This is a genomic window from Arthrobacter sp. 10N44_2, from assembly GCF_056394385.1.
Genome location: NZ_JBFTHT010000004.1, coordinates 57672 through 171990 on the forward strand (window position 1 = coordinate 57672; position 114319 = coordinate 171990).

Below are 114319 nucleotides of genomic sequence, written 5' to 3' on the forward strand. Positions count from 1 at the left end.
CGTTGGCGCCGGACGGTAAAGGGGTTTGAACATGGCCGGTGCGGCCCGTACGGTCCCGCAACGGCATCCAGCTCGCTAGGCTGGGATTCACAGGTGCCGCACAGGGTCCCCAAAGCCCCGCCTAACCGGCAGATCGGAGAGTTGTCCCCATGGCCACTTCGCACTCCATGACCAACAACCTTCCCCAGCTCACGCATCCGGACGGCTCCCCCATCCGCGCCCTCGTGGTGGATGACGAGCCCAGCCTCTCCGAGCTCATGAGCATGGGGCTCCGGATGGCCGGCTGGTCTGTGGCCGTAGCCGAGGACGGGCCCGGAGCCGTCCGGCTAGCCAAGGAGTTCCGCCCCGACGTGCTGGTGCTGGACGTGATGTTGCCCGGGTTCGACGGCGTCGAACTGCTGAACAGGATCCGCGCGTTCGCGCCGGAGGTGCCGGCGCTGTTCCTCACCGCCAAGGATGCCGTCCAGGACCGCATCACCGGACTGGCGGCCGGCGGCGACGACTATGTCACCAAGCCGTTCAGCATGGAAGAGGTGCTGCTGCGCCTGCACCGGCTGGTCCAGCGCTCCGGAGTGGCTGCCATGGACACCGCCGAACTCGTAGTGGGAGACCTCGTGCTCAACGTCGACACCCGCGAAGTCACCCGGGCCGGTGAGGAAATGCACCTGACCGCCACGCAGTTCGAGCTGCTGCGCTACCTCATGGAAAACCCGAAGCGGGTCATCAGCAAGGCCCAGATCCTGGACCGTGTCTGGGACTACGACTTCGGCGGCCAGGCGAACATCGTGGAACTGTACATTTCCTACCTCCGCAAGAAGGTCGACGCCAACCACGCTCCGATGATCCACACGGTGCGCGGAGCCGGGTACGTCCTGAAACCGGCGGACTGATCCGTGCCCTCACTTTCCGGCATGACCCGCGTCCCCGGACGCGACTGGCGCAACCCGTCGACGTGGCATTTGCGCACCCGGCTGGTCCTGGTCGCCATGGCGCTGCTCGTGGCCATCTGCGGCGCTGTGGGCTTGTTCAGCTACGCCTCCATGGACCTCTTCCTCACCCGGCAGCTCGACACCCAGCTGGACCAGGCCTCGCACCGTTCGAGCGAGTTCGGCCGGCCCTCCTCCGACGATTCGGGCAGGCGCCCCGACCCCCTCGAAGCCCGGGGACAGGGCGTCGGGACGCTTAACGCACGGATAGTGGACGGCGAAGTCAGCAGGGCCGGGTTCCTGGCCGGGGACGGCGCGGTCAAGAGCCTCTCCCCCGCCGACAACAAGGTTCTCCTGGCCCTCACCCCGAGCGGCGTGTCCGTGGACCGCAGCCTTTCGGCCGGCGCCTACCGGCTCACGGCGGCGCGAACACCGTACGGTGACGTGATTGTGACCGGACTCCCGCTGGCAGAAAAACAAAGCACCCTGGCCTCCCTGGTCTGGACCATGGTGGTGGTGTCCGCAGGCGGGCTCGTGCTGATCGGGCTCGCCGGCACGGCCCTGATCCGGCGGACCATGAAGCCGCTGGAACAGCTCTCCGAGGTTGCCACTAAGGTCTCCCGTCTCCCGCTGGACGCCGGCGAGGTGGCGCTCGGGGTCCGCGTCCCGACGTCGGCGGCCCATCCCGGAACGGAAGTGGGCAGCGTGGGCTACGCGCTGAACAAGATGCTGGACAACGTCTCCAACGCTCTCGAGGCGCGGCAGGAGAGCGAGATGAAGGTCCGGCAGTTCGTCGCCGACGCCTCGCACGAACTCCGCACCCCGCTGACGGCCATCCGCGGCTACACGGAGCTGATGCGGATGACCGAGCATTTCACCCCCGACGGCGAGAGGTCCCTCGCCCGTGTGCAAAGCCAGTCCGAGCGGATGACCACGCTCGTGGAGGACCTGCTGCTGCTGGCGCGCCTGGACGAGGGACAGCCGCTCAAAATCTCCGACGTCGACCTCACCCAACTGGCCATCGAGACGGTCAGCGATGAGAAAGTCATGGCCCCGGACCGCATCTGGCAGCTGGAACTTCCGGACGAGCCCGTGGTGGTGCGCGGTGATGCGACCCAGCTTCACCAGGTCCTCGCCAACCTGCTGTCCAATGCGCGCAAGCACACGGAACCCGGGACCAAGGTGGTCACGGGCGTCATGCGCTCGGCTGACGGCAGTGCCGTGGTCACCGTGACAGACAATGGCAGCGGCATCGCCCCGGAATTTATCGGCCGGGTCTTCGCCCGCTTCACCCGGGCCGACGCCTCGCGCACCAATCCGGCGTCGAACCCCGCAGCCGTCCCCGCCGATTCTGCCGTCGCGACGGCCAGGGTCGGGTCCGGGGCTCCCGCACGCTCGTCCTCCGGCGCCGTTTCCGGCAGCCGCGGAGGTCACGGCACGGCGACCGCCGCGCCGACGTCCGAGGGCACCAGCGGGTTGGGCCTGTCCATTGTCCAGTCGATCGTGGAGGCCCACGGAGGAACAGTCGAGGTCACGTCCCGGCCGGGCCGCACGGAGTTCGCCGTGCGGCTGCCCGCCTCGCCGCCGCCGGCGTAACCGGAACGGCCGCCGCCGGCGCAAACGACCCGGACGGTCGACCGGCGAGCCCGGCGCAACCCGACACCCCGGCACTGTGACTCCTGTTACCAAAATGTGACTTAAGCGGCCGGGTCCTGTAGCGTCGTTAGCGTGCGCCGCCATCGGTGCCGCATATCCGGACGGACGCCAAACTCTGCCGCTTCCCGGATTCCGCTGGACCAGGCAGAGGCGGGGGACCCAGAGTTCCCGGGCAATCTGCTTTCATGCGCCCTCGGGGTGAAGCCGACACGTGATGTTCCGTGCGGCCGGATGACCTCATCCGAACCCGACAGCTAACTCCGCCGGCGTTGAGAGGCCACCATGACTGAATTCCAGGTACAAACACGCCCTGACGGCGGTTCGCATTCCCGCTCAGTTGGCGCCGCCAAGTCGCGCCACCGCGCCGAACCGGTCAAGCAGGCATCCGCCCTGTCGAGGTTCGCCGCCGGGCTCGGTGTAACCGGCCGCCGTGCCGCCGTCGTCACCGCCGCTTGCGCGCTGCTGCTGGGTGGCGGCGCCGCCAGCCAGGCGGCAGAGCCGGGCGCCCACACGGCGAATGTTGCGAGCCAGACGGCCACGATCGCCGACCCGCTGGCCAAGCTCAACTTCGAGCGGGTCCAGGTGGCTGGGCCGACCGCTCCAGCGGAAAAGAACGTGGCTCCCCAGATCTCGGAGGTTAAGGCAGCCGAAGCGCTGATCCACGCCCCCGCTGCTGCCGCGCCGGCAGCCGCGGCAGCACCCGCTCCGGCCCCCGCGGCAGCCCCTGCACCTGCTCCGGTTCCCGCGGCAGCTCCCGCTCCGGCAGCCGCTCCGGTCCCCGCAGCCGCTCCGGCCCCCGCGCCGGTCGCAGTCGACGACCCCGCCGGCGCGCAGGCCTACGCCGCGTCCCAGCTGGGAAGCTATGGCTGGGCACCCGGCCAGATGCAGTGCCTGCACAAGCTGTGGACCAAGGAATCCGACTGGAAGACCACCGCCACGAACGCCAGCAGCGGCGCCTACGGCGTGGTCCAGTCCCTGCCCGCCTCGAAGATGGCGAGCGCCGGCGCCGATTACATGACCAACTACCGGACCCAGATCAACTGGGGCCTGAACTACGTCAAGTCGCGCTACGGTTCCCCCTGCGGCGCCCTGAACTTCCACTACGCACACAACTGGTACTAAACCGGCACTAGCCGCCCCCGCCCTGGAGGCCCCGGATCCGCATGGATCCGGGGCCTCTTTGCGTCTCCACGGCCGGACCGGCCCCGGCGGCCCGGACTTCCACAGCCCCCGCACAGCTTGACCCTAAAGCCCTCATATGGGCCGCCGGGAAAGTTGAGCCATGACATTCACAGACCAGGCCACAGGAACCCTGCCCCGCTCCACGGCGACGCCGGCCGGCCCGGCGGCCCCAGGGGCACCCTCGGGGCTTGCACTGGCCGACGCACCCGTCCCGGGCCCGATCGCCGGGGCCCTGACCGGCCCCGGCGGCCGGCGCACGGCCATTGATACGCGCGCCAGCACGCCCCTGCTGGACGTCACCATCCCGGTCTTTAACGAGGAACGGGACCTCGAGGCCTGCCTGCGCCGGCTCCACGCGTACCTGCTCGGCGCCTTCCCGCATTCCTTCCGGATCACCGTGGCGGACAACGCCAGCACCGACGGAACGCTCAAGGCCGCGGAACGGGTAGCCCGCGAGCTGCGCGAAGTGACGGTGGTCCATATGGCAGAAAAGGGCCGCGGAAACGCACTCCGCAAGGTGTGGCTGGCCTCGCCGTCGCCGGTCCTGGCGTACATGGATGTGGATCTTTCCACTGATCTGGCGGCCCTCGGCCCGCTCCTTGCCCCGCTCATTTCCGGGCACTCCGACCTGGCGATCGGGACACGGCTGACCCGCAACTCCCGCGTGGTCCGCGGACCCAAACGGGAATTCATCTCGCGCAGCTACAACTTCCTGCTCCAGGCCCTCATGGGCGCCCACTTCAGTGACGCGCAGTGCGGCTTCAAGGCGATCCGGGCGGACGTGGCCCGGCAACTGCTTCCCCACACGCTGGACAACGCCTGGTTCTTCGACACCGAGCTGCTGGTTCTGGCAGAAAAGTGCGGCCTGCGCGTCCACGAAGTCCCGGTGGACTGGACCGACGACCCGGATTCCAGCGTGGACATCGTCCAGACGGCCCTCGCGGACTTGCGCGGCATGGCACGGTTGAGCCGGGACCTGGTCTCGGGCCGGATCCCGGTTCCCGACCTGCGCGCGGCCCTGGCCCGCGGACCGCTGCCGGCCGCCTCGCGGGCACAGGAACAAAGCCCCGGCGGAAGCCTCTTCGGACAGCTCGTCCGCTTCGGCAGCATCGGGGTGGCCTCCACCCTGGCCTACCTGGCGATTTTCCTGCTCTGCCGCGGGTTCATGGACCCGCAGCTGGCAAACTTCCTCGCCTTGCTCACCACCGCCGTGGCCAACACTGCGGCCAACCGGCGCTTCACGTTCGGCATCCAGGGCGGCAGCCAGGCGGCTCGCCACCATTTTGAGGGGCTGCTGGTCTTCGGCATCGGGCTGGCCCTGACCTCGGGCGCACTCGCCCTCGTTCACGCCGCGTCGGGAGCGGCCCCGGACCGCTGGCTTGAACTGCTCACGGTCACCGCCGCCAACCTGGCCGCCACGGCCGTGAAGTTCCTGCTCTTCCGGTTGGTGGTCTTCCGCCACAGGCCCGCCGCTGCCGTTCCGGCGCCCGGTGCCCCCGATCATTCCCTCCCCCGCACAGAAAAGGCCAAGTAAATGACGGCAACCATCAGCCCCACCGCCGGAGCCCAGGGCGGTTCCCCGGTCGGCAGGCCGCCGGCCGCCGAGGAACAGCCACACCCGGTTCCCGGAGACGGCGGGACGGCGCCCCATCTGCCCGCGTCCCCGGCGCCGGCCGCCCAAAGCCGCCGGGACCGGCTGCTGTTCGGACCGCAGCCCCGCTGGGTGCGGCCCTCGGCAGCGCTGCTCCTGGTGGTCACCGCGGCGTTGTACCTGTGGAATCTGGAGGCCACCGGCTACGCCAACTCCTTCTATGCCGCGGCGATCCAGGCCGGGACCAAGGACTGGACCGCGCTGCTCTTCGGTTCCCTCGACGCCGGCAATGCCATCACGGTGGACAAGCCCCCGGCCGCACTCTGGATTCCCGCCCTCGCGGGACGGATCTTTGGTTTCTCGGCCCTGAGCATGCTCATTCCCCAGGCGCTCATGGGAGTGGCCGCCGTCGGGCTTCTCCACCTGACCATCAAGCGGGTGTCCGGGCCGGCCGCGGGCCTGCTCTCCGGCGGCGCCCTGGCGCTGACCCCGGTGGCCGCCCTCATGTTCCGGTTCAACAACCCGGACGCGATGCTCACCCTGTGCCTGGTACTGGCGGCCTACCTCACCACCCGCGCCATCGAGAAGGCCGGCTGGAAGTGGCTCGCCGCGGCCGGCGCGGTCATCGGCCTGGCGTTCCTGAGCAAGATGCTGCAGGGCTTCCTGATCGTTCCCGGGCTGGCCCTGGCCTACCTGTGGGCGGCGCCCACCACCCTCGGCCGCCGGCTCCTGCACCTGCTGGCGGCCGCCGCCGGGATCGCCGTCGTGGCCGGCAGCTACGTTGTGCTGTTCCAGCTGACGCCGGCCTCGGTCCGGCCGTACATGGCGGGGTCTGAGACCAACAGCTTCCTGGAACTGACGTTCGGCTACAACGGCCTGGGCCGGATCACCGGGTCAGGCGGGGGCATGCCCGGCGGAGGAAACCTGGGAGGCAACGCCGGCGGCCCGGGCGGCAACGGAAACGTCGGCTTCGGCGGCGCGGCCGGGATCACCCGGATGTTCGGGACCAGCTTCGGCGGCGAGGTGTCCTGGCTGCTGCCGGCGGCCCTGATCCTGCTGGCCGCCGGGCTGTGGTTCACCCGGCGCGAGGCCAGGACCTCAAAAACCCGTGCGGCGCTCCTGCTGTGGGGCGGCTGGCTGGTCATCACTGCGGGGATCTTCAGCTTCATGAGCGGCACCGTACATCCGTACTACGCCGTGGCGCTGGCCCCCGCCATCGCGGCGCTGGCCGGCATCGGTTCCCTGGAACTGTGGCGGGGCCGGGCCTACTGGCCCGCCCGGGTTGTCCTGGCCGTGACGGTGCTGGCCACCTCGGTCTGGTCGGCTGTGCTCTTGGGCCGCGACCCGTCCTGGCTTCCCGGGCTCCGGGTGATCATCGTGGTCCTGGGCGTGCTCGCCGCCGCGGCCCTGCTCCTGCGGGCGGACGGCATGGCGGCTCTCCCGGCGCGGTTCCGCAAGGCCGCCACGGCCGGCGTCGTGATCCTCTGCCTGCTTGCCGGCGGGCTCGGAAGCACCGCGTGGACACTGGCGACCGTCGCCCAGCCGCATTCCGGTTCGATCCCCACGTCGGGCCCCACCGCGTCCGCGATGGGCGGCGGCTTCGGGGCGGCAGGCAGGGCCGGCACTGCCGGCGCGGGCAGTGCCGGCAGTGACGGCATGGGCGGCGGCCCCGGCGGGGAAACGTCCTCGGCGGAGTTGACCGCGCTGCTGAAGTCCTCCGGCGCCAAGTGGTCCGCGATTGTCTCCGGCGCCACCCAGGCCGCGAGCCTGGAACTCGCCACCGGCACCAGCGTGATCGCGCTCGGCGGCTGGAACGGCGGCGACCCCTACCCGACGCTCGCACAGTTCCAGGCGATGGTGGACCGCGGCGAGATCGGCTACTTCATTTCCGGCGGCATGGGCGGCATGGGCGGGGGCCGCGGAGGCAACTCCGAGGTCGCCACCTGGGTCGCGGCCAACTACCAGGCCCAGACCGTGGGCAACGCCACCGTCTACAAACTGGGAGCGTAGACCGCCATGACTGACACCCTGAGCCCCCGCCCCGACACGGCGCCGGCCCGCACGCCGGGGCGGCCGCGGCCGCAAGCCCGGGACCGCCGTCGGCGACTGGAGCCCCCGGCTGCCGGCGGCACGCGCGCCGTCCTTGGCGCCCCGGCCCTGCGGATGCGGCTGGAACTGGCGGGGCTGCTGCTGGCCACGGCCGTGCTGTACCTGTGGAACCTCGGCGCCTCCGGCTGGGCAAACGCGTTCTACTCCGCGGCGGCCCAGGCCGGGTCGCAGGATTGGGCGGCCTGGTTCTTTGGCTCCTCCGACGCCGCCAACGCCATCACCGTGGACAAGCCGCCGGCGTCGCTGTGGGTGATGGGCCTGTCGGTGCGGATCTTCGGGCTGAGCTCCTGGAGCGTCCTGGTGCCGCAGGCGCTCATGGGGGTCGGCACGGTCTGGCTGGTATATCTGGCCGTCCGCCGGGCCGCGGCCCCCGCCACGGCTGACGCCGGCCTGGCCCACCGAGCGGGGCTCCTCGCCGGTGCGGCCATGGCGCTGACACCGGTGGCCGTGCTGATGTTCCGGTTCAACAACCCCGACGCCCTGCTGGTGCTTCTCATGACCGCGGCCGCCTACGCCGTGTTGCGTTCCATCCAGGACGCGCGCGTGCGCTGGCTGCTGTTCGCCGGGGTGCTGCTGGGCTTCGGGTTCCTCACCAAGCAGCTGCAGGTCCTGCTGGTTGTCCCCGGTTTCGCCGTGGCCTACCTGCTCGCGGCGCCGGCAGCGGCAGGCAGGCGCATTCTTCACCTGCTCGGCGCGGGCGCGGCGATGGCCGTCGCCGCCGGGTGGTGGCTGGCCGGGGTCGAACTCATTCCGGCGGCGGACCGCCCGTACATCGGCGGCTCGCAGAACAACTCCATCCTGGAGCTGACCCTGGGCTACAACGGCCTGGGCCGGCTGAACGGGGATGAAACCGGGAGTGTGGGCGGCAGCAACGGCTGGGGCACGCCTGGGCTGTTCCGGCTCTTCAACAGCGAGTTCGGCGGCCAGATCGCCTGGCTGCTGCCCTCGGCGCTGCTGCTCGGAGCGGGGCTGCTCTGGCTGGGCCGCCGCGCGCCGCGCACCGACCCGGTACGGGCCTCGGTGATCATCTGGGGCTCCTGGGTTGCCGTTACCGGGCTGACGTTCAGCTTCATGGCCGGGATCATCCACCCGTACTACATGGTGGCGCTGGCGCCCGGGATCGCCGGGCTCGCCGGGCTCGGCGGCGTCCTGCTCTGGCAGCGACGGAACCAGCCCGTGGCCGCCGCCGTCCTCGCGGTGGCGATCGTGGCGGCCGGCGCCATGGCCGCCGAACTCCTGGTCCGCACCGCGGCGTACATGCCGTGGCTGCGCTGGGTGACGCTGCTGGGCGCGCTCGCCGCCGCCGGCCTGGTGCTGGCCGCCGCGGCCCCGGGCGCCAAGGGGGCCGCGGGGGTGAAAGGGACGGGGATGATGGCGTCCAAGACGGTGGCGCGAACGACGGCGGCGCTCGCCGTCGCCGCGGCCCTCGCCGGTCCGCTGGCCTACTCGCTGTCCACCGCGGCCACGGCCCACAGCGGCTCGATTGTCAGCGCCGGGCCGTCCGTGTCCGGACGGGGCGGGGCCGGGATACCGCCGGCCCTCGGCGGCGCGGCAGGAGGCGGCTTCGGCGGTGCCACGACGGCGAACGGCAACGGCACAGGCACAGGCCGCGGACCAGGGGCGGGCGGAATGGGCGGCCTGCTCGGGGCCAGCACGCCGTCGGCGGCGCTCGTGGCCGCGCTGCAGACAGATGCCGGGACCTACACGTGGGCCGCCGCCGTCGTCGGATCCAACAACGCTGCCGGCTACCAACTGGCGACGCAGCTCCCGGTGATGGCCGTGGGCGGCTTCAACGGCACGGATCCCGCACCGACCCTGGCGCAGTTCCAGCAATACGTGGCCGACGGCAGGATCCACTACTTCGTTGCCGGGCGCCTGATGCAGGGCGAAAGCGGAGCCAACGATGCCGCGCAGATTGCCGCCTGGGTGCAGGACAACTTCACCGCCCGGACCGTGGGCGGGACCAGCGTGTACCTGCTGGCCGGGTAGGCGGGCGACGCCGTCGGGTCCGGGCCGGGCGGCGGCGGGGCTGGAAGGTGGGGGCTAGAAAGTGAAGGACAGGGTGCGCAGGCCGGCGCCGGTGACGTGTGTGGTCACGGCCACCCCGGAGTAGTCGGGAATGTGCAGCACACCGTCCGGCAGTTCGCCGGCATTGGGCCCCACGGCCACGGTCCGGACGCCGGCGGCGATGCCCGCGGCGATGCCCGCCGGGGCGTCCTCGAACACCACCGCGTCGGCCGGGGCGACACCCAGCAGGGAGGCCGCCCGGAGGTATCCCTCAGGGTGGGGCTTGCCCCGCATGACGTCCTCCGATGTGACCGAGACGGCCGGGACGCCGATCCCCGCGGCTGCCATCCGGACCCCGGCCAGGTCCCGTGACGCGCTCGTCACCAGCGCCACGGCATCCGGCGGCAGGCTCGCCAGCAGCTCCGGCGCGCCGGGAACCGGAACAATGCCCCGGGTCTCGGCCAGCTCCATCCGGCCGAGCTCGGCCGCGAGGGCCTGGATGTCGGAACCGGCCGGAGCAAACCTGCGGACGGTGTCCATGGCCTGGACGCCATGGGAGGAGCGCAGGATCTCGCCGATGTCCAGGCCGTAGCGGGCCGCAAACGTGGTCCACACCTGCTCCACGATGCTGGTGGAATCCACCAGCGTGCCGTCCATATCGAACAGGACGGCGCGGGCGGTCAGGGTGGTGGTGCCGGAACGGGATGGAGAGCTCATGCCTCCATCCTGCCGCATGGCCCCGGGTCAGCCTGCCGCGCGGAGCCTGCCGGGATCAGCCGTTGGGCCGGTAGGGGATGTACTGCACTGCCCACTTGTTGCCGTCGGGGTCGGCGAAGTGGACAAAGTGCCCCCAGTCCTGGATGTCGACGTCGCTGACGTCCACTCCGTTGTCCTTGAGCTGCTTGTGCGCGGCCTGGATGTCGCTGACCACAAGCTGCAGGCTCGGTGCGGTACCGGGCGGGGCGTCGTTGAGGCCCTCGCCGATCGCAATCGAGCAGCCGGAGCCCGGAGGCGTCAACTGGACAAACCGGAGGCCCTCCATGGGCCGTTCGTCGTAGTCGGCGTTGAAGCCCACCTTATTGACGTAGAAATCCTTGGCCCGGTCCACATCGGACACCGGCACAAACACGAGTTCAAGTTTCCAATCCATGGCGCACAGGCTAGCGCGGTCCGCGGCGACGCGGAAGGGATCCTCCGTGTTGCGCCTCGGCGGCGCCGCTCCTAGCCGGCGATGCCGTAGAGGCGGTCTCCGGCGTCGCCCAGGCCGGGCACGATGTAGGACTTCTCGTTGAGCTTCTCGTCGATCGAGGCCAGCACGATCGTGACGTTGGCCTCTGACAGCTCTTCCTCCAGCTTGGCCAGGCCTTCCGGGGCGGCAAGCAGGCAGATGCAGGTGACGTCGGAGGCGCCGCGCTTGAAGAGGAACTTGATGGCCTCGCGCAGGGTCCCGCCGGTGGCCAGCATGGGATCGAGGACGAAGATCTGCCGGTCCGTGAGGTCCTCGGGGAGGCGCTCGGCGTAGGTGATGATGTCCAGGGTCTCTTCGTCGCGGGCCATGCCCAGGAAGCCGACCTCGGCCGTGGGGACCAGCTTGGTCATGCCCTCGAGCATGCCCAGCCCGGCGCGGAGAATGGGGACCACCAGCGGGGTGGGCTTGGTGAACGCGGTGCCAACGGTGGTGCTGACGGGGGTCTCGATGGTCACCGGTTCGGTGCGGACGTCACGCGTGGCTTCGTACGCGAGGAGCGTGACAAGCTCCTCGGTGAGCTGGCGGAAGACCGGGGACGGGGTGTTCTTGTCCCGCAGAACGGTGAGCTTATGGGCGACCAGCGGGTGGTCCACAACGAGAGTGCGCATGGGTCAAAACTATCACCCGGATGCTGAAGACCGTCCCGCGGGGCCGGAGGTATCGGCGTCGTTCGTCCCTGCCTGTGCAGTGCCGACGGCACTGCCTTTGGTGGCGCCGTCATGCAGGTGGGCGGGATGCTCAAAAGTCGGCGCGTCGCCGGCGTGTTCGCGGTGCCGGAGCACGTGGAAGAGCCGGTGGGCCAGGATCACGATCCCCACCCACGCCAGACCAATGACCCACCCGACGATCACATCGGTCATCCAGTGATGGCCCAGGTAGACCCTGCTCAGGCCCATCGCGACGATGAAGATCACACCAGCGGCGATCAGGGCGATCCGGGCGCCGGTCCGCTTGATGTGCAGGCAGGCCAGGTACACCACGAGCGCGATCACCACCGTGGTGTTCAGCGTGTGGCCGCTCGGGAACGACGGCGAGTTCTCGTAGGGCGGCACGGCGTCGGCATGGTCCGGGCGGGTCCGGCCGATCAGTTTCTTGCCCAGGGACGTGGCCGTCACGGAGACCGCGGCTGCGCCGCCGATCAGGATCAGCGGCCGCCACGACCGGGAGGTGTAGATGAGCACTGCCGTGAGGATGCTTGCCAGGATGGGCATCCCGATGCCGCCGCCGATGTTGGTGAATCCCGTGATGAGCGCGTCGAGGCCGGGGTTGCGAAGCTGCTCCATGAACGCCAGCGCCGGCTTGTCCAGGTTCGCCAGGCCCGCGTCGTCCACCACGTTGTCGTAGACCTCGGCACTCGTCAGGGCCAGGATCACCACCACCACGCCGCCGATCAGCATGGTGATCCACAGCGCCGCGTAGGGCACCACCCATTTGCCCCAGCGCTCCGTCAGCCAGTTCTCTGTTCTGGTGGTCACGGCCGTCTCCCGAATATTTGACTATTTGAACCCGTGGACTGCGCAGCCGGGCTGAACAGCATGCTTAGGATCGAAACTATCATTGACCCATGACTTCCCCGGAGCCGCGCCATGCCCAGTGGATGGGCCTTGCCCTGGTTGAGGCCCGGAATGCCCTGGCCACCGCAGACGTGCCGATCGGCGCCGTCGTGATCGGACCGGACGGTTCGGTGCTGGGCGCCGGGCGAAACGAACGCGAGGCCCTGGGGGACCCGACGGCCCACGCCGAGATGGTCGCCATCCGGGAGGCCGCCGCGCGGTTGCGGGCGCACCGGGCTTTGGAAGGCAAGGGCGACGACGGCTGGCGGCTGGAGGACTGCACCCTGGTGGTGACGCTGGAACCCTGCGCGATGTGCGCTGGAGCGATCGTCCTCGCCAGGATTCCGCGGGTGGTGTTCGGTGCCTGGGACGAGAAGGCCGGCGCCGCGGGTTCCGTGTTCGACATCCTCCGCGAGCGCCGGCTCAACCACTGGGTGGAAGTGGTTGCAGGCGTCCGTGAGCAGGAGTGCGCAGCGCTGCTGCGGGACTTCTTCGCCGGGCACCGCGCCTGATCCGTTCCGGCTAGCCTGCGCCGCCGGCAGATGACGCGCCGGCCGGTGACGCTGAGGCTACAGCGGAAGCCGCGAGCCCATCGATCCGCTTCTGCCGGGAGGCCGGAGAGTCCAGGCTGAAGGCCCGGAAATCACCGAGGTCCTCGCGGATCCAGGCTTCCACCTCGGCGATCCGCTGCGTCACCGCGGGCGTGGGGCCGTGGAACAGCCAGGGCACGATCCGTTCCTGGGCCGGATCGTATTGCCAGAGTCCGATGATCCGGCCGCGGTCCAGGATCGGGTGGTCCGGGAGATCCGCCTGCAGCGCGAGGGACCCCAGCGCCGGCTTGTGCAGGTCCTCCTCGGCCAGCAGGTCCGCCGCGTTGCGGCGCAGCAGGAACAGGGAATCCGTTCCTGCCAGCAGCTGGATCTGTTCCCCCGCCGGCTCCTCGAAGGCGGAGAGGCCGCCGAGGTCCTCGGGCAGCATCCACAGCGGGTCCGCGCCGGCGGCGGCATGCGACCCGGCCATTGCTGTGGACAGGGCGGTGGGCACCTCGACGGCGCCGACGGCGGCGAGCGCCGCCTTGCTTTGCGCCACGGTGAACCCCGTGAACCATTGCGACTGTTTGAAGGTGGCTCCGCCGGTCCAGCCCAGGTAGCGGCGGATCAGTTCGGTGCGTGCATCCTCGTCGTCAAGATCGCTGGGCGGCAGGCCCCATGGCTGGTAGGCGTAGCGCTGCTGGTCCAGGCGCCCGTTCGCCGGGACCCGGCGGATCCGTCCGTCGGACTGCAGGATCCCCAGGGCGGTAGGCAGAGTGGTGGTGGCGCCCTTCTTCTTGCCTTCCTCCCCCAGGTTGCGCACTGAATCGCCGAGCTCGTCCTTGAGCTGCCGCGGATCCATGGGCCCCTCCGCCTCGGCGAGGGTGTGCAGCACCTGCTCTTCCAGCAGCGTGATCTCGCCGCGGTCCACGCCGAGCCGGCCGACCACCTTGAACGCGGACTCGGCCGCGTCCCTGCCCAGCTGAAGCGCCCAGGCGAAGTCTTCCCGGCCCAGGACGTAGGTGCAGCCGCGGGCGACCGGAAGTTCCAGGATCCGGTGGGCGAGGACGTCGGCGTCCACCTTTTCGCGTCGGATCCCGGCGCGGGCGAAGAGCGTGAGGTAGGGGTTGGCGCCGCCCACGGACCGGGCCCAGCCTGCCCGGGCGAGGACCTGCTCCGCAGTGCAGCCGGCCAGCGAGCCATCCAGGCCCTGCCGGTGCCAGGACCATGCCCGGAGCCGCTCCGGGGTCAGGCTCTGCGCCTCCGGCAGGATGACGGGCTTTTCTACCGACGGCGGTTGCGTGGCGACAGGGTGGGTGCTCATGGGCTCATTCTCCAACAGCTTCTCTGTCAGCGGTATCAAGAAGCCGTATCAACCCGCGCCGTATGGTTTCTGGGTGCCTCTGTTTCACCGAGTTCCGCGGTTTCCGCGGTTTCGGTGGGTTCCGTCGGTTCCGTCGGTTCCGTGGACAGGAAGCCCAGAACGGTCCGGGCGGTGGCGTCCCAGCCGGGCAACCGGCCCCGGGCGGCCGCTGCCGCCTCCCGCCAGCGGTCCCTGAGGCCGGGGTCGTCCAGCCAGCGGCGGAGCAGGTCCGCCAGCGGAGCGGGGTCCGTTCCGAGCCCGACGGCGGCGCCCGGCAACCCGGGCGCCGGAAAGTCCGGCGGGCTGTCCGGCGTCGGAATGCCGGCCGCCGGCGGCCCGGGCCGGGTGCCGGCGGCAAGCGCCTCGACGGCTCCGGTGCCCTCGCGCACCACCACGGGAATGCCGCGGGCCAGCGATTCGGTGACCACCAGGCCGTAGGTTTCGGCCCGGGAGATCAGCAGGCTGAGATCGGCCGCATCCCACTCAGCATCCAGTGCCGGGCCCCGGAGCTCGCCCGGGATGCGGACCCTCCCGGCCAGGCCCAGGCGTTCCACGGAGTTCCGGAGCTGCGCGGCGTAGGCCGGATCGGCGGTGTCCGAGCCGATGAGGGACGCCGTCCAGGGCACATCCGTGAGCCGGGCGAGCGCGTCCAGCAGGAGCGACTGGTCCTTGTTCGGCAGCAGGGCCGCCACGGCGATGAAGTGCGGAGCGCCGGTTGACAGGCTGCCGGACGCGAGCGGCGCGGGGGCGGTCCCGGGCAGGGCCACCCGGAGGCCGTCGAGGCCGTGGCGGGCGCGGATGCCCGCCGCGGCCGAACCGCTCGTGCAGATGACGCCGGCAGCGGCCCGCAGGGCCCTGCGTTCGCGCTCCGCGTGGTCCGGCAGGGGCATATGAAGCAGGATCCAGACCCGGACCCCGGCCGCGGCAGCCGCTTCCAGCTCGTCGGGCGCACCGCAGGCGAGGAGGCTGTCGACCACCGTCACCGTGCCCCAGGTTGCGGACCCGGCAGTTGCAGGGCCGCCGCCCCCGGCCCGGCCGCCGTCGGGCCCGGCGTGCAGCAGCGTGGCCAGGCGCCGCCGGTCCCCCGCGCTGCCTCCCGGCCAGTCGCCGTCGAGCGGGCAGGTTTCCACCGCGGCACCGAGGGCCGCCAGTTCGGCGGCGAGCGCCGCGTTGTAGACGTTGCCACCGGAGTTGTGCCGGACGTTGCCGGGCACCACAAGACGGATACGAGGGCTGGCCGGCGGCATCAGCGGGGCCTAGCGGGCGTCGAAGTCCAGCGAGTAGCTGGCCCAGGCATCGGGCGTCTCGCGCAGGGTGACGTCCAGCCCGGCGAGGTCGCGCCCGTCGTTGCCGACGCGGATCTGGGCGGCGACGGCGTCGGCGATGTACCGGGCGAGGGCTTCGGTGGTACTCAGCTTGCCGGAGAAGTCCGGGTGCTCGTCGAGGTTCTTGTAGTTCAGCTCGTCCAGAATCTCGTCCACCGCGTCCCCTGCCGCGCCGATGTCCAGCACAATCGCGTCGTCATTGAGCTCACGACGGCGGAACGTCACCTCCGTGACGAACGTGGCCCCGTGCAGGCCCTGGGCCGGGCCGAAGACCTCGCGCGGAAGGCTGTGGGCGATCATGAAATTGCGACGGACGGTCAGACTAAACACGGGCTACCTCGTGGCTTCGGTGGGCTGGTCGGCGGATTTGAACTCAGTGGGCTGGTCGGCGGATGGAGCGTCCCAGGACGGGTATTCGATGACGTGGCACAGGGCGTCCAGGTTGCCGTCGGCGAGGCGCTGGACGACGCCGGGGAGCTCTGCGAACGTCGAGGAGCCGGTCAGGAAGACATCGAAGACCGGATCCTGCAGCAGGGACACGGCGAGCGCGAGACGCTCGGCGTTGGTGCGGCGGTGCCGGCGGGCGCGGGCCACCATCCCCACCTGGCTGGCGCGGATGGACAGACGGCGGGCGTGGAAGTCCTCCCCCAATGGGAGGGAGATTTTCCGGTCGGCGTACCAGGACATTTCGATGATGTCGCCGTCGTCGCCCACCAGCTGCAGGCTCCGTTGCAGTCCTTCCTGCGAGGCCGAGCAGTGGATCACGATGTCGCAGTCCGGGAGGGCATCGTCGGGGTGGCTGAAGTCGACGCCGAGTGCGTCCGCGAACGCCCGTTTGGCGGGGTCGACGTCGATCAGCTGCAGCCGCGCGAGCGGAAACCCGGCCAGGAGCTTGGCCACCATGCCGCCGACCAGTCCGGCCCCAATCACAGCAACCCTGTCGCCCAGGCGGGGTCCGGCCTCCCAGAGGCCGTTGATCGCGGTTTCCACGGTGCCGGTGAGCACCGCGCGGCGGGCCGGGACGCCGTCGGGAATGATGGTGAGGGCTTCGACCGGGACGATGAAGCGGTCCTGGTGCGGATAGAGGCAGAAGACGGTCTTCCCGGCCCAGCCCTCCGGTCCGTCCTCGACCACCCCCACGGTGAGGTAGCCGAACTTCACCGGGTACGGGAAGTCCCCCTCCTGGTTGGGGGCCGCCATCGCGTTGGCGACGCACTCCGGGACACTCGCGCGGTGGACTACCAGTTCGGTGCCCTTGCTGATGCCCGAATACAGGGTCCGGACCAGTGCCTCGCCGGGTCCGGGGGCGGGCAGGTCCTCGCTGCGGAGCTCGCCTTGTTCGGGGCCGACGGTCCAATAGGCGGTGGCCGTGGCGTGCTGTTCAGAAGTCGTCATTGTGCTTACGAATCTAGTGCCCGGGCTGTTCGCGGGGAAGGGCGGCGGGTTCCGGCGAGTCGGCGGGCGGGTGCCGTTGGGGCTCGTTTTGTGGATGGGCGCCTTGCTCCGGTACCCTAGTCAGGTTGGTGACGTGTCCGAGCGGCCGAAGGTGCAACACTCGAAATGTTGTTTGGTGTAAAAGCCAACGTGGGTTCAAATCCCACCGTCACCGCCATGTAGCGAGGCCCTTGCTTCCCTTTGTTTACAAGGGAAGTAGGGGCCTTTGCTTTGCCTTGAATGGGCCCTTTGGCAAAGAATTGGCAAACCTTCCAGCGCCACGGGAGCCCAGCCGCCAACCTTGCCCTACAGCCCAAGGGACAGAGGCAGTCACGGCATTCCCCGGCAAGAATGCATTTTTCTCCTGCATGCAGGTCAAAATCGACCGATTTCTTGCCTTGATATCGATAGAATCGGTCGAGCCTTCTTATACGCCCGGGAACCCGATGAACAGTGCACGCAGTCTTCTCGCCCTTTTTGGTCAATGGGAAGTACCACAAACTCTAAGCGCCATGTCTGTAAGAGGAGACGGCGATCCGTTCAACCCCAGTTTCTGGGCGGAACATCGACGTGGACTTGACTGGCTCGCCGATATTCAGGCCGCTCTGAATGCGCTGGCAGATTCCGGAACCGATGTATCCGTTTACAGGAAAAAAGTCCCTTCCTGGTATCAGGGGCTCTTCGCTATAAGCACGGGCTGGACCACCGCAGGCAAAGTCCCTCTGGTCGATGAGGCATCTCTAGACCTTCTTCAGTCGCTTGCCACGACTCTTGACCTGGTGCAGTGGGAACCTGCTTTCGGCGATAATCAAGCCAACATTTTTGAGACCTTGGTTCACGCAGAAGACCTGATCCGGGGCGATGATTCCCTTCTCGTGCCCACGCGGCTGTATCTCCTCCAACTGATCCAAGAAGTACGTTTCACTCTCGATAATCTGCAAACAAGTGGCGGCGCGCCCGCTAGATCTGCGTCCATGCAGTTGGTCGGCGCGCTGACGACGACAGCAGCGACTGCCGAAACACCAGCGAAACGGGGCGCCTACTTCAAGGTCGCCGTCGAGTTGGCCCGGACGACTGGAACAGCCATCACAACGAAGGCAGTGGAAGCTGGAATGGACTGGATTCACAGTCTGACCCAGTAGACCTAGCCTCGGTTCGGATCGCACGTAGGCGGTGCCCGCTGGCGGAGCTTCGCGTGTGGGGCGTCGATGCAAATAGGATTCATGCGTGATGAACAGTGATGAGATGTGGCTTCTACAACTATGGAGCGGCACCTTCGGCGCAACGATTGGCGCCGTAGCAGCTGCTGTAGTGGCATGGATGGTCGTCGGGCGGACCAACAGGCATCAGTCAACGCTGGCTAAGGAAGCGCTGGAGCTGCAAGCTGTATTGGCTGACGCGGCACTAGAGGAGCAACGTCTTCAGTCGGCGGCAGCTTTAAAAGCCCAGAAGGACACCCTGACACAGCAGCTCCGGGATCAACGGTCAGAAGCCAGCAGGGACAGGATGATTGTCGCCGTAACAGACATGATCGCTGCGGTGCACCAAATGAGTATTGAATACCGGCGCGACCGTGAAACTCTGCTTGCCAACTACCGTCAGGCATATTCGGCGGCGCACCGTTGGGCCATTGAGGACGCCGGCGAGCTGGACCTCATCCTGCTGCTTGCGTGGCCGCAGTGGTTGTATGACCTGAGGATGGCGGCAGACGCAGACCACGAGAACGAAGCCGCCAGGAACGCGGCGTTCGACGCCCTACAGGGCGCAAGCAGCCGTTTTCAGGTGTTGGCCAGCCAATGGCCGAACGCGACGGGGGATCAGCGGAGGAAGATCAAGGACAACCTCGCGGGGGCTCTTCTCATGAGGATTGCCAGTAGTTCGAAGGCGGCTGAAACTCCAGCCTGAGTCTCGTTCTCATCCTCATGAGATTCGTTGGCTCTGGGCAAGACGCCCTTCCAAAGCCATACCTCCCCTGGGTAGCCCCGAGCCTACAATGATCGCGCGGGACACCCGGTAACAACTTAGGGACAGCAGCCAAAACGCCGTCAGGCAACAGGGCCAGGGTGCCCAGAGCCCTGCGACGGACAAGATGGACCCCATAGCCGGCCGCGCCAACTGACGCCCGAAGGCAGTGTCTGCGGAGCCGTAGTGTCCGGCCCGGCAGCCGGAGGTTTCCCGGGCCGCCTTCGGGGGCCGGACTTCGAGCGGCCGGCGCCGATTCACTTCGTTGTCACCGGCGGCTGTTAGGATCCGGGCATGGATGAACTGTTGCTGGGACGGGATCGTGCTGCTGCACGCGATCTGTCGGACCAGTCCGGTTTCGACGCTGGCTTCCTTGGTGTGCCGGTGCCCATTCCGACACTGGAGGGCGTCGAGTCCGTCCTGCTCCCCTACACCCACTTTTCTGTGCTCATGCGACTGGACAAGCGCCTGGCCGCCGTTACTGCGCTCGGAATGGACGGCACCAAAATGATCGATCTGGACCGGTCCGGGATCCCGTGGAGACTGGATCCGCGGTTGCGCGCGGACCAGCAGACGGGCGAGACGGTCTACGCCCGTAACGACATCGACCGCGGCCACCTCGTCCGCAGGGCATCAGCAGTTTGGGGCGACACACTGGCGGAAGCCGAACGGGCCAACGCGGACACTTTCCATTACACGAACGCAGCCCCGCAGGCGGCCGAGTTCAACCAGGGAATGGACCTCTGGCTCGGGCTGGAGTCCTACCTGCAGGACAACGCAGCGGACAACGGCCGGCGGCTCGTCGTCTTTACGGGCCCGATCTTCAGTGACACCGACCCCGTCTACCGCGGTGTGCAGATTCCGCTGAAGTTTTTCAAAGTCGCCGCATTCATGCACCACGGCTCCCTCGCCGCCACCGGATACGTCGTGGACCAGACACCCCAGCTGGCCGACCTCCCGGACGTACCCCGGCCTGGAACACTGGACGAGGCTCCCCCGTTGGGTCCGTTCCGCACCTTCCAGGTACCCATCAGAGATATCGCAGTGCTGACCGGACTCGACTTGGAACAACTGACCGCCGTGGACCGGATGCCCACTGCTTCAACCCTGCCCACCGCCGGCGTCGCTTCAACCTGGCGGCGACTGAGAACACCACGGGACCTTGATCTCGACTTCGAACTAGACGAGTAAGAGTACGGCTCTTTCGGAAGTTTTTGCGGGCTATCAGCAGCTTCGATCGCCGCAGGTCAGGGCTATTTTTTGCTGTCATCAGCTGTCGCAGGTTGTCATCCAATCTGCGGAATAGATGCGTGGTTCGGTGACAGTCTCGGGGGTGCCCAACCCGCTGCGCAAGGTTGCCCGACGGGGACGTGCAACTCTCAAGACAGGGGAACCGGAGCCCCATCTGTAGTGCCGGAACTGGGTGCTCCCTCTCCGGGACCCTCCCAAACGTCGGCGGGCGCGCCGGGGCATTTCGTGCGCCAAGGCGTACCGGGAAGATCACGGGCCTAGCCAGTACGGCAGGTTAACCCGAGCCTTCTTGAAATGCCGCCAATCCTCTATGGGGTGTGTTTGCAGCCGTTACGACTTCGATTCGTGTCACCGAGCAAAACCCGGTGACACACAGCCATAATCAGTTGGTGGCAGAAGACAAGAAGTTTGACCCCAAAGCCGTTATCAAAGCGGGCTACACCAAGGCGCTTGAGGCGCAGTACCCACTAGCTGTAGCGAACGTTGAGCGTCTGCGGCGAGTTCATCCCAGCAAGTCTCCCGCAGAACTCATCTCCTACCTGAACATGTGGTATCTCGGTGCGGTCACAAGCACTGGCGCGGCGGCGGGTGCGGCCGCCTTCATCCCAAATGGACTAGTGCAAGTTCCCGTCGCGCTGGGCGAAATGATTTCGTTCTTGGAGGCATCGGTCTTCTACACGCTGTCCGTTGCTGAAATCCATGGTTTGGACGTCGACGACGTTGAGCGACGTGCATTCCTAGTCACAACTGCCCTCCTAGGAAATTCTGTCGCCACGATCACTTTGGACCCGCTGATCGACCGCACAGCGCCATATTGGGGAAAGAAAGTTGTCGAGGCAATTCCCATGTCGGTCATCAATAGAGCCAACAAAGTCCTCGGACCGCGATTCGTTACCAAGTGGGGCACGAAGCAGGGCGTGCTAGTACTGGGTAAACAGGTCCCCTATTTCATCGGGGCTGGTATTGGTGCCGGCGGAAACCATCTGTTTGGGTGGTCCATAATCAAGGCCACGCAGAAGCTTCTTGGACCACCCTCGATGTCGTGGGATGACTCCAGGCGAGCACAAAATGCCAGCACGTTTGGCTAAGTTTTTAGGAGTGTCGCCAAGCCGGGTTCACTGTAGCGGGCACGTCCATGCGTTGATTTAGATGCCTTGCGCGCAGGTTCATCCCCAAACTTGTCGCGGGCCGACAGAGTTCGATGCAAGGATGGCTACGGGCGAAATAGCTCGCCCCGTGCACGGCCGCAAGTCGACGCTGGTTCCCGACACACGGCTAAGGAAGGTATTGAGGAGTTCATATGACGCCACCCAACGTCACCATGCAGGAGAAGTTAAGCAACTATCGCATCTTCCTAATTTCTGCTGTTTTCACCGCCGCTGGGTTGATTGGATTGATCCTCGTTGCGTGGCACCTTCCCGTCGACAAGAACCCGTTTTGGTACCCGTTGCTCTCCAACCTCAGCGCGGTCGCGTTGACAACGGGCGGTCTCGGTTTCCTTTGGGACTTCGCCGGCCGACGCAGCCTTATCCGTGAAGTCCTCGATCACGTGGACCTATCCGAGGAAGTAGTCCGGGCTGGCATCACGAAAGCGGCTAACAGCGTGGAACAGGTTCCTTGGGTTGACCTGTTTGCTGGCAGTAGCACCATAAAGATCCACCTTGCCTACGGAGGAAGTTGGATCGGTAACAATGCAGCCAGCGTCCGCAAGTTCGCCCAGAACAAGCGAAACAGGTTGGATCTGTTCCTGCCTGACCCTGAGGACGAAGTAATCGTTGCGTCGCTGGCACACCGTTTCGCTCGTGACCCCGCGGTAGTCCGAAGCCGCATCTTAGAGGCAGCTTCTGAAATGCTCGATCTTGCAAAATCGGCCACCGGTACGATCAAGGTTCATTTCCGCACGGGTCAGCCGACGCATAGCTTTTACCAGTTCGACCAGAAGTTCGTCCTGGTCCTGTACCCTCACACCGGTATCCGAACCACCGAGACTCCTTTCCTAATTCTTGAGAATGGTACTTTCGCGAGTTTCGTTAAGGCCGATTTTGAGGCTCTCAGAGGCCAAAGCACAGAGGTCGAGGCAAGCGAGATGACCAGACTAATCGGGGTCGGGGCTGGGCCATTGCCCATCCACGACGAGCTATGATTTCATTGCCGGTTCGCATCGTACGGGAGGACCTCACCGAGGAGTTCGCCGACTCTGCTATGAGAGCAGAACGTGTCGCTTGCGACATCGAAACGACCGGTCTGGACTGGGCGAGTGACAGGATCGCTACCTGTCAGATTCATGTCGCCGGAATCGGAACGGAAGTCGTACAGCTCCAGGACGGGAAGCCTGAGCGCATTCTGACGTTGATTACCTCATCCTCGCTACAGAAGGTATTTCATCACGCTGCGTTTGACCTTCGCTTCATGCGCTGGCAGTGGGGATTCAAGGCGCAAAATGTTGCTTGCACGAAAGTTCTCGCCAAGATTCTAGGACCCGATAAGCCGTCGGACCACTACAGCCTTAAATATCTGATGGAACTCCATTTGGGTGTCCGTCTGGACAAAAGTCTGCAAACTTCTGATTGGACAACGCCTTTCCTAAGCGAGGAGCAGTCCGCCTACGCGGTGGGAGACGTCTCAAATCTGCTACCCCTTATCGATTGCCTGACGGAACGTGCGTTGGACCTCGGCTTGAGCAGTGTGATGGACGCGAGTTTCGACTATCTAACCACCCGCGTCGAGACTGACCTCCGACGTTGCGGAGACATCTTCTCCTACTGACGACTTCCGGGTGGCAGTAGCTGAGTTGGCACCTGCAGGGGTCAAGCTTGCCCAGGTTTCTGTTGAGTACCTCTGCTTCACCGGGTCAGTGTTCATTGACACGAAGAACGGGGTCGTCACCGAGCATGCGACACCCGCCCGGAGCTATTCTCTCTGGGACTTTAGCTAGCGCCCTTGGGAATGACCCAATTAGCGTCCTCGAACGGTCACGACTCGGAGTTGCGGTCAGGCGTCCTTGAATCGTGAAATGTAGTCCGCCATCCCGGGTACGGTGAACGCCACCCGACCGAGCGCCGGCGGGTAGATAATGCCCTTGCGGATCAGCGAGGAGCGGGTCATCGTCATCGAGCTCTGCTTCTTTTGCCCCCTAGTGGCCAGCTCGGCGGTGCTGGACCCCTCGTCGCCGTCGACGGCCATGAGCTGTAGGTAGGACTTTTCGGCCTTGGACGCCCTCTCCCAGCGGGACGGAAAGAAGCCTTGGTCAAGCTGCTGGCGGCCGATCTCCACCGCAACCTGAGCATCGCTGAGGGTGATGACCTTCTCGGGTGCGGTCTCCCATGCGGCGTAGCCGTATTCCTGCAGGAAGTACGGATAGCCGCCGGAAGCGTCCAGGAGCAGGTCTCTGGCGGCCGGCTCGAAGGATGCGCCGAATTTCGCGGCGGGGACAGTCAGTGCGGATTCCGCCGCCGGGCGCGGCAGCGGGCCGATGCTCCGGTAGTTGAACAGCCGCTCGGCGTAAGAGCGGGATTCGCTGAGAACAGAGGGGAGATTGGGCAGGCCGGCACCGGCGATGTAGAACGGCCATTCCCGCTGGTTGGCCAGATGCTGCACGCTGAGCAGCGCCGCGACCAGGGGCGCGTCCAGGTCCTGCATCTCGTCGATCACGAAGACCAGGCCCGACCGATTCTCTGCCAGTGCGGTGCACAGATCCTCGACGAGCTCTTCCAGGTCAACCTCGATGGACCCCGAGTCCGCGCGGCCGCGGCTCAGTGCGACGCCGATGTCGATACCGGTAACCCCCAGTTTGGCGGAGAAGGAAGCCACGCTGCCCAGGGCGGATTTCAAAGTCGCTCCGGCACTCCTGTTGTTGAGCTTTCGCCCCGCCTGGAGGAGGTTCCTTGCCAGCTTCGCCCTGACGGCGTCCGGGCCGCCGTCGGCGTCCCGGCCTTCAAGGGTGACCACCATGAAGTCCGCACGTTCGGCCTGGCGCCGGAACTCGTTCAGCAGCACGGTCTTCCCCACACCCCGGAGCCCGTGCAGGACAATCCCGCGGTCCGGTCGACGCTGCCGGGCCTTGGCCATCAGCAGGTCGAACGCGTCCACCTCGTCCTGCCTGCCAGCCAGCTCCGCCGGACGCCGGCCCGAGCCGGGCGAATACGGGTTCAGTGCGCTTTCCATATCCGCAAGCATAAAGCCATATCCAAAAAAATGGATATTAGTTTATGAGGTCTTATGGAGACTCTTCGATCGGAGCTAGAGTCCGCTGCTGCCCTTCCATTCCTCGGCCGTTACGCGCTTGATGCTGGCTGACTGTGCCCAGCCCAGGTGGTACTTGCCGGACACGTCCAGCCACTCGATCAGACCGTAACTATGCGACCAGGCCACGGCCTTGCCGTAAATCCCGTTGACGCACACCAGGGGTCGGCCGTACTTCGGGAAGTCCCGGATCGGCGAGCTGTCGTCCATCGGGCGGACCTTGTCGGCGTCCAGGCGCGCCATAATCCGGTCCATGTCCTCGGGAGAGCCTGCCTTGATCACGCCTCAATGTTAGGACGAATGCGGGACATTTATCGAACACATGTTCTCCACAGACCTATGCACATGCGAACAAGCCTTCGATTGACGGGGATGCAACATCAAAGTGGCGACCGCCCGCTAAGGTAAGGGCTCGTCTAGCGGACGCTACTTTCCGTGGGCTGCGGCCAGGACTTGCGGTATCTGCGCCAACGAACCCACCCGACTGCTGCAGGATAGGCCATACAGAAGTCCGCGATCAGGAACGAAACGAACGCGACCCCGCCGGGATTGACAATGCTGCTGATCGTGAACACGACCACGCACGAGGGCTGTCAGTGAAGCCTGGCCCCGAGGCTACTGGAGAGCTTCCGGGACGCCGAATCGCCTCCCAATGAGTATGCGGACGGCCGCCTCTAGGGGCTGATCTTCCAGCGCAACGCCCTCGTCCCCGTAACGAATGCCCCCGGTTCCGTCGGCCACGGCCTCGATGTCAAAAAGGTTGAGGACCTCGGCGACGCGAAACCGAGACTCGATGGGGGTCATTTGGCGGGACACACGAACTGGAATGGCGCTGAGCGCGCGTGCGACCTCAGCATCCGATTCAATCATTTGAGAGATTCCCCCTGGGTGTCCAGACGGGATTTCGGTGCAACCCCGGCCCCTGTTCGTGCACTCTGGCACGAGGCCTGCCATTGCACAAGGGACCCTGATCCAAATGCTGGAGTACCCACCACCCTCAAGGCTTGCTTACGAATCGTGTCACGGCCCCGCGTCGTACGCGCAGCGCTACTTGCCCCCTGTCCGATTGATGAATATGACACTACGATTAGAGCGTAAAAAACGTCATGAAAATACGAGAAGGAGGGTTGACCATGACCACTGCGGAGCACCCAAGCCCGGCTCAGATGCAACTGCTCAAGGAACTGGATGACCTTCACGTCGCTCCGGAAGCCGTCCTCGACCAGCTTCATGCCTACGCAGCAGCCAGGTCACACCTGAACCTTCCGGACGTCGTTCCTGGCGTCCGTGTGGCCCACGGAGCGGCAAAGGCAACGATTCTTGACCCGGGCGAACTCAACAGCCTCGCAAGCGCGGTGTGGGAGGGTGTCCACGCCCTCGGAGCCGCCATGGCCACGACTCCCGTGCCGGTCTCCCCGCAGACGGCCCGGAGTCTTCAGGCTGCCGAGAACATCTGGCGCAGCATCGCCCGGGAATTCGGCATGCCCACGAGCGTCGAGGTCGCTGAACTTCTTGGGTCCAGGAAGCCGAACCGTTCCATGGCATCCGGGCTGCGCAACGAGGGAAGCATCGTCGGCATCATGCGGGGGAACTCCTATCGTTTCCCCGGGTTCCAGTTCGACGCCGACAAAGCCGCCGTGGTGACAGCGATGCCGAAGCTCATCGCCCTTGCCAGGGAGAATGAGCGTTCCGACGAGGACCTGGTGTTCTGGCTGACCTCCCCGAGCAGTTTCTTCCACGAGCAGGACCGGCCCGTTGACCACCTGCATGAAGAAGACCGGGTGCTGGGGGCGGCCAGGGATCAGTTCGAGGGCACTTGGTGAGCGCTGGCGGCCCGGTGACACCGGACCCGCCAGCGCCCTTCAAGGCCCGGACCATCGTGATGCGCCGTAAGACCCGCATGTACCGCCTGCACGACAACCGGTTCAGGACGACGGAATTCAACCCCGGACCCAACGGGACGGGACGATTCCACTTCTTCGGCACACCGCAGGTTCCGGTGCTCTATACGGCCGCGACCGAGGCTGCTGCCGTCGCTGAAACGCTGCTGCGGAACATTCCCGCAACCGGAGGGCACATCTCCTACGGCGACTACGAGGGCAAGGTCATGGCAGGCCTTGAAATCAAGCGGGAGGTCCGCCTGGCGTCGTTCCTGGGCACCGACCTGCGTGCCCTGAAGGTAGCTCCCGACCAGCTAACGACAACATCAGGCGAGAACTACCCGCAGACCCGCAAATGGGCAGAGGCTGCGTACGCCGCCGGCTTCGACGGTATTGCCTGGATGTCCCGGCAGGACAACAGCGATCGCGCCTACATGTTCTTCGGCGACCGTGTGACCGAGGCCGACTTTGAGGTGGTGCCAGCCAGTGGCCGGATCTTCGCCGTAGGCCCGGACCGGGACTGGCTGGTCGACCTCTGCGCACCGATGCATATTGAGGTGCTGCCCCGTTCCCCATAACCGGGGGCCGCAACTCCACACGGTCTTCGTACGGTGCGTGCGGAGTGGACGGCTAAGTTGCAGGTGGCTTGACCCCTGCGATGGCTGACGGGGGGCATTTGGATGGCCCTGTCGGACCGGGTGGACGCTTAATAAGCCGATCGGCGCCCACTTCACGCCCGGCGACATTACAACGTCCTCCCAACTGGACCTTTCAAGCAGGCGTCGTGGCAAGATGACACCCATCATGGACAGCAAATTGCGGCGCGCCCCTGACGCGGAATGGGTGTTGATGTACCGGCTCGGGCTGAGCCGAAAACGCATCGCTGAGCTGGTGCGCGCCGAACCCGCCACAGTCGGTTACCACTTGGTCATCGCGCGCCGGAGGGACCCCGAGCTTGAGGCGGCACATGCGGCCGCCGTCGGCACCAAGTCTGGCGTCTCCCCCGCGGGACTTGCCCGCATGGAAGAGATTATCGCCTGGATCAGGGCCGAAGCCAGGCTCCCCCGGGACCGCTCCGAGGACAAGAAAGAACGGTCTATGGCCCGGTGGCTCTCGGACCGACGCCGCGAAGCAGCCGAGGGGACCCTCGACCCGGCCCACCGTGACGGTCTGGCCCAGATGCCAGGGTGGCAGAAAAACCGAAGGGAATCCGAGGACGAAGAACGCTGGCACCGCCGCCTCGCCCAGCTCGCGGCCCACCGCGAGGAAGGCCACGACTGGCCCCGCCACAAGGACTGCGATTCTGAGCGGGAACATACCCTAGGCGTGTGGATCCACACCCAGCGGTACAAACACCGCCGCGGCGACCTCGCTCCCGACAAGGTCAAGCTCCTGGACGGCGCCGTCCCCGGGTGGCAGACCGGCAGGACCCGGGGCCGCCCACCCCGGCGGTGACGGGGAAGGCTTCGCCTCCGACAGTGGAGCCCCCAACTATTTCCAAGAGATCGCGCCGGATGTTACATCCACGGTATGTGGTCGAGACTTCGATGAGCAGCAGGGCGTTCGTCGCTTGGGCGGCCTAACGGATCTGCGCCTTCAAGACATCTTGGTCGGGTAGGAACTAGCTCCGAAATCCGCTCGGCTGGAGTTCTCAGGGGCTGTAGGGGGCTCGAAGCTGATCCCGAGGAGGCCGCCCACGGCGGGCTTCCTCGCAGTATCAGTTCTAAATCCGCTCGGCCGTCTGCTCGTGCGCTGCGCCGACCGTTGCTAACAACGTAAACGACATGGCGGTCACTATGCTGTGGATTGCGGTTCACCCCGAAACCCCATCAAACCGGCAGTAACTAGACTAGAGTAGGTCAGGCACGACTACATCCGGTTTGCCGAGTTGGAGGACGACATCGTCATGTCCGAACCTTGGTTGTCAGCCGACGACATAGCCGGTCACTTGGGCGTCACAAAGGACACGGTCTACTCGTGGATCTCCGATAAGGCGATGCCAGCCCACAAAGTCGGCCGCCTCTGGAAGTTCCAGGCCAGCGAAGTGGATGCGTGGGTCCGCTCGGGCGGCGCTGCTGTGTCGGACGAGACGATCCCGCCGAGCTGACCCAGCCCGTCCAGGACCAGTGCCGGACGGTTCCTACAACTTTGATCGATTTTGCCCACAGGCCCGGAGAAGGTGCACATGATGACAGACACGCCTCGGAGTTCCCGCTACGCGCTCTCGTTCACCAGCGGCGCCCTTCTCGCCACCGAAGCGGCGCTCGTCGCTCCCGTGTACCTGCGTAACCACGACTGGGTGTCCACGCGCGTCCAAGTCAAAGATGGCAATCTGCTCAAGAGCCGCGTTGCCAATTCGGCCACGCGGCTCCTCGGTGCTCTCATCCCACGACTCCAGCACCTCAGCGACGCCGAGCTCCGGATCGTCGCCGATGGTACGTCCACCGAGCGCGGTCATCTGATGTGGGCTGCTGCTTGCCGCCGTTACGGTCTGATCGGTGAGTTCGCCGAGGAGGTGCTCCGCGAGCGGTTCCTCACCCTCGCAGGCTCGGTGTCCTATGAGGAGTACGACTCCTTCTACCGCGCCAAGGCCATGTGGCACGACGAGCTCGACGAGGTCACCGACCTCTCGTACAAGAAACTCCGGCAGGTGTTGTTCAAGATGATGGTCGAGGCGGGCCTGTTGACCAAGCAAGGCCGCATCGAGCCCGCACTCCTCTCTTCCCGCGTTGCCGAATGCCTGAACCAGCGCACGCCGAGCGACATCCGCTTCTTCCCGACGAGGGTGGCCTGACGACTGTGCAACACAAGACCACGCTGGCTCAGCAGGAGGAGCATCTGTTCAAGGTGCTCAGCAGCGAGCGCTTTCTCAAGATGGAGGGCCTGGGCAAGGAGGTGGCCCACTTCATCTACGACTACGACCCGACTTGGGCGCTGGATGTCGCTCAGGCGAAGAAGCGCATCATGACCAAGCTCGACACCGAACAGGGCGTCAAGGTCTTCGAGCTCAACCTCTTCGACCTCTGCCTCGATCTACTCAAGGAGCGCAACGTCTGGGAGCGGGTTCTCGCGGTCGAGCCGACGATGGACAAGCCCGACTTCCTCAAGATGCTCCAGAACATGCTGGACCCCCAGCTGCATCTGGCGCCGGCGATCAAGTCACGCATCGAGGCTGAGTCATTCCAGATCCTCTTCCTCACGGGCGTCGGCGAGGTGTTCCCGTTCGTGCGGTCGCACGCCGTGCTCAACAACCTGCAAACCGTCGTCTCGGACAAGCCGATGCTGATGTTCTTCCCGGGACGTTACGATGTTTCGGCTACGCAGGGATCTGCGCTTGTCCTCTTCGGCCAACTCAAGGACGACTCCTTCTACCGCGCGAAGCGCATCCTCGACCAGGAAGCATGACCCGATGAAACTCAATGAGATTTTCCTCAAGGACGTCGCCCGCTCGATCGAGGGCGTCGTCAAGGCCGACGACATCGACCACCTCGGGATCGAGGTCGAGGAGTACGTCTTCACAAACGACGCCGCCAAGGGCGTGGCTCCCCTGCTGGAGGAGTACACCAACTACACGAACGCCAACGGCGTGTGGATCTCGGGCTTCTTCGGCTCCGGCAAGTCGCACCTCCTCAAGATTCTGGCGCACCTCCTCGGCGACGTCGAGGGCCAAGCCTTCCCTCGAGAGAAGGTCAGCGACAGCTTCCTGGGCAAGACCGACGACGCGATGCTCATCGCCTCGCTGAAGAAGGCCGCCGTGATCCCGGCCAAGAGCCTGCTCTTCAACATCGACCAGAAGGCGACGCTAATCGCCAAGGACCAGACGGACGCCCTGCTCAAGGTGTTCGTCAAGGTCTTCGACGAGAGCCGTGGCTACTTCGGAAACGACGGAGCGGTCGCGCGCTTTGAGGAGGATCTCGACAAGCGCGGCCAGTACGCTGCCTTTAAGGCCGCATTCCAGAAGCACGCAAACATCGACTGGTCCCAGGGCCGCGAGCAGACCGCCCTCGAAGGCCACAACATCGACAAGGCGTTCGCCGAGGTCAACGGGGAGGCCAACTCCGGCATCATCGCCCAGTATCAGAGGTCATACGCCGTCTCGATCGAGGACTTCGCCACCTCAGTGAATGCGTGGATCGACAAGCAGGAGCCGGGCTTCCGGCTCAACTTTTTCGTCGATGAGGTCGGCCAGTTCATCGCTGACGACGTGAAGCTCATGCTGAACCTCCAGACGATCGCAGAGTCCCTCAACACGAAGTGCAAGGGACGGTCGTGGGTCTTCGTCACCTCCCAGGAAGACATGGACAAGGTCATCGGTGACCGCACCCGGCAGCAGGGCAACGACTTCTCTAAGATCCAGGCCCGTTTCAACGCAAAGCTGAAGCTCACCAGCCAGGACGTCGAGGAGGTCATAAGCAAGCGCCTGTTGGAGAAGAATCACGCAGGCGCGGCTGAGCTGAAGGCGATCCACGCCAAGGAGTCCGCGAACTTCAAGACGATCTTCGACTTCGTCGATGGCGCGAAAACCTACCGGAACTACGTCGATGAAGGTCGCTTCATCAACACCTATCCGTTCGTGACGTACCAGATCCCGATGTTCCAGGCCGCGATCGAGGGCCTGTCGGACCACAACGTGTTCGAGGGCAAGAACAGCTCGGTCGGCGAGCGCTCCATGCTCGGGGTGGTCCAGGAGGTCGCGAAGCGCATCGGTGATGAGCAGGTGGGCTATCTCGCCACGTTCGACCAGATGTTCGCTGGGATCAGTGCGGCTCTGAAATCCGCGGCCCAGAGCGCCATCCTTCAGGCAGAGAAGCACCTGCCCGATCCCGCCTCCGACGTCACGATCCTCGCCAACCGCCTGTTGAAGGCGCTGTTTCTGGTCAAATACATCGACAACTTCAAGGCCACGCCTCGCAACCTCACTGTCTTGGTCTATGACCGCTTCGGGCTCGACCTCAAGACGCTGGGCGACTCGGTACAAGAGGCACTCAACCTGCTGGAGACGCAGTCATATGTGCAGCGCAACGGCAACGTCTACGAGTACCTCACCAACGAGGAGCAGGAGATCGAGAAGGAGATCAAGGGCGTCGACATCGACTCGTCCGATGTCTCCGGCAAGCTCTTCAAGTACCTCTCGTCCGACATCTTCAAGACCAACAAGCTCAAGTCCGCCAAGAACGGCCAAGATTTCCCCTTCGGCTACAAGCTCGACGACATTGTCCAGGGCAACCAGCGCGAGTTGACCATCCACTTCATCACACCGGAGACCAGCTACACAGACGACGAGATCAAGTTGCAGAGCGCCGGCAAGGACGAGCTGCGCGTCTTCCTCGGCCGCGACAAGCGGTTGCTGGCCGACCTACGTCTGCTCCTCAAGACGGAGAAGTACACCAAGCAGCGCACCAACTCGGGTGCGACGCCGTCGATGCAGGCCATCCTTCAGTCCAAGCAGTTGCTCAACGCCGACCGGGAGAAGGATCTAATCGAGCGCCTCCGCCAAACCGTCGGCAAGGCGCAGTTGATCATCAACGCGGCCGAGATCACCTCCGTCTCCCAGGACGCCGTCGCACGGGTCTCCGACGGGTTCCAGGAGCTCGTCAACCGGACGTACACGAACCTCGGACTGCTCGGCGGGAAGGCCTACACCGAGCAGCAAGTCGCGGGTGCCGTCCAGAATGATCAGGGCCTGTTCGGTGCGGAGAGCCTCTCGGTGCTCACCTCTCCCGGCACCGAGATGGAGTCCTGGATCATCTCCCAGACCAACCTCGGCGAGCAGGTCACTATTAAGAAGATCGTTGACCGCTTCGGGTCCAAGCCATACGGCTGGGACCTCGGCTCGATCGAGGTCGTGCTGGGTTGGCTCGTCGGTACCGGCAAGGTCGCCCTCATTGTCGACGCCAACCCGGTCGTGCGGACGGTAGCTGCTTTCCTCATTCGCAACACCGGCAAGCAGCCGCACACGGTCGTCGTGCCCCAGAAGGCGTATGACGCGGCGAAGGTCGCCGCGTTCAAGAAGTTCTGCACCGATTTCTTCGACGAGGGCGGCGTGCCGAGCGACCCCACTGAGCTGGCGCGGTTCGGCAAGGTGGAACTCGCGGCCAAGCGCGACGAGTTGAACGCCCTGGTGACCAGCAGTCGGTATCCGTTCGTGAGCCAGCTCTCGGGCGTCGTCAATCTGCTCGACCAGGTCGTCGGTAAGCCTGTGGACTGGTACTTCGATGAGTTCGACAAGGCCGACGAGCTGATCGAGGCCAAGGAGGACTTGGTCGACCCGATCAAGTCGTTCCTCAATGGCCAACAGGCCAAGATCTTCGACGAGGCCCAAGCTCTCCTTGGCGGCAATAGCGGAAACCTCAGCTACCTCCCCGCCGGCAGCGCCGACCCGGTCGCGACGCTGCTCGCGGACTCCAATGCCTTCCGCGGCAACAAGATGAACCAGCTCAAGGCCGCAGCCGACACCCTCCGGGGCCAGATCGAATGCGTTGTCTCCGACAAACGGGCCGACGTGGCCGGCGCCATCGCGGGCCGCAAGAGCGAGCTGCTCGCAAGCGCTTACTACGCCAACGCCACCACAGACACACAACAGCGTGCCGGGCAGCTCGTCGACCAGGTGCTCGCCCGGGTTGCGGGAGAGAGCCAAGTCGCACTCATCCTGCAGACCGGCGCGACCTTCGAGACGAACGACTACCCAGGGCTGCTCGACTTCCTCGCCGCATCGCAGCAGGGTGCAGGCACCGGCGCACCGCCGCCCAAGCAGACGGTGTCGGTCAAGACGATCCACGTCGCCGCCATCGCCGGGGTTCTCGAAACCGAAGCGGACGTCGACACTTACCTCGCCGCCCTGCGTAACGCGCTCGTCAAGACTCTCAATGACGGAAAGCGAATCACGCTCTGATGGAAACCGCATCGCTCAAGTCGTTCGCCACGTCGGCGCGCACCGAACTCGTCCGTGAGGTCAGAGCGCGGATCACCGCCGTGCTTGCCCAAGGGTCTCCGGAGCGTGTCGAGCAGCCCAAGGCTATCTCCGCGCTGGAGAAGTCGATCGCCGCTGCGGGCGGCGGGGACAAAGGGAAGGCACATGTCTCCGACAAAGTTGCTTATACCTGGTTCAACCGCATCATCGCGCTGAGGTTCATGGACGCCAAAGGCTACACCGGGATCGGCGTCGTCTCTCCCGCGACAGACCAGGTCGGCCAGCCCGAAGTGCTTGCCGCGGCTAAGCGCGGACAGGTCGACACGGAGGTGGTCAAGGGCGCGAACGCGGCGGCCATCATCGGTCTGCTCAACGGCACCCGGCAGCCGCGGCCCGGGGTTGACGCCCAGGCAGAGGCGTACTCGCTCCTCCTTGCCGACTACTGCCGCTTCTGGAACACGGCTATGCCCTTCATCTTCGAGCGTGAGGGTGACTACACCGAGCTGCTGATTCCGGCCAACCTGCTTGCCAGCGACTCGGTTCTCAGCAGCTCGATCACAGTGCTGACCGAAGAGGTCTGCCAGGACGTCGAGGTCATCGGCTGGCTGTACCAGTTCTACATCTCAGAACGTAAGGACGACGTCTTCGCCGGCTTCAAGAATAATAAGAAGGCTGGTGCCGACGAAATCCCCGCGGCGACCCAGCTCTTCACGCCGCACTGGATCGTCCGCTACCTCGTCGAGAACTCGCTCGGCCGTCTCTGGATGCTCAACCGCCCGTCGTCGGGTCTCGTCAGCCTGATGGACTACTACATCGCACCGGTAGACGAGAAGACCGACTTCCTCAAGATCACGAAGCCCGAAGAACTCAAGGTCATCGACCCGGCTTGCGGGTCCGGCCACATGCTGACCTACGCGTTCGACCTGCTGTACGCGATCTACGAGGAGGAGGGCTATGCGCCGTCCGAGATCCCGGGCTTGATCCTCGCGCACAACCTGTACGGCACCGAGATCGACCCGCGCGCGGGAGCACTTGCCGCTTTCGCGCTGACCATGAAGGCCGTGGCAAAGCGAAAGCTCTTCCTCAAGAATGCGGTCGAGCCGAACATCTGCGTGCTGGAGCCAATCTCGTTCAGTCCCTATGAGCTCGACTACCTGGTCACGAAGAATGGGGACCGTCACGCGGAGGAGGCGTTCTGGAACCAGTTCGCCGAAGCAGACACCTTCGGGTCACTCATTCAGCCCGATCCGGATCTGGTTCCCAGGCTCACACGTCACCTCGAGACTCTCGAGGACGGTGGTGACATCTACAAAGCCGACGCGATCGAGTGGGCTCACCGGGTCCTGGTCCAAGCCACTTACTTGCTGCCGCGTTACTCGAATGCCGTTGCGAATCCGCCCTACATGGGTCGCGGAAACATGGGTCAGTCTCTGGTGGACTTCCTGGATGCCAACTACCCGAGTTCAGCTTGGGGCTTGGACGCCAGTTTTATAGCGCGGATGAGCACTTTGGTCGCACATCGCGGCCTGAGTGCCCTCGTGACGATGCAGAGCTGGATGTATCTGTCTTCGTTCGAAGGATTGAGACGCGACCTCCTAACCACCAGGGGAATCGTTGCACTCGCTCATCTGGGTGCGGGTGTCTTCGACTCCTTCGGCGGGGAGGTAGTTGCGGTCGCCGCTACGGTGTTTCAGCACTCAACTGATCGGGCGACGGGGACGTACCTTCGTCTACTCGGCAAAGGGGCACGCGAGACGGCTCTTCGCGCCACCGTTGCCGACCCTGCTCATCCGAACCGCTTTAATCGCACATCCGTGGACTTCTTGGCGCTACGCGGTGCACTCATCGCGTACTTCGCAGACAAGTCGATCGCGGATTTCCTCGCAGGACCTCCCATTCGGAACTTCGTTGAAGCGGGTGTCGGGTCGCAAACTGGTGACAATGGGCGCTTCGTCCGTTACTGGTTCGAGGTATCCCGTAGCAGAGTGAACGTCTCGGGGCGCGACGGCGTAGATGCCCACCGGTGGAGCCCCTCTACCAAGGGCGGCGAGTTCCGTCGCTGGTACGACCCTACGCTTAGTGTCATGGACTGGCGACGCGACGGAGGTCAAATAAAGCAGTTGAGTCCAGGTGCAGTGATTCGCAACGCCCCGTTGTACTTCCGCGAGAACCTGTCGTGGACGAAAGTCGGAAGCAGGATTCCCAGCTTCCGCTTCAGCGACCATCGAGTCGTCCACAACGATGCAAGCTGCTTTGTCGTTTCCCGTGGCACATCGCTCGACAGCATCTCTGCCTACCTAAACTCGCGAACCGTTACGTCCTTGGTCAAGGAACTCAATCCGACCTTGAACCTCCGTCCGGCGGCTCTCCTCGACTTTCCGTTTGTTGAGGTCGATCCAATAAATGGGAAGATCTGTCGGGAACTCAGCAAGAGCGACTGGGACAACGCAGAGCTCTCAATAGACTTCGAGCGCAATACCCTCCTTGGCGGAGTCCGTCCTGGGCGTTTAGCCACCGCGGTCGAGGCTCAACTCGCCGAGAATGCTGCGATGACTTCGAGCCTCGCAGATGCCGAGAATGCGATTGAACGAGAAGTCGCCGGTGCGGCTGGCTTGCCTGCGCCAGAACCCATTCCTTGGCACGAGCACTCAGTCCTTGCCAATCCCCAGTATCGCTACGGGACGGGCCGCACGGAACAGGAATACGTGGCACTGGCCACTGCTGATCTGATTCGTGACTTCGTTTCGTACGCCAGCGGCTGCATGTTCGGCCGCTACAGCCTCGGCGAGCCCGGCCTGATCCTGGCCGACCAAGGTGGCACGTTGCAGGAGTACCTCGCCAGGGTGCCCTCACCGACGTTCAAGCCGGATCCTGACAACGTCATCCCGATCGTTGACGGTGACTGGTTCGAGGACGACGTCGTCGGACTCTTCCGCCAGTTCCTTCGGACAGCATTCGGGGAGCAGCATTTCGAGGAGAACCTGAAGTTCGTCGCCGAGTCGCTCGGAGTGAGGAACCTGCGGGACTACTTCATCACCAAGGCGGGGAGGTCGAAGTTCTACGACGACCACGTCCAGCGATACAAGAAGCGGCCGATCTACTGGCTCTTCTCCAGCCCTAAGGGATCGTTCAACGCCCTCGTCTACATGCACCGCTACAGCCCGTCCACAGTTTCGAGCGTGCTGACGTACCTCCGCGAGTACGTGACCAAGTTGGAGTCGAGCCTCCAGCAGGCCGAGCGGGCTGGGAACGCGAAGGAGGCGGACCGGCTCCGCAAGATCCTTGTTGAGTTGAATGAATATGAGCACGACACGCTCTACCCGCTCGCATCCCGGAACGTCGACATCGACTTGGACGACGGGGTCAAGACCAACTACCCGAAGCTCGGCGCTGCGCTGCGGAAGATCACCGGATTGGAGTCAGCAAGTGACTGATCTGACCTCCGTCAAGGAAGCCCTAGAGAGTCGGCTCGCTGCTAAGCGGGTCTTGTTCTGGCATGACCCGCTCGGGGAGTACGAGGCAGACCTCAATGGCCTCGATCTTGGCGCCGTGAACGTCACTCGCGTGCAAGACAACGAGTTCGAAGTGAAGTGCACCCTTCTGGCGGACCATGTCAACAAGCATCTCGTGTACCGCACCGGCGACGTGCCCCGCGGCACCGCGAACTGGTTGCTGGACCTGGAGCTGGCCTATGGGGTCTTTACGGCGGATAAGACGTCCATGCTTCAGCAGGAACTCGGTCTCAACGACCCTGTGTTCGCTCCTGTCATCGAGCAGCACCAGAAGTTCTTCGCCGCCAATGCTCGGAAGCAAGCGCTCGAGAAACTGCTGGTGGCCGGTGACGATCCGACGAGGCTCCGCGCGAAGATGTGCCAGGTACTGGTCAAGTCCCCGGGACATACACTGACCGACATCACCCGCGAATTGCTGACTGAAAGCGCCGCAGGCAAGACAGGCAAGCTCGATGACCTCGTCACCTACGGGCTCGACCAGTTCCTGTGGGACGGACTCGCGAGCATCTACAAGTACCCCAGCAAGACCCCGACGATCGACGACTTCATCCTGTGGATGTTCAGCCGGGCGGCCGAGGACTTCGCCTCCGACACTCCCAACGAGTTCCGCAACATCCGCGTTGACTTCAACAGCCTGCGCTACGACGTCCGCAGCCAGGAGATGATGGCGACGCTCGCCTCCAGCGCGGCCGAGGCGCTCGATCTCAAATCGAAGATCGAGCATCGCGACTACCGCGAGCTGGTCCCGGTCACGATCTTCGAGGAGATCGACCGCAGGGTGATCGTGGATCTCGCAGCCGACGTCGCTGCCCGTTCGGTCACGCCTCGTGAGGTTGCCGACGTGGTGCGCCAGCGCCAAGAGAGCCTGTGGAAGGCCAAGTACGCCAAGCTGTACGAGGCCATCCAGAGCGCATCCGAGCTGCTCGCGGCCATCGCTGGACTCCCGACCACGATTACGTCGGCGGATCTCGGACTCCAGAAGTACCAGTCCGACTGGTTTCGCATCGATCAGCAATACCGCTGGTTCACCTACGCATATCAGACCGCCGACTTCCAGAAGCCACTTCGAGCTCTCAAGACTGAGGTTGACAAGCAGTACGCCAACAAGTTCCTCTACCGCTTCGGCGGACTCTGGCAGCAGGCGCTCGAGCCGACGGGCGAATGGAAGTCTGCCGCCCTCGCGCCGCAGGCCAAGTTCTTCGACCGCCATGTCGCTCCCGTGGTCAAGGACGGACGCACGAAGGCTGTCGTCATTATCTCGGACGGCATGCGTTACGAGATCGCAGAAGAACTCGCATCTATGGTCCGCAGCGAAGACCGTTTTGACGCATCGCTCTCGGCGATGCTGGGAGCGTTGCCGAGCTACACGCAGCTCGGCATGGCGTCGCTGCTTCCTCAGTCGAGTCTGGAGCTCCATCCCGAGGCACTCCCTGTGCTCGCGGATGGGAAGCCCACGAACGGTACGCCCAACCGCGACAAGATCCTGCAAACGGTCAAGGGCCACGCCATTGCCGCAGCCGACGTGTTGGCCATGGCCGGCGACGAGTTGCGCGACCTCTACAAGCAGCACCAGATCTTTTACGTCTATCACGACCGCATCGATGCGGCGGGAGATAAGGCACCGACAGAACGGACGGTCTTCGAGGCCGCCGAGGAGACGCTGCGGGAGCTGCTGCTCCTCGTGAAGAAGTGGACGAACGCCAACGCCACGAACATCCTGCTGACCGCTGACCACGGGTTTCTCTACCAGGACATCCCGCTGGAACAGTCCTACTACGTCTCCGAGGCACCCCAAGGCGACGCGGTCACCAAGACCAACCGCCGCTACGTGCTGGGCCGCGCGCTCAAGCCGTCCCCGTCCTTCATGACGTTCACCTCGGCCCAGGCCGGCCTTGTCGGTGACATCGACATCCAAATTCCTAAATCGATCCACCGCATTCCACAGCCGGGAGCTGGCACTCGCTACGTCCACGGTGGAGCATCGCTTCAGGAGATCGTCGTCCCGGTGGTCACGGTCAACAAGAAGCGCAAGAGCGACGTCCGCCCCGTCCATGTCGATCTGATGCCGGAGACGGACAAGATCACGACCGGCCAGCTCGCCGTCAAGCTGCTCCAGCGTGAGGCGGTGACGGACAAGATCCAGCCACGCCAGGTCCGCCTCGGCTTGTACGTCGGTGAAACGCTGATCTCCGACCAGCCCATCCTTACCTTCGACAGCGCTTCCGACGACCAGCGCGAGCGCTACCAACGCGCGACGCTGTACCTCACGCAGGATGCCGACGAGTTTAACAACCGCCCGGTCGAGCTGCGGCTCGAAGAGCCGATTCCAAACACGACTCAGTGGAAGCCGTTCTCGAAGGGCAGCTACACGATCAAGCGTTCATTCACGACGGACTTCGACTTCTAGGAGCTGATTGCGATGGCCGAACAGGCCTACCTTGCTGTGGTAGACGACGACTCTCCAGAGAGCGCCGACACATCTGCTCCGGCCGCTCCGCCGGTGAAGTCTGCCCTCGACCAGAAGATCAACGAGGTGTTCGGCGGCGCTGTCGTGCGAAAGGACCTGGTCAAGGCGGTCAAGGGCAACGCCATCGTGCCCTCGTTCGTCTTGGAGTACCTCCTGGGCCAGTACGCCGCCTCCGACGACGAGGCAACGATTCAGTCCGGCATCGAGAGCGTCCGCAAGATCCTTGCTGACCACTACGTCCATCGGAACCAGGCCGAGCTGATCAAGTCGAACATCCGCGAGAAGGGCCGCTACCGCGTCATCGACAAGGTGCAGGTTCAGCTCAATGAGAAGGACGACACCTACGAAGCCGAGTTCGCAAACCTCGGCATCAAGCAGGTTTTGGTCTCACCGGCGACGATCAAGGCTCATCCGAAACTGCTGGTCGGTGGCGTGTGGTGCATCTGCGACATCGAATATCAGCACAGCGACAACGCCCGCGTCGTTCCGTGGATTCTCGGCTCAATCAAGCCGATCCAGCTCTCGAATTTCGACTTCGACGGTTACGTCACGTCCCGCCGCGAGTTCAGCACCGACGAGTGGATCGGCCTGCTAATTCAGTCCGTTGGCTTCAACCCCGAGCTGTTCGGACGCCGTGGCAAGCTCATTCAGCTCGTGCGCCTGATCCCGTTCGTCGAGCGCAACTACAACCTCGTGGAGCTCGGTCCCAAGGGCACCGGCAAGTCGCACATTTACTCGGAATTCTCGCCGCACGGCATGTTGATCTCCGGGGGCGAGGTCACCGTTCCCAAGCTCTTCGCCAACAACTCCAACGGCCGCATCGGACTCGTCGGCTACTGGGATGTCGTTGCATTTGACGAGTTCGCGGGCAAGAAGAAGCGTACCGACAAGGCGCTCGTCGACATCATGAAGAACTACATGGCGAACAAGTCATTCTCCCGTGGCGTCGAGACGCTGGGAGCCGAGGCATCGATGGTGTTCGTGGGCAACACCTCCCACAACGTGCCTTACATGCTCAAACATTCTGACCTGTTCGACGAACTGCCTGACAGCTACCACGACCCGGCCTATCTCGACCGCCTGCACTTCTACATCCCTGGATGGGAAGTCGACACAATTCGTAGCGAGATGTTCTCCGACGGATACGGCTTCGTCGTCGACTACATCGCGGAGGTGCTCAAGTCGATGCGGAACGCCGATTACTCGGACCGCTACCAACAACACTTCACGCTCGGCTCGGACATCTCCACCCGCGACCGCGACGGCATCCACAAGACCTTCTCGGGCCTCATGAAGATCCTGTATCCCCAAGGTGAGGCAACGAAGGACGAGATCGAGGAGATCCTTCGGTTTGCCATCGAAGGCCGCAAGCGGGTCAAGGACCAGATCCTCCGGATGGACTCCACGATGGCCGAGGTGAGGTTCGGCTACACAGACAAGGCAGGCAACTGGCAATCCGTCACAACCTTAGAAGAGGACGAGTACCCCACCTACTACCGAGTTACAAGTAATCCAACTGAGCACGATGGGCTGACTACGCCGGGCACTAGGTCTACCGCCTCGTCCCCCTTGACTTATGCCACACCAACACCTGAAGCAGAATTATTCCAGGGACACCGCGAGTTCCAGGAAAATCAGCGCGGCGTCTCCTACGATGCGCTGTTGCTCCCTTACCTGCGCGGGGCGACCGAAATTTCGATCATCGACCCTTACATTCGGCTTCCGCACCAAGGACGCAACCTTGTCGATCTCCTCGCACTGCTGGCCGCTGAAAAAGACCCGGCCGACGAGATCGCTGTCATGCTGGTGACCAAGGAAGACAAGCTTGACGCCGAAGCCCGTCAGCTCTACATGCTGAATGACATTCAAGAAAGCTCTGCCGCCGCTGGCATACGCTTCAGCGTCGCGTGGGACGAATCCATCCACGACCGGTCAATTCGTACCAACGATGGCTGGAAGATCCTCCTCGGACGCGGCTTGGACATCTTCCAGAAGGGATCGGGCAGCCAATACGACCTCGGCGCACGTCGCCAGGAATTCCGCCAAGTCACCGCTTTCGGCGTGACCTACATCCGAGAGAGACCGCATGAGCCACGCTGAAGAGCTGCGCTGGCAGAAACGCCCCGAGGGGACGCACCGCTCTGGCTCCAGGGAAACCCCCGGCTATGACCGAGACCTCCTCCGCGAAAACGACACTGGGAACCTTTTAGGACCGACCGAATCACGTCCGGCAAATATCGATGAGATTATTCAAGCGCACACCCCAGCTGTGCTGCCCAGCCCGACAATAGCCCAGCAGGTCGCTGGCCAGGTCGTCAATGGCATCATGGACGCGCTCAGGCCGCACATCATGCACGGTGTCGACGTTGCAGTCGACACCAAGCTCGGCGTCCCCAAAATGGTGAAATGGGCCAAGAATAAGGCGGAGCAACGAAGGGGCGAGGTTCGCAACGAGAGCCCATCCGTCAGCGCCCGGCTAGAGGCGGTGCCCGGGGAGGCGACTTCGGATATCGACGATGAATCCGGCACTCTCGGGGTGCAAATGCCCAGCGTGACCGCCGAGCAGTACCAGGCGGCTCTCCTTTCAGCTGTTGAGGCGGAGCAGTACGCGGCTCATATGAGGCAGTTGCTCGCCCAAGTAGCAGTTCGTAACGGTGCGGAGAGCGCGACCCAGCCGGCGTTGGATGCCCCCGCTTCCTCGATCGACGAGGCGACACCCAAGCGTGCAGTGGAGCAGCTGAACAGCAGCGGCACCGTCGATGTCGAGTTCATGCTTGTCAAGAACCACGACACGCTACGGGCCGTCGACGGACGGCCGTCATAAGCCCCAACGGGCCTTCGGCGGTCGCTGCACCGATCTCGACTACACCCCTGAAATGCGAAGAGCCCGTCAATCGCGGCATAAAACCACTCATTCCGACCACGTGTCCCGTAATCTACACCAAGCGTCTCGGCAAAAGATCCTTTGATCGAACCCAGGAGCTGCGTCCAATCGCTTTATCCCAGGGCCGCCTTGCTTGTGTCAAGTATCTCTGGCCCCGGAAGGACGGCTAAAAATGGCCCCACCCCGGCACGTTTCGTGCTGCTGGAGAGTCTTGACCGGTGACACCTGGGAGGCGTCACCTGGCAGTACCCTGATCTGTTCCCGGCGCTCTTTCCCGTCCGCCAGCGTGGCTTCTCGACCGGAATCAGGTTTGTCACAAAAATGACAAGCCAACTTCTCTAGTCATTGGACAAAACCCATGCCTAAAGTGAGCGTCATCACTCACTTCCAGGTCTGGAGGCACAATGCTTGTTGGGGGAAGGCGGCCTGTGCCGCAACGTTCAAATCGATCTGCCGGTGGCCATAGGCCGCCGGCTTTGTTGTTGCGGGGCGCCATCGCCTCCTGCCTGGGCATCGGCCTGCTGGCCGGAACGGCAGGACCGGGCCTGGCAGTTGTGCCGGTCCCGATGGTCATTCCCGGCGCCTCGTCGGGGGAGCAGACCACCATCGGTCAGCTCGGCGCCCGGCCCGGGGCGACCCGGCTGCCGCTGCAGATTTCGGACCAGGTCTCCGGCTCCGTGGACGTCGGCACCGGCAACCTGATGCTCTCGGTCACCGGGCTGACCCTGCCGGGCGTCAACAGCGACGTTCCGCTCGGCGCGGTGTTCAACTCCCAGTCCACCGACACAACGCAAGGGGACGCCGCGCAACGGTGGACCCTGAACCTCGGCGGGACCGGCTCCCTGTCCTCGACCCCGTCGGGCGTGCTCTACACCGCCGGCGACGGCTATTCGGCCCTGTTCAGCCCGGTCTCGGGATCCACGACCGCGTTCACGGCACCGGCCGGCACCAAGGCCGACCTGGTGAAGAACGGGGACGGCACCTACACGCTGACCTCCAGGACCAACGCAGCTGTCGTGACCTTCAACGCCGACGGCCGGGTGAAATCCCTCGCGGACCGGAACGGCAACACGACGACGTTCACCCCGGCCACCGGGAAAATCACCGACATCAGCGGGAACAAGGGCGTGAGCGGCAAACTCGCCTACGACTCCTACTCCGGCACCCTCGAGACCATCTCCCTGACCAGCGGGGCAGCGACCAGGTAGGCCTCAATGTTCAACGACGGCTACGGCAACTGGATCTCTTTCACTGACCCGGCCGGCAAGGTCACCAAATTCGGCTACGACAGCGGACGGATCTCCGCGATCACCCCGCCCACGGGCGGCGCGACCAAGCTGACCTACGACACCTCGGGCAGGGTCACCCAGATCGAACGGGTCAACACCTCCGCGGGGTCGCCGGGTAACGCGATCACCCGGATCACGTACCCCTCATCGACCCAGACCCTCGTCGCGGGCCCGAACACCGACCCCGCCGTTCCGGTCGCGTCCGGACCCCGCACCACCTACACGCTGAACACCGGCGGGCGGGTCACGTCGGCGATGGATCCGATGGGCCGGGCACAGGCAAAGACCTACACCGGGGACTTCGATACGCTCACCGCCACCCAGGGCACCGGAACGACCTCCGGGACGACGACAAACACCTACGGGGCGAACACCGGTCAGTCCATTACCGTTTCTGCCTCCCAAGGCGGAGCCGCCGGCCAGGCTGAGTACGCCAACACGGCCGCGAACACCAAGTACCTGGCCACCTCGAGCACGGACGACTCTGGGAACAAGTCGCTCTACACCTACAACGGTGCCGGCAACGCCCTGACCTCCTCCGACGCCCTGGCCGCCACAGCCACCCTGGGGTACAACACCAACCTGGACGGCACGGTTGTCTCCGCCCTCGCGGCGGGGAACGGCACGAACAAGACCCTGTACGGCTACAACAACCTCCACGAGCTCACGGACCTGACCCCGGTCACCGGCTCCTCGCTCGGGGCCAGGGCCTTTACCTACGATGCCTGGGCACGCCCGCTCACCGCCACCGATGGCCGCGGTAACACCACCACCTACTCCTACGACGCCGTCGGACGGATGACCGGCACGTCCTTCTCGGACGGCACCCCGGCCGTGGCCTACACGTACAACGCCAACGGCCAGGTCATCACCCGGGTCGACGGTTCCGGCACCACCACCTACGGCTATGACCAGATGGGCCGGCTGACCTCCCGGGTCAACACCGCCGGCGGAGGGACCATCTCCTACGCTTACGACAAGGCTTCCAACCTGGTCTCCACCACCGACACCCGTGGCACCACGTCCTACGCCTTTGACGATTCCGGGGTCATGACCACCATGACTTACCTCTACAACGGCGCCCCCAAGACCCTCGCTGTCGCGACCGATGACCGGGGCCGCCGCACCGACACCTGGCTGCAGGCCAGCGCCGACCGGAGCACCTGGATGGCCCACACCCACACCGACTACGACCGCACTGGCCGGATCACCCGCGTCATCGCCGAGCAAGGGCAAGGCAACGCCGACAACACCGACGTCGTTGACCTCACCTACTGCTACTCCGCCGGCTCCACGGCACCGACCTGCCCGACCACCACCACAGCGGACCGGTCCAAAATCCAGTGGGTCAAGAACAACCTCACCGGTGCCGTCACCGCCTACACCTACGACAAGGCCGGACGCCTCACCAAGGCAGTCATCACGGGCCCGTCGCCGGCGACCTACCTCTACACCTACGACGCCCGCGGCAACCGGCTCACCGCCAGCGGCGGCACCATGCCCAGCCAGAACCTCACCGTGAACGCCGCCAACCAGATCACCAGCTCCAACTACAACTACGACGGGACCGGGAACCTCACCAAGGACCCGGACGGCACCTACGCCTACAACGCTGCCCAGCAGATGACCTCGGTCACCAAGGCCGGCACCACCTACAACTACACCTACGCCGGAACTTCACAGAACGAAGTGCTGTCCCAGACCACCCCGAACGGGACCTACAAAGTCACCTACGGGCGCACCGACGCCCAGGGCCAACCCGTCATCGAGCAGTACAAGAAGGACAACGCGACGGCGTACGTCGAACACGACCCGGTCACCGGGGAGGCCCTGATGCTGCGCACCAGCTCCGGGATGCAATCCCTCTACGTCTACGACGGCACCGGCAACCCCGCCGCCCTCATCACAAGCGGCGCCTACACCGCGTTCGCCTACGACTACGACCCCTACGGCGTCCCGGCCATCACAGCGAACTCCGGCGGGCTCGGCACCTCCCAGAACCCATACATGTTCAAGGCCGGCATCCAGGACCGCGTCACCGGCTGGGTCAAATACGGCCAGCGCTGGTACAACCCTGCCCTCGGACGCTGGACCCAACAGGACACCCTGGACGCACCGCTAAACCCGGCGAACGCGAACCGCTACGCCTTCGCAGCCAACGACCCCATCAACAACAGCGATCCAACCGGTCGAAATCTATTCGGTACCGTAGTTGGGGCCCTCGTGGGCGGAGCGATCGCCACTGCCGGAACGGGAGCGGTATGTGCAATCACCATTATTACTGTTGCCGGATGCCTGGTCGGAGCAGCTGCGTTTGGAGCGTTGGGCGGAGCCATCGCCGCGGGCGCCAATGCTGGCTCTGACGGAGCAAGCAATGAAGACGCCGGTCTCCAAACCGCCCTCGGCGCCGTGGGCGGCGCGATCTTCGGGGTGTTCGGAAAGCTGTGATCTGGAATGTGAACAAGCATTTACTCTGGGTCTGGGAGGTGAACAAGCATTGACTCTATTTGAAGGACGTAGAACCTTGAGGATCCTTGTCATTGGCATCCTTGGGGTCGTCATCTGGGGCATCGTGGGGTTCCTGATAGGCGGATGGCCGCAGGCGCTTCTTTTCGGCTTTGTCGCAGGCCCAATAATGGCTGGCTTTGCCATTCTTCCCGTCGTGATGAAGTCGAAGTCTGGGCGTCCTCCACGTCAGCGCGGATAGGCGGCGACCGCATGGTCTGTCGCGACCATGCCCAACGGTGGTGCTCGTTAATCGCGTGGGGACGAGCTTCCCACCGGGTCAACCGCACTAGCTACAAGGTCGTCTACGCACTGCCTGGGCCGAATGACGCAGCCAGGAGACTCCGGACTGATTTCCAGTCCGGGGTCTCCTCTCCAGAGCCGAGTGCCGCTTATTCAAGCGGCCATGAGTTAGCGCAATAATCGACAACCAGGAGCGAGAATGCAAAGAGCATGGCTGGCAACTTCAGCCCCCTAGTCGTCACTAGGGACTGCCCCGGCTTTTGTTGACTCGGGGTCTTAGGCCGCGGAGTCTTTTTGGAAGTATCCCGGTTTGGCCCGCGGCTGGTTCAGGTAGCCCGCTGGGGTCCGAAGTAACCGGGTTACTTCGGACCGGTGGGGCATCTTGAACAAGGACCCCGCGGCTAGCCTCCGCTTTGTTGGGCGAGGGTGTGGGCGAGGCGGTAGGAGTCGGTGCCGGTTTCGATGATGCTGCCGTTGAAGGTGAGCCGGTCCACGATTGCGGCGCACAACCTGGGGTCGGTGAAGGTCTTCGTCCAGCCGGAGAATGATTCGTTGCTGGCGATGGCGATGGAGTTCTTTTCCTCCCGTTCGGTGAGGACCTGGAAGAGGAGTTCGGCGCCGCGGCGATCCAGTTCCATGTAACCGAGCTCGTCGATGCACAGCAGGTCCACGCGTCCGTAGCGGGCGACGGTCTTGGCCAGGACTTTCTCATCGGCGGCCTCGACGAGTTCGTTCACGAGCCTGGTGGCGAGTGTGTATTTGACCCGGTAGCCCTTCTCCGCCGCTGCGGTGCCGAGGCCGATGAGCAGGTGGGATTTCCCGGTCCCGGAGTCTCCGATGAGGCATAGGGGTGATCCTTTGCGGATCCAGTCGCCGGTGGCGAGGGTGTGGATGGTGGCGGGGTTGATGTTCGGGTTGGCGTCGAAGTCGAAGTCTCCGAGCCATTTGTCCCGGGGAAAGTTTGCGGCTTTGACGCGGCGGATGGAGGAGCGCCGGTCGCGGTCATCGCACTCGGCCAGCAGCAGTTCGGCCAGGAAGCCCTGGTAGGAGAGCTGTTCCTTCCCGGCGACGGTCAGGGCTTCGTCCAGGACTGCCCGGATCGTGGGCAGGCGCAGTCGGCGGCAGGCCTGGTCTACGGCGGCGACGGCGGCCTGTTCGGTGAGGCCGCGCCGCCGGCGCAGAGTCGGCGTGATCGTCGTGGAGGGTGCGGCAGGGCTCATGAGATGTTCTCCTTCGAGACGGTTCCGACGGGGTGTTCGGCGCGTTTGGCCAACAGCTCGTCATAGGCAGTGACCGAAGGCAGGGGCCGGGTGTCCGGCGGGAGCCCGGCGATCACCGCGGCGGGGTCCATGAGCCGGCGCTGGGTCAGGCTGACAACCCGTTGGACTTTCACGTCGTCGTGAGCACCGGGATGACGGTCCGGCCCAGACCCGCCCGAGGGGATACTTGAGGCGTGTCTCCGGGCTTCGACGGCGACCACGTCGGCGCTGACCGCCCCCACGCCCAGCGCCGCGGTGATCCCTGCCTGGATGTCGCGGGCGTCCATGGAGCGGTGGAGCAGCAGCACGTCGATGAGTTCCCGGGTGCCGTCGGCGTCGCCGTTGACTCGGCGGGAGGCGGCCCAGAATGCCTCGTGGGCGTTGGTGAACGCACCGGAATCCCGTGCCCGGGCCAGGGCTGTGGAGCCGGGCAGCGCGCCGGGCTTGGTCTTGAGGACCTCGAGGTAGTGATCCAGCTGGACTGACTGCCCGCTCTTGGCAACGATCCGGGGATGTCTGGCGGTCACGGCGCGGCCGTCGAAAACCACGACCTCGGATGCCCGCAGCGACACCCGGACCTTCCGGCCGATGAACCGGGCCGGGACGGAGTACTTCACCATCCGCACCGTGATCATCGAGGACCGGTCCACCCGCGGCGTCAGCACCAGCCCCGGGTCGAAGGTCTCTCCCGGCAGCGGAGCCAGGAACGGCTGTTCGTGGGTGAAGTCCTGCCCAATGGTGCGGATCCTGTCATTGATCCGCCGGGCCTCGTCCAGGGATTCCCAGGCCCGGATCCGGTCGTTGAGATCATCCAGAGACTCCGCAACGGGCACGGGTGAGAGCCGGTTGCGGCGGAACCAGCCAACCTCCCCTTCGACCCCGCCCTTCTCATGCGCCCCGGCGATGCCGGGCTGGCAGTAGAAGGGGTCGAAGCCGTAGTGCGAGCGGAACAACAGCCATCTGTCGTTCTCCTGTCGCTGCCGGCCCTGCCCGAACACCACCGCGCTGACCGCGCTGGTGAGATTGTCATAGCGGATGTGCCTGACCGGCACCCCGCCGACCTCGTTGAACGCTTCGATGTGGCCTTCCAGGAAAGCTTCCTGCGCCTGCGTCGGATAGATCCGGTGGATGGCCTTGCCCGAGTAAGACAGCCGGAAGACGAACATGTGGCACTTCGTCTTCACCCCGTTCAGCACCACCCAGACCTCGCCGAAATCCACCTCCGCCTCCGCACCCGGGGCGTGCTCCTGGGGCACGAACACTTCAACCCTGCGGCCGGCCTCCACATCTATCTGCGCCCGGCGGACCCGCACATAGTCACGCACCGTCGAATACGACAGATCGGCCGCTCCGTGCTCCTCAATGAGCCGGGCCAGAATCCTGCGGGCGGTATGGCGCTGCTTCCTCGGCGCGGTGGTGTCCTCGGTCAGCATGGCATCGATTGCCGCTTTGAACGGCTCCAACCGCCACGCCACCCCTTGCCTCGTTTTGCGCTCCGGAGGCGCAGCTGATTCCAGAGCCTGCCGCACCGTCCTTCGGTGAACCTTGTGCCTTGCGGCCAGCGCGCGGACCGAGAGGCCCTCGACCCGGGCGTCCCTTCGAATCAGCGCGAACAACTCCACTCTCGACTCCATCCAGACCAGCCTTCCGCCGCATCCATCCACTGATGAATCCAACGCTGAAGGCGGGGCCACATATAACCGTCACAAGCTGCCCGGCGAGTCACGAAGTGGGGCCAGAAATACCTGTCCTGCCGGGGCCATCCCAACCTGTCATAGTCACCGCCTCCTCTTACGGCGTTGAGCCCGGTCCCGTTGTCATACTGGCTAGATGATCGATTGGCCCAACGCTCTTACCGGATTCTGCTTCGGCGTCGTGACCACGCTGATTTTCTGGATCCCTGACCGCATCCGCGCCAAGCGCCAGCGCCGTGCGGAAATGTGGGAGGCATGGAAAGTTGCTATGAAGGAAATAGAGTTGCTGACGTGGAACCCGGAAACCCGCAACCGGGATATCTATGTCGCTCGTACCCGGTACCCCATCGATCTCTGGCGAACGGTCCTGAAAGAACGAGACGGGTTCCAGCTTTTACAGCGGCTGGAGATGGCTTACTCAACAGTCGAATACTTGGCTGAAAAGCGGTCCACCAAACCGCCTTCGGCAACCTACCTCCAGTTCGAGCAGGCGGAAACTGCCTGGAATGAGGCCCGAATTGCTTTCGCCAACTATTCCCGAGGGGCCCAATCCAAGGGATACGCGGAACTCCTACGCAAAGAGGAACGCCGGGAAACTACGCAAAAGTTCCTGCGCAACCCACTCGGAGCATTGCGCCAAACCCGGTCACAAGCTAAGCCAACCAAGGTGCCCAGATAAGCTGAAGACTAAGCAACCAGGCGGGGCGAGAGCGGGCGGGCAGTGACCGACGAGGAACTGCGGCGGGGGTTGGTGGCATCATCCGCGCCATCCACGAAAATAGCCCGCGATGCACCCCGGACGACGTTGCCTGCTGGAAAGTGCTGCTGCCTGCAACTTCTCCCGAGTTGATCTGCCACAACGACCTTGCTCCCTGGAACCTCCTGGTGGAAGAACGGCGGGTTTTCATCGATTTGGACGGATCCGCCCCAGCTCGCGGTTCCGGGACCTCGCCTCAGCAGCGCAGACATCCGCCGGATGATGGTCTGGTGCCGACCCTATCGACGCGGCGTCCGCTTTCGCGCCCTGGCTGATAGATTCCGACCGCAGACGACATCCTGCGTCGCGCTGGGAGGCAACAACCGAGTCCGTCTCACAGCACATCGGCATATGGCGTTAGACGCTCAACAGCTAGAGCAGATGGCTTTCGCACAGGGATCCTTTCCAGAGATGAACGTAGGCTGTCAATTCGACGCAAGAACGCCCGAGCCGGTGGCATAAGGTGTTCCCGTGTCTGATCTGCAACCCTTTGCCCTCTGCGGGCCTGCCGAGACGGCGGTCTCGGCCACAGCGGCTTCCCGTGCAACCCTCACCCTCGGTCATGTGCTCACTGGCATGGGCGCGGACTATGACCCAACGGTCCGGCCGGAACACGTACACGTCATCCGCCACGCCTTCAAGCCGGGCGACCCCGGGGCGCTGCGCGGTCCGGAGGACCTGACCGAGGAGCGAGTCCTCGCCTACACCAGAGAGCAGGACCTCTCGCCCCGTCGCTTCCCCTCTGACCCTCCCCGATACTGGGTGATCCTCGTCGCCGACGGCCAGCGCCGCTCCCGCCTGTGGGGTACCTTCGAGAACCACGGCGAAGTGACCGCAGATCGCACCGAGTCGAGCCGCTTCTTCGACTTGCGCCCGTCAGGCTTCCTCGCGCCGCTCAACGACCGGCTTGTGGTCGAATGGGACACTCCCCGCAGCTGGCACCGAAGCGCCGCCTCCGCCAGCGCCGCGCGCATGCCTGTGCTGGAGATTGCCGACCGGGACAAGGTCCAGTTCCCGGGGTTTGATGGCGTGCTGCTCAGCTACCACCAACTACGCGACATGGTGGAAGATCCCCGCTACGCCGATTGGCGCGCTGCACTGTCAGAGGTTCAAGGGATTTACCTCATCACAGACTCCACCAACGGCAAGCAGTACGTCGGCAAGGCCGACGGTGCCGAACGCATACTTGGCCGGTGGACAGCCTACGCGCGTGACGGTCACGGCGGGAACGTAGCTCTCCGCGAGCTTGCCCATCAGAGCGCAGCTGGGGAAAGGACAGGGATGAAGACTGACCATGCCCGGCACTTCGTTTTCAGCCTCCTCCGCGTCTTCGGACCCAGCACACCGTCCTCCGAGGTGAACTTGGCCGAGTCCCACTACAAAGCAGCGCTTATGACACGCACGTTCGGACTCAACAGAAACTGATCGAGCCGCGGGGAAAGCCGACTGCATCAGCGATACCTATCGATTTCACAAGGGAAGGAAGCTGCCTCCGGCGAAGATGGCTGCGAAGGTGGCATCCTCAAGACATGAACGCAACGAACGACACACCTCAAATCCTCGACCTGCACGCCTGGGAGACACTTCGGGACTCCCACGCCGCCTACATGTCAGGCACATCGCGGGCATACGACGAGGTCCTCGCCGACGTCGCGGACCGAATCCGCGCGACGGCCAGCATCGGCAAAGCCGATATCGGGGCGTTGCTCTTCTGGAAGCGCCTCCGCGCGGATACACCCTGGGTCCGTGAACTTATGGTCAAGCCCGAAGAGGAAGTCAGGGAGATTACGGAGAAAGCCGTGTCTGCCGTCACCGATGTGTCACTGTCGGTACCTAAGGCGGCTTCTGCCGGCCGGGCGGCGCTTTCACCGCTTCCTGGCTTCAAAGCGGGAGATGCACTGGCTTCAGCACTTCTGCTGGCCGCATCCCCCGAACGAATGGCGGTATACGACGAGCGTGCCCAAACCGGGCTGGAGACTCTGGGTCTCCCGCTCTCCCCTGCGCCCGGGAGGTATGGACGCTACATGGAACTGGTTGAAGACCTGCGGTTGACGGCGGCCCACTACGGCCACACTTGGTCTGCGAGGGATGTCGATGTCGCACTCTTCTGGCTCGGCGGCCCGAATTCACAGTCCTGAAGTATCCCGGGCCAGCACAAAGGTGGCCATAGCCTTACTGAGCTGATCGACTTCGTAATGAGCGGCGGACTATGCGCGCGGTCGGACCGCAGTTGCCGTGAACATACCCGAAAGCCTAGTACTAGCATGTCCCTTACAACTAGGAGGCAGTCATGGCGATATCCGCGCGCAGCTCGTCGCGGCCTTACGGGCGATGGCTTTTCGATGGCGAACTGCGCCCGCGAAGCTCGTTCTCCTAGACACAGAAGCCGTAGTTTGCCCAGATGCATGACCTTCCGGGATCCCTGCGCGGGGCGAAGCTATCTGATCGCGGATGCCCGGCAGCCCTCGAGATTGTTCGAGCACCTGATGGAACACGCCGGCGCTGAGATCACCCTGACGACTTGCCTGCTGGGTCGCTAGCTCAAGGAACCTCAGTGTGACTGTCATCTCGTGGTGCCAATCCTCCACAGGGCTCTCGGGCCACTGGCTCACCTCGCCGACGGGAACACCTTTTCGGAACGGCTTCGGCTTCTCCAGCTCTTGTCGGACTGGCTCTCCGAAAAAGATCAGCGCCGCACACTTTTTACTTGACTTCGTGTTGCCTCTCAGCTGAGTGCTGCCACCTTAGTCCCAGCAATCCAACGATGGCCCGAGGAGGGCTCCCGCGAGTCACACCAATGCAACGCTCCACTCGTTCACGCGATCCCCGCATCTTCGTCGGGTCCTTCACCGGCGACGATCCGCTCAGCAGTAACCCGGTATGCCTGCTCGATGTACTGTTCAAGGTCAGCGGCAGCTACACGCCACAGCCCCTTGCCGCCAATCTGGATCCCTCGCAGTTCGCCAGTCTTCAACAACATCCGCACTGTTGGCAGGCCAACGCATAGCTCTTCGGCTACCTGCTCAATCGTCAAGAACCTCGGCCGCTTTGGTCGCTCAGTCTCACTCACCTGACAACCATAACCACGACGGCAGTCCTCCGCCGGGCAGCGGGGGCCGCAGCCAAGGCCAACGCCTAACCCCGAAGTTCTGACGGGCGGCAGAGAAAAACCCCATCACATCCAACAAGATGTGATGGGGTTTCCCGCGGTGTTAGACGTCAGAGGGTGCTGACGCAGGCGGCGACACTGGCAGCGCCGGGACGGTGACAGCCTGCGGCCCGACGGCCATATGAATGGGCAACGCATCGATTTTCGTCAAGGCACGGGTGATGCCCACGCATACCAGGATGTTGCCTACGAGTGCCGCTGCCCACCCAACGAAGGTAAAGGTAATGGCACCGCTGCTGGGGCCGTAATAGCTAGAGCTGGAAGAAATCAACGTCGTGGTGGCAAGCAAGCCAATGACCGAGCCAATGATCGACAGGACGACACCGCCGGAAAAGAACCCGGCGGACGGTTTGAACTGCATAACTCCCCTTGATTAGTGCGAATGACTTCGCAAGATTACAGGCAACTTCGGACCCCGCCGGGAATCACGGTGATAGCCAGCGCGCGTGCCGGGATCGCCTCAAGGCATCCAGGGGAGGTGGCTCTCAAGAGGCCCACCCTGACCGCCGGTCAGGTGAGCAGGAAGTCTGCCGACCGCTCAACCTCAATTTCAAGTCTAAAGGAGGCCCATTCTTGGGCACTCAAAGGGAAAATGACTAAGCCCAATTCGAGGGCCGGCCCCAGGGTTCGCGAGAGAGTCGACACGCTGACATTGAGCGTGTCTGCAATCACTCACGACGTTGGCTTGAAGTGTGCCACCGTGCGTGCAGGTGGAACCCCGTCATCACCACTTGACCTGCTTCCCGTTCGGGCGAATGCCGAGTGGGCCGATATTTGAGCGTCTGCACCATGTAATCCAGGTCGACCCGCGTGCTGACGAATATTGCAGCGCCCACAGACTCTGGTCCGCAAAGAAAACCCGACGTCCCATAATCGGCGGTCCTTCTCACACTCCGGGCGATTGCTTCCTATGACTGCGAAGGCGCCACGACTGTCGGTGGGGTGTGCGACTATTGCTTCACGCCGTCCTAGGGCGTCACTTTCATTGAATATGGGGGAACCATGAAGGTCCATCGCTCCAGCCACGTCCGCGCCGCGGCCCTGCCGGCACTGAAATCCAGGCGATTGTCTACGCTGCGGCGGGCGCTCAGTGCATCGGTGGTCGTGGCTGGCCTGCTGCTGACAGGCCTGGCCGTTCCGGCCGAAGCAGCAACCGTATACAAGGCCCCGCTGCGCACCGCCGTACGCGGACTCGTCGTCGCGGCAGAGGTCAACACCGGCTACGACCGGGACCGCTACTTCGGCACCTGGCGGGACACCAACGGGGATTGCCAGAACACGCGGCAGGAAGTCCTCATCCAGGAGTCCAAGGCCGCCGTGTCCTTTACCAGCCGCGGCTGCACGGCCGGCACGGGACGCTGGGTGGCCTCGTGGGATAACCGCGTCCACACCTCAGCGTCGACAGTGCAGATCGACCACACGGTCCCGGTCCATGAAGCCTGGGGATCCGGGGCCAGGTACTGGTCCCAGGCTCGGCGCGTGGCCTACTACAACGACCTCGGCGACACCCGCACGCTCAGCGCCCAGACGTCCGCACTCAACTCCTCAAAGCAGGCCAGCGGCCCGGAGGCGTGGATGCCGCCGCAGAACCGCTGCGCGTACATCGGCCAGTGGGTGGCAGTGAAGATCCGCTGGGGCCTGCGCGTCGACAGCACCGAGAAAGCGGCACTGATCCGCTACGCAGACTCCTGCCCCAACATCACACTCACCGTTACCCGCGCCTAAGTCGCCAGACGGCCTTCCCCGCGGCTCCGCCGATGATCCGTGATTGTGCAACAGGCCGTTGCACAACCGCCGCCGTCACCGGCGGCAGGCCGGTTACAGTGGTGCCATGACACTGGGGGGCGCGGCCGCGGAGCCGCTGGTACACATCAAAGACTTCCGGATGGACTTCGGGGACGCGACGGTCATCAAGGACCTGTCCTTCGATGTCCGGGCCGGGGAAACCTTCGGGTTCCTCGGCAGCAACGGGTCCGGGAAGACCACGACACTCCGGGCGCTGCTGGGGATCTATCAGCCCACCGCCGGGACCCTGCACATCGGGGGCAAACCCTTCACCCCCCAGGACGGGGCCCGGCTGGGATACCTGCCTGAGGAACGCGGCCTGTACAAGAAGGAGTCCGTCCTGGATGTGATGGTCTACTTCGGCCGTCTCAAAGGCCTGGATAAAATCCACGCAAAAACCTGGTCCCGGGACTACCTCGAACGGGTCGACCTCGCCGACAAGGCCACGACACGGCTGGATAAGCTCTCCGGCGGGCAGCAGCAGAAAATCCAGCTCGGCGTGACCATCATGAACGACCCCGAACTGCTGATCCTGGACGAACCGACCAAGGGCTTCGACCCGGTCAACCGGCGCCTGCTCATGGACATCATCGAAGACCAGAAACGCGCCGGCGCGACCGTCATCATGGTCACCCACCAGATGGAAGAAGTTGAACGGCTCTGTGACCGGGTGATCCTGCTCAAGGACGGCACCTCCCGCGCCTACGGCACCGTCGCGGAAGTCCAGGAGCAATTCGGCGGGACCGTCTACCGGCTCACCTATACCGGGGCATTGCCCCCTTCAGCACTGTATGACATCGTCAGTGCCGGCGGCGGGCATGCCGAATTCTCCCCCCATCCGGGCGCGGACGAAGCCGCCGTCCTGCACGAGCTCATCAGCCACGGCGTCGCCGTCCGGTCCTTCACCACCGCCAGGACGTCCCTGGACGAGGTCTTCATCAAGGTCTACGGCGAAACCCACGACATGGCGGAGGCATAAGAACCATGACACAGAAAACCTCCACCCAGCTCCCCTCCCCCGCACCGGCGCCGCCCACGCAGCCGCCCACGCCGAAGCGCCCCTTCGCCGGTCACAACCTCGGCACCGTCGTCGGGTTCGAATTCACCCGCACCGTGAAAAAACGCCGCTTCTGGATCGCAACCCTGGCCATCCCGGTAGTGATGGCGATCGTGTTCGCGCTCATCTACCTCAGCAACTCCTCCACCGCCGCCAGCGCCGACGCCCAGAAGACCGCCGCCATCTCCTTCACCTACACCGACGCCTCCGGACTCATCACCCCGGCGATCGCCACCGCCATGGGCGGCCGCCAGGCCAGCGATCCGGACAGAGCACTGCAGGACGTCAAAGACGGCGCAACCGACGCCTACTTCGCCTACCCCGCCGACATCGCCACCCAGCCGGTCAAGATCTACGGCCAGGACCAGGGGATCTTCGACAACGGCAAATACGACGCCGTCGCCAAACAGCTCCTCACCGCCTCGGCCCAGGCCACGATCGGCTCCCCGCAACTGATGACCGCGGCCAGCGGCGACGTCACGACCGAATCCCAGACCTTCAAGGACGGCCAGCCCGCCGGCGGCTTCGGCTCCGCCGTTCCGCCGCTGATGTTCCTGCTGATCTTCTACGTCTCGATCATTCTGCTCTCCAACCAGATGCTCAACAGCACCCTAGAAGAGAAAGAAAACCGGGTCACCGAAATGATCCTCACCACCCTGAACCCGACCACCCTGATCATCGGCAAGGTCATCGCCCTGTTCATGGTCGGCCTGGTCCAGATCCTGGTCTTCCTCACCCCCATCGCCGTCGGATACGCCTACTTCCGCGACAAACTCGCCATGCCCGACCTGGACCTCTCGACCCTGACCTTCGAACCCGGCACCATGATTGTCGGGGCACTGCTGCTGCTGGGCGGCTTCACCGTCTTCACCGGTGTCCTGGTCGCGATCGGCGCGGTCATGCCCACCGCCAAAGACGCCGGCACGATCTTCGGGCCTCTGATGGCACTGATCTTCGTCCCCTTCTACGCCATGACCCTCATCATCTCCGACCCGAACGCACCCATCGTGCAGATCTTCACCTACTTTCCGCTCTCCGCCCCCGTGACAGCCCTGCTCCGCAACGGCTTCGGCACCCTCAGTCCGCTCGAGGCAACCATCGTCATCGCCGAACTCTTCATCATCGGAATCCTCATCCTCAGACTCGCCGTCCACCTCTTCCGCTACGGATCCATCCAATACTCAAGCAAACTCTCCATCGCCGGCACCTTCCGCAAACGCAACCCCCTCACCGGTAAATGAACCCGCCCCACCGGCACACGGCTGTCGCGCTGGGTGCTTAAAGGCACCTGCGGCTAACTGGGGCCGGCACCTGTTGCCCATCCACCCGTCAAAGCCCTCCAGCTCACGTTTTGACCGGTTTTCTTTTCGAAAACCAGTTCTGACCATGTCAGTTTCAGAAGTCGTCTGCACCGAATGTCAGAAGTCGTCTGCACTCAGGGCTAAGGCCAAAGCGCACTGGCATGGGCCGAACCCTACGTGAGCTATCGCTCTACAGCTGGCCAGTGGTCGGGGACCTGCGGCAGCATCACAATCAGTTCAGCTTGCGGGCGTCTCGCAGCTGTCGCCGCCCCCGGTGGCGACGTTCCGGACGCCTGTTAGGCCCTCGACTTGTCGGTGGTGGTTAGTTCACGGTCGAGTTCCCCCACCTTCGGCCGCGCTTCGAGTTCCTTCACAGTGGATAGCGACTTATAATCGGCAGCAACGGGAAGGAGGCTCCTCAGGAGAGAACTCGGGCGCCGCGCCGCCATCTACTTCTCCCCGAGGCCCACGCTTTGGCAATCAACAGATTGTAACCAAATCGCAACATCTTTTGTCACCGAAACGCTTGACAATGATAGCTAAGCGTGGTAACAATAATAGTAGAAGGATTCCTCAGGGGTCCTTTTTTCATTTAACGCACTTGGGCTAACCGCCCAGGGAAACCCGCAAGGAGCCATGACTGGCTCCTTTTGTCGTTTAAGGGACAGGAGACCACGATGTGTGATTCGTATTCGCAGTTCGATGACGGTGTCGGCCGGACTGAGAAAGCCAGGGCTGGCAGCAACGAGGACATGAGTATCATTCATACACTGTTGCTCTCCACCGGAGTCTCCGGCGAGGGACCCATGCTCGCCATTATCTCGAAGATCCTCGACCGGTCCGTGGCGGAATGGGGGCAGCTGTCCGCGTTCGACGCCGTCCGGATCAAGACGTTCCTGCGCGAACAGGGTTCGGTCCTTTGAACCACCCGCATGGGAAGCCATCCCAGCACGGAACCCAAAAAGGGGCGTCGGAGCTCGGACTCCCCCACCCCAGCACCGCCAGCTCCAGACAAACTCACCAGATAACGCCCCACGCCCGGCTGCGGGATTTCGTCTTGTCAGGAGTGGTCCCAACTCCCGGAATTCCGAAAGTAGACCAGAGCAGCTCCCGCCCAGACAGGCAGGAATGACTTGGATGCGTCACGGACGTAAGACCATACTGAGGACCACAAGATCATAGACCTCTGCAGGCGCAGGGGTCTTTCGCTTTAAGTCCCGAAAGGGGCCTGCCCGCATAACTACCACACCTTTTCAACACGAGAGCACATTTCGAAGGACCGTCCTCGGGACGGTCCTTTTCTTTACCGTTTTTCATTCTCTTCACTCGACGTCACTGACGCACTGCAGATTCAGGAGGTAATAACTGTGAAATCACATCCATACGCACCGTTCATCAAATGGGCAATGACCACCTACTTCAGGGGTCACTGGGAGGACGTCGGCAAGTCCAAGGCGACGTTCGACTGGGTGAAGTCCATCGGGATCACAGCGGGTCGAGTGGACATGTTTCTGCGCCTTGATCATTCCCTGGGCCGCACCCTGCCAAATTCGTTGGTCATGGACATCGTTGAACTCAGTAGTTCACCGCTGCGACGAACTCTGGCTGAAAATGGTCTGCTTGACGCATTGCTTAGTACTTGGAAAGAGATGGCTGATGTCTATGGGCGGGTATCTGCGCCGGCTGACCGCGAAATGGCTCGGCTCGGTCTCCTGATGGAGTGGGGTAACGCGGTTGTGCACCTGCCGGGCAACGAGTTTCCCGGGGGCAATGCATTGGTCAGGCAGTACTGGCAGGAACGTAGTCGACTTGACTTGGATCTGCTTCGTCCTGGACGGGACAACTTCAAGTATGTCGGAATCGTCGTGAATCTGCTGAGCCTCCACAGGAGAATGTTGCGGTCCACCGAGCCCATCATTCGCTCCTCCCAAGGTCGAACCAGCAATCAATCCCTCGCGGAGTCCAGGAATGCAGCCACTTCCCTCGTTGCCTCGGGGCGGGACGCGCAGGAACGGGCTTTCGAGAGGGACCGGCTCCCGAAGTTGCCGACGAGCGATTCACGGTGGAAGAGCGCTTCAACCAGCCTGACGGATGGACTGTTTGGAAACTGGCGCGACCATTGGGACAACACTCTGCCGTAAGTCTTCGGCGCTCCAAGGTGGTCACACTGACCAGCAGTGGGTGGCCGGCGAAATGCGGGATGCGGCTAGTCTGCCACCGCGTCGGAGAGAAGGTGGCGCTGCGGTTCCCAGATCCTTTGGGGCGGAAAGACGCGGCCGGCAGAGTCATCACACACGAATTCGTCTTCGGGTCCTTAGCCGATGGGATCGACTCGGTTGAGGATGGCCGTCGCCTGGTCTGGGGCCAGCCCCAGGTTGCCGAAGAATTCGCCCGGGTCTGGGAGTTGCCCAAGCCGCCCTCGACCAACGGATGACTTCGGCGGCGGACAAACCTTCTTCCTGTCAACCGCGAACTCACAACGAATATAAATAAGTTCACTAAAGCAGTTACCCGAATCGAAGCGTTCGGATCTTCCCGCGCCACAGTACTCAGCGAAGACATGAGTAAATGTGTAAATCGCCTTGCCGATCAGGGCAGAGGCGATGGTCCCTGGGGTGGAATGAAGCCTCCAACCGCAGATGAACTAGAAGCACATAGCAGTTGCCTGTTCAACGGAGCGGTCGAACTAGCCAAGATCGCGGAACAAGAACTTTCACCCAAAGAGAATCCGGACCTTTCCGTAACGCCGGAGTCCCCATAGGAAGTGGGTTGTGGTGGAAAGGCACAGGGCCCCGCCCGCTACGGAACGGGTCCTTTCTGACTGACGACGAATGCCTAGGGACGGCCTGAATATCCTGGCTACCGTGTTGAGTCGTACTGCCCGTTGGTACAAATCCGCCCCCTGTAGTCAGGTAGTGCCCGTGAGGTGGCCGACACCCTCAATCCCGGACAAAGCAGAACCGGTCAACTCGTCGATGGCGATAAAGAGACACCTCTCACCGCAACAGTGTGGCGCTTGGTCGAGCAGTACTACTGCGAGCAGATGCCGATGCTAAAGGGGCCCTGCGGTATTGCTTCGTAGAATGGGGCCATGGATGCATCCCGCCCTGAGCCCAAATCCCGCAAGCGGCAACCGATGGATACTTTCGATCCGACCCCCGACGGGCTCAAGGCCTACACACTGGCGGAGACAGTAGACGCTGCCCGGCATCTCCTGGAAGCATTTGACACGTTCGACAACGCAATGTGGGGGTGCCGAACTCCGCTGGACTTTCGCCAAACGCTGATGCAAATGAGGGAACTGAGAGCGTCGGTCGCCGTCGAGGTGGACAAGCTCAAGAAAGTCCGGAACATCATTGAGGAAGACAGGCCACTCCCCACGGTTCACCTCGACCCCGATGACCCGTGGACAGACCCAAGGAGGCGGAACCAAACGCCCGACAACGTCCTCCAGCTACGGGCAATGGCCAAAGAGCTCGATCGAGACCACCCTGACCACGCCACGACCACGTTCCGTGAATTGATCGGGACGCAGGCTGTGCCGATGCTGGTTCGCATTCAGCGCGCCAAACGCGCACTTGCTGAGAAGGAGCAGAAGGTTGCAAGCGATGCGGCCTCGGAGGCCAAGAAGGCAGCGCTCTCGGATCGCCGCCTTGCGTCGCGGGCTGCGCACCAGTCGGAAGCGACTGGGGCCGCGGACCGGCGGCCGCCGGCAGCAGAAAGGGACCGGCGGGAGCCGGTCATTCCCTCTTCCAGCGCATCCTTCCGGCGATGACCCCGATGCGGGCCGACCGTCCCTCGTTCCGCCCACACCGTTGTCGGCCAAGATCCGCTGGGAGCCCGCAGCATTCAACACCGTGGCTGTGGTCGGCATCGACATTGGGCCGGACCACGGTGGCCACCGGGCTCCGTTCGAGGCTCCCTCGCCCAGGGCATACCCGTAGAAGCTCGACAGCGCTGAGAGCTTCACCGCCACCGTCGACGGCACACCCCCGTGAAGGTGTGCCGGTAGCCGTCCACATGCACCCGGCGCACCGTGAGCAGATCCGGGCCCACCCGGTCCAGCCAGGTGCAGTACGCGCCCAGATTTCGGGTGTACGCGGCCAGCGTGTGCCGCAAAGTCTGCGCCAGTTGCCATGCGGCAATAATGTGGGCGTGTCTCGCCGCGTTTCCGACAGGTGCCGGGTTATAAGCGAGGTCCGCACTCCACATTCCCACGCCATTAGTGACATTATGGCGTGGATTTGGGCCGTGTCGGAAAATCTCTGAGATTTCTGAAAAAGCCGCCGATTCGGCCGAAAATCCCTTGACGCACGAGCGGCGCCTACTGTAAGCGTCTCGGTGCACGCAAAAAAGAAGCCGGAAAGCATCGCGCTTTCCGGCTTCTTCGGTGCAATGGACCCGCGGCGTCTACGTGGCCGCGGGGATCGCAGTCCGCTCCTCGGCGGTCGCCGAACAGAGCGGCCCCGAGGAAGACCCCGGCCGGCTGGTTGGCGGGACGTGCGCACCCCGGCAACCGAAAGAGATCAAGGCACAGGAAAGGGAGACTGCCAACAGGCAGTCTCCCTTTCAGATTCTCTCCGGGGTCCCTCATGACCATTGGGAAGGACCGGACACCCCCTGCCGCCGCTGGTCTTGGAGACGGCTCTTCCTACTTCAGGTTGTATGTCACCTTGCCGATTTCGCTCATGCCCAGATCGTTCGATGCGACGAGGTCCACAGGTGTTGTTGCATCGTCAAGTTCATAGGCAACCGCATTTGCAACGGTTCCGCCCTTCTTGATTTTCTCCGTCTGGCTGCTCAGAAAACTGTTATCGGGGAGACCCGCAACATCAAGCTTGTTTTCTGCATTGGGATTGTTGTCCTGATACGCCGTGATGTTGAACAGGAAATTCATCGGGCTCACATCTTTGCCAGCCACATTCGTGGTTTTGTACCAAAATGCGATGACGGGCTTTTTTCCGTATTCATTGCCCTTGGCGCCCACCGGAATAATCTTGTGGTCAGTAATCTCAATTTTTATGTCCGACGTGGTCAGCACGCCATCTTTGAAGGATGCGTCACTATTGGAAGCGACGGTCTCCTCGGTCGGCGCCGACGAAGCGACGGTCGACTCCTTGGGGCTCGACGAGTTGCTGTTACCCGCGGAACTGCCAGCCGTCGTAGTTCCGGCGCACCCGCCGAGCACGAGAGCCGCCGACGCGCACGCAATGAGCACTAAAGACTTCTTCATCTGAAACTTCTTTCCCCCACGCTTGCCAACGCAAGCAAGATATTGACACCCCAGTATCACGTATAAGAAGGCGGCTTTCAGGAAACCCACGTAATAAGTACCGGGCATACTCACCCAGGCGTGGAAAAGACCCGCCCGCCGGATGGCGGACGAGACGAGCCCTTGTGTCACGGCTTAGAGGTCGCCTTTGGTCGGTCGGCGCGTGGGCGGATTCGCGGTTGCTGGCTGGTCAGCCTTGTGTGAGCCGGACAGGGCCCGTGATGTGCTTCCGCAGCTGGCTGTACATCGCCTCGAAGACTGCCAGCTCGACCCCGTCGGTCTCCCCTTGGGCGCGGACTGCACTCAGGGCCCGGTGGGTGAGCCCGTCCCAGTCACCGCGCTCCAGGAAAGCGGCACAGCCGGCGCAGCACTGCCAGTCCCCCACGTTCTCCCCCCGGGCATGCGGTAGTCCTCCACCGGCAGGACCCAGCTGGCGTCCGGGGCCAGGCAGAAGTCGCAGAGGCTGATCGTCCGGATGGTCTCCGACGGCACCGGCACCGCGGGGTGGTCCTTGTCCTCCTCCAGCGCGTGGACCCAGGTCGCACCGAACGAGCCCGTGTACTGGTTCAGGACGTGACCGCACACGGCACACGCGGTGTGCGGAAGCCCGCCGCCGATCACGCGGCGCCCTCCGTGGACGTCTCCAGATAGAGAAGGATTGTCGGGTCTCCCCTCGAACATCGAGTCATCCGTACACCGGATTGCTGACGGCCTGGCCCAAGCCATTAGCTGGCACTCCAGAGGTCCGCGCCTCTGACTACATCTGGCGTGTTGGACGGTCATAGTGACCGGCGAGAGTGTTCATAAAAGATCAGTCACTTCCCGAGTCCAGGCAGACCGCCGTGGTTATGCAAGCCGCGTCCGGGCGTTCCTGACGAGCGCTTGGTAGTGGCAACGAAGACCCCAAACACGATGGCCGAGTACTAGCATGACTCATACAACCAGGAGGCAGTTATGGCGATATCAACGCGCGCAGCTCGCCGCGACCTTGTCCGTCTCATCAAGCGCGTCAACCTCGACCATACCGAGGTTGAAATTACGTCAAAGAGCGGGTCTGCCGTGCTGATCTCCAAGGACGAGTACGATTCGCTAGTGGAGACAAGCTACCTGCTCCGCTCCCCTGTCAACTCTCATCGGCTCATGTCCGCTCTCGGATCCGCCCGCAAGGAAAAAGCTGCCGATGACAAGCCTTAGTGCCGTAACCGGACTCGCCGTTGCTTGGACTGAGCGGCATGCAACTCCCTGCAGATCCAGCGTCGGCTCAGGCCGCCGAGGGGATTCACCTGTCATCGCCGGGGCCTCAATCAGGATGACCTTCGTCTAATCCGCGAGGTGGTCGGGACTTCAGTATCTGCTTGGTGATCCACCACTCTGGTGCGGCCTGCCGATCGATGGCAGCTGCATCCCAGCCAGAAACTTCACCGTCGGCGACGTCTCGCGGCCAAGCTGATTGTCGAGGATGGCTTTCAGTCGAGCTGCGAGGATTTCGCGGTGCAGCAAGGCGAAGACCTGGTTCGTCTTCGCCGGGTCGGCTCTTTTGGCGTTGCCCGCAAGACTTCGTTGCATTGCTTCGTTTTCTCCGGTTGCCGACGCGTCCTGCTCTAAGTCTCGGCCGTTGGCTGCGAGTTTGTCCCGCGCGTGCGCACCCCTGCATTCCGCTATGAGCTGCCGGATCTCGTCGTCGTGCATCCTCGTGTATGACGTTGCCCAGACGGTATCGAGAATCGATTTGTCCTCAGGGCCGGTCAGATCGCTACGGGCCAGTGCCTCAAGGATGGTGGTGCCGTAGAAGTGCATCGTGTCGTTGGTGGAGGCAGCAGCCCCGAGGGCCCACTGGGTGCGCCGGATCCATTCGGCCCTGTCGTCCGCCTCACGCCTCCGCCCCAGGCTGCCGGTATGGGTTCCGGCGGTGCCAAGGAGAGCCCTCTTTTGACGTCGCAGTTTCAGCAAATGGAGAACGGCCGCCCCGATGATGGCCGCCGAGAGGGCGACGGATGTGAACGCTGAAATCTGCGTCCACCACCCCGGACCTTCCGGCATCAGGGCCTCCTGGGGTGCAGCTACGAGAACCCGCAGGGGTTTGCCAGCAGTCATAGCGTTGCCGTTCCCTTTCGTAGACGCCACTTCAAGGGAAGCTCAGTCAAGTTCATCCAGAATTCGGGCTATCTCCCGAAGTGTCGCTGCATCAATCCGACCGATCTGACAGGCACGAAAATTGCGCACGCCTGCGCGGCGCATGCTGCGGAGCAGAATAAGTTCCGCCTCGACGCGCTGGGAGACGGGGCCATCCTCCTCCAACAGGTATTCAGGGCTAACGCCGAACACCCGTGCCAAGGCCCGCAAGAACTCCTCCGGGAGAGCTCGCTCCTTGCCCGCTGTCAGCAGGTCCCACTGCTCCGGGGAGACGAAGAAGCCGTGCGCTTGGGCTGCGTCGCGGACTGCCGGATAGTCGAAGGGTTTTCGGTTCTCAGCCGGGATGGTGTCCAAGAGCAGGTCGACTTTCCGGGCGAGCACTTCGGCCCGTAGGCAACAAGATCCAGATTCGGCGCTCAGGTCAACTTCGTCCACGTCTGCCGCCCCAGGTGGCTGCTGTGCGAAAAGCGCCGACTCTGCAGGGCGAGGGCTCGGTTGTCGGTTCATGACACGGTCGCCAGGCGGGCTCGGTGCATGCTTGTCTCTTTTCCCGCTTTGGTGCGGCACGGCATGCCTGGCCAACTATCGCATCGAGGGCAGGCCTGCTCCATGGCGCTCCGCAGCAGCGCTTTGATTTCGTGACGTTTGGCTTCCCGAAACAACTGCTCCGCTAGAGCTCTCATTCGCTCCGCTACGAGGTGCGGGGAGGTGGAATACAGGCGAACTTGGTCTGAGAACGCAGCGGAAAGATCCAGATCGTTCCATCGTGCCAGGTGTGCCAGGAAAGCGACTTCGTCTGGGGAGACAGGTCCGCCGTCGAACGAGGCCGAGGATACGTCTCGTTCTACTTCCGTATCGAGATCCTCGGACCAAATTCTGACGCGGACGTCTTCGCCTGCGGCCTCCATTGCGGCTTCCCAACTTACCTCTTCCTCTCTATCCTTGATTCGCTTCGGAACCAGTTGCGGCGGACTGGCGTGCTGGCGGATTCCGTCCGCGTATGCGGTAGAAGCGCTTAGGCGATTCCATCGCCCTTCGCTAGCCAGGAGCGTGATCTCGTACGGGGATGCGGGTGCGCCCTCGGGGGAGGCCCATGAGGGGCACCCTTCTGCTCCGCTGCCGGGAATCGAGGGCGGAAGGCCTGTACCGTTGCCGATCTCCTCGCAGGCACCTTGCAGTGATGCCAATTCATTAATGACTAGGTCCAGCGCTTCTTCTATGGCTTCGTCGACGGCAAGTAGGTTGAGGCGCACGTTTACCCCCACAAGCATGTTGCGAACATGCTCTAATTGGCCCACTGCACGACGAACGGAGAGAACTAGCTGGGGCAGAGTGCACTTGGTCGCCTCAGGAAGCGCCGCGCACAGTCCAGGTTCCTCGGGAAACTCCCACTGTTGAACGTACCTTCCTATGCGGATGATCTCACGGACGAGATCGTCGTCTACGTCCTGGTAGCTTTTGATCTGGGCGACGAGGTCCTCCGGAGATTTGTACCGCGCAGCGGCCATCTCCCACTTGAGATGGAGAAGAAGTCCCTCCCGCGGAAACGAGCCTTCCATGTGCGCGTCGAGAACCGTTTGTAGGAGGAACGAGCTTATATCCGAATCTCTTTCCATGACGCCACCCTACAATCGCGAAGCACCCTCTCCGACGCGGTCAACGGCGGACCAAAAATGAACAGTACATCGTTCTTTATGCGCATAAACCAGTCGAAATTACAGTTTTTTCGATAGCTATATCAAGAAGCCACTCTCGACGTAATTCGACTCGGATACGAAGAGAATCTTGAAAAATGTATGAAGGCACCTCTTAGGTACGGATCCCGGCGTGTCGGGCGTGTCGGGCGTGTCTCGGCCGGGTGCGGTATGGCGTGACTGATTTGAAGCAGGTCTCACGCCCACGAGTCATCGTTCAGCTCGCGGCCCATGCCCGAACCCCGCAGCCGGTTTTAGGGCCTTCCGCGAAAGCCTGCCGAGAGGACGGTCCGCCTTCGCGTCAGTAGTCTCGGAATGACGCGTGCAGCTTTTTCGCGAGCGTCCAGGTAAGCCATCCGAAACCCGTCAGCACAGCGAAAGCGGTGCTGGCGATGGTGAGCTTCCAGTACCACTCCGGGGTGCCCAGGAACCATCCCCAGAGAGTCTGGAGAATCGGCTGAAGTCCGAACGCTGCCCAGACCGTCTGTGCCATCCCGAACACCACCCAGCTGGCTATTGCGAGCGGCAGGAGCGCCCCGCTGATCTGGCCGATCGTGCGCCAGGTCACCGCCCCTCGGAGCTTTTGCACCTGTTCGCCGGCCCGGTGGACCTGCGCACTGACCTGATTCCCGGCGTCGCTGAGGGCCACCCGGCTTCGCTCCAACTCAGCGAGCATCGGAACGCTCGCGTCAGCGAAAGCGGTCCGCACGGCGTGCTCGTGTTCCAGAAGCTGCTTGCCGAGTCGGGGAACCAGATAACCGGCGAGCTTGTCGTGGTCGACGTTGACGGCACGCCGGCGTTTTACTTCGTCAGCCAACTTCAGGTTCGTCGCTGACAGCGCCATGATCTGCGCGGCCACTTTCCGCGTCAAAGCGAGGGCGGACAGGTCGGAGGCCCGGACCATCGACCCGTCGGACAGCTGCACGCTTCTTGAACTCGCCAGCACTTCGAGCATCTCGCTTTGTGTCTTCGCCAGCGTCCTCAGCATATTCTCGAGCGAGTCGTTCGCGGAGGCGTCGGAGCGCGTCTGCTGCTGCGTCGACCGCTGCATCTGCTCCAGTGCCAGCCAGACGCGGGTCGAAATCTGTGTTGCCTCGTTGGTGGCCTTCACGACCTCCTGCTGGTTCTTCTCGATTTGGTCGAGCCGGTCGAGCAAGACGCTCAACAGCTCCGAAGTCCGCTGGTCCTCTTGTTGCTGGTGCTGCTGTTCGAGACGATCCATAATTGTCACGCTGTTGCTCCTTCAATTCCTGTTTCCTGGCGAAAATCTCGTCGAGGCCGTCGGCGGTGAACTCCGGCGAGAGTGCGGAGGCCTTGCGCCGGCGGATCCGGGGGTCCTTGCCCGGGGTAGAGACATCCCGCATCTTGTACGTGATTCCCGCTGCCGTGTCACCGGCTGTCCTGCTGCGGTACCCGTCGCTCTTGACCTTGTGCTGGGCAGTGACGACGTCGACTCCCCGGGCATTGCATGCCGCGGTGAAGGTCGCCATGTCAACCGCGGAGGGGTCGAGGGCGGCCTCCGTGATTGTGTCGCCGAGCTGCTGATCGAAGGCCGCCATGCCGCCGCGTTTTTGAGCCCAGTAGGAATTCGTCTGCGCCGGCTCGGGCGTGATGACCTGCATGCCTTCCTCGCGCATCAGTTCGTCATTGGCGCGCTTCACCTGCCAATGCACGCGGTGGTCCCGTGGTGCCTTCCCCATGACGGTGTCGTGGTTCAGGATCGTGATGTGGGCGTGGGCGCATCCGCCCCGGCCGTCGTCGTGAACCACAACCATGGCGGGACTGTTGGGCCGCATCTTCTTGGCCAGCAGGAACGCGAGGTCCCCCGCCCGCCTAAGGTCGTGGGGATCGTTGACATCCAGTTCGCCGGGGTGGAAGGACAGCACGTAGGAATGGGCTTTCACCCTGCGGCTGTTCTGTTCCGCCAGCAGGTTGCCCATCTTGATGAACGCGTCAATGCTCGGTGCATCGCAGTAGAACCCCGGGGCCAGCCGGTCGGTGCCTGCCGCTTTATGGCTTTTCTTTTTCGCCCCGATGCCGAATTCCAAGTAGGACGCCCTGGTGCCCAAGTCGTAAACCGGAGACACCGTCGTGATGCTCACGTGCACTCCTTCCCGCTTAGCACTGCAACCATGCGGTCATAGTGTTCCGCCAGTTCGTCGACCACGGGGGCAAGGGCTCCGAGGTCCAGCACGCCGCGGCGCCCGAGGCGGCTCAACTCGTTGAGATTCACCCCGACGCGCTTGACGTCCACCCGTGCAGCATCGAGGACCCTTAGTTGGACCGCCGTGAGCACACCCGTCAGCGGCACCGCAGTCTCGGCGCCGCCGCCGTGCCCCTCGGCCTGCTTCGCCGCGGCAAGAGCCGCGCCCCTGACGAAGGCCGACGGCGGCAAGCCCCGCCACGTCGCCACCTTCTCGACTAACGCGAGTTCAGCTTCGCTGAGCCGCGTGTCGATCCGGCGGCTCCTAGGCTCCGGAGCAAGCTGTTTCGAAGTGCCGCTCATAGACCCGCCTCCGTCCCGTCCTGAAGCACGAAATCTGCGGTGGAAAACGAACGCAAGCAGGCACTCTGTCCGACACCGCTCCGCTGGTCGTCCAGAGCGCCGCTTGCGAGGGGCTGGGGTCCGCCCTTCCCCCTCGACCCCCAAACCCGAACCAAGGCACTGCACCCGGGTGCTTCCGCACCCAGGTACTGGCCGTCGACGACAGGCTGCCCGCCGGTCACGGCGCATCCTCCGTGCTGCGTCCGTCGTGCGGAGTAACGGCATTCCCGCCGTTGCTGTGGCCCGCCGGCGGCGGCACCCCCCTCGATGTCCTGGCCCGTGTGGACCGCTGGGCCGACTCGGCGGCAAGCTGCGCACGCGCTTCACCCTCGAGCTGAGCTGCCGGCCCAGGGTGCTTGTCGCGCATCAACATGAGCATCCTCGTGTCCACGGCCTGCTGCTGCTTGCGCTCACGGTCCCGCAGGAGCCGGAGCTTCTTCGCTGCCGCTGCTTTGACGGCTGCAACCTCATCTTCAATAGACATAGTGTTTTTCCTTTCGTGGGTTCTCCAGCCACGGGTGGGGAGCTGGAAGTTACGAGTTACGCCGCGTTTCCGATGCTGTCCTTGCCCATAACGACGTTGCTGGCCCGCAGCATGCGGTCATAGTTATCGCCCTCGAAGCCCAGCCGATCGGCAATCCAGCTCAAGGTCTCCGTCAGAGTGACGCCGGTACGCACCCGGAGTTTCATATCCTGGTGGTTGGGGGTCAGGGTGCCTGCTTCAACATTGGCCATCCTGTATTCCTCCGCCAAGCGCTTCAGGGTAGAGAAGTGTTTCGCGTACATGAGCGGGTCGGTCTCACGGACTTCCCATATGGACAGGTTCCCGGACAGCACTCCGACTTTGACCTCGTCCAAGCGTGTCGGGAGCTTCAGGGGTCTTGCGAAGTGGGCTTCTATTTCGCCTCGCCAATCAAAGTTGGCGACGACATTGGTATCCGGGTAGTGGTGCTTACCTAGAGCCTGTTGCGTTGGATCTTCGTGGGTCAGGTAGCGGAGGTAGCTCGCAAAGCCGCCCCTGCCGCCCAAGATTTGGACTAACTCCAGCGGCACACCGAACCACTCGGCGATTTGCTCACGGGTGCGGGCATCCCTGCACTGCAACGCGATATGGATGTGGGGAGGAACCCGACTTCCATCACTACGATGGTCCTTGTCGTGCTCGGTCCATGCCCACTTGGTGATCGAACGGTGGGCAAGGCCCCTTTGGAGTTGCCGCGGGGTCATAAGTGCCTCGCCCGTCTCCGGATGATGCAGGTACTGCGTGATCTTGAATGAGCGATAGCGACGCGGTGCGGACTTCTTGTCCTTGGACTTGGACCGGACAGAGGGTCGTCCAGGGTTGCGCGGACTGACCGCTCTCGAAGTGTCGTTCGCGACGGAACGGTTTTCTGCTGCGGGCATTAGTAACGCACCTCCTCGGAGGTGCTGTGGTGCTCCTGGGAAAGCAGCCAGGCTTCGACCGCCGCGGAACGATAGCGGACAGTTTTGCCCAGTCTGATGAAGGCGGGACCGCGGCCCGTGATGCGCCACTCGCTGAGAGTGCGCTCGGTGACATCCAGTTGGCCGGCGAGGGCCGGCGGAGTGAGAAGGTCATCCAGCACCGGAATGCGAGCACTGGCGACGTCGCGTTCGATGGCGGCCAGGCGTTCGGCGATCGAGCTGAGGGTGGGTCGGCTTATGGAAATGGTTGTAGACATAGGAATCCCTTGCGGCTTTTCAGCGGCAAGAGGATCACCCGACGAACCATTTCAGATTTCTATGTCGGCCGTGCACCTTGTGGTGCGTATCCACTCGGGGAGATTACTCTCCACTACTCCTTGTGACTGTTTTCGGAGCATTGATCTCGTGTGTCACACAGTATACACACATGCGTGAGTGGTCCCACGAACTTCCACATTTCTCTACATAACCCGCTATTTTGGGCGAGCACAGATTGGCACACTTCGGGGTTATGGACACATCGCGACTGTTCGATTGGCCTCGATACGCCCGACCCGACCAATGATGGCGCTGATATCGACGCAGAATCACCCATCGACCCTCGGACTGTCGCACACAGTTCGGCACAGCTCGGCTTCAGTCTCACTCAAGAGAAACTGCCTCTGGGCGCGCGGGCGTAGAGCCCAGCAATGGCACCAGTTTCGGCCCAGTGTCCCCTACTGCAGGCTTTTCGAGCACAGTTGAGCACGCCATTTTTCAAGGTTTCTGATGTCGGGACAAAGTCGAAAATCGGTGGTACACGCGGCACACACCGTAAAGCAGCGGAATCCTCTGATAAACCATCAAAAAAGCGCTCCCAGGGGCTGTGCCATCTTTTGTTTCAAAAACGCTACACGGCCCTGCGAAGTCACAGATTCCGGCACTCCCAATGCCTTTTACGCGCTTGACGGAAAGCCCAAACTAACATTTACTGACACTTCATCCGCACCACGGCATCTACAGGGAAGGTAGAGCATGGGGAGTATCCACGCCTACGAAAATAAGAGCGGCAAGTGGTACCGCGTGCTCTATAAAAAGCCGAATAACACCCAGGGCCAGAAGCGCGGATTTAAACTCAAGCGTGATGCTCAGGCCTTCCTGGACGGCGTGGAGGTCTCCAAGCGGAGCGGCCAGTTCATCGCACCGAGGGACGGGCGCATCACTATCGAAACCCTCGGCGCAGAGTGGCTGGCAGCCCACAAGCACACGGTCAAGCCTTCAACATTCCACAGCATTGAAAGCGCCTGGCGAAACCACGTCCACCCCAAATGGGGGGACCGTTATGTCTCTTCACTGCTGCGCTCGGAGATCAAAGCGTGGGTAGCCTCCCTCTCAGAGCATCGCAGTCCCACAACGGTGTCACGGTGCCTCGGCGTACTCTCAGGGATTCTTCACGACGCCGCGGAAGACAAACGTATCTCCTCGAATCCGGCAGAGGGCGTCAAAATCGCCCGCCGGACAGGCCGTCCCCGCGGGTACCTGACGCACAGCCAGGCTGAAGCCCTTGCCTTGGAATCCAAGTACCCCGATTTTGTGCGATTCCTGGCCTATACCGGTCTCCGATGGGGTGAGGCCACCGGCCTGCGGGTCGGCCACGTGGACCACTCTGCGCGGCGCGTACTCATCGTAGAGAATGCCGTCAACGTCAATGGCAAGATGGTCATCGGTACACCGAAAACTCATGAGAGCCGTTCCATCGTCTATCCAGCGTTTCTGGCACCGGCCATTGAGTCTGCCTGCGCCGGCAGGGAAAGTCATGCCCTCCTTTGGGGGGACGGTGTGAACTACCTTCGCCCGGGAAACGCAGAAAGCGGGTGGTTCGCCGCGGCCCGGAAGCGCGCGCAAGTGAACGACCCGACGTTTCCTACAATCACACCCCACGACCTCCGGCATACGGCGGCGTCGCTCGCCATCAGTGCCGGCGCTAACATCAAGGTGCTCCAGCGGATGCTGGGACACGCATCGGCCGCGATGACGTTGGACCGCTACGCCGACCTGTTCGAGGATGACTTGGACACTGTCGCCGGCGCGCTCGACACGGCCCGGCAGGATCAGCTCTTGGCACGGGACGCTACGGCGATTGAGACCTGAACTGCAGGATGTTACGCAGCAGTCGGTCTCACAACCCTAGGGATTTGAGGCACTCAGGTTATGAGACACCTTGAGTGCTCCTACTCCTGACTAAGGCACTCAAACACAAAAGGAGGAGACCCATCGGGTCTCCTCCTTTTTGCCGCGTGCCAGACAGCCGCCGGGCTAGTCCTTCTTGATCGGGTCTCGGTACTGCTCTGCATTCTTGTAAGTCCCACCAATGATCGCGTCTACCATGGCGCGGGCTTCGGCTTCGTTCTCATAGCCTTGGCCTCCGTCTGTGGCAATGATGTTGCCGTTGTCAGCGCGAAGCCTCCATCCCCAGGTACCGTCTTTTCGTTCGTATACGACACTTCTCGCCATAGTTTCAATCCCTTCTGCCGGATATCAAGAGCTTCCCCAACAGGGCGCTGAGCTAGACCATATCCGAACGACCTAGTAGCTTCCGCGTTCGTCCGCTGCCGGGGACTCTTTGAAGTAGATTGTGGCTATGAGTACTGGGGAAAACATCGTCGAGAACTATTCAGCAGCTATGCAGCATATGACTTGGACATAGATGCGCCATCGGGGATGAATTCACGCGCGGGCATCAGCGAGGACAGGGACTTAACCGTCGTGGCGTTCACGGACGTAAACGCGGTGGAATGGCAAGTTCATGACCACAAGGACGACACCACGGAAATGGGAACTGCGTCGTTCCACGCCGTGGCGCAACTGGCGCACGCAGAAGACGAGGACAAGACGGTCATCGCGACCGTAGAGGCACCCTTCCAAATCGGCGGGCGTGTAGAACTCGTCGGCGAGAGTTTCGAAACAGAAAAGCCGGAAAACTTCGAACTGGTGTAGCACGGGGGTAAAGCCATCTTGTCCCACCAGTTATGTTCCATTTCCTTAGAACCAGAACGCAACTGGTGGGACACTCCCTTGCGGATCCGTATCCGCGGAAAGACGAGCGTAATCTGACTTTCCGGAGAGGACCAAACCGCATACAGATCCCGGACGGCGCCCTCGTCGCCAGCGCTACAGTCAAAGAAGCAGCCTCCGAAAACACAAAGGATCGCCATGACAAGCCGATGGGCTCCGCAAACAGAACAAGACATCACCGCCGGGATTCAGACCGGAACCATCTGCGAGACCCATCACATGGAAGTCAAGGCAACCGCCCGCAACGAAGCCATCGCCGCCACTATCGCCAGCCTTGCAATAGACGGCGGCACGTTCATCCTCGGCATTGAGGAAATTGTCGAAGACGGCGGCCGTAAGCGCCTTTTCCCCAAACCCCTTGAACTGGCCGGCCAGCCCGAACGAGTCGATGCCGTCGCCCGGAACAGCATCGATCCGCCCATGACCGTGCACACCCTCGAAATACCCTCAGAAGCCGACCCGGCCCTGGGCTACCTGGTCATCGACATTGACCCCTCCCCCGTCGCACCCCACATGGCCAACGGCGCCTACTACGGCCGCGGCGAAACCAGCCGCCACAAACTCTCTGACAGGGAAGTCCGCCGCTACCACCAACTCAGGCAAGCCCAGGACGACCTCGCCTCCCGCCTGTTGGACCAGGAGGAAGCCCGCGACTACCTCACCCCGGATCAGAGCAGGCAAGGCCACCTCTACCTTGTGGCCGAGCCTCTCGGCCGGATCCCTGCCGCGGGCGCGGAGTTCCTCCGGAAACCCAGGGAGATCAGGGACATCATCAAGTCGGGGAGCGGCAACATGGGCAGCGACTCCGGGCTGCACCCTGCCGAAGCTGGCACGATACGTGAACGGGACGCCGGGACAGCGTTTATCACCGAACAAGCCGACGGCCCGGGCCGGACACCGAACGCCGCCCGGTATCCCCAGGGCGCATGGGAGCTAGGCCTTCTCGACATCGAGGTGCAGCAAGCCGGGGGAATCCGGGTCTACCTCTCAACGGCTACCCAGCCATTCCAAGACGGTGAGTTCCTGGTTCGCGACGGGGTGATCGTGACCTACGTCCGGCACCTGCTCGCCTGGCTGACCGATATGGCACCGAAGACTGGATACAACGGGCACTGGGCCCTAGGGCTGCGAGCTACTCGCCTCCGTGGGCACCGTTCTAGCTTTAGGACCAATCTGGCGCGGTACGGCACTGCAGGGGCCATGGACACCGACCGTTACTCCCGCACTACTGTCGCCTCCACCCGGGACATTCAGGACCGGCCAGAGGACGTGGTCGCCGCCCTTGTTGGGGATCTCCTGAGGGTCCTCGGGACGGCGAGAGAGCATGGCTTCGACTGATACTGCCCGGACATGCAGGACGGGCGCCCACCTCTCAGTGGGCCAGTGGCGCGTCCCGCAGCTGATGAAGGACCAGTGGCGCGTCCCGCAGCTGATGAAGGACCTGAGTCGGCGGAACAAATGACTTTTTGTTGAGGGCCGGCCACTCCTGCCCGTATTACAGGGGCTGGCAGTCTGAACCGTCCCGGGAATCATGCCGCCTGTTTGTTGGCGGCGTCGTCGGGTAACGGGCCGGTTTGTAGATCATAATATGTCTGCTCATATTCCTCTGGCGTCTGGTGATCCAGGGCGGAATGCAGGCGTAACGGATCTCGACAAGGATCTGAGGGTGCGCCGCCGGCCCCCAACTCGGAGGATGCGATAAAAAACGGGCCGGACTCGTCAGGGAAGACCCCTCAGGATCAAAGCGAGTGAGCACGAATTCACAAACTGCGGCTACACGTCGTGCCGTGGAGGCTGTTCCGGCACGTGGAACAGGCATGGAATTGCTGAACCACTCGGCATGGACACTTTCCTGGAATCCAGGCGGCTTCCGGACGCCCGGGGCCTCCATTCCTAGCGGAGTCGTGGTCCGCTTCCGCCGCGGTGGGGTTTTGCCCGGGGCGGGTGGGCCGGCGGCTTCAGCAGTTCTTCCACGCCGACGCCGAGAACTTCGGCAACGTCCCACAACCGCTCATAGGCCATGCTTCGCTTGCCCCACTCTAGACCGATGAGCATACTGCGGCCCATGCCCGCCTCCAGGGCAAGTGCCTCCTGGGTCAGCCCTTGGGCCATTCTGAGCTCTCGGATCCGACCGCCAACTTGAGCCCGCACCTTTGCCCACTGACGTTGGTGATCTTGGGAAGTCTGGTCAGGTCGAATCGGCACACTCCGTGCCTCTGTCTACGCACAAGTTTGTCTGTACCACTAGTGATGCATATAGCGAGGCTCACAGTGTTGACAGCGGCCCTAGAGGGAGAGCAAGCCGTTGGAAACTTCAGTTAGCGGTAGCCTCCCTATGCTCGTGTAGAGTCGCGGCCTGAGGGTGGTGTTGAGTATTGATGGAACGAAGAAATCGGGCCTTCACGCCGAGCTTCACGACTTCCCGGACCACATCTTCGAGACCGAGGTTGCCGTCACGGTCGGACGAAGCATGCTGCGTCGGTTCCAGATGGGTGGCGAGACTCTGGAATCTGAGGTCGTTCACGATCGACTCCTGCTCACTTACGAGTCTTGACAAGTCCTGCAGACCGTCTTCGGGACGTGCACGCCTCTTGCCAACCAGTCCGCGCCGAGCGCTACGCTAATCCAAAGGGGGGAAATGACGACGAAACCTAAGGACCGTAGCGGGGCGTGGGCCGACGTCGGCACCGGCGTTCTCGCTTGGATCAGCGGCGCAGCGGTGCTCGGCTTTGGCGCATGGTTGCTCTTCGGCCAGCCCGACCTGACTGGGGCGTCTAACGGAGATCGACAGACCCGCACCTCTCAGCGTCCCGTTCAGTATGTTGATGAGGACTACGAGCCCACCGACCAGGAGATCGAAGAGGCGGTACAAGAGTCGCGGGAGAAAGTCTTCGGCAAGGGGTGGTCATGTTTCTACGACCCGACTATGAACGAGAATTGGCACGACGACGTACGCTGCACTAACGGAGCAAAATCATATCGCCCCATCCTTCTCGCCGACAGGGGGTTTGTGACCGAAGAAGACATGCGCGCGGCCGGTCAAGACTATGAGAACCACCTAAACTCCGGCGTCAAGCCCTAAGAGGTTCCGCCGGTAGGTGAACCGTCCCGGGAATCATGCCGCCTGTTTGTTGGCGGCGTCGTCGGGTAACGGGCCGGTTTGTAGATCATAATATGTCTGCTCATATTCCTCTGGCGTCTGGTGATCCAGGGCGGAATGCAGGCGTTCGTTGTTGTACCAGTGGACCCACTCGAAGACGATCTCCATCACGTCGGTTTCGGTTTTCAACGGCCCGCTGCGGAACGGTGAATCCTTTGCCACGGCCTCGTTCTTGAAGAGCCCCATCACGGTCTCGGCGGCTGCATTGTCATAGGCGTCACCGACGCTGCCAATGGACGGTTGCAGACCCTCCAGGGCCAGGGTGTCGGTGTAGCGGATCGAGGTGTACTGGCTGCCAGCGTCGGAGTGGTGAATCAGTCCTGCCGGTGCCGGACGGCCGGTGTGCTGGCGCCGCCACAGGGCCATCCTCAGGCAATGTTCGACGAACGCGGTGTCCTTGACGGTTGAGGTTTCCCAGCCAACGATCGCCCGGGAGTAGAGGTCGATGACCAGGGCGACGTAGACGAATCCGGAGTAGACCGGGACGTAGGTGAAATCAGTCACCCAGATCCGGTTCGGGGCCGGGGCGGTGAAGTCCCTGTTCAGCAGGTCCCCGGCGCGGCGGCCGTCCTTGCCCGGGATGGTGGTGCGGGTCTTGCGGCCTCTGATAAGGCCGTTCATTCCCTCTTCGCGCATGAGCCGGTCCACGGCGTGTTTGGAGGCTTCCGGGAAGCCGTTACGGCGCAGCCACTGCGTCATTTTCCGCCGCCCGTAGATGATCTCGGGCCGGGGGCGTCCCTTCGCGTCGGGGACTTGCAAGGCCCGGAGCGCATTCGTGATGCGGGCGTCTTCGATGGTGCGCAGGGCTGGCAGGCGTTTCTTCCACGCCCGGTAGGTTCGTGCGGCGACCTGCACGCCCTGCTCCCGCAGGACGGCGCAGATCGACTCGACCGCATAACCTTCAGCGCGCATTTCGTCGATGAATCGACAGATCAGCGGCGGCGAGGGTCGAGCTCCCTCGCGAAGAAAATCGAAGCCTGTTTGAGGATCTCATTGGACTCTTTCAAGTCCCTCACCTCAGCCCGGAGCCGCTTGATCTCCTCCAGCTCATCACTGCTGGGCCCGGTCTTCTCACCGGCATCGATCTGGGCCTGGACAACCCACCGGCGCAACGATTCAGCGCCGACCCCGAGCTTCGGCGCCAGTGCCTTGCAAGCAGCATAGACAGACGGGTATTCGGACAACCGATCCATGGTCATGCGCACTGCACGGTCACGGACTTCGGGCGGGAGCTGCTTGGGCACAATCACTATCTTTCTCACAGAAGATAGCGGCATCAAACCCGGGACGGTTCAGTCTCGCAACCCTTGGGATTCGAGGCGCAGAGGTTACGAAACAGCTGCTCAACCGCACTACTTAGCGCCGGCACTCCACTTAGTCGCACCCCCAACCAAAGTGAAGCCTAGGATGTCTTCACTCGCTGGTGCTTTAGTGGTGGTTTGATGACAGACGAGGGTTCCAAGTAGAAATAAGCGGCGCAAGCCAATACCGCGCTAAAGAGCCTCCACAAGGATAGGGATGCCGTTGCCACGAAGGGTTGTTGTTTATCTGTCAGGCGGCGGGTACCGTGCTGCCATTGCGGCCATTGGCGCGTTGCTTGCGATCGTCACAGCGGGGCAGTGGCAGGATGTCCGAAAGATTGTGTCTGTCAGCGGCGGCGGCCTTGCAAACGCATGGATCGCCATCCGTCGACCGACGTCCGATGACGAGGTCATCAAAGCCTTGGAAGAGTTGTACGGACTCTTGATGGACCGTCGCCGCTCAATGCGGCACCTGCTTATTGCTGCCGCCGTGTTTATAGTGCCAGCGGCAGCAGCCATCGGTGTTGGCTTCACGCTCGCACCCGTTGTAGGTGGTTGGATATGGGCCTACGGCGGCATTGCGTTTTTCGTTAGTCTTGGGGCCCTGTTATGGCTGGCTCCGCGCGTTTTCCTCGCTCAGGATTACAAAGTTTTCTCAGGCAGACTTGGTTCCCTCAGCAACAGTAACTGGCATCGAGAACATGTCTTTGTCGCCTCAGAGCTCTGGCTGTCGGGTTATGTCGGGATAATCGCTCACACGGATCAGTCGTTCATCGCGGCACCGCCGCTCCAGCCCATGAACGCGTCTGCAATTAGCTTTTCCACCGCCCTTCGGGCAAGTACCGCTTTGCCTCCACTTCTGCCCGCGGTCCGGCTCGGAATCAAGCACCCCGTTGATCCCATGGGGAGTCGCGACCGAAAGGGGCTGCGACGGCCGAACAGTCTTTGGTTGGTTGATGGAGGGGTCACTGGAAACCTGGGTATTCAATCCGATCCTGGAATCACGGGTGTGACCACACAATTCGACACTGTGTTTGCGGCCCAAAGAGGTCTAGCAGCAGCATTTGGCACGCTCACTGACAACTTCGACGACATCAGTGATCAATTGGACTCAAGTCAAGAAGCCCATAACGAATTGGTTCGATGGCTTAAAGTGACACTCATTTACGACCGCCTAATGAGGGATCCCGTCGCGGCGCCTGTTCTTCGTCGAGTCCGCTCCGAACAGGGCGAGATTGTGTTTGGAGACCTCAGCCTGATGCAAGGGAATTCGACGTCCGAGGCCCTTGAAGCGTCGCGACGGATCCAACGCCAAACAGTTTTGCTAGTCAGGACCGTGCTTAACCAACCTGAACTGGAGGGGTTTGAGCTGACTGAGGAGGAGCAGGGGGCATTCGAGGAGCCAGTTCGTACCGTGCGGGATTTTCGCGCCCGACGCCCGGACTGTGGCCATGGTACCGGGCCTTGGTCGTCCTGCACGATATGTCCGACCATGAATTTAATCGTCGACGCCTCAGGACGACCTTCGCGACCAGGCTGGGTACTTCGGCTCATGTTGTGGATACCTGGGGCAGCGACGATTGTGAATGCCATCCGAACTCTCCAGATCCTGTACCAGGAAAATCTCCAGGAGGACCGGAAAGCGAGCCTGTCCGGAACCGTTCCCGTCCTGAGAGCGGATGACATCTACCTGAGCGAAGCGCGGGTCTCGCGGTCACGAACGCCGGCCCAAAGCCACACACGGTGGATTCTCGCCGATACGGGCATCTCCGGGCCATGGCGGGCATCGCTTCCCCTGCCGACTTACGTTCGCGCCCAACTTCGTGAGGATGCTGCAAACTTCAAGACACAGCTCATGGCCCCAAGCTTTAAGGACCGCGCATTCGCACGGGCGACGTTGGCCAGTGCCTACTTGGGAACGGCAGATCTACTGCTTGGGTCTGAGGCCGACCTTGACCTCATCGATAGGGACCTCAAAATGATTGACGGAAAGATCGCGCAAGACATACATGCGGCGATTTCCGCGGGCAGGCAACTGCATGCGGAATTGGCCCCGCTTGCCAGGACGCAACGCGGTAACTGGGTGCTAGGTCTTCGTGAGGGCTTGCGGACTGTGGCGCGCGCAGGCAATACAGATAAGACAGGAACACGTCCCTAGTGGCGTTGGTAAGACTCGAGCTCTGACCAGTGATCGGCACTTCCGCGACTGGTGTCTCGAAAGCATTGGTTTACGAGACGTCTCGCCGGTCCGAGCCGTGTCTCGACAACGGTGGCCCAGTTTTGATGGTTCTCGGCCAACTTCCCGGCGTCGGCGATTCTCATAACTACGTCTCGAAACCATCTGGTTGATTGGCTGTATTCACCATTAGTTATGAGACCCCAGCAGGCATGGCGAAATCGATCGGTTACGCGCGTATTTCGACGCGGCAGCGGTCCGCCGACCGGCAGCAGGCAGACCTTCTCGCCGCAGGTGTGCGGGGTGTGCACCTGAGGCAGGTTGAACTGCAGTCGCTGGCGGGGACGGTAGCACGTCCGGGGACAACCTGAGCTTCGTGGCAGTCGCTCCCACATCACAGCAAAACCAGATTGGCAAAGAATTGGCAAAGGAATCGCCGTGAAGTGGTGTTTTCAACCGTTGGAGAGTGTGACCAAAAGTCCTCCCTTTAGCTGGAAAACCAGGGCTTTTGAGGATTTTCCGCGAAACCGCGGGGATGATGAAATGGGTTCAAATCCCACCGTCACCGCCAATGAAAACCCCCGGGAAACCGGGGGTTTTCTGCATTCTCAGCCGCTTCGTGGTGCACTTTTGGTGCATATTTCGAAGAATCGCTCCCACATCGAGGTACTGCCGCACGCGCCACGGGGCGTGGCCGAGGGTACCGGGGCGGCATCCTGCGTCTTTACCCGAGTGATGGAAGCTTTCTCTGGGCAAGTCGCTTTACGGCCTCGGGCGTCGGCCGGCCGCGTGCCTCATCCAGGGCGGCCCTCAACTGCGCGGCCAGAATATTACGTCGCACATGGAGAGCCAATTCTTTCCGAGCCTCCGGATCCGTCCGGAGCTCTCCATCCGGCGTTCTCAAGGTATCGAATGGGGACGGCAGGTTCGGGGCCGTTCGCTGTGCCAGTCGCACCCCCGCTTCCGGCGTCCGTCGTCCCCGGGCCTCGTCCAGCGCGACCCGGAGTTGGGCCGCCCGGATTCCCCTCCGTATACGCAGAATGGTTTCTTCCCTCGACGCTCGGGCTTCCCCATCCGCAGCAGACATTGGATCGCCCCTCTCAGTCCGTTGCATTCATCATCTCCGAGACGTCCATAACCGCCAAGGCTTTGCGTCACCGAGGCGGAAGATGCACGAGCTCTGGGAAGGTCGTCGGGACGGAAGCCAGCGATCGCTGGCAGGGGACGGCATGGGGCTACAAACCAGATTCTCGGCACAGGGTTTCGCAGGGTAAAGACCTCAGTTATACCGACTTCTAGGAAGTTCTAGCGGGTTATACGGATTTTCCTAGAACCCGCTAGAACTTGGTACAACTTGCCAGATTTCACGTACGTACGGTGCGTGAGGTGAAGGGTCTGGCGTACACAACGACCGTCGGCAATACCCCCAAGCCATCGCACGGGAACGACTCGACCAAACGTTCCAACTGTCGCCCCGGTTGGCGCGAAAACAGGAGTTCCTAAAGATAGTTTAGAAACCACCGGAGCCGCTCGCGAACCTACTGAAGGCCACCCACCTCGTCATCCGCCAGCTCCAGGGCCTCGGCTACGGCGTCATCATCATCCAGCAAATGCCTGACGTCGCCTCATACTCACGCATGCGACTCGAAGGGGCCCCTTGTGCAATGGCGGAACGCCATGCAAGAGTGCGCCCATGAATGAATCCGCTGCTAAGGTCGCGCGCAAACTCAGCACAATTCCAGTTCGTGTGTCTCGCCAAATGACCGCCACCGAGTATCAGGTTCGCGTGGCCGAGGTCCTCAATCTTTTTGACATAGAAGCAGTGGGTGACGAAACGGGTGTGCATTACGGGGGCGAGGGCGTTGCGCTGGAAGATCAGCCTCTACTCGCGGCCATTCGCGTACTCGTTGGAAGGCGATTCGGCGTCCCGGATAATCTACAGTAGCCCGACAGTAGGTGTCCTTCGGATCAAGTGTCGCGTTCCCGGGTCTTGGCCCGGACGAAGGGGTGGCATCGTTTTTTCTAGCGGTCACACCGGTCCTGAATCAAAGTGCCATATCCACCTCGCCGGGGCCATAGGCGTTCCGCCGGGTTCAACCCCGCAGTTATACCCAGTTCTAGAACTCCGTATAAATGTCTAGAACTCCGTATAAATGGAAATATTGGTGCGGCGAACCGGCCGAGGTGCTCCACTCACCGCTGGACACCCCCATCCGCTATCGCCGCGTAAGTCAACTCCGCAGGCACGGCCGGTTACCGCTCGGCAGGACTGTCATTCACCCGGTTCGGGGTGGTAGGTGGCGAAGCGAGACGGTCGGTGGACCAGCACAGCGCGGTGGCGGGGTGGACTGCGGGTCTCACAACCAGAGAGGTACGCAGTGGGGAGCGGGACGAGAATGAGCAGGGGCCGCAAAATATGGCTCGGTGTGCTGGCAGTAACGGTTGCCTTTGTCACCGCTTTCTTCCTCTGGTCATCGTGGAAGAGCGATCAGATTGTCGCTGAGCTCAAGACGATTGCCGACCGCCTCCAGCCAGAGCCGGGATGGGAACCCTTAAGAACGCAGGAGCCGGTGGGCAGTGCGCTGTGCATCCCGCTCGATGGACCTTGCTCCCAGTACGCATACCGTTGGGACACTCACCGGAAGTACCGGGAGGGTGACCTGGAGCGGTACGTTCAGCAGGTGGGTTTGACGCCACAGGAGTACAAGCCATGCGTACGGGAGCAGAGGATCAATGCAGGCGGACTGGACTGCCGGGGCATTGGCGTCATCGACGGATGGAACGTACGCATCACGATCACTGACGACGGTCGGGACGACGACACCAACATTGTGCAGGTCGTGGTCCACAAGTACGGCTACTGATCCTTGTTTTGTGTTCGCGATTGCCGCAGAGCGGAGGCGGCCACCCCGTTGCCGGGGTGGCCGCCAGTTTCAGTGCGATCTTGGTGTTAGTGCTCCGCTTCAGCGGCAGCCTTCTTGGCGTCTTTCTCGGCGTCCTTCTCGGCGCGCAGAGCCTCCGCGTCGTGCTGTTCCTCGGCTTTTTCCTGATGGATGACCGCTGCGAAGAGCTTCTCCATCTCCTTGGCCACGCCGGCGGCTGAGGCCGGGTTCTGGCCGGTCACCAGCCGGTCGTCAACCACGACCTTCTCCTCGAAGACGTCAGCGGAGACGTGGGTGGCGCCTTGTTCCTCAAGTCGGTCGGCCAAGAAGAACGGGATGACCTTGTCCTTCCCTGCGGCAACCTCCTCGTCGTTGGTGAAGGCCGCCACCTTCCTGCCCTCGACGAGGCGAAGCCCGTTCTTCAATTCCACGTTCAGCAGGCCGGCCGGTCCGTGGCAGACCGCGCCGACCAAGCCGCCGGCGTTGTAGACGCTGGCCACCAGATTCTGCAAGCCTTCGCTGTCCGGGAAGTCCCACATGGTGCCGTGGCCGCCCACGAGGTAGACGGCGTCGTACTGGTCGGGGTCAACGACGTCGACGCGGGCAGTGTTGTAGAGTCCGGCGCGCGTGGTCTCGTCCTCCGTGAAGGCGACCTGGATGGGATCTTCTGAGTCCACCTCGTCGCGCGGGGGCTGGCCGCCCTGGATGGACGCGAAGTCGACGAAATGCCCGGAATCCTTGAAGACCTTCCAGGGATGTGCAGCCTCGGCCACGTTGTAGCCGGTCTTCTCTCCGGTATCGCCGATCTCGGAAACGCTGGTCAGTACCATGAGGATTTTCTTCATGAAGTGCTCCTTTCGTCCAACTTCCACCCTACGCCCAGCCCCATTCGGGCCCCTCCCAGCTGTCTTTTGCCTGCCGGCAGGCTTGCTTGGCTCTTGACCATTGAGGCAGCGCCCTAGAGCCTTGGGGCATGACAGCTCGATACCACTTAGGCTTCGCAGCCGCTGCAGGGTTGGCGCTGCTGTGCGGGTGCGCGATGCAGGGGGATCCGGCAAGTGGGACCCCGGCCAACCCAACAACTATGGCCGCCTCAGGCTCGCCGTACAGTCTGTACACACACTGCGGCATCCATGAAGCGCTCGTGCAGGGCACCTATTTCGTCGCGGACGAGGCGCTGGACGACGGCCACGGCAACCCGCCTGAAGGCTGGAAAAACCCTTACCAGCCCGGCGCCATGACCGTGACCGGCCCAAAGGCCATCTTCCGCGATGACGCCGGCCACACGGTGACCTTCCATGCCCGCCCTGGCGCCACAGGTTTCCTCAACACCTGCTCCTAGAACGCAGGCAGCGGCACCCGAAACGCGCGGTTCCGTCGAGCGCTGCCAGCCGTTCACAGCTCCCCCTCGAGTTGCTCCATCTCCAGGCACGCGTCCTCGTAGGAAACGTCTCCGTTCCGGAATGCCTGCTCGAGTTCCTTGGCCCTGTGCCGTGAATGGGCCGTGCTCAGTGTTCCCGTGAGGCCACCCTCCAGATAGTCGAACCTGGAGTGCGTGGGCTGCTGGTCGCGGGCGTGGTCGCTTGCGGGGACGTGCCGGCGGATTGTCGCGCGGAACCAAGCGCCAGGGTGCATTAGGCGATGCGCATAGGCTCTGGGGTCGACTAGGTACATGCTTCCATGGTTCAACTCCCTGCTGAGAAGACCATGAGTTTCCTCTGAGTGATCGGGGCAAACGACTTTCCGGGGCCATCACCACAAACCAGGAGGCCCCGCTTCCCTCGCGGTGGCAGGGAAGCGGGCCCCGGTCTCCCGCCTACCCGCGGACGATCACGACGTCCAGGGTCCGGGGGCCGTGGACGCCTTCGACGCGTTCGAGCTCGATGTCGCTGGTGGCGCTGGGGCCGCTGATCCAGGTCTGCGGGCGGTTGCCGTCGAGCCGGCGGAGGGCCTCCGGCAGGATGGCGGTAATGTCCCCGGCCCGGACGATGCAGATGTGCCGGTCCGGGACGAGGCTGATGACCCGGCGCCCCTGGTCCGGTGCGGCATCGAGGATGATGGTGCCGGTTTCGGCGACGGCGACGGCGCTGCCGGTGACGACGGCGTCAATCCCGTCGAGCTCCTCGACGCTGAGCCGCTGCCCGGGGGCGTCCGTGACGCGGCGGCCGGAGCCGCCGTCGTAAGCGTCCGCCTCCGCGAACAGGGACTCCGCGAGGCCGTGCGGCACAGCGTAGCGGCCGGTGCCCTCCAGCAACGCGGCGAGCCGCTGCGGCACCGCGGCGGCTTCCTCGACGAAGACGTTTGCCTTGTAGTCGAGGAGCCGGTCCGTCAGCAGCTCGATCAGCGCTTCCCCGCTCAGCTCGGAGGAGCGCCGGTAGTCGCGGGGCACCTCCGGTACTGCCGGGGCGTCCCGGAGGGCGGAGCGGATCCGGTCGAGTATTTCTGCGCGCGCGTTCACGGGTTCTCCTCTGTTCCGGCTGATCCTGGGCCGGCGGACTTCGGCCCGGGGGCGTCGGTGCCGGCAGCCGGGGCGGCGGCTGCATCGGGTCCGGCGGCCCGGTGTTCCTTGTCCCACCACTGCCGGAAGGACTGCCCCGGCGGTGCGGGGATGTCCCGGCTTTGGGTCCAGCCGGCGGCGATGCCGGGCAGTTTGGTGATTTTCCGGTCCGGGCCGGCGGCTATCCGTCCCAGCGGGAGCGCCTTCTCCACAAGGCCCAGGTTCTTTCCGGAGGACAGCGCCCAGGAGGCCGCCTTCATGCCGACGTCCATCTGGCTCGGCAGCCGCTCCCTCCCACGCTTCCCGCGCTTGCCGCGTTTGCTGTCCACGTCCTCGCCGCGCAGGTGCACCAGGATGTCCGGGATGTTGATCTTCACCGGGCAGGCGTCGTAGCAGGCGCCGCACAGGGACGAGGCGTAGGGCAGGGAGTTGTTCTCCTCGGCCGTGATCCCGGTCAGCAGCGGCGACAGGATCGCGCCGATCGGGCCCGGGTAGGTGGATCCGTAGGCGTGCCCGCCGGTGCGTTCGTAGACGGGGCACACGTTCATGCAGGCGCTGCAACGGATGCAGTGCAGCGCGGAGCGGCCCATTTCGTCGGCCAGGGCGGCGCTGCGTCCGTTATCCAGCAGGACCAGATGGACGTTCTGCGGCCCGTCGTCAGGCGTGACGCCGGTCCACAGCGAGGTGTAGGGGTTCATCCGCTCGCCCGTTGAGGACCGCGGGAGGAGCTGCATGAACACTTCGAGGTCCTCCCAGCCCGGCAGCAGCTTTTCGACGCCCATGACGGTGATGAGCGTTTCCGGCAGCGTCAGGCACATGCGCCCGTTGCCTTCGGATTCGACGACGGCGAGGGTCCCGGAGTCCGCGAGGGCGAAGTTCGCGCCAGACACGGCCACCTTGGCGCTGAGGAACTTGCGGCGCAGGTGTGCCCGGGCGGCCGCGGCGAGGCGCGCCGGCTCGTTGGTGAGCTCCGGATCCACCCCCTCCATTTCGCGCAGGAAGATGTCCCGGACCTGGCTGCGGTTCTTGTGGATAGCCGGGACCAGGATGTGGCTGGGCTTGTCGTGGTCCAGCTGGACGATGAGCTCGGCGAGGTCGGTCTCGTAAGCCGCGATGCCCTGTTCTTCGAGGTATTCGTTGAGGCCGATTTCCTGCGTGGCCATGGACTTGACCTTGACCACCTCGTCGGCGCCCTGGTCCCGGATGAGGGCGGCGACAATGCTGTTGGCTTCGCCGGCGTCGCGGGCCCAGTGGATGGTCCCGCCTCGGGCGGTGAAGTTCGCCTCGAACTCTTCGAGCAGTTCCGGCAGCCGGGCCATGACGGATTCCTTGATCGCCCGGCCCGCCTCGCGCAACTCCTCCCAGTCGGGGAGTTCGGACACGACGGCCAGCCGCTTGTCCCGGATGGTCCGGGTGGCGTGGCCGAGGTTGGCCCGCAGCTGGGTGTTGCCGAGCTCGCGGCGGGCGGCTTTCGGGAAGGGCTCGTGTTCGTGCAGGTTGCCGATGCCGAAGACCGGCAGGGACGGCATCCCCAGGAATGTGCCGCTCATCGTGCGGTCCTTCCGGTGGTGAGGCGGACGTCGCCGGAGACGGCGGCGGGATTCTCGAGGGTGCTGGCCAGGATCTCGGCGAAGTGCATCGTGGTGACGCCGCTGCCCTGCCGGGACAGTCCGCCGCCGATGTGCATCAGGCAGGACGCGTCGCCGCCGGCGCAAAGTTCGGCGCCCGTGCCGCAGATGTTGGCGGTCTTGTCCGCCAGCATCGCCGAGGACACGTCCGCGTTCTTCATCGAGAAGGTGCCGCCGAAGCCGCAGCACTGGTCGGCCTCGGGCAGTTCGGCCAGTTCGATGCCGCCGACCGAGCGCAACAGGTCCAGTTGGCGGTCGCCGAGCCGGAGCAGGCGCATGCCGTGGCAGCTGGGGTGGTAGGTGATCCGGTGCGGGAAGTACGAGCCCAGCTGCGCCGCCGCGTCGGTGACGCCCAGGACATCCACCAGGAGCTGGGAGAGCTCGTAGGTTTTGGCTCCGACGGCGGCGGCCCGGGCCTCCAGCCCGGCGTCCCCGCAGCGGCGGGCGACCATGGGGTGCTGGTGCTTCACGGAGGCGACACACGAACCGGAAGGTGCGACGGCGACGTCGTACTCATCTTCTTCGAAGGCCTTCACATGGTTGGCGACGACGGGCAGCGCTTCCTTGAGGTAGCCGCTGTTGACGTGCATCTGCCCGCAGCAGGCCTGGCCGGCCGGAAAGATGACCTCGTGGCCGAGGCGTTCCAGGATGGACACCGTGGCGCGGGCCGTGGCCGGGTACATGGCGTCAACGATGCACGTGGCGAAAAGCGCGATCCTCACTGGGCACCTCCGCTGGGGACGACACTCTGGTGTGCGGCCCGGGCTGAGGGCACGTACTCCGCCGGGTGCTGGGAGGCACGCACCACGGCGCGCAGCTCCCCCAGCCCGCCGCTGAGCACGCCTGCGGCGCGGGCCTGGACCAGGACGTTGCCCAGGGCCGTGGCTTCCACGGGTCCGGCGATCACGCGTTTGCCGGTGGCGTCGGCGGTGAGCTGGCACAGGAGCCGGTTCTGGGATCCGCCGCCCACAATGTGCACGACGCCGGCCCGGACGTCCGCGAGCCGTTCGGCGTCGGCGATGGTCCGGGCGTAGCCGGCGGCAAGGCTGTCCAGGATGCACCGCACGATGTGCGCGGGATGCTCCGGCAAGACAGCGCCGGTTTTGCGGACCGCGCCCCGGATCCGTTCGGGCATGTTGTCCGGAGCGATGAAACAGGGGTCGTCGGCGTTGATGACCGGGCCGCCGGGCGGAAGAGTCGCGGCCGCGTCGAGCAGTTCCTCGAGCCCCGGCCCGTAGCCTTCGGCGGCCCAGGTGCGCTGGCATTCGCTGAGCAGCCAGAGGCCGCCGACGTTGCGCAGGTAGCGGATGGTGCCGTCCACGCCGCGTTCGTTGGTGAAGTTCGCGGTCCGGCTGGCCTCGGTCAGGACCGGGTGGGACAGTTCGACGCCGACCAGAGACCACGTGCCGGAGGAGACGTAGGCGAAATTGTCGTTAGCACCTCCGGCGCCAGCACCTCCGGCGTCCGCCGGTACGGCGGCGACGGCCGAGGCGGTGTCGTGCGAGCCGACGGCCACCACGGCCGTGGTTTCGGGAAGTCCCAGGCGTCCCGCGATGTCCTTGGTGAGGGTGCCGATGGTCTCGCCGGGCTGGATCAGCGGCGGGAACAGGTTCGTGGGTAGGTCCAGGGCGGTGAGGAACTCCGTGGCCCACTCCCCCGCGACGGCGTCGAAGAGCCCGGTGGTGGAGGCGTTGGTGGCCTCGGTGCGGCGCTGGCCGGTGAGCAGGAACCCGATGAGGTCCGGGATGAGCAGCGCCTGCAGCCCCTCCAGGGCCGGCTCCGTGGCGAGCTGGTAGATCGTGTTGAACGGCAGGAACTGCAGCCCGGTGGTGGCGTAGAGCCGGGCCGGATCGAGTTTTTCGTGGACCCGGGAGATGGCGGTACGGGACCGGTTGTCGCGGTAGCTGAACGGCGCCGCGACCAGGTCACCGGCGTCGTTGACCAGCCCGTAGTCCACGGCCCAGGTGTCGATCCCGATGCTGGCGATGCTCTCGCCGCGGGCCGCGGCCGTCGTGGCGGCGGCCGCGAGCCCGGCGAGGACCTCGGCGAACAGCGCGTCGAAGTCCCAGCGGAGGCCGCCGTCGAGCTCCTTGACCCCGTTGGGGAACCGGTGCACGGTCTCCAGCTCGGCCCTCGCCCCACCGGGGCTGCCCGCGACCCGGCCCAGGATGACCCGGCCCGAGGATGCACCGATGTCGATAGCGACAAAGGAACTGCCGGCAAACCGGCCGCCGTCGGTATCCGCTGGTGGCACCGCGTTCATCGCAGGAAGGCTCATCGCAGGAAGGCCGCGGCCACGCCGGCGTCCACGGGGATGTGGAGCCCCGTGGTGTGGGAGAGCTCGCTGCCGGTGAGCACGGCGGCGGCGTTGGCCACGTTTTCGGGCAGCACTTCGCGCTTGAGCAGGGTGCGCTGGGCGTAGTACTTGCCCAGTTCCTCTTCCTGCACGCCGTAGACGGCGGCGCGCTTGGCGCCCCAGCCGCCGGCGAAGATCCCGGAGCCGCGGACCACGCCGTCGGGGTTGATGCCGTTGACCCGGATCCCGTACTCGCCCAGTTCCGCGGCGAGGAGCCGGACCTGGTGGGCCTGGTCCGCCTTGGTGGCGGAGTAGGCGATGTTGTTCGGGCCGGCGAAGACGGAGTTCTTGGAGGAGATGTAGATGATGTCGCCGCCCATCTCCTGGCCGATCATCACCTGGGCGGCCGCCTTGGCCACCAGGAACGAGCCCTTGGCCATGACGTTGTGCTGCAGGTCCCAGTCCTTTTCCGTGGTTTCCAGCAGCGGCTTGGAGATGGAGAGCCCCGCGTTGTTGACCACCAGGTCCAGTCCGCCGAAGGCCAGGACGGCTTCCTCGATGGCGGCGGCGATCTGGGCTTCGTCGGTGACGTCGGCCTGGACGCCGATGGCGACGTCGGCGCCGCCGAGTTCCGCGGCCACGGCCCGGGCGTTGTCCAGGTTCAGGTCAGCGATGACCACGCACGCGCCGTCGGCGGCGAAGCGGGTGGCGATCGCCTTGCCGATGCCCGACGCAGCCCCGGTCACCAGGGCGATCCGGCCAACATGGGATTTCGGCTTGGGCATCCGGGCCAGTTTGGCCTCCTCCAGGGCCCAGTATTCGATCCGGAACTTCTCGGCTTCCTCGATCGGGGCATAGGTGGAGACGGCTTCGGCGCCGCGCATGACGTTGATGGCGTTGAGGTAGAACTCCCCCGCCACCCGGGCGGTCTGCTTGTTGGCGCCGAAGGAGAACATGCCCACGCCGGGCACCAGCACAATCGCCGGGTCCGCGCCGCGCAGGGCGGGGCTGTCCGGGGTTGCGTGCCGGTCGTAATACCCCTGGTAGTCCTCGCGGTAGGCGGCGTGGAGTTCCTTCAGCCGGGCCACAGAGTCTTCAACCGGGGCGTCGGCGGGCAGGTCCAGGACCAGCGGCTTGACCTTGGTGCGCAGGAAGTGGTCCGGGCAGGACGTGCCCAGGGCCCCGAGCCGCGGGTGTTCGGCGGCTTCGAGGAACGCCAGGACGGCGGGGTCGTCGCTGAAGTGCCCCAGTTGCGGCTTGTCGGTGGAGGCGAGTCCGCGGATCACGGGGGCCAGGGCGGCGGCCTTCGCGCGGCGCTCGGTTTCCGGGAGGGCGGCGTAGCCAGGCAGCTTGGGACCGAACGGTTCGTTCTTGCCGTGGTCCTTGATGTACTGCTCGGCCTGCTCAATGATCCACAGCGAGTTGGCTTCGGCTTCCTCGCTGGTGGCGCCCCAGGCGGTGATGCCGTGGCCGCCCAGGATGGTTCCGACGGCCTGCGGGTTGGCGTCCTTGATCGCGGCGATGTCCAGGCCGAGCTGGAAGCCGGGGCGCCGCCACGGCACCCACGCCACTTTCTCGCCGAAGATCTCCTTGGTCAGGGCCTCGCCGTCGGCGGCCGTGGCGATGGCGATCCCGGAGTCCGGGTGCAGGTGGTCCACGTGGGCGGCGTCGACCAGGCCGTGCATGGCGGTGTCGATCGAGGGGGCGGCGCCGCCCTTGCCGTGCAGGCAGTAATCGAACGCGGCCACCACGTCGTCTTCACGCTCGACGCCGGGGTAAACGTTCTTGAGCGCCTGCAGCCGGTCCAGCCGCAGCACGGCAAGGCCCTCGGCCTTCAGCGTGCCCAGATCCCCGCCGGAGCCCTTGACCCACAGGAGCTCGACGTCCTCGCCGGTCACGGGGTCCTTTTCGGTGCCCTTGGCGGAGGTGTTGCCGCCGGCGAAGTTGGTGTTCCGCTTGTCCGCGCCGAGGCGGTTCGAACGGGAGATCAGTTCTTCGACAGTCTTGTTCTCAGTCATAACTCTTAAGCGCCCCATCCGGCCTGGTGGCCGCCGACGCGGTCCTCGTTGATCTTCTTCTGGTAACCGCTGGCCTTGAAGGCGGCCATCGGGTCCGCGGGCAGGCCGCGGGATTCACGCCACTGCGCCAGCGCGGGGCGGACATCGGTGTAAAAGGCATCGTTGAAGATGCCGTTGGCGGCCAGGACGTCGCCGCTGCGCTGGGCCTCGGCCAGCGCATCGGTGTCGATCAGCAGGGCGCGGGCGGTCATTTCCTGGACATTGAGCACGGACCGGATCTGGCCAGGGATCTTTTCCTCCAGGTTGTGGCACTGGTCCAGCATGAGGGCGACGGCTGAGTTCTCTCCTGGGGACTTACCGAACCCGCCGCCGCGGATGACCTCGTGCATGATGCGGAAGAGCTGGAAGGGATCCGCCGCACCGACGATCAGGTCATCGTCAGCGTAGAAGCGGGAGTTGAAGTCGAAGGAGCCGAGCTTGCCCAGGCGCAGCAGCTGCATGACGATGAACTCGATGTTGGTGCCGGGGGCGTGGTGGCCGGTGTCGAGGCAGACAAAGGCTTTCTCGCCCAGGGCCAGGGTCTGGGCGTAGGAAGTACCCCAGTCCGGAACGTCGGTGTGGTAGAAAGCCGGCTCGAAGAACTTGTACTCCAGCACCAGGCGCTGCTCGTCGCCCAGGGCCGCGTAGATTTCCTGCAGCGACTCGGCCAGGCGGTCCTGCCGGCCGCGCATGTCGTCCTGGCCCGGGTAGTTGGTGCCGTCCGCGAGCCAGATCTTCAGATCCCGCGAGCCCGTGGCGTTCATGATCTCCAGGCACTCGAGGTGGTGGTCGATCGCGCGGCGGCGCACCGCAGGGTTCGAGGAGGTCAGGGAACCAAACTTGTACTCGTCGTCCTGGAAGGTGTTGGAGTTGATGGTGCCGAGTCCCACGCCGAGCTCCGCCGCGAACTCCTTCAGGGCCGCGTAATCATCCACCTTGTCCCAGGGGATGTGCAGCGCCACGGTGGGCGCGAGTCCGGTGAGTTCGTGGACCTTCGCGGCGTCGGCCAGCTTCTCGTGGACCGTGCGCGGGGTGCCGGGAGTGCCGAACACCTTGAAGCGGGTGCCGGAGTTGCCGTAGGCCCAGGACGGGACCTCGATGGCGAGTTCCCCGAGGCGGCCCAGGGCCGTTTCTGTGGTGTTCATGGTTGTTCCTTCTGCGGTTGGTGGTTGTCCCCGGCGGCGTTTGCTGCGGACAACTGGTCCTCGAGATTGAAGATTTCGGTGAGCTGGAGGAAGCCTTGGTCCGGCGCTCCGGCGAGGTCGTCGAAGAAGCCGGCCATGTCGGCCTGCCAGTGGGCGTTGACGTCAGTGGCTGCCATCCGGGCCTGGGCTTCGGTCAGGCTGTCCGTTTCGAAGTAGCCGATAAGTAGCCCGTCGGGCCGGAGGAAGAGTGAGTAGTTGTTCCAGCCCGAGGCCGTCAGGGCCCGGAGCATCTCCGGCCAGACGGCGGCGTGCCGGCGGGTGTATTCCCCGATCAGCGCGGGCTTGACCTGGAGCTGGAAGCAGACGCGTTGCGTGCTCATGAGAGCACCACGTGGCGGTGTTCGATGCCCAGCAGGGATGCGGCGGCCTTGATGTCGGCGGCGCGGTGGCCGACGCACAGGGCCCAGTGGTGGCCGATTCCGGTCTGGCTCCAGACGTCCACCCAGAGCCCGGGGTCCCCGCCGAAGTCCACCCGGGAGGTCGTGTTGCCGATCTGCAGGAGCGGGCCGGGAACCACCTCGCCCTCGGAGGTGACGAACACGTAGCTTCCGTCCGGGTCCTGGCCGAGGCCGAAGGTCGTGACGGGGCCGTGGCGAACATCGAATTCGACCGAGACGCCCCAGCCGCGTTTGCCGTGGTAGATGCCGAGTCCGCGCAGGAGCGGGTCCTGGGCGGACACGGCCAGGTGGGCCGGGCCGTCGTGTCCCATTTCGACCACGTTGTCGAGGAAGTTCAGGGCCTGGATCTCGGTAAATGATCCCCCGGCGCCGATCGCCTGGGCCGCCAGCATGGCGATGGAGGTCCGCAGCTCGAACTCGCCGGCCATCGGGATGCCCCGGGCCGTCAGGATGGAGGAGCCCAGGATCATCCCGGCGCCGAGCCGTTCGTGCTGTTCGCCGGCCAGTCCGCGGTGATAGTAGGCCACGGAGTCCAGGTCAAAGTCCTCCACAAGGCGGTCCAGGCCGACGGACACCTTCGCACCCCATGCGAAGTCGTCGTCGTTCACGGAGTCATCCACAACGAAAAGTTCGCGGGCGAGCCCGAGCCGTTCGGTCACCTCCGCCTCCGTGACGGCGTTGACCCGTTCGCGGAGGTCATCGAATTCGAGCACCTCCACGTGCGAGCCGAAGGTGGTGGACACGGTGGTGAGGTCGGTGGCGACATCGAGCATGCCCGGATAGAGGTGGCCCATGAGCCCGTGCCGGGCATTGCGGAGCCGGGCGCGGACGCCGGCGGCGTGGACCCACGCGGTGATCCGCTCCCAGGCGGACTCCTGCTTAAGGTGCCCCGAGACTGAGCGGAAGTCGATCCCGGCCCGGCGGAAGACGTTGGCGACCTCCGGCACCGGGCACTGGCCGCAGTAGGCCAGCCACTTGCCGGTGTCAAAGTTGGCGTGGTCCATCGCTTCGGTTGGCTGCAGGTCGATCACCAGAACGGGGGTCTTCGCGCGCTGGGCGATGGGCAGGACCATGGAGGACGTCAGGTACGTGGTGAGGAAGATGACGATGAGGTCGCAGTCGGCGACGCGGAGCTTTTCGCCGGCCGCGGCGGCCTCCTGCGCGTCGGAGATGAAGCCGGTGTCGACGACGTCGGCGTCGAGCTCCTGGAAGCGGCCGGTGACGTACCGGACGGACTCCCGCAGCTGCGGCAGCAGCTCCGGGAACTGGGGCCAGTAGGCGCCGAGACCGCCGGAGACCAGCCCGATGCGGGTGGGGCGGCGCCGGTGCGGTTGCAGCAGCCGGTCTGCCGGTTGTTTCTGGTTCATGTGGGGGGCCTTCCGGCATGAAAAGGGGGATCTGGGGCTCCGGAACGTGGTTTCCGGGCACGGCTGTGGAGTTGACGCCGTGGGCCCGGTGCTGCGGCACCGGTGAAGCGGAACGGAGTGAAGTGGTGAGGTGCCGGGCGGGCTGTCGGCGGCCCGCCCGGCCGCTCGGGATGGGTCAGGAACGGATCAGAAGTTGTACTTGTCGATGTTCTCGGCGTTGAAGACCGTCGGCGGGCCGACGATCACCAGGCCGCCCTTTTCGACCTTGCGTTCGCCCAGTTCGCCGGCGGTGAAGGTATCCCCTTCGGCGCCGGTGATCTTGCCGTCCTTGAGGGCCTTGCCGGCGAACGCCGCCACGTAGCCGAGCTGTGCCGGATCCCAGAGGGCGAACTCCTTGACGGTGCCGTCCTTCACGAAGGGCCGCATTTCATTCGGCAGTCCGAGCCCGGTGAGGGCAACCTTGCCCTTGTAGGCGGACGTTGAGAGGTACCGGGCGGTGGCGGCGATGCCCACTGTGGTGGGCGAGATGATGCCCTTCAGGTTCGGGTGGGCCTGCATGAGGCCCTGGGCTTCCTGGAAGGACTTGGTGTCGTTGTCATCGCCGTAGACCTTGGCCACAAGCTTGATGTCCTTGTACGCGGGGTTGGAGGCGAGCTCCTCCTCCATGTACTTGATCCACTCGTTCTGGTTGGTGGCGTTGGCGGTGGCGGACAGGATGGCGATCTCGCCGCTGCCGCCGATCTGCTCGGAAATCAGCTTGGTCTGGATCAAGGCAACGTCCTTGGCGACGACCTGGCTGATGAAGATGTCGCGGCAGTCGGGATTGGTATCCGAGTCGAACGCGACGATCTTGGCGCCTGCGGAACGGGCTTCGCCGAGGGCGGTGCAGACGGCGTCGGGGTCATTGGCGGCAATCGCGATGACGTTCGTGCCGGCCTGAGTCTCGGCGTTGATGAACGAAACCTGGCTGGAGGCGGAGGCTTCCAGCGGTCCGACGACCTGCGAGGAGGCGAATCCTGCCTCAGTGGCGCCCTTCTTGCCGCCGCCCAGAACAACGTCCGTGTACGGGTTGTTCAGCTGCTTGGGGATGAAGGTGATCTTCTGGTCCCCGCCCCCTGCCGAGGGGCTGCTGGTGTCGGTCGAGGATGCAGAGCCGCTGTTGCAGGCTGTCAGCGCCAGTGCGGCCACGGCGGTGATGGCCACCATGCTTCCCAGTCGGCCGGTCCGGCCCTTGTTCTTGCGGTTCAACATCATTGTTCTTCCCTTTTCCTTCGTGCGGTCGGTACAGCCGGTCCCAGGCGGGCGCGGTTTGTTGTGGTGTGCAGATTTCAGGTGGCCTTGCGGGTGAAACTTCGGCGGACGCGGCGGGTGTGCCGCCATTGCCTGATGGCGGAGCCGATGCTCGGCGCCACCACTGAGAGGATCAGCAGCAGTCCGGTCACCGTGATGAGGACGACGTCGGACACCCGGGCCAGGCGGAGGGCGTAGTTGAGCGTGCCGATCAGCAGGACGCCGGCGATGACGCCGGGGATGGAGCCCTTGCCGCCGAAGATCGACACGCCGCCGAGCAGGACGGCGGCGATGACGGCCAGTTCCAGGCCGGAAGCGTTGTCGCTGCGGGCGCTCGTGTAGCGCAGCGTCCAGTAGATGCCGGCGAGAGCCGAAACGGCGCCGGACCCGACGTAGAGCCAGAACTTGCTGCGGGCGACGTTGATCCCGACGAAGCTGGCGGCTTCCTTGCTGTAGCCCATCGCATAGAGGCCGCGTCCGAACGGTGTGAAGTGCAGCAGCACGCCGAAGAAGACCATCACCACGACGACGCCGATCATCACCGTGGGGATGCCGGTGCCGCCGATTTTGGAGGTGAAGAAGGCGGTCAGCGCCTTGGGGAAGTTGGCCACGGCGTTGTCGCCGATGATGACCAGGGCCAGGCCTCGGAACAACGCCAGGGTGCCGATGGTGACCGCCAGGGAGGGCAGTCCGAGGACCGCGATCAGGAAGCCGTTGAACATGCCGGCGGCAATTCCTGCCAGCAGGCTGATTGCCAGGGCCAGCCAGATGTCCGTCCCGCCGGCCCAGAGGACGCCCATCAGGGCGCTGGTCAGGCCGGCGGTGCTGGCCACGGACAGGTCGATTTCGCCCGTGATGATGATCAGCGTCATCGGCATGGCAATCAGCAGAACCGGGATCACGTCCAGGAGCAGGAAGCCGGTGGTGACCGGCGAGGCGAAGCGCGGGATGGCGATGGCGGCGTAGATCAGGAAAGCAATCAGGGCGTAGATGGTGACCGCGTCACGGCCCATCAGGATCCGCGCGGCGCCGGTCCGGCCCTTGGGTTCGCTGGCCAGCGGCTTGGTGTTGTCAGCCACGGGAGCCGGCGCCGTGCTGGTGGTGGACGTGGTTTCAGACATTGCGAGCCTCGCTAATCCGCAGTTTCTTGGCTGTGCGCAGGCTGGCCACGCGGTCGATGATGATGGCGGTGAGGATCAGCACGCCGACGATCGCCTGCTGCCAGAATTTGTCCACCCGCAGGGCGGTCAGGGAGCTGGTGATGGTGGTCAGGAGGACGGCGCCGAGCGCGGCCCCGGTCACCGATCCGCTGCCGCCGAAGATGGCCACACCACCGACGACGGCGGCCGCCACCACGGTCAGTTCCATCCCGGTGCCGGTGGTGGCGCCGACGGAGTTGAAGCGGCTGGCGTAAAGCACACCGGCCAGGCCGGCGAGCGCGCCGTTGGCCAGGAACGCGAGGAACACGCGCTTGGAGACCTTGATGCCGAAGGCGGTGGCCGCGTCCGGGTCCGAGCCGATGGCGTACAGGTCACGGCCCGGGCGGGTGCCGGACATGTAGATGGCGACGGCGATTACGACGACGATGGCCAGCAGCGTGATGACGGGGAACCCCAGAAAGGTGTTCACCGAGAGAGCGCCGAACTCCTCCGGACGGTCGCCGGCGAAGTACTGCTTGCCGCCGGCCCAGGCGTTGTTCAGGCCGCGGTACACGTAGAGCGTCCCGAGGGTGATGACCAGGGCGGGTACTTTGGCGAGGGTGACCAGGGCGCCGTTGACGGCGCCCAGCAGCGCCCCGAAGGCCATGCCGATCACAAAGACTGCGATGATCGGCACGTCGGGCATAGCCGAGAAAAGGGAGCCGGTGCCGAAGGCGACCAGCCCCAGCATGGAGCCGACGGAAAGGTCGATGTTCCTGGTGATGATCAGCAGGGTCTGCCCCACCGCCAGAATCATGATGATCGTGGCGTTGAGCAGCAGGTCCTTCACGCCCTGCGCGGTGAGGAACAGCGGGTTGATCAGGTAGGTGACGAGTACCAGCAGTGCCAGCGCGACCAGCACGGGGAGTTCGCGCATCCGCAGCAGCGAGGCGACGGCGCCCCGGGCTCCGGCGTCGGGTGCCGGCGTCGTTGCGTTCTTGTGGTCCAGAGCTGAGCTCACAGGGTTCCTCCTGCGGAAGACGTGGCGGCGTGCATGACCGATTCGGGGTTCGCATCGGCACGGTCGAGTTCGGCGGTGATCCGGCCTTCGCGCATGACCAGGACGCGGTCCGCCATGCCGAGGACCTCGGGCAGTTCGGAGGAGATCATCAGGATCGCGATCCCGCGCCCGGCGAGGTCCGATATGAGCCGGTGGACCTCGCTCTTGGTGCCGACGTCGATGCCGCGGGTGGGTTCGTCGATGATCAGCAGCCGCGGGTCCGTGGCCAGCCACTTGGCGAGCACCACCTTTTGCTGGTTGCCGCCGGAGAGCGTGGAGACGGCGTACTCCTGCGAGCCGGTCTTGACCTGGAGCCGTTTGCTCCATTCCTGGGCCGCGCGCCGCTCCGCGCCCCCGTTGATCAGGCCCGCCGTCGTGTACTTGTTGCGCAGCGTGAGCGTGACGTTCCGGGCCACGGACAGGTCCATCACGAGGCCCTGCTTGCGGCGGTCCTCCGGCACGAAGCCCATGCCGGCGGTGATGGCCACCTGGGGATTCCTCGGCCTGAGCTTGCGTCCGTCGAAGGTGATATCGCCGGCGTCGTAGGGGTCGATGCCGAATACGGCACGGGCCACCTCGGTGCGGCCGGCGCCGACGAGGCCGGCCAAGGCAACGATTTCCCCGGCGCGGACCTCGAAGCTGATATCGCGGAACACCCCGGCGCGGCTGAGGCCGTCCACTTTCAGGACCACGTCGCCGATCTCGGCGGGGGTCTTGGGGAACAGGGCGCCAATGTCGCGGCCCACCATCTCGCGAACGACCTGCTCGACGGTGACGTCGGCCGTGCGGTGGGTGGAGATGTACCGGCCGTCCCGCATCACGGTGATGCGGTCGCACAGGTCAAAGACTTCGTCGAAACGGTGCGAAATGAAGAGGATGCCGGTCCCGCGGTCCCGGAGGCTCCGGGCCACGGCGAACAGCCGTTCCACCTCGACGCCGCTGAGGGCTGCCGTGGGCTCGTCCATCACCAGGACTTTGGCGTCCAGCGAAATGGCCTTGGCGATTTCAATGATCTGCTGGTCCGCGATGGACAGGCCTTCGGCGATGCGGGTCGGGTCGATCGGAACGCCGAGCCGCTCGAACAGCTTGCGCGCCTCCCTGACCATGGTCGCTTTGCTGATGAGCCCGAAGCGGCCCTTAGGCTGGCGGCCGATGAAAATGTTCTCCGCGACGCTCAGGTCGGGGAAGAGCGTGGGTTCCTGGTAGATGACCGAGATTCCGGCGTCCTTGCTCTCGGCAACATTGCGGAACTGGACGCTCTGGCCGGCCACCTGGAAGTCGCCGGAATCGGGGTGGTGCAGGCCAGCGAGGATTTTCACCAGCGTGGACTTGCCGGCGCCGTTCTCGCCGACGAGTGCGTGGATTTCGCCAGCCTCGATGTGGATGGTGCCGTCGGCCAGGGCGACCACCGGGCCGAAGGTCTTGGCTGCGTGGGAGAGCGAGAGGACCGGAACCTGCTCCCCCTCAGCGGGGCCGGACCGGGAACTGTGTGTCTGCTGCATAAAATTGACCGCACCTTTGGGGCTTAGTGAACTGTGCCTAGTGAACACGAAATGAATCGTTTCATAACGAGTTGTGATTTGAATCATAAGGTCTTCAAATCAACACGTCAACTGACGTCAGGCATTCGTGACGCTGCTTTTGATTCGTTTCAATGAAAGGGTTCAAAGTGGACCCCGGACGGGTATCCTGAAGTGACTATTTTGCGTACGCGCCGCCTGGCCCCAGGGGCTGCGGCGTCCACCTTCAGGAGCACAGGAAATGGTTTCAGCGAGCGTCAAGGACGTCGCGGCACTGGCCGGCGTCTCGGTGGGGACGGTCTCCAATGTGCTAAACCGGCCGCAGAAGGTTTCCGCGGAAGTTACCCTGAGGGTCCAGTCCGCCATCGACAAGCTCGGCTTCGTCCGGAACGACGCCGCGCGCCAGTTGCGCGCGGGCATGAGCCACAGCATCGGCCTGGTGGTCCTGGACGCTGCCAACCCCTTCTTCTCGGATCTGGCCCGGGGCGCGGAGGACCGCGCCGCCGCGGAGAACTTCACCGTCCTCGTCGGCAACAGCAACGAGGACGAGGGCCGGGAATCCGCGTATCTGGACCTCTTTGAGCAGCAGCGCGTGCGGGGCGTGCTGCTGTCCCCGGTAGGAAATGTGATTCCCCGGCTGGAGCAGCTCCGGCGCCGGGGCATCCCTACAGTGCTCGTGGACCGGCAGACAGAGAACACGAGCTTCTCCTCCGTGGCCGTGGACGACCTGGCGGGCGGGGAGATGGCTGCGGCCCACCTGTTGTCGCTGGGCAGGCGGCGGATCGCGTTTATCGGCGGACCGGCAAGCATCCGGCAGGTAGCGGACCGTTTGGCAGGGGCGCGGAAGGCCATCGACGCCGTTGCGGGTGCAACGCTGGAGGTCATCGCCACGGAATCCCTGACCGTGCTTTCGGGCAGGGCGGCCGGCGAGTCCATCCAGGCCCGGCCCGAAGCCGAACGCCCGGATGCGATCTTTGCAGCCAACGACCTGCTTGCCGTGGGTGCCCTGCAGGGCCTGATGCTCATGGGCGGCGTTAAGGTGCCGCAGGAGATAGCCCTGATCGGCTACGACGACATAGAGTTCGCCGCCGCCGCCGTCGTCCCGCTGTCCTCCATCCGGCAGCCCAGCGCCCTCATCGGCTCCACCGCACTGGAACTGCTGCTCCGGGAGGCGGCATCGGAGGACGGCTTCGCACCCACCCAGGTGGTCTTTCCGCCCGAATTGATAGTGAGGGCATCCACGCAGGGCTGAAAGGAGGCCCCGATGGGCAGCACAGATTATGAGTTCCGGACCGTCTGGCGCGTGGCGGGCACGCCGGAGGAGGTCGCGGCCGTCCTGGGCGACGCCACGGCCATGCCGCGCTGGTGGCCTTCCGTCTATCTCAGCGTCGAGCCCGTGGCCGGCGGCCCGGAGCCCGGGCCCGGAATGCACAGACCTGTACGCCTCTACACGAAGGGCTGGCTGCCCTATACGCTCCGCTGGACCCTCACGGTTACGGAGCCCGTCACGGCCTGCGGCTTCGCCCTCACCGCGGCAGGCGATCTGAACGGCACCGGCCGCTGGACCTTCGAGCCTGACGGGCCGGAAACGGTCATCACCTACGACTGGCGCGTCAGCGCCGCCAAGCCCCTGCTGCGGCGGCTGAGCTGGCTGCTGAAGCCGGCCTTCGCCGCCAACCACCGCTGGGCGATGGCCCGCGGCCAGGAGAGCCTCGCCCTGGAACTGCGCCGGCGCCGCGCGGCAGCGGGGGGCAGAACTGCCGGGGCGGCGGTCCCACCGCCTCCGCCGCCCACCTTTGCCTGGCTGACCCGCCGAGCCGCCCGCACGGATACGTTCCCGGCCGCCTAACGTCCGGAGTTCTGCCCGGGCTCTTGCCCTGAACTTCCGGCCCTGGACTTGTGCACAACAGTAAGTCAGTGTCTCATTCACTTGACCATTGAGGCGGGGGGCCATTCCACGGTTAGCTGGGTCACATCCTCGTTTCCCCGTGACCGTTCAGGACTCCTCATGACCTTGCAGAAAAACCGGCCTTCCGGCAGCGCCGCCCATTGGGACGACGTCGAGATCGGCGACGCCGTCCACCTCCACCGTGGCGGCCGCCTTGAGCACGCGGGCCTGGTCGATAACCGCACGCCCGACGGCGACGTCGTATGGGTGCTCTCCGACGGCGGGCACCGTCAGCTGTTCCACGTTGCCGACGGCTTTGAACTGAGCGTGGCAGACCCTGAAGGAGCCGGCCATGCTGGCAACTGACCGGCCAACGGCCCTGGCGCGGCAGCCGGAAATTCTGTCCGGGTCCGCGGCCGGGACGGACCCCTGGGCCGCTTCCTGCCCCGACGACTGCCACTACTGCTCGGGGCCCGAGACCGACTAGGGCAGCTGCTCGCCGGCTGCGGAAAAGAGCACGCGGCGCAGTTGACCCCGGCCGATGCCGGGAAATCACAATCCGGACATCAATCGGGCTCCGTCGCAGTGGCATCGTTGACTAAGGCAACGGCGGGGATAATGGTTGAGCCATGAGGTCTCAGCGAATGAAGCACGCACTGGTTGTGACAACGGCTGCCGCGGCGGCCCTCCTCTTCAGCGGCTGCGGGGGCAGCTCGACGCAGGCCCAGTCGGCCACGTCCCCGCCCAGCCCGTCTGCCACGGAAACCAGCCAGCCGCCGGCGACGTCCGCTGCCGCGCCGGAATCGTCTGCGGCCGCCGCACCGTCCACCGCCAAGGGCGGCCCCCAGCTGTGCAAGGCCGCAAGCCTGACCGGCACCACCGATGCCACGGGCGGCGGCGCGGCCGGCAGCATCTACATGCAGCTGATCCTGACCAACTCCGGCACCGAACCGTGCCTGCTGAAGGGCTTCGCGGGCGTCTCCCTCACAGCAGGGGCCGACGGTGAGCCGATCGGCGCCGCCGCTACCCGCGACGACTCGGGCCCGGTCACCGACGTCACGCTTGCCCCGGGCAAGGCCGGCACAGCCACCCTGCGCTACACCCAGGCCGCCAACTACCCGGACTGCACCAAGACACCGGCGGCAGGATTCCGGGTCTACCCGCCCAACGACACCGCGTCGCTGTTCATTCCGCAGCAACTGGACGCCTGCACCAACACGGAGATCAACCTGCTGACCATCGGTGCCTTCCAGCCCAAGTAACACCCGTCCCCCGCGTCTCTGATCCAGCGCGTCTGCGCTCCCGCCCGTCCCGGGGCACCTGGCCCCCGCGGGACCCGGCGGGCGCCACGATGGGACCCGCCGCCCCACGATGGGGCCCGGCCAATAGTGTCGGCGGGGTAGGGCATGATGGAGGAATGAAGGGGCAGGAGCTCGCCGGCGGCACACTCGCGGCCGACGCCATGGACCGGTTCAGCCGGCCGACCCGGGACTGGTTCCTGGGCGCTTTTTCCGCGCCCACACCGGCCCAGAACGGCGCCTGGAATGCCATCTCCTCCGGTGCGCACGCCCTCGTCGTAGCACCCACCGGCTCCGGCAAGACGCTCGCCGCGTTCCTCTGGGCGCTGGACCGGTTGCTTGTCTCCGCGCCCGCAGAGCCCGAAGCCCTGCCCGGCCTGGACCCGGCGGTCAAGGGTGGGCGCCGGAAGCCTGCTCGAGGCAAGGCGCCCCAGCGCAAGACCCGCGTGCTGTACATATCCCCGCTCAAGGCTCTCGGCGTCGACGTCGAACGCAACCTCCGCGCGCCGCTGATCGGCATCACGCAGACCGCCAAACGCCTGGACCTGCCGGCCCCGCTCATTAGCGTGGGCGTCCGGTCCGGGGACACGACGGCGTCGGACCGCCGCTCGCTGCTCAGCCACCCGCCCGATATCCTCATCACCACCCCGGAATCGCTCTTCCTGATGCTGACGTCGAAGGCCCGCGAAACCCTCAGCGAAGTGGACACGATCATTGTCGACGAGGTCCACGCCGTCGCCGGCACCAAGCGCGGGGCGCATCTGGCAGTATCGCTGGAACGGCTGGACGCGCTGCTGCCCAAGCCCGCCCAGCGGATCGGGTTGTCGGCCACCGTGGAACCCAAGGAGCTGGTGGCGCAGTTCCTCGCCGGCTCGGCGCCGGTGGAAATTGTCGCCCCTCCGTCACGGAAGAACTGGGACCTGACTGTCTCCGTCCCGGTGGAGGACATGTCCGATCTCCAGGGCGCCGCCGGGGCCTTCGACTCCGGCCCGGCCTCCGGGCTGCAGCCCCAGGCCTCCATCTGGCCGCATGTGGAGGAAAAGATCGTGGACCTGGTGCTCGCCAACCAGTCCACCATCGTGTTTGCGAACTCCCGCCGCCTCGCCGAACGGCTGACCGCCCGGCTCAACGAGATCTACGCCGAACGCCAGCTCCTGGCAGCCGGCGGCGGCTGGACGGACTTTGGCGCCGGCGCCCCGGACTTCGACGCCGGACCGAATGACGTGCCGAGTCCGGTGCCGTCCGGCGGCGTGGGCATGCCGTCCGGCGGCGCCGCCGCGCAGCCCACCTCCACCGCCACACCGGCCCACATGATGGCCCAGGCCGGGAGCACCGCCGGCGCCGATCCCGTGCTGGCCCGCGCCCACCACGGCTCCGTGTCCAAGGACCAGCGCGCCCTGATCGAAGATGACCTGAAATCCGGGCGGCTGCGCTGCGTCGTGGCCACGTCCTCACTCGAGCTCGGCATCGACATGGGTGCCGTGGACCTGGTGGTGCAGGTGGAGTCGCCGCCCTCCGTGGCCAGCGGCCTGCAGCGGGTGGGCCGCGCCGGCCACCAGGTCGGCGAAGTCTCCCAGGGCGTCCTGTTCCCGAAGCACCGGGCGGACCTGGTCCACACGGCCATCACCGTGGAGCGGATGCTCGCGGGCAAGATCGAGCGGCTGAGCGTACCGGCCAACCCGCTGGACATCCTGGCCCAGCAGACGGTCGCCGCCACGGCCCTCGGTGCCATCGACGTGGAGGACTGGTTCAACACGGTCCGACGGTCGGCGCCGTTCGCCTCGCTCCCCCGCTCCGCGTTCGAAGCCACCCTGGACCTTCTTGCCGGGCGCTACCCCTCGGACGAATTCGCCGAACTGCGCCCCCGGGTCATCTGGGACCGGAACGCCGGGACCATCGAGGGCAGGCCCGGCGCGCAGCGGCTCGCCGTCACTTCCGGCGGCACCATCCCGGACCGCGGGCTGTTCGGCGTCTACATCATTGGCACCGAAGTCGAGGGCACCGGCGGTAGCGGTTCCTCCGGCGGCGCCAGTGCGGACGGCAGGGCAGCCAGCCCGGCCGCCGCCGCGGCCAAGGGCGGGCGCCGGGTGGGCGAACTCGATGAGGAAATGGTCTATGAATCCCGGGTTGGCGACATCTTCGCGCTCGGCGCCACCAGCTGGAAGATCGAGGACATCACGCACGACCGTGTCCTGGTCTCGCCGGCGTTCGGCCAGCCCGGCAAGCTGCCCTTCTGGAAGGGCGACTCCCTGGGCCGGCCGGTGGACTTGGGCCGCGCCCTCGGCGCGTTTATGCGCGAACTGGCGGCGTCCGACGTCGGGCCGGCCACCGAGCGGTGCAAGGCCAGCGGACTGGACGATTACGCCGCGAACAACCTGATCCAGTACCTCGCCGAACAACGGCTCGCCACCGAGGTGGTCCCCAGCGACACGACCCTCGTGGTGGAACGCTTCCACGACGAGCTCGGCGACTGGCGCGTGGTGCTGCACAGCCCCTTCGGCATGCCCGTGCACGCACCGTGGGCCCTGGCCGTGGGCCAGCGCCTGCAGCAGCGCTACGGGATGGACGGCTCGGCCATGGCCGCCGACGACGGCATCGTGCTGCGCGTGCCCATGATGGAGGATGAGCCGCCGGGCGCCGAGTTGTTCCTGTTCGACCCGGAGGAAATCGAGCAGATCGTGACGGCGGAGGTCGGCGGGAGCGCCCTGTTCGCCTCCCGGTTCCGCGAGTGCGCGGCCCGCGCGCTGCTCCTGCCCCGGCAGAATCCCGGCAAGCGGCAACCCTTGTGGCAGCAGCGGCAGCGTTCGGCGCAGCTGCTGGATGTTGCCCGGAAGTACCCGACGTTCCCGATTGTCCTCGAGACGGTCCGCGAGTGCCTTCAGGATGTCTACGACCTTCCGGCGCTGAAGGACATCGCCGCGTCCGTCGAGCGCCGCGAGCTCAGGATCGTCCAGACCACCACCCAGCAGCCCTCACCATTCGCGAAGTCCTTGCTCTTTGGCTACGTGGCCCAGTTCCTCTACGAAGGCGACTCCCCGCTGGCGGAGCGCCGGGCCGCCGCCCTGGCCCTCGATTCCACCCTGCTCAACGAGCTCATGGGCCGCGTGGAGCTGCGCGAACTGCTGGATGCGAAGGTCATCGAGGCCACCGAACGCGAACTGCAGCGGCTGGCCCGCGACCGCCAGGTGCGCGGGCTGGAGGGCGTCGCGGACCTCCTGCGCCTCCTCGGTCCGCTCTCGCCGGACGAGGTCGCCGCCCGACTGGAGCCGGTGGCGGGCCCAGCCCAGGGAAGCGAGGCTGCCGGGACCGCCGGGACTGACCAGACCGGCCAGGGGGGCCTGCCTGTCGAAACCCCGGCAACCGAGGCCGACGCCGCCGCCCACCTCACCGCACTGCAGCGGGCCAACCGGGCGATCAAGGTCAACATCGGCGGCATCGAACGCTTCGCGGCCGTCGAGGATGCCGCCCGGCTCCGGGATGCCCTCGGCGTGCCGCTGCCCATGGGTGTGCCGCTGGCCTTCATCGAACCGGTCGCGGACCCCCTCGGCGACCTCGTCTCGCGCTACGCCCGCACGCACGGGCCCTTCACCGCCGCCGAGGCCGCGGCGCGGCTGGGACTGGGCGTCGCCGTCGTCGGCACGGCACTGAAGCGGCTGGCCGCGGACGGGCGCGTGGTGGAAGGAGAGTTCCGCCCGCACGCTGCGCCACCGGCGGGCACGTCGGGCAGCATGGCAGCCGGCGGTGAAGAATCCGGTGTGGAGGGATCCGGCGAGGAGGCATTCCAGGCCGCCGTTTTGCCCACTGTTTTGCCTCCCCTTTTGCCTCCCCTTTTGCCTCTGGCCGGTGTGAGCGAATGGTGCGACGCCGAGGTCCTCCGCAGGCTGCGCCGCCGTTCCCTCGCCGCGCTCCGCGCCGAAGTCGAGCCGGTGGACGCCGCCGCCTACGGCCGATTCCTTCCCGCCTGGCAGAACGTGCGGACCCCGGGCGGCCGCGGGCAGTCCGCGCTCCGCGGCCTGGACGGCATTATCACGGCCATCGACCAGCTCTCCGGCGTGCCCATTCCGGCCTCGGCATGGGAGCCGCTTGTCCTGGCCAGCCGCGTCTCCAACTACCAGCCGGCCATGCTGGACGAGCTCATGGCCGCGGGCGAGGTCCTTTGGTCCGGTGCCGGCTCGCTGCCGGGCAACGACGGCTGGGTGAGCCTGCACCTCGCCGATTCGGCCGAACTGACGCTGAACCCGTCCATTGACTTCGAACCCGGCGACGCGCAGCGACGGCTCCTCGAGCACCTGCAGAACAACGGCGGCGGCTACTTCTTCCGGCAGCTGACCGAGGTTGCCGGCGGCATGGATTCGGTGCTCAGCGACCAGGACGTGGTGGCCGCACTCTGGGATCTCGCCTGGGCGGGCCGGATTACCGGCGACACGTTCGCTCCCGTCAGGGCCCTGATCGCCGGCGGCCACACCGCGCACCGGCAGGTGGGGCGCGCCCCGCGGGCCCGCGCGCCGCGGCTCAGCCGGCTCGGACGGGCGCACGGCACCGGCCTGCTCGGATCACCGGGACTCACCGGCGGCCGGTACGGATCCGTGACCGGCACCGCGCCCGCTCCCCCGCTCGCCGCGGGACGCTGGTCCGCGCTGCCCTCCCCGGAGCTCGATCCCACCATCCATGCCCGGGCCACCGCGGAGCTGCTGCTGGACCGCTATGGCGTAGTCACCCGCGGCTCGGTCATGGCAGAAAACATCCTCGGCGGCTTCGGCCTCATGTACAAGGTCCTGGCCCGGCTCGAGGAAGCCGGACGCTGCCGCCGCGGCTACTTCATCGAACACCTCGGCGCGGCGCAGTTCGCCGTCCCGGCCACGGTGGACCGGCTGCGGTCCTACGTCGAGGACGCCGAGTTGCACAAGGCAGAACCGGTGGCCCTGGCCCTCGCCGCGACAGACCCCGCCAACCCGTACGGCGCCGCACTGCCGTGGCCTGCCCTCAACGTCGACGCCGGCACCGGCCACCGCCCCGGCCGGAAGGCCGGAGCCCTCGTGGTCCTGGTCGACGGCGCCCTGGCGCTTTATGTCGAACGCGGCGGCAAGACCCTGCTCGCGTTCAGCGACGACCCCGACGTCCTGGCCGCGGCCGGCACGGCCCTGGTGGGTGTGGTGACCCGAGGCGCGGTGGACAAGCTGATCATGGAAAAGGTCAACGGCCACGGCATCCTGGACACCCCGGTGGCGGCCGCCCTCGCCCAGGCCGGGGCCTATTCCACCCCCAAGGGACTGAGGATCCGTGCCTGAGGGCGATTCGGTCTTCCGCGCCGCCGCACAGCTGCACGCAGCCCTGGCCGGGAAGGAACTGGTCTCCTCCGACTTCAGGGTCCCGCGCTTCGCCACCCTGAAACTCGGCGGCTGGACCGTGGCCGAGGTGGTGCCCCGCGGCAAGCACCTGCTGATGCGCGTCCAGGGCCCGACACCCAGAGACCGGCTCACCATCCATTCGCACCTGAAGATGGAGGGCAGCTGGCAGGTCTACCCGCCCGGGGGCCGCTGGCGGAAGCCCGGCTTCACGGCCCGCTGCGTGCTGCGGACCGCCACGGCCGACGCCGTCGGGTTCTCCTTGGGCATCCTTGAGGTGGTCCGGACCGACCAGGAGGACACCATCGTGGGGCACCTCGGCCCGGACCTGCTGGGCCCGGACTGGGACGCGGCCGAGGCCGAACACCGGCTGCTCGCGGCTCCGGACGTTCCGATAGGCGTCGCCCTGCTGGACCAGAGCAAGCTCGCGGGGATCGGAAACATCTACCGGTGCGAGGCCTGCTTCCTCGTGGGAGTCCACCCGGCGTCGCCCGTCTCGGCAGTGCCGGATCTGGCCGCCATCATTACCGACGCCCAGGTCCTGCTCTCCGCCAACCTCGGGCCGGGCCGGCGGACCACCGTGCTGAACGCGCGGGGCGTGCCGGTGGGCCGCACCGCCGGGCGTCCCGGTTACTGGGTTTACCGGCGCGAGCACCAGCCGTGCCTCAAATGCGGCACTCCGATCCGCCGCGGCGTCCTGGGCAAGGAGAACGGCGCCGGCACTTTCACCGAGGAACGGGACATCTACTACTGCCCCACCTGCCAGCCCCTGCAGGGCCCCGGACGAGAAGGCGCCGGCTGACGGGGCCCGCGGGAATTAACCCGCGGAAATCAATCGGCCGGCCCGCTGCCCGCCGCCACAGGGACAGCCGCCACAGGGACAGCCGTCCCGGCAACGACGGCTTCCGTTTCAGTTCCGGACGTTTCAGTTCCAGCCGCTTCAGTTCCTGCCGCTTCAGTTCCTGCCGCAGGGACCGGACGCGCTTCCGGAACGGTGAACCGCGGCAGCAGCAACTGCACCAGGGGGCCAATGGCCAGCGCGTACAGCACCGTGCCCACACCGACCGAGCCGCCCAGCAGCCAGCCCGCGCCAAGGACCACCACTTCAATGCCGGTGCGGCACACCCGGACCGGCCAGCCCGTCCGCCGGGCGAGGCCCGTCATGAGCCCGTCCCGTGCGCCCGGGCCCAGGCGGGCGCCGATGTAGCAGGCGGAGGCGACGCCGTTGAGCAGCACGGCCCCGACGAGCAGGCAGATCTGGCCGCCCAGATGCGAAAACTGTGGAATCAGGGCCAGCCCGATGTCCGCGAAGACCCCCACCAGCACCGCGTTGCACAAGGTTCCGACGCCGGGCCATTGCCGGAGCGGGATCCACAGCAGCAGCACCAGGAAGCTGACAACAACCACCACCGTGCCGAGGCTGAGCCCGGTCCTGGCCGCCAGCCCCTGGTGGAGCACGTCCCACGGCGCCGTGCCGAGGCTGGCGCGTATGACCATGGCGAGGGAAATGCCGTAAAGAGCGAGGCCGATCAGGAGCTGGAGGAGTCTGCGGGTCAACATGGTCTCCATCCTCCACGAAAACTGGCCTTGCAATCCATAGCCAGTTTGAAATACTGGCCTTATGTCCGTCTCTTTGACTCCGGGGTCGCTGGCCCGCCTGCTGGGCGAGTGGAACGTCGGTGCCGCCCCCGCTTACCGCGAGCTGGCCGACGTCGTCCGCCTGCTCATCCTCGACGGCCGCGTCGCCCTGGACGTCGCCCTGCCGAGCGAGCGCTCGCTGGCAGCGGCCCTTGGCATCAGCCGCACCACGGTGACGGCGGCCTACGCCCTGCTGCGAGAGCAGGGTTTCCTCAGCAGCGGCCAGGGCAGTCGGAGCCGGAGCTGCATCCCGAGCCAGGGGCCCTTGCATGCCGGCGGCCACGACGGAGCCCTGCGGCTAAGTGGCGCGCCCGGACTGGCGGTGCCGGACGGGATCCTGGACCTGGCTTATGCCTCCCTGCCCGCGAGCGGCGAAGTGGTGCACCGGGCCTTTGCCGCGGCCCTGACCGAATTGCCGGCCCTGCTGCCTGGCTTCGGCTACGACGCCCTGGGCGTGGGCCCGCTCCGGGAAGCCATTGCGTCCCGGTACACCGCCGCCGGGGTCCCGACAACGGCCGCGCAGGTCCTGGTCACCTCCGGCGCCCAGCACGCGCTGAACATTGTGCTCCGCACATTGGCCGGGCGGTCCGGGACCACGGTGCTCGTGGAGCATCCTAGCTATCCGAACGCCCTCGACGCGATCCGGGCTGCGGGCTGCCGACCGGTCCCGGTGGCCATGCCTGCCGCAGCCCCCGGCGGCACAGGCCATAACGGCGCAGTCCACGGCGGCCGTCTCCACAGCCCAGGCGGTAACGGCCTTGCCCACAACGGCGCAGGCGGCTGGGACCTCGAGGCCATGGAAACGGCGCTGCTCCAGCAGCGGCCCGCGATGGCGTATGTGGTGCCGGACTTCCACAACCCCACCGGCCGGCTGATGCCCGATTCCCAGCGGCGCCGGCTCGTGAAGGCGGCCGCGGTGTCGGGCACTGTGCTGGTGGTGGACGAGACGCTGCGGGAGTTGAACCTCGACGGCGCCGCGTCGACCCCCATGGCCGCTTTCAGCCCGGCGGTGGTCTCCCTCGGTTCCCTCAGCAAGTCGCACTGGGCAGGGCTGCGCACCGGCTGGATCCGCGCCAGCGAGCCCCTCATCCACCGTTTCGCCGCTGCCCGCACCACCCTGGACCTGGGCGGGCCGGTGGTGGAGCAGCTCGCCGGGGCGCATCTGGTCAACGCCATGACGGAGCCGCTCCCCGACAGGCTGGCCGCGCTGCGCGGGAACCGGCACAAACTGGTGGAACTGATTCGGGAGCACCTGCCGGGCTGGGAGCCCGAATGGCCCGTCGGCGGCCTGTCCATCTGGTGCCGACTCCCGGCGCCGATCAGCACGGCACTGGCGGTGCTGGCCCCCGACGTCGGGATCCGGCTCGCCGCCGGACCCCGGTTCGGCGTCGGCGGCGCGTTTGAGCAGTACTTGCGGTTGCCGTTCACGCTGCCACCGGAGCAGCTGGAGACGGCCGTGCTGGCATTGCGTTCGGCGCAGGACCGGCTGGAGGCCTCCCCGCAGCTGCGGCGCAACCTGTCGTCCCCGCCGGCCGCGGCCATCGCCTGAGACCGGGCGCCCTCGGGCCCGCCCTGCGACGCCCTTTCTTTCCCGCGTCTCGAGGTCGCCGGAAACGTCCGAAGTCGCCGGTCGATTCCGGCGACTTCGGCCCGTTCCGGCGATCTCGAACGTTCAGGGCATCGCCAGACGGGATCCGCGTCGCAGGAACTAGGCGTAGACCTTCGCCAGGAACCCGGTCCAGGCTTGGGCCGTCGCCCCGGCGTCCCCGCTGCCGCTGAAGTCGTGCACGGTCATCCCCACCGGCGCGCCGAAGGCGTTGCGCCCGAAGAAGCGGTACATCGTGTCCGCGGTCCGCAGGCCGAGGAAGTTCTCGTTGGAGAAGTCCACTTCGCCGGCCAGCGGCCCGACGCCGTCGAGCTCCAATTCCACCGTCTCCCCCGGAGCGGCAGTGTCGACGCCAAGGGCCCGCTTGAGCCGGTCGAAGCCGTCCGGGGTCTGCGAAGCCGCGGGTGCCTGGATGTCCGCGAAGACCACGGGCTTGCCGTCGAAGTACTTCAGGTACTGGCCCAGGGTGTGCAGATAGAACGCCGTGTGCTTGCTGGCGCCGTCGTACTGCTCATCCCAGTTGTCCGCAAAGATGCCGCTGTGCACATAGTGCAGCCGGGCCCGGCCACCGTCGAGCGGTTCCAGGACGTGCTCCAGTTGGTTGAACCAGCCATCCGGACCGTCCATCCGGGACACCAGACGGGAGGGGTATTCGTCCACGGTCCGGACCGCCGGCCATTGGTCCGTGGGGAACATCCAGGCCGGGGTGTCCTTGGTGACGGCCTCCCACACCCGTTCCGGGGTACCGGGCAGTTCGGTGTCGTAGACGATTTCGAATTTCCGTTGGTCAGTCATTGTCCTGCTCCTTGGCTTGTGGGGTTGCTGTTTGTGGGTCTGGGTGCGCTGCCTTCGGCTGCGGCGCCTTGAGCGCCGGGTGCAGCGCGACGACCAGCCGGTGCTTGCGTCCCTCCGGCCGGCGATCTGCCTGGGAACCTGCCTGCTGATCTGCCGCGGAACCTGAGGGGAGGTCACCGCCGTCGTGGTATTTGTCCACGAGCCTGGTCACGGCGACGCCGAGCTCCTCGGCGAAGGCCGCCCGGTCCGCCGACGAGCGGAAGGTGATCTCGCCGTCGATGGCAAAGGTGGCGAGTTTCTGCCGGGCCGCGGCCGCCCCGGCGATCAGTTGCCCCATCTCCTGGACCATGCGGGCAGCGAGTGCCAGCAGCCAGAAGGCGGAAAAGCGGTCCGAGAACCGGTGCGGGTCCGGCGCCACCGAGGCCAGCGCCGCCGGCGAAATTAGGTACGACGCCGCCGTCGCCCGCAGAATGCGTTCGGTCACGTTGCCGCGCCGCCGCTCCTCGACGAGCTCGACGAGCCCATGCCGCTCGAGCGCTTTGAGGTGGTAGTTCACCTTCTGCCGCGGCAGGCCCACCTTCGCGGCGAGCTGCGTCGCAGATCCGGGCTCGGCCAGTTCGCGCAGGATCCGCGTCCGGATCGGGTCCAGCGAGGCCTCGGCCGCGGCCGGATCCTCAATCACTCCGATGTCCAACATGCCTCCAGTCTGCCCGCCGACAATTTTAATTGTCAAGAACTTTTTTCTCGTCGGCGCTCGTATGCGGGCGGCGGCGCATGGCGAGGTCGCCGGAAGCGTCCCAGGTCGCCGGATGTTTCCGGCGACCTGGCACGACTCCAGCGAACTGAAGCTCGGGCCCGCGGCGGGAGAGGACGGCGGGCGGGAGGGGACGGCGGGTAGGCGAGGGAGTCGGGCGGCGGCAGCGCGCGGGGCGTGACGGGCACAGGTCGGCGGCGCATGGCGAGTTCGCCGGAAGCGTCCTAGGTCGCCGTACGATTCCGGCGACCTGGCACGAGTCCGGCGAACTGGAGCTCGGGCCCGCGGCGGGAGAGGACGGCGGGTAGGCGAGGGACACGGACGCCGGCAGCGCGCGGGGCGTGACGGGCACAGCTCGGCGACGCATGGCGAGTTCGCCGGAAGCGTCCGAGGTCGCCGTATGTTTCCGGCGACCTCGAAGGTATCCGGCGAACTGGAACTCGCGGGGCGGCGCAGGCCCGGTCGCGGCGGCGGGGCTCGGACGAACTGGGGCCGGCCCGGGCGGGGCTGGGCTGCGGTACGGGGCCGGGGTACAGGGCCGCGGGTGCGGGATCGCGGCGGCGGTCGCGGCAGCACTGCGCAGGGCGCGGGAGGCCGGGCCCGTAGAATGGTCGGGTGATGCAATCCCCCCTTCCCGTGCGCGACGGCGTCAACGCAACGCGTCTGCGCCTGCCGGACGAGGGTCCCTGGGAGACCGCGCTGGACTATATGATGCACCGCTGGGGGCACATCGATCCGCAGGGCATCGAGGACCGGTTCGACGCCGGCGAGATCGTCGGCGAGGCAGGGATCGCCCTGGACCGCAGCACGCCGATGCAGGACCACACGTTCATCTGGTATTACCGGACCCTGCCGCCGGAGACCCGGATCCCGGTGGAGCTGAACATTCTGCACCAGGACGATCACCTGCTGGTGGTGGACAAGCCGCACTTCCTGCCCACCACCCCCGGCGGGACGTACATCCAGGAATCGGCCTTGGTCCGGCTCCGGAACCAGCTCGGCCTCCCGGACCTGATTCCCATGCACCGTCTGGACCGCATGACCGCCGGCATCCTGCTGCTCTCCACGAACCCCGAGACCCGGGGCAAATACCAGGTGCTCTTCGAAAAGCGCCAGGTCCAGAAGGAATACGAGTGTGTGTCCGCCGCGGAGCCCGCTCCGGGCCATCCCCCGGTGGACTTTCCTGTGGTGGTGCGGAACCGGATGGCCAAGTCCCGCAGCTACCTGCTGGCCGAGGTCGTCGACGGCGAACCCAACGCGGAAACCCGGATCGAGCGGCTGCGCACGTTTGACGCTTCCGGCGCACCCGACGGCGGCGCACCCGACGGCGCACCCGACGTCGACGGCGGCCCGCACCGCCGCGCGCTGTACCGGCTGGAGCCGCACTCCGGGAAGACCCACCAGCTCCGCGTGCACATGGCCTCACTGGGCCTCGGGATCGTCAACGATGCGTTCTACCCGGAACTGCTGGACAAGGCTCCGGACAATTACGCCAAGCCGCTGCAGCTCCTGGCCCGCGGGATCCGCTTCGTGGACCCCATCTCCGGCAGCCCGGTGGAATACCGCAGCAGACTGGAACTCAGCGAGGCCCGCTAGCGGCTGGAAGTGCGGTACCTTGTGCCCATGGACTTCGGAAATGCGGACAGCTGGGGCGCCGCGATCTATTTCTGGATCTTCCCCTTCGTGATCGGCGATGCGATTTTCCCGCCCGTCCCCTCGGAAATGCTGGTCATCACCGGCGGCGCGCTGTCAGCGGAGGGCCGCATCAACGGCTTCCTCGTCGTGC

Annotated in this window: 103 protein-coding genes, 1 tRNA gene and 1 riboswitch (1 of these 105 running past the window's edge); of the genes, 57 read left to right on the forward strand and 47 right to left on the reverse strand. The window is 64.8% G+C overall.

Annotated elements, in window-relative coordinates:
• Positions 1 to 149 precede the first annotated feature (149 nt).
• From AC1DBX_RS06285 to AC1DBX_RS06310, 6 genes are all read left to right on the forward strand, one after another.
• A complete protein-coding gene (locus AC1DBX_RS06285; RefSeq protein WP_079551963.1) occupies positions 150 to 890 on the forward strand; it encodes a response regulator transcription factor in 741 nt (246 codons plus the stop codon).
• Between the two features lie 21 nt (positions 891 to 911).
• Positions 912 to 2522 (forward strand): sensor histidine kinase, encoded by a 1611-nt coding sequence (locus AC1DBX_RS06290; protein ID WP_476857764.1) that lies wholly within the window; start codon positions 912 to 914, stop codon positions 2520 to 2522.
• Between the two features lie 183 nt (positions 2523 to 2705).
• Positions 2706 to 2865: riboswitch (cyclic di-AMP (ydaO/yuaA leader) on the forward strand.
• Complete coding sequence (locus AC1DBX_RS06295; RefSeq protein ID WP_476931308.1) at positions 2865 to 3704, forward strand: aggregation-promoting factor C-terminal-like domain-containing protein; 840 nt, start codon at positions 2865 to 2867, stop codon at positions 3702 to 3704. Its footprint overlaps the riboswitch before it by 1 nt.
• 160 nt (positions 3705 to 3864) lie before the next feature.
• Positions 3865 to 5298, forward strand: a complete 1434-nt coding sequence (locus AC1DBX_RS06300) for a bifunctional glycosyltransferase family 2/GtrA family protein (protein WP_476931309.1) — start codon at positions 3865 to 3867, stop codon at positions 5296 to 5298.
• The gene (locus tag AC1DBX_RS06305; RefSeq protein WP_476931310.1) at positions 5299 to 7365 is read left to right on the forward strand and encodes a glycosyltransferase family 39 protein; all 2067 of its coding nucleotides are present in this window, start codon (positions 5299 to 5301) and stop codon (positions 7363 to 7365) included.
• 6 nt (positions 7366 to 7371) lie between these two features.
• Entirely contained in the window at positions 7372 to 9453 is a 2082-nt protein-coding gene (locus AC1DBX_RS06310) for an ArnT family glycosyltransferase (protein ID WP_476931311.1), read from the forward strand.
• Between the two features lie 54 nt (positions 9454 to 9507).
• Here AC1DBX_RS06310 and AC1DBX_RS06315 read toward each other — a convergent pair whose 3' ends face one another.
• The 4 genes from AC1DBX_RS06315 to AC1DBX_RS06330 form a co-directional block, all read right to left on the reverse strand.
• On the reverse strand, positions 9508 to 10188 hold the full coding sequence (locus AC1DBX_RS06315; RefSeq protein ID WP_476870975.1) for an HAD-IA family hydrolase: 681 nt from the start codon (positions 10186 to 10188) through the stop codon (positions 9508 to 9510).
• A 55-nt stretch (positions 10189 to 10243) separates the two neighbouring features.
• Entirely contained in the window at positions 10244 to 10621 is a 378-nt protein-coding gene (locus AC1DBX_RS06320; protein WP_476931312.1) for a glyoxalase superfamily protein, read from the reverse strand.
• A 71-nt stretch (positions 10622 to 10692) separates the two neighbouring features.
• Positions 10693 to 11328, reverse strand: a complete 636-nt coding sequence (upp, locus tag AC1DBX_RS06325; protein WP_018774274.1) for a uracil phosphoribosyltransferase — start codon at positions 11326 to 11328, stop codon at positions 10693 to 10695.
• Positions 11329 to 11340: 12 nt separating this feature from the next.
• Positions 11341 to 12195 carry a phosphatase PAP2 family protein gene (locus AC1DBX_RS06330; protein ID WP_476931313.1) on the reverse strand — a complete coding sequence of 285 codons (855 nt, stop codon included), beginning with the start codon at positions 12193 to 12195 and terminating at the stop codon, positions 11341 to 11343.
• A gap of 89 nt (positions 12196 to 12284) precedes the next feature.
• Between AC1DBX_RS06330 and AC1DBX_RS06335 the strand changes: the two genes are divergently transcribed.
• Positions 12285 to 12785: a nucleoside deaminase gene (locus AC1DBX_RS06335; protein WP_223914411.1), complete on the forward strand. Its 501-nt coding sequence runs from the start codon at positions 12285 to 12287 to the stop codon at positions 12783 to 12785.
• Between the two features lie 10 nt (positions 12786 to 12795).
• Here the strand turns inward: AC1DBX_RS06335 and AC1DBX_RS06340 are convergent, their stop codons facing one another.
• Genes AC1DBX_RS06340 through AC1DBX_RS06355 form a run of 4 tightly spaced genes read right to left on the reverse strand, consistent with a single transcriptional unit; the run spans position 12796 to position 16886 of the window.
• The gene (locus tag AC1DBX_RS06340; protein ID WP_476931314.1) at positions 12796 to 14127 is read right to left on the reverse strand and encodes a DNA glycosylase AlkZ-like family protein; all 1332 of its coding nucleotides are present in this window, start codon (positions 14125 to 14127) and stop codon (positions 12796 to 12798) included.
• A 35-nt stretch (positions 14128 to 14162) separates the two neighbouring features.
• Positions 14163 to 15413 (reverse strand): glycosyltransferase, encoded by a 1251-nt coding sequence (locus AC1DBX_RS06345; protein WP_476931315.1) that lies wholly within the window; start codon positions 15411 to 15413, stop codon positions 14163 to 14165.
• A 9-nt stretch (positions 15414 to 15422) separates the two neighbouring features.
• Positions 15423 to 15821, reverse strand: coding sequence for a 6-pyruvoyl trahydropterin synthase family protein (locus tag AC1DBX_RS06350; RefSeq protein WP_230010077.1), 399 nt, complete (start codon positions 15819 to 15821; stop codon positions 15423 to 15425).
• A 3-nt stretch (positions 15822 to 15824) separates the two neighbouring features.
• Positions 15825 to 16886, reverse strand: coding sequence for a zinc-dependent alcohol dehydrogenase (locus AC1DBX_RS06355; RefSeq protein ID WP_476931316.1), 1062 nt, complete (start codon positions 16884 to 16886; stop codon positions 15825 to 15827).
• 127 nt (positions 16887 to 17013) lie between these two features.
• On the opposite strand from AC1DBX_RS06355, the gene AC1DBX_RS06360 reads away from it, so the two are divergent.
• From AC1DBX_RS06360 to AC1DBX_RS06390, 7 genes are all read left to right on the forward strand, one after another.
• Positions 17014 to 17103 (forward strand) — tRNA-Ser (locus tag AC1DBX_RS06360).
• A 190-nt stretch (positions 17104 to 17293) separates the two neighbouring features.
• On the forward strand, positions 17294 to 18067 hold the full coding sequence (locus AC1DBX_RS06365; RefSeq protein ID WP_476931317.1) for a hypothetical protein: 774 nt from the start codon (positions 17294 to 17296) through the stop codon (positions 18065 to 18067).
• A gap of 85 nt (positions 18068 to 18152) precedes the next feature.
• Positions 18153 to 18830 carry a hypothetical protein gene (locus AC1DBX_RS06370; protein WP_476931318.1) on the forward strand — a complete coding sequence of 226 codons (678 nt, stop codon included), beginning with the start codon at positions 18153 to 18155 and terminating at the stop codon, positions 18828 to 18830.
• 351 nt (positions 18831 to 19181) lie between these two features.
• Positions 19182 to 20078: a DNA/RNA non-specific endonuclease gene (locus tag AC1DBX_RS06375; protein ID WP_476931319.1), complete on the forward strand. Its 897-nt coding sequence runs from the start codon at positions 19182 to 19184 to the stop codon at positions 20076 to 20078.
• Between the two features lie 449 nt (positions 20079 to 20527).
• The gene (locus AC1DBX_RS06380; RefSeq protein ID WP_476931320.1) at positions 20528 to 21226 is read left to right on the forward strand and encodes a hypothetical protein; all 699 of its coding nucleotides are present in this window, start codon (positions 20528 to 20530) and stop codon (positions 21224 to 21226) included.
• 212 nt (positions 21227 to 21438) lie between these two features.
• On the forward strand, positions 21439 to 22281 hold the full coding sequence (locus AC1DBX_RS06385; RefSeq protein ID WP_476931321.1) for a hypothetical protein: 843 nt from the start codon (positions 21439 to 21441) through the stop codon (positions 22279 to 22281).
• Positions 22278 to 22904, forward strand: coding sequence for a 3'-5' exonuclease family protein (locus AC1DBX_RS06390; RefSeq protein ID WP_476931322.1), 627 nt, complete (start codon positions 22278 to 22280; stop codon positions 22902 to 22904). The genes AC1DBX_RS06385 and AC1DBX_RS06390 overlap by 4 nt, the downstream gene beginning before the upstream one ends.
• 225 nt (positions 22905 to 23129) lie before the next feature.
• Here the strand turns inward: AC1DBX_RS06390 and AC1DBX_RS06395 are convergent, their stop codons facing one another.
• The 3 genes from AC1DBX_RS06395 to AC1DBX_RS06405 all read right to left on the reverse strand — a co-directional run bounded on the left by AC1DBX_RS06395 (position 23130) and on the right by AC1DBX_RS06405 (position 25250).
• Positions 23130 to 24302, reverse strand: a complete 1173-nt coding sequence (locus AC1DBX_RS06395; protein ID WP_476931323.1) for an ATP-binding protein — start codon at positions 24300 to 24302, stop codon at positions 23130 to 23132.
• Between the two features lie 75 nt (positions 24303 to 24377).
• Positions 24378 to 24662, reverse strand: a complete 285-nt coding sequence (locus AC1DBX_RS06400) for a hypothetical protein (RefSeq protein WP_476931324.1) — start codon at positions 24660 to 24662, stop codon at positions 24378 to 24380.
• A gap of 333 nt (positions 24663 to 24995) precedes the next feature.
• Positions 24996 to 25250, reverse strand: coding sequence for a hypothetical protein (locus tag AC1DBX_RS06405; protein ID WP_476931325.1), 255 nt, complete (start codon positions 25248 to 25250; stop codon positions 24996 to 24998).
• A 263-nt stretch (positions 25251 to 25513) separates the two neighbouring features.
• Here AC1DBX_RS06405 and AC1DBX_RS06410 point away from each other — a divergent pair, with 263 nt between their 5' ends.
• From AC1DBX_RS06410 to AC1DBX_RS06470, 13 genes are all read left to right on the forward strand, one after another.
• Entirely contained in the window at positions 25514 to 26203 is a 690-nt protein-coding gene (locus AC1DBX_RS06410; RefSeq protein WP_476931326.1) for a hypothetical protein, read from the forward strand.
• The gene (locus tag AC1DBX_RS06415) at positions 26200 to 26838 is read left to right on the forward strand and encodes an RES family NAD+ phosphorylase (protein ID WP_476931327.1); all 639 of its coding nucleotides are present in this window, start codon (positions 26200 to 26202) and stop codon (positions 26836 to 26838) included. The genes AC1DBX_RS06410 and AC1DBX_RS06415 overlap by 4 nt, the downstream gene beginning before the upstream one ends.
• Positions 26839 to 27064: 226 nt before the next feature.
• The gene (locus AC1DBX_RS06420; protein ID WP_476931328.1) at positions 27065 to 27715 is read left to right on the forward strand and encodes a helicase associated domain-containing protein; all 651 of its coding nucleotides are present in this window, start codon (positions 27065 to 27067) and stop codon (positions 27713 to 27715) included.
• A gap of 451 nt (positions 27716 to 28166) precedes the next feature.
• On the forward strand, positions 28167 to 28367 hold the full coding sequence (locus AC1DBX_RS06425) for a helix-turn-helix domain-containing protein (RefSeq protein ID WP_476931444.1): 201 nt from the start codon (positions 28167 to 28169) through the stop codon (positions 28365 to 28367).
• 78 nt (positions 28368 to 28445) lie between these two features.
• The gene (locus tag AC1DBX_RS06430; RefSeq protein WP_476931329.1) at positions 28446 to 29054 is read left to right on the forward strand and encodes a DUF1819 family protein; all 609 of its coding nucleotides are present in this window, start codon (positions 28446 to 28448) and stop codon (positions 29052 to 29054) included.
• A complete protein-coding gene (locus tag AC1DBX_RS06435) occupies positions 28997 to 29665 on the forward strand; it encodes a DUF1788 domain-containing protein (RefSeq protein WP_476931330.1) in 669 nt (222 codons plus the stop codon). The genes AC1DBX_RS06430 and AC1DBX_RS06435 overlap by 58 nt, the downstream gene beginning before the upstream one ends.
• Before the next feature lie 4 nt (positions 29666 to 29669).
• Positions 29670 to 33152: a BREX system P-loop protein BrxC gene (brxC, locus tag AC1DBX_RS06440; protein ID WP_476931331.1), complete on the forward strand. Its 3483-nt coding sequence runs from the start codon at positions 29670 to 29672 to the stop codon at positions 33150 to 33152.
• Complete coding sequence (gene pglX, locus AC1DBX_RS06445) at positions 33152 to 36604, forward strand: BREX-1 system adenine-specific DNA-methyltransferase PglX (protein WP_476931332.1); 3453 nt, start codon at positions 33152 to 33154, stop codon at positions 36602 to 36604. Before brxC ends, pglX begins: the two co-directional genes overlap by 1 nt.
• Positions 36597 to 39089, forward strand: coding sequence for a BREX-1 system phosphatase PglZ type A (gene pglZ / locus AC1DBX_RS06450; RefSeq protein WP_476931333.1), 2493 nt, complete (start codon positions 36597 to 36599; stop codon positions 39087 to 39089). Before pglX ends, pglZ begins: the two co-directional genes overlap by 8 nt.
• 12 nt (positions 39090 to 39101) lie before the next feature.
• Positions 39102 to 41249, forward strand: a complete 2148-nt coding sequence (gene brxL / locus AC1DBX_RS06455; RefSeq protein ID WP_476931334.1) for a BREX system Lon protease-like protein BrxL — start codon at positions 39102 to 39104, stop codon at positions 41247 to 41249.
• Positions 41236 to 41973, forward strand: coding sequence for a hypothetical protein (locus AC1DBX_RS06460; protein WP_476931335.1), 738 nt, complete (start codon positions 41236 to 41238; stop codon positions 41971 to 41973). Before brxL ends, AC1DBX_RS06460 begins: the two co-directional genes overlap by 14 nt.
• Before the next feature lie 536 nt (positions 41974 to 42509).
• A complete protein-coding gene (locus AC1DBX_RS06465; protein ID WP_476931336.1) occupies positions 42510 to 43241 on the forward strand; it encodes a hypothetical protein in 732 nt (243 codons plus the stop codon).
• 6 nt (positions 43242 to 43247) lie between these two features.
• Positions 43248 to 45770, forward strand: a complete 2523-nt coding sequence (locus AC1DBX_RS06470; RefSeq protein ID WP_476931337.1) for an RHS repeat domain-containing protein — start codon at positions 43248 to 43250, stop codon at positions 45768 to 45770.
• Positions 45771 to 46471: 701 nt separating this feature from the next.
• Here the strand turns inward: AC1DBX_RS06470 and istB are convergent.
• Together istB and istA are read right to left on the reverse strand one after the other, a co-directional pair.
• Positions 46472 to 47290: an IS21-like element helper ATPase IstB gene (gene istB, locus AC1DBX_RS06475; protein ID WP_476872872.1), complete on the reverse strand. Its 819-nt coding sequence runs from the start codon at positions 47288 to 47290 to the stop codon at positions 46472 to 46474.
• Positions 47287 to 48963: an IS21 family transposase gene (gene istA / locus AC1DBX_RS06480; RefSeq protein ID WP_476872873.1), complete on the reverse strand. Its 1677-nt coding sequence runs from the start codon at positions 48961 to 48963 to the stop codon at positions 47287 to 47289. The genes istB and istA overlap by 4 nt, the downstream gene beginning before the upstream one ends.
• A gap of 196 nt (positions 48964 to 49159) precedes the next feature.
• On the opposite strand from istA, the gene AC1DBX_RS06485 reads away from it, so the two are divergent.
• The 4 genes from AC1DBX_RS06485 to AC1DBX_RS06500 all read left to right on the forward strand — a co-directional run bounded on the left by AC1DBX_RS06485 (position 49160) and on the right by AC1DBX_RS06500 (position 51918).
• Positions 49160 to 49702 carry a hypothetical protein gene (locus AC1DBX_RS06485; protein ID WP_476931338.1) on the forward strand — a complete coding sequence of 181 codons (543 nt, stop codon included), beginning with the start codon at positions 49160 to 49162 and terminating at the stop codon, positions 49700 to 49702.
• Between the two features lie 140 nt (positions 49703 to 49842).
• Positions 49843 to 50055, forward strand: coding sequence for a phosphotransferase (locus tag AC1DBX_RS06490; protein WP_476931339.1), 213 nt, complete (start codon positions 49843 to 49845; stop codon positions 50053 to 50055).
• A gap of 196 nt (positions 50056 to 50251) precedes the next feature.
• The gene (locus tag AC1DBX_RS06495; RefSeq protein WP_476931340.1) at positions 50252 to 51205 is read left to right on the forward strand and encodes a GIY-YIG nuclease family protein; all 954 of its coding nucleotides are present in this window, start codon (positions 50252 to 50254) and stop codon (positions 51203 to 51205) included.
• Positions 51206 to 51309: 104 nt separating this feature from the next.
• Positions 51310 to 51918 (forward strand): hypothetical protein, encoded by a 609-nt coding sequence (locus AC1DBX_RS06500; protein ID WP_476931341.1) that lies wholly within the window; start codon positions 51310 to 51312, stop codon positions 51916 to 51918.
• A gap of 677 nt (positions 51919 to 52595) precedes the next feature.
• Here the strand turns inward: AC1DBX_RS06500 and AC1DBX_RS06505 are convergent.
• Complete coding sequence (locus tag AC1DBX_RS06505; RefSeq protein ID WP_476931342.1) at positions 52596 to 52814, reverse strand: excisionase family DNA-binding protein; 219 nt, start codon at positions 52812 to 52814, stop codon at positions 52596 to 52598.
• 178 nt (positions 52815 to 52992) lie between these two features.
• Positions 52993 to 53310, reverse strand: a complete 318-nt coding sequence (locus AC1DBX_RS06510; RefSeq protein ID WP_476931343.1) for a hypothetical protein — start codon at positions 53308 to 53310, stop codon at positions 52993 to 52995.
• Between the two features lie 641 nt (positions 53311 to 53951).
• Here AC1DBX_RS06510 and AC1DBX_RS06515 point away from each other — a divergent pair.
• The 6 genes from AC1DBX_RS06515 (at position 53952) to AC1DBX_RS06540 (ending at position 60867) form a co-directional block, all read left to right on the forward strand.
• Positions 53952 to 54674 carry an HNH endonuclease family protein gene (locus AC1DBX_RS06515; protein ID WP_476931344.1) on the forward strand — a complete coding sequence of 241 codons (723 nt, stop codon included), beginning with the start codon at positions 53952 to 53954 and terminating at the stop codon, positions 54672 to 54674.
• Positions 54675 to 54780: 106 nt separating this feature from the next.
• On the forward strand, positions 54781 to 55713 hold the full coding sequence (locus AC1DBX_RS06520; RefSeq protein WP_476931345.1) for an ABC transporter ATP-binding protein: 933 nt from the start codon (positions 54781 to 54783) through the stop codon (positions 55711 to 55713).
• Between the two features lie 5 nt (positions 55714 to 55718).
• On the forward strand, positions 55719 to 57032 hold the full coding sequence (locus AC1DBX_RS06525; RefSeq protein WP_476931346.1) for an ABC transporter permease: 1314 nt from the start codon (positions 55719 to 55721) through the stop codon (positions 57030 to 57032).
• An 812-nt stretch (positions 57033 to 57844) separates the two neighbouring features.
• The gene (locus tag AC1DBX_RS06530) at positions 57845 to 58015 is read left to right on the forward strand and encodes a hypothetical protein (RefSeq protein ID WP_476931347.1); all 171 of its coding nucleotides are present in this window, start codon (positions 57845 to 57847) and stop codon (positions 58013 to 58015) included.
• Positions 58016 to 58498: 483 nt separating this feature from the next.
• On the forward strand, positions 58499 to 59233 hold the full coding sequence (locus AC1DBX_RS06535) for a hypothetical protein (RefSeq protein ID WP_476931348.1): 735 nt from the start codon (positions 58499 to 58501) through the stop codon (positions 59231 to 59233).
• Between the two features lie 950 nt (positions 59234 to 60183).
• Complete coding sequence (locus AC1DBX_RS06540; protein ID WP_476931349.1) at positions 60184 to 60867, forward strand: hypothetical protein; 684 nt, start codon at positions 60184 to 60186, stop codon at positions 60865 to 60867.
• Between the two features lie 191 nt (positions 60868 to 61058).
• On the opposite strand, the gene AC1DBX_RS06545 is transcribed toward AC1DBX_RS06540, so the two are convergent.
• From AC1DBX_RS06545 to AC1DBX_RS06555, 3 genes are all read right to left on the reverse strand, one after another.
• Positions 61059 to 61310, reverse strand: coding sequence for a hypothetical protein (locus AC1DBX_RS06545; protein ID WP_476931350.1), 252 nt, complete (start codon positions 61308 to 61310; stop codon positions 61059 to 61061).
• Positions 61311 to 61743: 433 nt separating this feature from the next.
• A complete protein-coding gene (locus AC1DBX_RS06550; RefSeq protein WP_476931351.1) occupies positions 61744 to 62496 on the reverse strand; it encodes a DUF5067 domain-containing protein in 753 nt (250 codons plus the stop codon).
• Between the two features lie 58 nt (positions 62497 to 62554).
• Complete coding sequence (locus AC1DBX_RS06555) at positions 62555 to 62749, reverse strand: hypothetical protein (protein WP_476931352.1); 195 nt, start codon at positions 62747 to 62749, stop codon at positions 62555 to 62557.
• 569 nt (positions 62750 to 63318) lie between these two features.
• On the opposite strand from AC1DBX_RS06555, the gene AC1DBX_RS06560 reads away from it, so the two are divergent.
• Entirely contained in the window at positions 63319 to 63558 is a 240-nt protein-coding gene (locus AC1DBX_RS06560; protein ID WP_476931353.1) for a type II toxin-antitoxin system Phd/YefM family antitoxin, read from the forward strand.
• Positions 63559 to 63708: 150 nt separating this feature from the next.
• On the opposite strand, the gene AC1DBX_RS06565 is transcribed toward AC1DBX_RS06560, so the two are convergent.
• From AC1DBX_RS06565 to AC1DBX_RS06605, 9 genes are all read right to left on the reverse strand, one after another.
• Positions 63709 to 64458, reverse strand: a complete 750-nt coding sequence (locus AC1DBX_RS06565; RefSeq protein ID WP_476931354.1) for a hypothetical protein — start codon at positions 64456 to 64458, stop codon at positions 63709 to 63711.
• 42 nt (positions 64459 to 64500) lie between these two features.
• Entirely contained in the window at positions 64501 to 64932 is a 432-nt protein-coding gene (locus AC1DBX_RS06570) for a hypothetical protein (protein WP_476931355.1), read from the reverse strand.
• A gap of 68 nt (positions 64933 to 65000) precedes the next feature.
• Positions 65001 to 66113, reverse strand: coding sequence for a hypothetical protein (locus AC1DBX_RS06575; protein ID WP_476931356.1), 1113 nt, complete (start codon positions 66111 to 66113; stop codon positions 65001 to 65003).
• A 379-nt stretch (positions 66114 to 66492) separates the two neighbouring features.
• Entirely contained in the window at positions 66493 to 67035 is a 543-nt protein-coding gene (locus tag AC1DBX_RS06580) for a hypothetical protein (RefSeq protein ID WP_476931357.1), read from the reverse strand.
• Positions 67001 to 68293 (reverse strand): relaxase/mobilization nuclease domain-containing protein, encoded by a 1293-nt coding sequence (locus AC1DBX_RS06585; RefSeq protein ID WP_476931358.1) that lies wholly within the window; start codon positions 68291 to 68293, stop codon positions 67001 to 67003. The genes AC1DBX_RS06580 and AC1DBX_RS06585 overlap by 35 nt, the downstream gene beginning before the upstream one ends.
• Complete coding sequence (locus AC1DBX_RS06590; RefSeq protein WP_476931359.1) at positions 68290 to 68697, reverse strand: hypothetical protein; 408 nt, start codon at positions 68695 to 68697, stop codon at positions 68290 to 68292. The genes AC1DBX_RS06585 and AC1DBX_RS06590 overlap by 4 nt, the downstream gene beginning before the upstream one ends.
• 217 nt (positions 68698 to 68914) lie before the next feature.
• Complete coding sequence (locus AC1DBX_RS06595) at positions 68915 to 69220, reverse strand: hypothetical protein (protein WP_476931360.1); 306 nt, start codon at positions 69218 to 69220, stop codon at positions 68915 to 68917.
• Positions 69221 to 69276: 56 nt separating this feature from the next.
• A complete protein-coding gene (locus tag AC1DBX_RS06600; RefSeq protein ID WP_476931361.1) occupies positions 69277 to 70140 on the reverse strand; it encodes a Rep family protein in 864 nt (287 codons plus the stop codon).
• Positions 70140 to 70436 (reverse strand): helix-turn-helix transcriptional regulator, encoded by a 297-nt coding sequence (locus AC1DBX_RS06605; protein ID WP_476931362.1) that lies wholly within the window; start codon positions 70434 to 70436, stop codon positions 70140 to 70142. The genes AC1DBX_RS06600 and AC1DBX_RS06605 overlap by 1 nt, the downstream gene beginning before the upstream one ends.
• Before the next feature lie 757 nt (positions 70437 to 71193).
• Between AC1DBX_RS06605 and AC1DBX_RS06610 the strand changes: the two genes are divergently transcribed.
• Complete coding sequence (locus AC1DBX_RS06610) at positions 71194 to 72309, forward strand: tyrosine-type recombinase/integrase (RefSeq protein ID WP_476931363.1); 1116 nt, start codon at positions 71194 to 71196, stop codon at positions 72307 to 72309.
• Positions 72310 to 72474: 165 nt separating this feature from the next.
• On the opposite strand, the gene AC1DBX_RS06615 is transcribed toward AC1DBX_RS06610, so the two are convergent.
• On the reverse strand, positions 72475 to 72672 hold the full coding sequence (locus tag AC1DBX_RS06615) for a YegP family protein (RefSeq protein ID WP_476931364.1): 198 nt from the start codon (positions 72670 to 72672) through the stop codon (positions 72475 to 72477).
• Between the two features lie 207 nt (positions 72673 to 72879).
• Between AC1DBX_RS06615 and AC1DBX_RS06620 the strand changes: the two genes are divergently transcribed.
• Entirely contained in the window at positions 72880 to 73155 is a 276-nt protein-coding gene (locus tag AC1DBX_RS06620; RefSeq protein ID WP_476931365.1) for a hypothetical protein, read from the forward strand.
• A gap of 216 nt (positions 73156 to 73371) precedes the next feature.
• Positions 73372 to 74571, forward strand: coding sequence for an AlbA family DNA-binding domain-containing protein (locus AC1DBX_RS06625; RefSeq protein ID WP_476931366.1), 1200 nt, complete (start codon positions 73372 to 73374; stop codon positions 74569 to 74571).
• A gap of 555 nt (positions 74572 to 75126) precedes the next feature.
• Here the strand turns inward: AC1DBX_RS06625 and AC1DBX_RS06630 are convergent.
• Positions 75127 to 75438 (reverse strand): helix-turn-helix domain-containing protein, encoded by a 312-nt coding sequence (locus AC1DBX_RS06630; protein WP_476931367.1) that lies wholly within the window; start codon positions 75436 to 75438, stop codon positions 75127 to 75129.
• Between the two features lie 163 nt (positions 75439 to 75601).
• Between AC1DBX_RS06630 and AC1DBX_RS06635 the strand changes: the two genes are divergently transcribed.
• Positions 75602 to 75787, forward strand: a complete 186-nt coding sequence (locus tag AC1DBX_RS06635; protein ID WP_476931368.1) for a hypothetical protein — start codon at positions 75602 to 75604, stop codon at positions 75785 to 75787.
• A gap of 84 nt (positions 75788 to 75871) precedes the next feature.
• Positions 75872 to 76315 carry a hypothetical protein gene (locus AC1DBX_RS06640; RefSeq protein ID WP_476931369.1) on the forward strand — a complete coding sequence of 148 codons (444 nt, stop codon included), beginning with the start codon at positions 75872 to 75874 and terminating at the stop codon, positions 76313 to 76315.
• Between the two features lie 33 nt (positions 76316 to 76348).
• Here AC1DBX_RS06640 and AC1DBX_RS06645 read toward each other — a convergent pair.
• Positions 76349 to 77637 (reverse strand): IS3 family transposase gene (locus AC1DBX_RS06645; protein ID WP_476931370.1). Its coding sequence is split into 2 segments (ribosomal slippage): positions 76349 to 77364 and positions 77364 to 77637, totalling 1290 coding nucleotides; the frame shifts between segments, so codons are not numbered across the junction.
• 274 nt (positions 77638 to 77911) lie between these two features.
• On the opposite strand from AC1DBX_RS06645, the gene AC1DBX_RS06650 reads away from it, so the two are divergent.
• The 3 genes from AC1DBX_RS06650 (at position 77912) to AC1DBX_RS06660 (ending at position 82734) form a co-directional block, all read left to right on the forward strand.
• Positions 77912 to 79852 (forward strand): hypothetical protein, encoded by a 1941-nt coding sequence (locus AC1DBX_RS06650; protein ID WP_476931371.1) that lies wholly within the window; start codon positions 77912 to 77914, stop codon positions 79850 to 79852.
• A 1711-nt stretch (positions 79853 to 81563) separates the two neighbouring features.
• Positions 81564 to 81815, forward strand: coding sequence for a hypothetical protein (locus tag AC1DBX_RS06655; RefSeq protein WP_476857774.1), 252 nt, complete (start codon positions 81564 to 81566; stop codon positions 81813 to 81815).
• Positions 81816 to 82296: 481 nt separating this feature from the next.
• Positions 82297 to 82734: a hypothetical protein gene (locus tag AC1DBX_RS06660; protein WP_476931372.1), complete on the forward strand. Its 438-nt coding sequence runs from the start codon at positions 82297 to 82299 to the stop codon at positions 82732 to 82734.
• A gap of 86 nt (positions 82735 to 82820) precedes the next feature.
• Here AC1DBX_RS06660 and AC1DBX_RS06665 read toward each other — a convergent pair whose 3' ends face one another.
• Positions 82821 to 83597, reverse strand: coding sequence for a type 1 glutamine amidotransferase domain-containing protein (locus AC1DBX_RS06665; protein ID WP_476850637.1), 777 nt, complete (start codon positions 83595 to 83597; stop codon positions 82821 to 82823).
• Positions 83598 to 83836: 239 nt separating this feature from the next.
• Between AC1DBX_RS06665 and AC1DBX_RS06670 the strand changes: the two genes are divergently transcribed.
• A complete protein-coding gene (locus tag AC1DBX_RS06670; protein ID WP_476931373.1) occupies positions 83837 to 84094 on the forward strand; it encodes a hypothetical protein in 258 nt (85 codons plus the stop codon).
• Between the two features lie 53 nt (positions 84095 to 84147).
• On the opposite strand, the gene AC1DBX_RS06675 is transcribed toward AC1DBX_RS06670, so the two are convergent.
• The 13 genes from AC1DBX_RS06675 to AC1DBX_RS06735 all read right to left on the reverse strand — a co-directional run bounded on the left by AC1DBX_RS06675 (position 84148) and on the right by AC1DBX_RS06735 (position 99191).
• Positions 84148 to 84387: a hypothetical protein gene (locus tag AC1DBX_RS06675; RefSeq protein ID WP_476931374.1), complete on the reverse strand. Its 240-nt coding sequence runs from the start codon at positions 84385 to 84387 to the stop codon at positions 84148 to 84150.
• Positions 84388 to 84568: 181 nt separating this feature from the next.
• The gene (locus AC1DBX_RS06680; RefSeq protein ID WP_476931375.1) at positions 84569 to 85210 is read right to left on the reverse strand and encodes a LutC/YkgG family protein; all 642 of its coding nucleotides are present in this window, start codon (positions 85208 to 85210) and stop codon (positions 84569 to 84571) included.
• Positions 85207 to 86799: a LutB/LldF family L-lactate oxidation iron-sulfur protein gene (locus AC1DBX_RS06685; RefSeq protein ID WP_476931376.1), complete on the reverse strand. Its 1593-nt coding sequence runs from the start codon at positions 86797 to 86799 to the stop codon at positions 85207 to 85209. The genes AC1DBX_RS06680 and AC1DBX_RS06685 overlap by 4 nt, the downstream gene beginning before the upstream one ends.
• On the reverse strand, positions 86796 to 87599 hold the full coding sequence (locus AC1DBX_RS06690) for a (Fe-S)-binding protein (RefSeq protein ID WP_223914436.1): 804 nt from the start codon (positions 87597 to 87599) through the stop codon (positions 86796 to 86798). The genes AC1DBX_RS06685 and AC1DBX_RS06690 overlap by 4 nt, the downstream gene beginning before the upstream one ends.
• Positions 87596 to 89140 carry a rhamnulokinase gene (locus AC1DBX_RS06695; protein WP_476931377.1) on the reverse strand — a complete coding sequence of 515 codons (1545 nt, stop codon included), beginning with the start codon at positions 89138 to 89140 and terminating at the stop codon, positions 87596 to 87598. The genes AC1DBX_RS06690 and AC1DBX_RS06695 overlap by 4 nt, the downstream gene beginning before the upstream one ends.
• An 11-nt stretch (positions 89141 to 89151) precedes the next feature.
• The gene (locus AC1DBX_RS06700) at positions 89152 to 91191 is read right to left on the reverse strand and encodes a bifunctional aldolase/short-chain dehydrogenase (RefSeq protein WP_476931378.1); all 2040 of its coding nucleotides are present in this window, start codon (positions 91189 to 91191) and stop codon (positions 89152 to 89154) included.
• A gap of 5 nt (positions 91192 to 91196) precedes the next feature.
• A complete protein-coding gene (gene rhaI / locus AC1DBX_RS06705) occupies positions 91197 to 92375 on the reverse strand; it encodes an L-rhamnose isomerase (RefSeq protein ID WP_476850644.1) in 1179 nt (392 codons plus the stop codon).
• Positions 92372 to 92755, reverse strand: a complete 384-nt coding sequence (locus AC1DBX_RS06710; RefSeq protein ID WP_230008182.1) for an L-rhamnose mutarotase — start codon at positions 92753 to 92755, stop codon at positions 92372 to 92374. Before AC1DBX_RS06710 ends, rhaI begins: the two co-directional genes overlap by 4 nt.
• Positions 92752 to 94200 (reverse strand): arabinose isomerase, encoded by a 1449-nt coding sequence (locus tag AC1DBX_RS06715; RefSeq protein WP_476850646.1) that lies wholly within the window; start codon positions 94198 to 94200, stop codon positions 92752 to 92754. The genes AC1DBX_RS06710 and AC1DBX_RS06715 overlap by 4 nt, the downstream gene beginning before the upstream one ends.
• 186 nt (positions 94201 to 94386) lie before the next feature.
• Complete coding sequence (rhaS, locus tag AC1DBX_RS06720) at positions 94387 to 95454, reverse strand: rhamnose ABC transporter substrate-binding protein (RefSeq protein WP_084476154.1); 1068 nt, start codon at positions 95452 to 95454, stop codon at positions 94387 to 94389.
• A gap of 74 nt (positions 95455 to 95528) precedes the next feature.
• Entirely contained in the window at positions 95529 to 96611 is a 1083-nt protein-coding gene (locus AC1DBX_RS06725) for an ABC transporter permease (RefSeq protein ID WP_476860444.1), read from the reverse strand.
• Positions 96604 to 97650: an ABC transporter permease gene (locus tag AC1DBX_RS06730; RefSeq protein WP_476857786.1), complete on the reverse strand. Its 1047-nt coding sequence runs from the start codon at positions 97648 to 97650 to the stop codon at positions 96604 to 96606. The genes AC1DBX_RS06725 and AC1DBX_RS06730 overlap by 8 nt, the downstream gene beginning before the upstream one ends.
• Positions 97647 to 99191 (reverse strand): sugar ABC transporter ATP-binding protein, encoded by a 1545-nt coding sequence (locus AC1DBX_RS06735; RefSeq protein ID WP_476850648.1) that lies wholly within the window; start codon positions 99189 to 99191, stop codon positions 97647 to 97649. The genes AC1DBX_RS06730 and AC1DBX_RS06735 overlap by 4 nt, the downstream gene beginning before the upstream one ends.
• Before the next feature lie 259 nt (positions 99192 to 99450).
• On the opposite strand from AC1DBX_RS06735, the gene AC1DBX_RS06740 reads away from it, so the two are divergent.
• The 7 genes from AC1DBX_RS06740 (at position 99451) to AC1DBX_RS06770 (ending at position 108542) form a co-directional block, all read left to right on the forward strand.
• Positions 99451 to 100461, forward strand: coding sequence for a LacI family DNA-binding transcriptional regulator (locus AC1DBX_RS06740; protein WP_476850649.1), 1011 nt, complete (start codon positions 99451 to 99453; stop codon positions 100459 to 100461).
• Positions 100462 to 100473: 12 nt separating this feature from the next.
• A complete protein-coding gene (locus AC1DBX_RS06745; protein ID WP_476931379.1) occupies positions 100474 to 101058 on the forward strand; it encodes an SRPBCC family protein in 585 nt (194 codons plus the stop codon).
• Between the two features lie 159 nt (positions 101059 to 101217).
• Positions 101218 to 101463 carry a hypothetical protein gene (locus AC1DBX_RS06750; protein WP_028277167.1) on the forward strand — a complete coding sequence of 82 codons (246 nt, stop codon included), beginning with the start codon at positions 101218 to 101220 and terminating at the stop codon, positions 101461 to 101463.
• Complete coding sequence (locus AC1DBX_RS06755) at positions 101450 to 101584, forward strand: hypothetical protein (protein WP_275450882.1); 135 nt, start codon at positions 101450 to 101452, stop codon at positions 101582 to 101584. The genes AC1DBX_RS06750 and AC1DBX_RS06755 overlap by 14 nt, the downstream gene beginning before the upstream one ends.
• 142 nt (positions 101585 to 101726) lie before the next feature.
• Positions 101727 to 102359, forward strand: a complete 633-nt coding sequence (locus tag AC1DBX_RS06760) for a DUF4232 domain-containing protein (protein ID WP_476860101.1) — start codon at positions 101727 to 101729, stop codon at positions 102357 to 102359.
• Positions 102360 to 102514: 155 nt separating this feature from the next.
• The gene (locus tag AC1DBX_RS06765; RefSeq protein WP_476931380.1) at positions 102515 to 107683 is read left to right on the forward strand and encodes an Lhr family helicase; all 5169 of its coding nucleotides are present in this window, start codon (positions 102515 to 102517) and stop codon (positions 107681 to 107683) included.
• Positions 107676 to 108542: a DNA-formamidopyrimidine glycosylase family protein gene (locus AC1DBX_RS06770; protein ID WP_476931381.1), complete on the forward strand. Its 867-nt coding sequence runs from the start codon at positions 107676 to 107678 to the stop codon at positions 108540 to 108542. Before AC1DBX_RS06765 ends, AC1DBX_RS06770 begins: the two co-directional genes overlap by 8 nt.
• 29 nt (positions 108543 to 108571) lie before the next feature.
• On the opposite strand, the gene yczE is transcribed toward AC1DBX_RS06770, so the two are convergent.
• Positions 108572 to 109300, reverse strand: a complete 729-nt coding sequence (gene yczE / locus AC1DBX_RS06775; RefSeq protein WP_230007898.1) for a membrane protein YczE — start codon at positions 109298 to 109300, stop codon at positions 108572 to 108574.
• 61 nt (positions 109301 to 109361) lie between these two features.
• On the opposite strand from yczE, the gene yczR reads away from it, so the two are divergent.
• Positions 109362 to 110927 carry a MocR-like transcription factor YczR gene (gene yczR / locus AC1DBX_RS06780; protein WP_476931382.1) on the forward strand — a complete coding sequence of 522 codons (1566 nt, stop codon included), beginning with the start codon at positions 109362 to 109364 and terminating at the stop codon, positions 110925 to 110927.
• Between the two features lie 159 nt (positions 110928 to 111086).
• On the opposite strand, the gene AC1DBX_RS06785 is transcribed toward yczR, so the two are convergent.
• Positions 111087 to 111779: an SRPBCC family protein gene (locus tag AC1DBX_RS06785; RefSeq protein ID WP_476931383.1), complete on the reverse strand. Its 693-nt coding sequence runs from the start codon at positions 111777 to 111779 to the stop codon at positions 111087 to 111089.
• A complete protein-coding gene (locus AC1DBX_RS06790; RefSeq protein WP_476931384.1) occupies positions 111772 to 112476 on the reverse strand; it encodes a helix-turn-helix domain-containing protein in 705 nt (234 codons plus the stop codon). The genes AC1DBX_RS06785 and AC1DBX_RS06790 overlap by 8 nt, the downstream gene beginning before the upstream one ends.
• 675 nt (positions 112477 to 113151) lie before the next feature.
• Here AC1DBX_RS06790 and AC1DBX_RS06795 point away from each other — a divergent pair.
• Together AC1DBX_RS06795 and AC1DBX_RS06800 are read left to right on the forward strand one after the other, a co-directional pair.
• Entirely contained in the window at positions 113152 to 114129 is a 978-nt protein-coding gene (locus AC1DBX_RS06795; RefSeq protein WP_476931445.1) for an RluA family pseudouridine synthase, read from the forward strand.
• Between the two features lie 27 nt (positions 114130 to 114156).
• Positions 114157 to 114319, forward strand: partial view of a DedA family protein gene (locus AC1DBX_RS06800; RefSeq protein WP_476931385.1) — the start only. It continues 473 nt past the right edge of the window; the window shows 163 of its 636 coding nt (coding positions 1–163); the start codon lies at positions 114157 to 114159; its stop codon lies off the right edge, out of view.

What these genes read in the sequence shown, in the direction of transcription:
- AC1DBX_RS06285 (WP_079551963.1), top strand. Translation starts at nt 150, where the DNA reads ATGGCCACTTCGCACTCCATGACCAACAACCTTCCCCAGCTCACGCAT.
- AC1DBX_RS06290 (WP_476857764.1), top strand. Translation starts at nt 912, where the DNA reads ATGACCCGCGTCCCCGGACGCGACTGGCGCAACCCGTCGACGTGGCAT.
- AC1DBX_RS06295 (WP_476931308.1), top strand. Translation starts at nt 2,865, where the DNA reads ATGACTGAATTCCAGGTACAAACACGCCCTGACGGCGGTTCGCATTCC.
- AC1DBX_RS06300 (WP_476931309.1), top strand. Translation starts at nt 3,865, where the DNA reads ATGACATTCACAGACCAGGCCACAGGAACCCTGCCCCGCTCCACGGCG.
- AC1DBX_RS06305 (WP_476931310.1), top strand. Translation starts at nt 5,299, where the DNA reads ATGACGGCAACCATCAGCCCCACCGCCGGAGCCCAGGGCGGTTCCCCG.
- AC1DBX_RS06310 (WP_476931311.1), top strand. Translation starts at nt 7,372, where the DNA reads ATGACTGACACCCTGAGCCCCCGCCCCGACACGGCGCCGGCCCGCACG.
- AC1DBX_RS06315 (WP_476870975.1), bottom strand. Translation starts at nt 10,188, where the DNA reads ATGAGCTCTCCATCCCGTTCCGGCACCACCACCCTGACCGCCCGCGCC.
- AC1DBX_RS06320 (WP_476931312.1), bottom strand. Translation starts at nt 10,621, where the DNA reads ATGGATTGGAAACTTGAACTCGTGTTTGTGCCGGTGTCCGATGTGGAC.
- upp (WP_018774274.1), bottom strand. Translation starts at nt 11,328, where the DNA reads ATGCGCACTCTCGTTGTGGACCACCCGCTGGTCGCCCATAAGCTCACC.
- AC1DBX_RS06335 (WP_223914411.1), top strand. Translation starts at nt 12,285, where the DNA reads ATGACTTCCCCGGAGCCGCGCCATGCCCAGTGGATGGGCCTTGCCCTG.
- AC1DBX_RS06340 (WP_476931314.1), bottom strand. Translation starts at nt 14,127, where the DNA reads ATGAGCACCCACCCTGTCGCCACGCAACCGCCGTCGGTAGAAAAGCCC.
- AC1DBX_RS06345 (WP_476931315.1), bottom strand. Translation starts at nt 15,413, where the DNA reads ATGCCGCCGGCCAGCCCTCGTATCCGTCTTGTGGTGCCCGGCAACGTC.
- AC1DBX_RS06355 (WP_476931316.1), bottom strand. Translation starts at nt 16,886, where the DNA reads ATGACGACTTCTGAACAGCACGCCACGGCCACCGCCTATTGGACCGTC.
- AC1DBX_RS06365 (WP_476931317.1), top strand. Translation starts at nt 17,294, where the DNA reads ATGCAGGTCAAAATCGACCGATTTCTTGCCTTGATATCGATAGAATCG.
- AC1DBX_RS06375 (WP_476931319.1), top strand. Translation starts at nt 19,182, where the DNA reads ATGGATGAACTGTTGCTGGGACGGGATCGTGCTGCTGCACGCGATCTG.
- AC1DBX_RS06385 (WP_476931321.1), top strand. Translation starts at nt 21,439, where the DNA reads ATGACGCCACCCAACGTCACCATGCAGGAGAAGTTAAGCAACTATCGC.
- AC1DBX_RS06390 (WP_476931322.1), top strand. Translation starts at nt 22,278, where the DNA reads ATGATTTCATTGCCGGTTCGCATCGTACGGGAGGACCTCACCGAGGAG.
- AC1DBX_RS06395 (WP_476931323.1), bottom strand. Translation starts at nt 24,302, where the DNA reads ATGGAAAGCGCACTGAACCCGTATTCGCCCGGCTCGGGCCGGCGTCCG.
- AC1DBX_RS06405 (WP_476931325.1), bottom strand. Translation starts at nt 25,250, where the DNA reads ATGATTGAATCGGATGCTGAGGTCGCACGCGCGCTCAGCGCCATTCCA.
- AC1DBX_RS06410 (WP_476931326.1), top strand. Translation starts at nt 25,514, where the DNA reads ATGACCACTGCGGAGCACCCAAGCCCGGCTCAGATGCAACTGCTCAAG.
- AC1DBX_RS06420 (WP_476931328.1), top strand. Translation starts at nt 27,065, where the DNA reads ATGGACAGCAAATTGCGGCGCGCCCCTGACGCGGAATGGGTGTTGATG.
- AC1DBX_RS06425 (WP_476931444.1), top strand. Translation starts at nt 28,167, where the DNA reads ATGTCCGAACCTTGGTTGTCAGCCGACGACATAGCCGGTCACTTGGGC.
- AC1DBX_RS06430 (WP_476931329.1), top strand. Translation starts at nt 28,446, where the DNA reads ATGATGACAGACACGCCTCGGAGTTCCCGCTACGCGCTCTCGTTCACC.
- AC1DBX_RS06435 (WP_476931330.1), top strand. Translation starts at nt 28,997, where the DNA reads ATGCCTGAACCAGCGCACGCCGAGCGACATCCGCTTCTTCCCGACGAG.
- brxC (WP_476931331.1), top strand. Translation starts at nt 29,670, where the DNA reads ATGAAACTCAATGAGATTTTCCTCAAGGACGTCGCCCGCTCGATCGAG.
- pglX (WP_476931332.1), top strand. Translation starts at nt 33,152, where the DNA reads ATGGAAACCGCATCGCTCAAGTCGTTCGCCACGTCGGCGCGCACCGAA.
- brxL (WP_476931334.1), top strand. Translation starts at nt 39,102, where the DNA reads ATGGCCGAACAGGCCTACCTTGCTGTGGTAGACGACGACTCTCCAGAG.
- AC1DBX_RS06460 (WP_476931335.1), top strand. Translation starts at nt 41,236, where the DNA reads ATGAGCCACGCTGAAGAGCTGCGCTGGCAGAAACGCCCCGAGGGGACG.
- AC1DBX_RS06470 (WP_476931337.1), top strand. Translation starts at nt 43,248, where the DNA reads ATGTTCAACGACGGCTACGGCAACTGGATCTCTTTCACTGACCCGGCC.
- istB (WP_476872872.1), bottom strand. Translation starts at nt 47,290, where the DNA reads ATGAGCCCTGCCGCACCCTCCACGACGATCACGCCGACTCTGCGCCGG.
- istA (WP_476872873.1), bottom strand. Translation starts at nt 48,963, where the DNA reads ATGGAGTCGAGAGTGGAGTTGTTCGCGCTGATTCGAAGGGACGCCCGG.
- AC1DBX_RS06485 (WP_476931338.1), top strand. Translation starts at nt 49,160, where the DNA reads ATGATCGATTGGCCCAACGCTCTTACCGGATTCTGCTTCGGCGTCGTG.
- AC1DBX_RS06500 (WP_476931341.1), top strand. Translation starts at nt 51,310, where the DNA reads ATGAACGCAACGAACGACACACCTCAAATCCTCGACCTGCACGCCTGG.
- AC1DBX_RS06510 (WP_476931343.1), bottom strand. Translation starts at nt 53,310, where the DNA reads ATGCAGTTCAAACCGTCCGCCGGGTTCTTTTCCGGCGGTGTCGTCCTG.
- AC1DBX_RS06515 (WP_476931344.1), top strand. Translation starts at nt 53,952, where the DNA reads ATGAAGGTCCATCGCTCCAGCCACGTCCGCGCCGCGGCCCTGCCGGCA.
- AC1DBX_RS06520 (WP_476931345.1), top strand. Translation starts at nt 54,781, where the DNA reads ATGACACTGGGGGGCGCGGCCGCGGAGCCGCTGGTACACATCAAAGAC.
- AC1DBX_RS06525 (WP_476931346.1), top strand. Translation starts at nt 55,719, where the DNA reads ATGACACAGAAAACCTCCACCCAGCTCCCCTCCCCCGCACCGGCGCCG.
- AC1DBX_RS06530 (WP_476931347.1), top strand. Translation starts at nt 57,845, where the DNA reads ATGAGTATCATTCATACACTGTTGCTCTCCACCGGAGTCTCCGGCGAG.
- AC1DBX_RS06535 (WP_476931348.1), top strand. Translation starts at nt 58,499, where the DNA reads ATGACCACCTACTTCAGGGGTCACTGGGAGGACGTCGGCAAGTCCAAG.
- AC1DBX_RS06540 (WP_476931349.1), top strand. Translation starts at nt 60,184, where the DNA reads ATGGATGCATCCCGCCCTGAGCCCAAATCCCGCAAGCGGCAACCGATG.
- AC1DBX_RS06560 (WP_476931353.1), top strand. Translation starts at nt 63,319, where the DNA reads ATGGCGATATCAACGCGCGCAGCTCGCCGCGACCTTGTCCGTCTCATC.
- AC1DBX_RS06565 (WP_476931354.1), bottom strand. Translation starts at nt 64,458, where the DNA reads ATGACTGCTGGCAAACCCCTGCGGGTTCTCGTAGCTGCACCCCAGGAG.
- AC1DBX_RS06575 (WP_476931356.1), bottom strand. Translation starts at nt 66,113, where the DNA reads ATGGAAAGAGATTCGGATATAAGCTCGTTCCTCCTACAAACGGTTCTC.
- AC1DBX_RS06580 (WP_476931357.1), bottom strand. Translation starts at nt 67,035, where the DNA reads ATGGCGCTGTCAGCGACGAACCTGAAGTTGGCTGACGAAGTAAAACGC.
- AC1DBX_RS06590 (WP_476931359.1), bottom strand. Translation starts at nt 68,697, where the DNA reads ATGAGCGGCACTTCGAAACAGCTTGCTCCGGAGCCTAGGAGCCGCCGG.
- AC1DBX_RS06595 (WP_476931360.1), bottom strand. Translation starts at nt 69,220, where the DNA reads ATGTCTATTGAAGATGAGGTTGCAGCCGTCAAAGCAGCGGCAGCGAAG.
- AC1DBX_RS06600 (WP_476931361.1), bottom strand. Translation starts at nt 70,140, where the DNA reads ATGCCCGCAGCAGAAAACCGTTCCGTCGCGAACGACACTTCGAGAGCG.
- AC1DBX_RS06605 (WP_476931362.1), bottom strand. Translation starts at nt 70,436, where the DNA reads ATGTCTACAACCATTTCCATAAGCCGACCCACCCTCAGCTCGATCGCC.
- AC1DBX_RS06610 (WP_476931363.1), top strand. Translation starts at nt 71,194, where the DNA reads ATGGGGAGTATCCACGCCTACGAAAATAAGAGCGGCAAGTGGTACCGC.
- AC1DBX_RS06615 (WP_476931364.1), bottom strand. Translation starts at nt 72,672, where the DNA reads ATGGCGAGAAGTGTCGTATACGAACGAAAAGACGGTACCTGGGGATGG.
- AC1DBX_RS06620 (WP_476931365.1), top strand. Translation starts at nt 72,880, where the DNA reads ATGAATTCACGCGCGGGCATCAGCGAGGACAGGGACTTAACCGTCGTG.
- AC1DBX_RS06625 (WP_476931366.1), top strand. Translation starts at nt 73,372, where the DNA reads ATGACAAGCCGATGGGCTCCGCAAACAGAACAAGACATCACCGCCGGG.
- AC1DBX_RS06640 (WP_476931369.1), top strand. Translation starts at nt 75,872, where the DNA reads ATGACGACGAAACCTAAGGACCGTAGCGGGGCGTGGGCCGACGTCGGC.
- AC1DBX_RS06650 (WP_476931371.1), top strand. Translation starts at nt 77,912, where the DNA reads ATGCCGTTGCCACGAAGGGTTGTTGTTTATCTGTCAGGCGGCGGGTAC.
- AC1DBX_RS06655 (WP_476857774.1), top strand. Translation starts at nt 81,564, where the DNA reads ATGAATGAATCCGCTGCTAAGGTCGCGCGCAAACTCAGCACAATTCCA.
- AC1DBX_RS06665 (WP_476850637.1), bottom strand. Translation starts at nt 83,597, where the DNA reads ATGAAGAAAATCCTCATGGTACTGACCAGCGTTTCCGAGATCGGCGAT.
- AC1DBX_RS06670 (WP_476931373.1), top strand. Translation starts at nt 83,837, where the DNA reads ATGGCCGCCTCAGGCTCGCCGTACAGTCTGTACACACACTGCGGCATC.
- AC1DBX_RS06675 (WP_476931374.1), bottom strand. Translation starts at nt 84,387, where the DNA reads ATGCACCCTGGCGCTTGGTTCCGCGCGACAATCCGCCGGCACGTCCCC.
- AC1DBX_RS06685 (WP_476931376.1), bottom strand. Translation starts at nt 86,799, where the DNA reads ATGAGCGGCACATTCCTGGGGATGCCGTCCCTGCCGGTCTTCGGCATC.
- AC1DBX_RS06695 (WP_476931377.1), bottom strand. Translation starts at nt 89,140, where the DNA reads ATGAACGCGGTGCCACCAGCGGATACCGACGGCGGCCGGTTTGCCGGC.
- AC1DBX_RS06700 (WP_476931378.1), bottom strand. Translation starts at nt 91,191, where the DNA reads ATGACTGAGAACAAGACTGTCGAAGAACTGATCTCCCGTTCGAACCGC.
- rhaI (WP_476850644.1), bottom strand. Translation starts at nt 92,375, where the DNA reads ATGAACACCACAGAAACGGCCCTGGGCCGCCTCGGGGAACTCGCCATC.
- AC1DBX_RS06710 (WP_230008182.1), bottom strand. Translation starts at nt 92,755, where the DNA reads ATGAGCACGCAACGCGTCTGCTTCCAGCTCCAGGTCAAGCCCGCGCTG.
- AC1DBX_RS06715 (WP_476850646.1), bottom strand. Translation starts at nt 94,200, where the DNA reads ATGAACCAGAAACAACCGGCAGACCGGCTGCTGCAACCGCACCGGCGC.
- rhaS (WP_084476154.1), bottom strand. Translation starts at nt 95,454, where the DNA reads ATGATGTTGAACCGCAAGAACAAGGGCCGGACCGGCCGACTGGGAAGC.
- AC1DBX_RS06725 (WP_476860444.1), bottom strand. Translation starts at nt 96,611, where the DNA reads ATGTCTGAAACCACGTCCACCACCAGCACGGCGCCGGCTCCCGTGGCT.
- AC1DBX_RS06735 (WP_476850648.1), bottom strand. Translation starts at nt 99,191, where the DNA reads ATGCAGCAGACACACAGTTCCCGGTCCGGCCCCGCTGAGGGGGAGCAG.
- AC1DBX_RS06740 (WP_476850649.1), top strand. Translation starts at nt 99,451, where the DNA reads ATGGTTTCAGCGAGCGTCAAGGACGTCGCGGCACTGGCCGGCGTCTCG.
- AC1DBX_RS06745 (WP_476931379.1), top strand. Translation starts at nt 100,474, where the DNA reads ATGGGCAGCACAGATTATGAGTTCCGGACCGTCTGGCGCGTGGCGGGC.
- AC1DBX_RS06750 (WP_028277167.1), top strand. Translation starts at nt 101,218, where the DNA reads ATGACCTTGCAGAAAAACCGGCCTTCCGGCAGCGCCGCCCATTGGGAC.
- AC1DBX_RS06755 (WP_275450882.1), top strand. Translation starts at nt 101,450, where the DNA reads ATGCTGGCAACTGACCGGCCAACGGCCCTGGCGCGGCAGCCGGAAATT.
- AC1DBX_RS06760 (WP_476860101.1), top strand. Translation starts at nt 101,727, where the DNA reads ATGAGGTCTCAGCGAATGAAGCACGCACTGGTTGTGACAACGGCTGCC.
- AC1DBX_RS06765 (WP_476931380.1), top strand. Translation starts at nt 102,515, where the DNA reads ATGAAGGGGCAGGAGCTCGCCGGCGGCACACTCGCGGCCGACGCCATG.
- yczE (WP_230007898.1), bottom strand. Translation starts at nt 109,300, where the DNA reads ATGTTGACCCGCAGACTCCTCCAGCTCCTGATCGGCCTCGCTCTTTAC.
- yczR (WP_476931382.1), top strand. Translation starts at nt 109,362, where the DNA reads ATGTCCGTCTCTTTGACTCCGGGGTCGCTGGCCCGCCTGCTGGGCGAG.
- AC1DBX_RS06785 (WP_476931383.1), bottom strand. Translation starts at nt 111,779, where the DNA reads ATGACTGACCAACGGAAATTCGAAATCGTCTACGACACCGAACTGCCC.
- AC1DBX_RS06790 (WP_476931384.1), bottom strand. Translation starts at nt 112,476, where the DNA reads ATGTTGGACATCGGAGTGATTGAGGATCCGGCCGCGGCCGAGGCCTCG.
- AC1DBX_RS06795 (WP_476931445.1), top strand. Translation starts at nt 113,152, where the DNA reads ATGCAATCCCCCCTTCCCGTGCGCGACGGCGTCAACGCAACGCGTCTG.